This window comes from Sphingomonas sp. UV9 (assembly GCF_004101245.1).
Taxonomy (GTDB): Bacteria; Pseudomonadota; Alphaproteobacteria; order Sphingomonadales; family Sphingomonadaceae; genus Sphingomonas.
The window spans coordinates 340,189-452,167 of the sequence record NZ_SCIN01000002.1; the positions used below are offsets into that span (position 1 = coordinate 340,189).

At 66.4% G+C, this 111,979-nt stretch carries 109 protein-coding genes and 2 tRNA genes (1 of these 111 cut by a window edge); 48 read left to right on the top strand and 63 right to left on the bottom strand.

Annotation, left to right across the window (positions count from 1 at the left end):
• Window positions 1-503 carry the 5' portion of a prephenate dehydratase gene (locus tag EQZ23_RS07935; RefSeq protein WP_128453926.1) on the bottom strand. 400 nt of this gene lie to the left of the window's left edge, so 503 of the gene's 903 nt are visible here — the first part of the coding sequence; its start codon is at window positions 501-503; the stop codon falls past the left edge of the window.
• 116 nt (window positions 504-619) lie between these two features.
• Here EQZ23_RS07935 and EQZ23_RS07940 point away from each other — a divergent pair, with 116 nt between their 5' ends.
• Window positions 620-1,339 carry a cytochrome c family protein gene (locus tag EQZ23_RS07940; RefSeq protein ID WP_128453927.1) on the top strand — a complete coding sequence of 240 codons (720 nt, stop codon included), beginning with the start codon at window positions 620-622 and terminating at the stop codon, window positions 1,337-1,339.
• A 122-nt stretch (window positions 1,340-1,461) separates the two neighbouring features.
• Here the strand turns inward: EQZ23_RS07940 and EQZ23_RS07945 are convergent, their stop codons facing one another.
• Window positions 1,462-2,346, bottom strand: coding sequence for a TIGR00730 family Rossman fold protein (locus tag EQZ23_RS07945; protein WP_128453928.1), 885 nt, complete (start codon window positions 2,344-2,346; stop codon window positions 1,462-1,464).
• Window positions 2,347-2,468: 122 nt separating this feature from the next.
• Complete coding sequence (locus EQZ23_RS07950; RefSeq protein WP_128453929.1) at window positions 2,469-3,122, bottom strand: extensin family protein; 654 nt, start codon at window positions 3,120-3,122, stop codon at window positions 2,469-2,471.
• Window positions 3,123-3,356: 234 nt separating this feature from the next.
• Here EQZ23_RS07950 and EQZ23_RS07955 point away from each other — a divergent pair, with 234 nt between their 5' ends.
• From EQZ23_RS07955 to EQZ23_RS07970, 4 genes are all read left to right on the top strand, one after another.
• On the top strand, window positions 3,357-4,511 hold the full coding sequence (locus EQZ23_RS07955; RefSeq protein WP_128453930.1) for a phosphoserine transaminase: 1,155 nt from the start codon (window positions 3,357-3,359) through the stop codon (window positions 4,509-4,511).
• Window positions 4,512-4,703: 192 nt separating this feature from the next.
• Window positions 4,704-6,281 carry a phosphoglycerate dehydrogenase gene (serA, locus tag EQZ23_RS07960; protein ID WP_128453931.1) on the top strand — a complete coding sequence of 526 codons (1,578 nt, stop codon included), beginning with the start codon at window positions 4,704-4,706 and terminating at the stop codon, window positions 6,279-6,281.
• A gap of 341 nt (window positions 6,282-6,622) precedes the next feature.
• Window positions 6,623-7,723 (top strand): ATP phosphoribosyltransferase regulatory subunit, encoded by a 1,101-nt coding sequence (locus EQZ23_RS07965; RefSeq protein ID WP_128453932.1) that lies wholly within the window; start codon window positions 6,623-6,625, stop codon window positions 7,721-7,723.
• 29 nt (window positions 7,724-7,752) lie between these two features.
• Entirely contained in the window at window positions 7,753-9,042 is a 1,290-nt protein-coding gene (locus EQZ23_RS07970) for an adenylosuccinate synthase (protein WP_128453933.1), read from the top strand.
• 63 nt (window positions 9,043-9,105) lie between these two features.
• Here EQZ23_RS07970 and EQZ23_RS07975 read toward each other — a convergent pair whose 3' ends face one another.
• The 6 genes from EQZ23_RS07975 to EQZ23_RS08000 form a co-directional block, all read right to left on the bottom strand.
• Window positions 9,106-9,540: a hypothetical protein gene (locus EQZ23_RS07975; protein WP_128453934.1), complete on the bottom strand. Its 435-nt coding sequence runs from the start codon at window positions 9,538-9,540 to the stop codon at window positions 9,106-9,108.
• 57 nt (window positions 9,541-9,597) lie between these two features.
• A complete protein-coding gene (gene aroC, locus EQZ23_RS07980; RefSeq protein ID WP_128453935.1) occupies window positions 9,598-10,665 on the bottom strand; it encodes a chorismate synthase in 1,068 nt (355 codons plus the stop codon).
• On the bottom strand, window positions 10,662-11,075 hold the full coding sequence (locus EQZ23_RS07985; protein WP_240663418.1) for a DUF559 domain-containing protein: 414 nt from the start codon (window positions 11,073-11,075) through the stop codon (window positions 10,662-10,664). Before EQZ23_RS07985 ends, aroC begins: the two co-directional genes overlap by 4 nt.
• A 62-nt stretch (window positions 11,076-11,137) precedes the next feature.
• Window positions 11,138-11,941, bottom strand: a complete 804-nt coding sequence (gene fabI / locus EQZ23_RS07990) for an enoyl-ACP reductase FabI (protein ID WP_128453936.1) — start codon at window positions 11,939-11,941, stop codon at window positions 11,138-11,140.
• On the bottom strand, window positions 11,938-12,828 hold the full coding sequence (locus EQZ23_RS07995; RefSeq protein ID WP_240663536.1) for a YihY/virulence factor BrkB family protein: 891 nt from the start codon (window positions 12,826-12,828) through the stop codon (window positions 11,938-11,940). Before EQZ23_RS07995 ends, fabI begins: the two co-directional genes overlap by 4 nt.
• 82 nt (window positions 12,829-12,910) lie before the next feature.
• The gene (locus EQZ23_RS08000; RefSeq protein ID WP_128453938.1) at window positions 12,911-13,846 is read right to left on the bottom strand and encodes a DnaJ C-terminal domain-containing protein; all 936 of its coding nucleotides are present in this window, start codon (window positions 13,844-13,846) and stop codon (window positions 12,911-12,913) included.
• A gap of 95 nt (window positions 13,847-13,941) precedes the next feature.
• On the opposite strand from EQZ23_RS08000, the gene EQZ23_RS19780 reads away from it, so the two are divergent.
• Window positions 13,942-14,085: a hypothetical protein gene (locus EQZ23_RS19780; RefSeq protein WP_164913410.1), complete on the top strand. Its 144-nt coding sequence runs from the start codon at window positions 13,942-13,944 to the stop codon at window positions 14,083-14,085.
• A gap of 122 nt (window positions 14,086-14,207) precedes the next feature.
• On the opposite strand, the gene EQZ23_RS08005 is transcribed toward EQZ23_RS19780, so the two are convergent.
• The 4 genes from EQZ23_RS08005 to EQZ23_RS08020 all read right to left on the bottom strand — a co-directional run bounded on the left by EQZ23_RS08005 (window position 14,208) and on the right by EQZ23_RS08020 (window position 21,308).
• Complete coding sequence (locus EQZ23_RS08005) at window positions 14,208-15,101, bottom strand: transglutaminase family protein (protein WP_128453939.1); 894 nt, start codon at window positions 15,099-15,101, stop codon at window positions 14,208-14,210.
• A gap of 10 nt (window positions 15,102-15,111) precedes the next feature.
• Complete coding sequence (locus EQZ23_RS08010; RefSeq protein ID WP_128453940.1) at window positions 15,112-17,601, bottom strand: circularly permuted type 2 ATP-grasp protein; 2,490 nt, start codon at window positions 17,599-17,601, stop codon at window positions 15,112-15,114.
• A gap of 170 nt (window positions 17,602-17,771) precedes the next feature.
• A complete protein-coding gene (gene ligD, locus EQZ23_RS08015) occupies window positions 17,772-20,306 on the bottom strand; it encodes a DNA ligase D (protein ID WP_128453941.1) in 2,535 nt (844 codons plus the stop codon).
• Between the two features lie 117 nt (window positions 20,307-20,423).
• Entirely contained in the window at window positions 20,424-21,308 is an 885-nt protein-coding gene (locus tag EQZ23_RS08020; RefSeq protein ID WP_128453942.1) for a Ku protein, read from the bottom strand.
• A gap of 109 nt (window positions 21,309-21,417) precedes the next feature.
• Here EQZ23_RS08020 and pdxH point away from each other — a divergent pair, with 109 nt between their 5' ends.
• Genes pdxH through EQZ23_RS08035 form a run of 3 tightly spaced genes read left to right on the top strand, consistent with a single transcriptional unit; the run spans window position 21,418 to window position 23,773 of the window.
• Window positions 21,418-21,996, top strand: a complete 579-nt coding sequence (gene pdxH / locus EQZ23_RS08025; RefSeq protein ID WP_128453943.1) for a pyridoxamine 5'-phosphate oxidase — start codon at window positions 21,418-21,420, stop codon at window positions 21,994-21,996.
• Window positions 21,993-22,940, top strand: coding sequence for a cation diffusion facilitator family transporter (locus EQZ23_RS08030; RefSeq protein ID WP_128453944.1), 948 nt, complete (start codon window positions 21,993-21,995; stop codon window positions 22,938-22,940). Before pdxH ends, EQZ23_RS08030 begins: the two co-directional genes overlap by 4 nt.
• A gap of 41 nt (window positions 22,941-22,981) precedes the next feature.
• Window positions 22,982-23,773 (top strand): PhzF family phenazine biosynthesis protein, encoded by a 792-nt coding sequence (locus EQZ23_RS08035; RefSeq protein WP_128453945.1) that lies wholly within the window; start codon window positions 22,982-22,984, stop codon window positions 23,771-23,773.
• Between the two features lie 167 nt (window positions 23,774-23,940).
• On the opposite strand, the gene EQZ23_RS08040 is transcribed toward EQZ23_RS08035, so the two are convergent.
• Complete coding sequence (locus EQZ23_RS08040; protein ID WP_128453946.1) at window positions 23,941-24,189, bottom strand: UvrB/UvrC motif-containing protein; 249 nt, start codon at window positions 24,187-24,189, stop codon at window positions 23,941-23,943.
• A gap of 14 nt (window positions 24,190-24,203) precedes the next feature.
• The gene (gene mnmA, locus EQZ23_RS08045) at window positions 24,204-25,325 is read right to left on the bottom strand and encodes a tRNA 2-thiouridine(34) synthase MnmA (RefSeq protein WP_128453947.1); all 1,122 of its coding nucleotides are present in this window, start codon (window positions 25,323-25,325) and stop codon (window positions 24,204-24,206) included.
• Between the two features lie 195 nt (window positions 25,326-25,520).
• Here mnmA and EQZ23_RS08050 point away from each other — a divergent pair, with 195 nt between their 5' ends.
• The 3 genes from EQZ23_RS08050 (at window position 25,521) to EQZ23_RS08060 (ending at window position 26,502) form a co-directional block, all read left to right on the top strand.
• Window positions 25,521-25,748: a hypothetical protein gene (locus tag EQZ23_RS08050; protein WP_128453948.1), complete on the top strand. Its 228-nt coding sequence runs from the start codon at window positions 25,521-25,523 to the stop codon at window positions 25,746-25,748.
• A gap of 103 nt (window positions 25,749-25,851) precedes the next feature.
• Window positions 25,852-26,151 (top strand): DUF1153 domain-containing protein, encoded by a 300-nt coding sequence (locus tag EQZ23_RS08055; RefSeq protein ID WP_056412261.1) that lies wholly within the window; start codon window positions 25,852-25,854, stop codon window positions 26,149-26,151.
• 93 nt (window positions 26,152-26,244) lie between these two features.
• Window positions 26,245-26,502, top strand: coding sequence for a GlsB/YeaQ/YmgE family stress response membrane protein (locus EQZ23_RS08060; protein WP_128453949.1), 258 nt, complete (start codon window positions 26,245-26,247; stop codon window positions 26,500-26,502).
• Window positions 26,503-26,759: 257 nt separating this feature from the next.
• On the opposite strand, the gene EQZ23_RS08065 is transcribed toward EQZ23_RS08060, so the two are convergent.
• Window positions 26,760-27,497: an SIMPL domain-containing protein gene (locus tag EQZ23_RS08065; protein WP_128453950.1), complete on the bottom strand. Its 738-nt coding sequence runs from the start codon at window positions 27,495-27,497 to the stop codon at window positions 26,760-26,762.
• A gap of 239 nt (window positions 27,498-27,736) precedes the next feature.
• On the opposite strand from EQZ23_RS08065, the gene EQZ23_RS08070 reads away from it, so the two are divergent.
• The 3 genes from EQZ23_RS08070 to EQZ23_RS08080 all read left to right on the top strand — a co-directional run bounded on the left by EQZ23_RS08070 (window position 27,737) and on the right by EQZ23_RS08080 (window position 33,506).
• Entirely contained in the window at window positions 27,737-28,915 is a 1,179-nt protein-coding gene (locus EQZ23_RS08070; protein ID WP_128453951.1) for an efflux RND transporter periplasmic adaptor subunit, read from the top strand.
• A 4-nt stretch (window positions 28,916-28,919) separates the two neighbouring features.
• On the top strand, window positions 28,920-32,150 hold the full coding sequence (locus tag EQZ23_RS08075; protein WP_128453952.1) for an efflux RND transporter permease subunit: 3,231 nt from the start codon (window positions 28,920-28,922) through the stop codon (window positions 32,148-32,150).
• Window positions 32,151-32,297: 147 nt separating this feature from the next.
• The gene (locus tag EQZ23_RS08080) at window positions 32,298-33,506 is read left to right on the top strand and encodes a DUF445 domain-containing protein (protein ID WP_128453953.1); all 1,209 of its coding nucleotides are present in this window, start codon (window positions 32,298-32,300) and stop codon (window positions 33,504-33,506) included.
• 362 nt (window positions 33,507-33,868) lie between these two features.
• On the opposite strand, the gene EQZ23_RS08085 is transcribed toward EQZ23_RS08080, so the two are convergent.
• Window positions 33,869-34,585 carry an HAD-IB family hydrolase gene (locus EQZ23_RS08085; RefSeq protein WP_240663420.1) on the bottom strand — a complete coding sequence of 239 codons (717 nt, stop codon included), beginning with the start codon at window positions 34,583-34,585 and terminating at the stop codon, window positions 33,869-33,871.
• Window positions 34,586-34,647: 62 nt separating this feature from the next.
• Here EQZ23_RS08085 and EQZ23_RS08090 point away from each other — a divergent pair, with 62 nt between their 5' ends.
• From EQZ23_RS08090 to EQZ23_RS08110, 5 genes are read left to right on the top strand one after another with little or no spacing between them, the layout of a single operon-like run.
• Window positions 34,648-35,757 (top strand): ABC transporter permease, encoded by a 1,110-nt coding sequence (locus EQZ23_RS08090; protein WP_128453954.1) that lies wholly within the window; start codon window positions 34,648-34,650, stop codon window positions 35,755-35,757.
• Window positions 35,757-36,665, top strand: coding sequence for an ABC transporter ATP-binding protein (locus EQZ23_RS08095; RefSeq protein WP_128453955.1), 909 nt, complete (start codon window positions 35,757-35,759; stop codon window positions 36,663-36,665). Before EQZ23_RS08090 ends, EQZ23_RS08095 begins: the two co-directional genes overlap by 1 nt.
• A complete protein-coding gene (locus EQZ23_RS08100) occupies window positions 36,665-37,627 on the top strand; it encodes an MlaD family protein (protein ID WP_128453956.1) in 963 nt (320 codons plus the stop codon). Before EQZ23_RS08095 ends, EQZ23_RS08100 begins: the two co-directional genes overlap by 1 nt.
• Before the next feature lie 8 nt (window positions 37,628-37,635).
• Window positions 37,636-38,217, top strand: a complete 582-nt coding sequence (locus EQZ23_RS08105; RefSeq protein ID WP_128453957.1) for an ABC-type transport auxiliary lipoprotein family protein — start codon at window positions 37,636-37,638, stop codon at window positions 38,215-38,217.
• 48 nt (window positions 38,218-38,265) lie between these two features.
• The gene (locus EQZ23_RS08110; RefSeq protein ID WP_128453958.1) at window positions 38,266-38,559 is read left to right on the top strand and encodes a plasmid stabilization protein; all 294 of its coding nucleotides are present in this window, start codon (window positions 38,266-38,268) and stop codon (window positions 38,557-38,559) included.
• 139 nt (window positions 38,560-38,698) lie between these two features.
• Here the strand turns inward: EQZ23_RS08110 and EQZ23_RS08115 are convergent, their stop codons facing one another.
• The 8 genes from EQZ23_RS08115 to EQZ23_RS08150 form a co-directional block, all read right to left on the bottom strand.
• Window positions 38,699-39,535, bottom strand: a complete 837-nt coding sequence (locus EQZ23_RS08115; RefSeq protein ID WP_276318462.1) for a CoA ester lyase — start codon at window positions 39,533-39,535, stop codon at window positions 38,699-38,701.
• Window positions 39,532-41,061: an alpha,alpha-trehalase TreA gene (gene treA, locus EQZ23_RS08120; protein WP_206364205.1), complete on the bottom strand. Its 1,530-nt coding sequence runs from the start codon at window positions 41,059-41,061 to the stop codon at window positions 39,532-39,534. Before treA ends, EQZ23_RS08115 begins: the two co-directional genes overlap by 4 nt.
• The gene (locus tag EQZ23_RS08125) at window positions 41,061-42,680 is read right to left on the bottom strand and encodes an alpha-D-glucose phosphate-specific phosphoglucomutase (protein WP_128453959.1); all 1,620 of its coding nucleotides are present in this window, start codon (window positions 42,678-42,680) and stop codon (window positions 41,061-41,063) included. The genes treA and EQZ23_RS08125 overlap by 1 nt, the downstream gene beginning before the upstream one ends.
• Window positions 42,677-44,122, bottom strand: a complete 1,446-nt coding sequence (glgA, locus tag EQZ23_RS08130; protein WP_128453960.1) for a glycogen synthase GlgA — start codon at window positions 44,120-44,122, stop codon at window positions 42,677-42,679. Before glgA ends, EQZ23_RS08125 begins: the two co-directional genes overlap by 4 nt.
• A gap of 172 nt (window positions 44,123-44,294) precedes the next feature.
• Window positions 44,295-45,557: a glucose-1-phosphate adenylyltransferase gene (gene glgC, locus EQZ23_RS08135; RefSeq protein ID WP_128453961.1), complete on the bottom strand. Its 1,263-nt coding sequence runs from the start codon at window positions 45,555-45,557 to the stop codon at window positions 44,295-44,297.
• An 82-nt stretch (window positions 45,558-45,639) separates the two neighbouring features.
• Window positions 45,640-47,802 (bottom strand): 1,4-alpha-glucan branching protein GlgB, encoded by a 2,163-nt coding sequence (gene glgB, locus EQZ23_RS08140; protein WP_128453962.1) that lies wholly within the window; start codon window positions 47,800-47,802, stop codon window positions 45,640-45,642.
• Window positions 47,799-50,228 (bottom strand): glycogen/starch/alpha-glucan phosphorylase, encoded by a 2,430-nt coding sequence (locus EQZ23_RS08145; RefSeq protein WP_128453963.1) that lies wholly within the window; start codon window positions 50,226-50,228, stop codon window positions 47,799-47,801. The genes glgB and EQZ23_RS08145 overlap by 4 nt, the downstream gene beginning before the upstream one ends.
• Window positions 50,229-50,367: 139 nt before the next feature.
• Window positions 50,368-50,454: transfer RNA gene (locus EQZ23_RS08150), tRNA-Tyr, on the bottom strand.
• Window positions 50,455-50,614: 160 nt separating this feature from the next.
• On the opposite strand from EQZ23_RS08150, the gene rlmB reads away from it, so the two are divergent.
• Window positions 50,615-51,358 (top strand): 23S rRNA (guanosine(2251)-2'-O)-methyltransferase RlmB, encoded by a 744-nt coding sequence (gene rlmB, locus EQZ23_RS08155; RefSeq protein WP_128453964.1) that lies wholly within the window; start codon window positions 50,615-50,617, stop codon window positions 51,356-51,358.
• A 39-nt stretch (window positions 51,359-51,397) separates the two neighbouring features.
• On the opposite strand, the gene EQZ23_RS08160 is transcribed toward rlmB, so the two are convergent.
• A complete protein-coding gene (locus EQZ23_RS08160) occupies window positions 51,398-51,715 on the bottom strand; it encodes a 2Fe-2S iron-sulfur cluster-binding protein (protein WP_128453965.1) in 318 nt (105 codons plus the stop codon).
• Window positions 51,716-51,775: 60 nt separating this feature from the next.
• On the opposite strand from EQZ23_RS08160, the gene EQZ23_RS08165 reads away from it, so the two are divergent.
• Window positions 51,776-52,399: a DNA-3-methyladenine glycosylase gene (locus EQZ23_RS08165; RefSeq protein ID WP_128454686.1), complete on the top strand. Its 624-nt coding sequence runs from the start codon at window positions 51,776-51,778 to the stop codon at window positions 52,397-52,399.
• A gap of 253 nt (window positions 52,400-52,652) precedes the next feature.
• A complete protein-coding gene (locus EQZ23_RS08170; RefSeq protein WP_128453966.1) occupies window positions 52,653-53,969 on the top strand; it encodes an Nramp family divalent metal transporter in 1,317 nt (438 codons plus the stop codon).
• Between the two features lie 62 nt (window positions 53,970-54,031).
• On the opposite strand, the gene EQZ23_RS08175 is transcribed toward EQZ23_RS08170, so the two are convergent.
• The 3 genes from EQZ23_RS08175 to mutS all read right to left on the bottom strand — a co-directional run bounded on the left by EQZ23_RS08175 (window position 54,032) and on the right by mutS (window position 58,298).
• Window positions 54,032-54,484 (bottom strand): glycine zipper 2TM domain-containing protein, encoded by a 453-nt coding sequence (locus EQZ23_RS08175; protein WP_206364206.1) that lies wholly within the window; start codon window positions 54,482-54,484, stop codon window positions 54,032-54,034.
• 78 nt (window positions 54,485-54,562) lie between these two features.
• Window positions 54,563-55,525, bottom strand: a complete 963-nt coding sequence (locus EQZ23_RS08180) for a cation diffusion facilitator family transporter (protein WP_128453967.1) — start codon at window positions 55,523-55,525, stop codon at window positions 54,563-54,565.
• Window positions 55,526-55,718: 193 nt separating this feature from the next.
• Window positions 55,719-58,298 carry a DNA mismatch repair protein MutS gene (gene mutS, locus EQZ23_RS08185; protein WP_128454687.1) on the bottom strand — a complete coding sequence of 860 codons (2,580 nt, stop codon included), beginning with the start codon at window positions 58,296-58,298 and terminating at the stop codon, window positions 55,719-55,721.
• Between the two features lie 230 nt (window positions 58,299-58,528).
• On the opposite strand from mutS, the gene EQZ23_RS08190 reads away from it, so the two are divergent.
• Window positions 58,529-60,784: an NADP-dependent malic enzyme gene (locus tag EQZ23_RS08190; RefSeq protein ID WP_128453968.1), complete on the top strand. Its 2,256-nt coding sequence runs from the start codon at window positions 58,529-58,531 to the stop codon at window positions 60,782-60,784.
• 160 nt (window positions 60,785-60,944) lie between these two features.
• On the opposite strand, the gene EQZ23_RS08195 is transcribed toward EQZ23_RS08190, so the two are convergent.
• Window positions 60,945-61,733, bottom strand: coding sequence for an SDR family oxidoreductase (locus tag EQZ23_RS08195; protein ID WP_128453969.1), 789 nt, complete (start codon window positions 61,731-61,733; stop codon window positions 60,945-60,947).
• A 147-nt stretch (window positions 61,734-61,880) separates the two neighbouring features.
• Between EQZ23_RS08195 and EQZ23_RS08200 the strand changes: the two genes are divergently transcribed.
• From EQZ23_RS08200 to EQZ23_RS08215, 4 genes are all read left to right on the top strand, one after another.
• On the top strand, window positions 61,881-62,720 hold the full coding sequence (locus EQZ23_RS08200; protein ID WP_128453970.1) for an SDR family NAD(P)-dependent oxidoreductase: 840 nt from the start codon (window positions 61,881-61,883) through the stop codon (window positions 62,718-62,720).
• Entirely contained in the window at window positions 62,717-64,150 is a 1,434-nt protein-coding gene (locus EQZ23_RS08205) for an MFS transporter (protein ID WP_240663421.1), read from the top strand. The genes EQZ23_RS08200 and EQZ23_RS08205 overlap by 4 nt, the downstream gene beginning before the upstream one ends.
• A 245-nt stretch (window positions 64,151-64,395) precedes the next feature.
• Window positions 64,396-66,276 (top strand): M1 family metallopeptidase, encoded by a 1,881-nt coding sequence (locus tag EQZ23_RS08210; protein ID WP_128454689.1) that lies wholly within the window; start codon window positions 64,396-64,398, stop codon window positions 66,274-66,276.
• Window positions 66,277-66,413: 137 nt separating this feature from the next.
• Window positions 66,414-67,037 (top strand): CHAP domain-containing protein, encoded by a 624-nt coding sequence (locus tag EQZ23_RS08215; protein ID WP_128453971.1) that lies wholly within the window; start codon window positions 66,414-66,416, stop codon window positions 67,035-67,037.
• 382 nt (window positions 67,038-67,419) lie between these two features.
• Here EQZ23_RS08215 and msrB read toward each other — a convergent pair whose 3' ends face one another.
• The 4 genes from msrB to EQZ23_RS08235 all read right to left on the bottom strand — a co-directional run bounded on the left by msrB (window position 67,420) and on the right by EQZ23_RS08235 (window position 71,546).
• Window positions 67,420-67,908: a peptide-methionine (R)-S-oxide reductase MsrB gene (gene msrB, locus EQZ23_RS08220; protein WP_240663422.1), complete on the bottom strand. Its 489-nt coding sequence runs from the start codon at window positions 67,906-67,908 to the stop codon at window positions 67,420-67,422.
• A 61-nt stretch (window positions 67,909-67,969) separates the two neighbouring features.
• Window positions 67,970-69,208 (bottom strand): cytochrome P450, encoded by a 1,239-nt coding sequence (locus EQZ23_RS08225; protein WP_128453973.1) that lies wholly within the window; start codon window positions 69,206-69,208, stop codon window positions 67,970-67,972.
• Window positions 69,209-69,390: 182 nt separating this feature from the next.
• A complete protein-coding gene (locus EQZ23_RS08230) occupies window positions 69,391-70,623 on the bottom strand; it encodes an ABC transporter permease (RefSeq protein ID WP_128453974.1) in 1,233 nt (410 codons plus the stop codon).
• A complete protein-coding gene (locus EQZ23_RS08235; RefSeq protein WP_128453975.1) occupies window positions 70,620-71,546 on the bottom strand; it encodes an ATP-binding cassette domain-containing protein in 927 nt (308 codons plus the stop codon). Before EQZ23_RS08235 ends, EQZ23_RS08230 begins: the two co-directional genes overlap by 4 nt.
• A 44-nt stretch (window positions 71,547-71,590) precedes the next feature.
• Here EQZ23_RS08235 and queG point away from each other — a divergent pair, with 44 nt between their 5' ends.
• On the top strand, window positions 71,591-72,748 hold the full coding sequence (queG, locus tag EQZ23_RS08240; RefSeq protein ID WP_128453976.1) for a tRNA epoxyqueuosine(34) reductase QueG: 1,158 nt from the start codon (window positions 71,591-71,593) through the stop codon (window positions 72,746-72,748).
• A 9-nt stretch (window positions 72,749-72,757) separates the two neighbouring features.
• Here queG and EQZ23_RS08245 read toward each other — a convergent pair whose 3' ends face one another.
• From EQZ23_RS08245 to EQZ23_RS08255, 3 genes are read right to left on the bottom strand one after another with little or no spacing between them, the layout of a single operon-like run.
• On the bottom strand, window positions 72,758-73,453 hold the full coding sequence (locus tag EQZ23_RS08245) for a hypothetical protein (protein ID WP_128453977.1): 696 nt from the start codon (window positions 73,451-73,453) through the stop codon (window positions 72,758-72,760).
• Between the two features lie 48 nt (window positions 73,454-73,501).
• Complete coding sequence (locus EQZ23_RS08250; protein WP_128453978.1) at window positions 73,502-73,873, bottom strand: hypothetical protein; 372 nt, start codon at window positions 73,871-73,873, stop codon at window positions 73,502-73,504.
• Window positions 73,870-74,559, bottom strand: coding sequence for an EI24 domain-containing protein (locus EQZ23_RS08255; protein ID WP_128453979.1), 690 nt, complete (start codon window positions 74,557-74,559; stop codon window positions 73,870-73,872). Before EQZ23_RS08255 ends, EQZ23_RS08250 begins: the two co-directional genes overlap by 4 nt.
• Window positions 74,560-74,964: 405 nt before the next feature.
• On the opposite strand from EQZ23_RS08255, the gene EQZ23_RS08260 reads away from it, so the two are divergent.
• Window positions 74,965-75,963, top strand: coding sequence for an adenosine kinase (locus tag EQZ23_RS08260; protein WP_128453980.1), 999 nt, complete (start codon window positions 74,965-74,967; stop codon window positions 75,961-75,963).
• Between the two features lie 104 nt (window positions 75,964-76,067).
• Here the strand turns inward: EQZ23_RS08260 and EQZ23_RS08265 are convergent, their stop codons facing one another.
• The 8 genes from EQZ23_RS08265 to hisB form a co-directional block, all read right to left on the bottom strand.
• Window positions 76,068-77,621 (bottom strand): amino acid permease, encoded by a 1,554-nt coding sequence (locus tag EQZ23_RS08265; protein WP_128453981.1) that lies wholly within the window; start codon window positions 77,619-77,621, stop codon window positions 76,068-76,070.
• 110 nt (window positions 77,622-77,731) lie between these two features.
• Window positions 77,732-78,109, bottom strand: coding sequence for an HIT domain-containing protein (locus EQZ23_RS08270; protein ID WP_128453982.1), 378 nt, complete (start codon window positions 78,107-78,109; stop codon window positions 77,732-77,734).
• 164 nt (window positions 78,110-78,273) lie between these two features.
• Window positions 78,274-78,594 (bottom strand): phosphoribosyl-ATP diphosphatase, encoded by a 321-nt coding sequence (locus tag EQZ23_RS08275; protein WP_128453983.1) that lies wholly within the window; start codon window positions 78,592-78,594, stop codon window positions 78,274-78,276.
• Between the two features lie 32 nt (window positions 78,595-78,626).
• Window positions 78,627-78,830, bottom strand: coding sequence for a hypothetical protein (locus tag EQZ23_RS08280; RefSeq protein ID WP_240663423.1), 204 nt, complete (start codon window positions 78,828-78,830; stop codon window positions 78,627-78,629).
• An 11-nt stretch (window positions 78,831-78,841) separates the two neighbouring features.
• Entirely contained in the window at window positions 78,842-79,615 is a 774-nt protein-coding gene (hisF, locus tag EQZ23_RS08285; RefSeq protein ID WP_128453985.1) for an imidazole glycerol phosphate synthase subunit HisF, read from the bottom strand.
• Window positions 79,616-79,832: 217 nt separating this feature from the next.
• A complete protein-coding gene (hisA, locus tag EQZ23_RS08290) occupies window positions 79,833-80,582 on the bottom strand; it encodes a 1-(5-phosphoribosyl)-5-[(5-phosphoribosylamino)methylideneamino]imidazole-4-carboxamide isomerase (protein ID WP_128453986.1) in 750 nt (249 codons plus the stop codon).
• On the bottom strand, window positions 80,579-81,184 hold the full coding sequence (gene hisH, locus EQZ23_RS08295; RefSeq protein WP_128453987.1) for an imidazole glycerol phosphate synthase subunit HisH: 606 nt from the start codon (window positions 81,182-81,184) through the stop codon (window positions 80,579-80,581). Before hisH ends, hisA begins: the two co-directional genes overlap by 4 nt.
• The gene (gene hisB / locus EQZ23_RS08300) at window positions 81,181-81,768 is read right to left on the bottom strand and encodes an imidazoleglycerol-phosphate dehydratase HisB (RefSeq protein ID WP_128453988.1); all 588 of its coding nucleotides are present in this window, start codon (window positions 81,766-81,768) and stop codon (window positions 81,181-81,183) included. Before hisB ends, hisH begins: the two co-directional genes overlap by 4 nt.
• Before the next feature lie 71 nt (window positions 81,769-81,839).
• Between hisB and EQZ23_RS08305 the strand changes: the two genes are divergently transcribed.
• The 5 genes from EQZ23_RS08305 to gmk all read left to right on the top strand — a co-directional run bounded on the left by EQZ23_RS08305 (window position 81,840) and on the right by gmk (window position 85,274).
• Window positions 81,840-82,325: a ClpXP protease specificity-enhancing factor SspB gene (locus tag EQZ23_RS08305; RefSeq protein ID WP_128453989.1), complete on the top strand. Its 486-nt coding sequence runs from the start codon at window positions 81,840-81,842 to the stop codon at window positions 82,323-82,325.
• 225 nt (window positions 82,326-82,550) lie between these two features.
• Window positions 82,551-83,957 (top strand): class II fumarate hydratase, encoded by a 1,407-nt coding sequence (gene fumC / locus EQZ23_RS08310; protein WP_128453990.1) that lies wholly within the window; start codon window positions 82,551-82,553, stop codon window positions 83,955-83,957.
• A 177-nt stretch (window positions 83,958-84,134) separates the two neighbouring features.
• Window positions 84,135-84,347, top strand: coding sequence for a hypothetical protein (locus EQZ23_RS08315; protein WP_128453991.1), 213 nt, complete (start codon window positions 84,135-84,137; stop codon window positions 84,345-84,347).
• Window positions 84,344-84,544, top strand: a complete 201-nt coding sequence (locus tag EQZ23_RS08320) for a hypothetical protein (protein ID WP_128453992.1) — start codon at window positions 84,344-84,346, stop codon at window positions 84,542-84,544. Before EQZ23_RS08315 ends, EQZ23_RS08320 begins: the two co-directional genes overlap by 4 nt.
• Before the next feature lie 79 nt (window positions 84,545-84,623).
• On the top strand, window positions 84,624-85,274 hold the full coding sequence (gene gmk, locus EQZ23_RS08325; RefSeq protein ID WP_128453993.1) for a guanylate kinase: 651 nt from the start codon (window positions 84,624-84,626) through the stop codon (window positions 85,272-85,274).
• Window positions 85,275-85,402: 128 nt separating this feature from the next.
• On the opposite strand, the gene EQZ23_RS08330 is transcribed toward gmk, so the two are convergent.
• The 6 genes from EQZ23_RS08330 to EQZ23_RS08355 form a co-directional block, all read right to left on the bottom strand.
• Complete coding sequence (locus EQZ23_RS08330) at window positions 85,403-86,083, bottom strand: ATP12 family protein (RefSeq protein WP_128453994.1); 681 nt, start codon at window positions 86,081-86,083, stop codon at window positions 85,403-85,405.
• Window positions 86,080-86,316 carry a hypothetical protein gene (locus EQZ23_RS08335; RefSeq protein WP_128453995.1) on the bottom strand — a complete coding sequence of 79 codons (237 nt, stop codon included), beginning with the start codon at window positions 86,314-86,316 and terminating at the stop codon, window positions 86,080-86,082. Before EQZ23_RS08335 ends, EQZ23_RS08330 begins: the two co-directional genes overlap by 4 nt.
• Window positions 86,313-86,984 (bottom strand): HAD-IA family hydrolase, encoded by a 672-nt coding sequence (locus tag EQZ23_RS08340; protein ID WP_128453996.1) that lies wholly within the window; start codon window positions 86,982-86,984, stop codon window positions 86,313-86,315. The genes EQZ23_RS08335 and EQZ23_RS08340 overlap by 4 nt, the downstream gene beginning before the upstream one ends.
• 337 nt (window positions 86,985-87,321) lie before the next feature.
• Window positions 87,322-88,656 carry an RluA family pseudouridine synthase gene (locus tag EQZ23_RS08345; protein WP_128453997.1) on the bottom strand — a complete coding sequence of 445 codons (1,335 nt, stop codon included), beginning with the start codon at window positions 88,654-88,656 and terminating at the stop codon, window positions 87,322-87,324.
• The gene (gene crcB, locus EQZ23_RS08350) at window positions 88,653-89,027 is read right to left on the bottom strand and encodes a fluoride efflux transporter CrcB (protein WP_206364207.1); all 375 of its coding nucleotides are present in this window, start codon (window positions 89,025-89,027) and stop codon (window positions 88,653-88,655) included. Before crcB ends, EQZ23_RS08345 begins: the two co-directional genes overlap by 4 nt.
• 271 nt (window positions 89,028-89,298) lie before the next feature.
• Entirely contained in the window at window positions 89,299-90,027 is a 729-nt protein-coding gene (locus EQZ23_RS08355) for a hypothetical protein (RefSeq protein ID WP_240663425.1), read from the bottom strand.
• Between the two features lie 117 nt (window positions 90,028-90,144).
• On the opposite strand from EQZ23_RS08355, the gene EQZ23_RS08360 reads away from it, so the two are divergent.
• On the top strand, window positions 90,145-90,366 hold the full coding sequence (locus EQZ23_RS08360) for a hypothetical protein (RefSeq protein ID WP_128453999.1): 222 nt from the start codon (window positions 90,145-90,147) through the stop codon (window positions 90,364-90,366).
• 55 nt (window positions 90,367-90,421) lie between these two features.
• Here the strand turns inward: EQZ23_RS08360 and EQZ23_RS08365 are convergent, their stop codons facing one another.
• The 3 genes from EQZ23_RS08365 to EQZ23_RS08375 form a co-directional block, all read right to left on the bottom strand.
• Window positions 90,422-91,021, bottom strand: coding sequence for a glycine zipper 2TM domain-containing protein (locus tag EQZ23_RS08365; protein WP_128454000.1), 600 nt, complete (start codon window positions 91,019-91,021; stop codon window positions 90,422-90,424).
• 111 nt (window positions 91,022-91,132) lie between these two features.
• Entirely contained in the window at window positions 91,133-91,561 is a 429-nt protein-coding gene (locus tag EQZ23_RS08370) for an OsmC family protein (RefSeq protein WP_128454001.1), read from the bottom strand.
• Between the two features lie 91 nt (window positions 91,562-91,652).
• Complete coding sequence (locus EQZ23_RS08375; protein WP_128454002.1) at window positions 91,653-91,958, bottom strand: glycine zipper 2TM domain-containing protein; 306 nt, start codon at window positions 91,956-91,958, stop codon at window positions 91,653-91,655.
• A 221-nt stretch (window positions 91,959-92,179) separates the two neighbouring features.
• On the opposite strand from EQZ23_RS08375, the gene EQZ23_RS08380 reads away from it, so the two are divergent.
• A complete protein-coding gene (locus EQZ23_RS08380) occupies window positions 92,180-92,821 on the top strand; it encodes a trimeric intracellular cation channel family protein (RefSeq protein WP_128454003.1) in 642 nt (213 codons plus the stop codon).
• Between the two features lie 183 nt (window positions 92,822-93,004).
• Here EQZ23_RS08380 and EQZ23_RS20555 read toward each other — a convergent pair whose 3' ends face one another.
• Genes EQZ23_RS20555 through sppA form a run of 3 tightly spaced genes read right to left on the bottom strand, consistent with a single transcriptional unit; the run spans window position 93,005 to window position 95,561 of the window.
• Complete coding sequence (locus EQZ23_RS20555) at window positions 93,005-93,259, bottom strand: GNAT family N-acetyltransferase (RefSeq protein ID WP_346427815.1); 255 nt, start codon at window positions 93,257-93,259, stop codon at window positions 93,005-93,007.
• Window positions 93,244-93,603: a hypothetical protein gene (locus EQZ23_RS20560; protein WP_346427816.1), complete on the bottom strand. Its 360-nt coding sequence runs from the start codon at window positions 93,601-93,603 to the stop codon at window positions 93,244-93,246. The genes EQZ23_RS20555 and EQZ23_RS20560 overlap by 16 nt, the downstream gene beginning before the upstream one ends.
• A gap of 2 nt (window positions 93,604-93,605) precedes the next feature.
• Window positions 93,606-95,561, bottom strand: coding sequence for a signal peptide peptidase SppA (gene sppA, locus EQZ23_RS08390; RefSeq protein ID WP_128454004.1), 1,956 nt, complete (start codon window positions 95,559-95,561; stop codon window positions 93,606-93,608).
• Between the two features lie 480 nt (window positions 95,562-96,041).
• On the opposite strand from sppA, the gene groES reads away from it, so the two are divergent.
• The 6 genes from groES to EQZ23_RS08420 all read left to right on the top strand — a co-directional run bounded on the left by groES (window position 96,042) and on the right by EQZ23_RS08420 (window position 100,947).
• Window positions 96,042-96,329: a co-chaperone GroES gene (groES, locus tag EQZ23_RS08395; RefSeq protein ID WP_055873868.1), complete on the top strand. Its 288-nt coding sequence runs from the start codon at window positions 96,042-96,044 to the stop codon at window positions 96,327-96,329.
• 119 nt (window positions 96,330-96,448) lie between these two features.
• A complete protein-coding gene (gene groL, locus EQZ23_RS08400; protein WP_128454005.1) occupies window positions 96,449-98,092 on the top strand; it encodes a chaperonin GroEL in 1,644 nt (547 codons plus the stop codon).
• A 195-nt stretch (window positions 98,093-98,287) separates the two neighbouring features.
• Window positions 98,288-98,851 carry a Uma2 family endonuclease gene (locus EQZ23_RS08405; RefSeq protein WP_128454006.1) on the top strand — a complete coding sequence of 188 codons (564 nt, stop codon included), beginning with the start codon at window positions 98,288-98,290 and terminating at the stop codon, window positions 98,849-98,851.
• A gap of 191 nt (window positions 98,852-99,042) precedes the next feature.
• On the top strand, window positions 99,043-99,990 hold the full coding sequence (locus EQZ23_RS08410) for a sigma factor-like helix-turn-helix DNA-binding protein (RefSeq protein WP_128454007.1): 948 nt from the start codon (window positions 99,043-99,045) through the stop codon (window positions 99,988-99,990).
• A gap of 34 nt (window positions 99,991-100,024) precedes the next feature.
• Entirely contained in the window at window positions 100,025-100,483 is a 459-nt protein-coding gene (locus EQZ23_RS08415; protein ID WP_128454008.1) for a hypothetical protein, read from the top strand.
• A gap of 20 nt (window positions 100,484-100,503) precedes the next feature.
• On the top strand, window positions 100,504-100,947 hold the full coding sequence (locus EQZ23_RS08420) for a winged helix DNA-binding protein (protein ID WP_128454009.1): 444 nt from the start codon (window positions 100,504-100,506) through the stop codon (window positions 100,945-100,947).
• A 47-nt stretch (window positions 100,948-100,994) separates the two neighbouring features.
• Here the strand turns inward: EQZ23_RS08420 and EQZ23_RS08425 are convergent.
• A tRNA-Gly gene (locus EQZ23_RS08425) sits at window positions 100,995-101,068 on the bottom strand.
• A 118-nt stretch (window positions 101,069-101,186) separates the two neighbouring features.
• On the opposite strand from EQZ23_RS08425, the gene EQZ23_RS08430 reads away from it, so the two are divergent.
• Window positions 101,187-102,461 (top strand): DUF1295 domain-containing protein, encoded by a 1,275-nt coding sequence (locus EQZ23_RS08430; protein ID WP_128454010.1) that lies wholly within the window; start codon window positions 101,187-101,189, stop codon window positions 102,459-102,461.
• 30 nt (window positions 102,462-102,491) lie between these two features.
• On the opposite strand, the gene EQZ23_RS08435 is transcribed toward EQZ23_RS08430, so the two are convergent.
• A complete protein-coding gene (locus EQZ23_RS08435; RefSeq protein WP_128454011.1) occupies window positions 102,492-103,865 on the bottom strand; it encodes a glutamate--cysteine ligase in 1,374 nt (457 codons plus the stop codon).
• An 84-nt stretch (window positions 103,866-103,949) separates the two neighbouring features.
• Window positions 103,950-104,699, bottom strand: coding sequence for a 16S rRNA (uracil(1498)-N(3))-methyltransferase (locus EQZ23_RS08440; protein WP_128454012.1), 750 nt, complete (start codon window positions 104,697-104,699; stop codon window positions 103,950-103,952).
• Between the two features lie 431 nt (window positions 104,700-105,130).
• Between EQZ23_RS08440 and ubiA the strand changes: the two genes are divergently transcribed.
• From ubiA to EQZ23_RS08465, 4 genes are all read left to right on the top strand, one after another.
• On the top strand, window positions 105,131-106,072 hold the full coding sequence (gene ubiA, locus EQZ23_RS08450; protein WP_128454014.1) for a 4-hydroxybenzoate octaprenyltransferase: 942 nt from the start codon (window positions 105,131-105,133) through the stop codon (window positions 106,070-106,072).
• Between the two features lie 9 nt (window positions 106,073-106,081).
• The gene (locus tag EQZ23_RS08455; RefSeq protein ID WP_128454015.1) at window positions 106,082-107,428 is read left to right on the top strand and encodes a TldD/PmbA family protein; all 1,347 of its coding nucleotides are present in this window, start codon (window positions 106,082-106,084) and stop codon (window positions 107,426-107,428) included.
• Between the two features lie 43 nt (window positions 107,429-107,471).
• The gene (locus EQZ23_RS08460; RefSeq protein WP_128454691.1) at window positions 107,472-108,236 is read left to right on the top strand and encodes a 3'(2'),5'-bisphosphate nucleotidase CysQ; all 765 of its coding nucleotides are present in this window, start codon (window positions 107,472-107,474) and stop codon (window positions 108,234-108,236) included.
• Between the two features lie 163 nt (window positions 108,237-108,399).
• Window positions 108,400-108,591 (top strand): hypothetical protein, encoded by a 192-nt coding sequence (locus EQZ23_RS08465; protein ID WP_128454016.1) that lies wholly within the window; start codon window positions 108,400-108,402, stop codon window positions 108,589-108,591.
• A 271-nt stretch (window positions 108,592-108,862) separates the two neighbouring features.
• Here EQZ23_RS08465 and EQZ23_RS08470 read toward each other — a convergent pair whose 3' ends face one another.
• The 3 genes from EQZ23_RS08470 to EQZ23_RS08485 all read right to left on the bottom strand — a co-directional run bounded on the left by EQZ23_RS08470 (window position 108,863) and on the right by EQZ23_RS08485 (window position 111,877).
• Window positions 108,863-109,726 carry a hypothetical protein gene (locus EQZ23_RS08470; RefSeq protein ID WP_128454017.1) on the bottom strand — a complete coding sequence of 288 codons (864 nt, stop codon included), beginning with the start codon at window positions 109,724-109,726 and terminating at the stop codon, window positions 108,863-108,865.
• Window positions 109,727-109,955: 229 nt separating this feature from the next.
• Window positions 109,956-110,663, bottom strand: coding sequence for a hypothetical protein (locus EQZ23_RS08480; protein WP_128454019.1), 708 nt, complete (start codon window positions 110,661-110,663; stop codon window positions 109,956-109,958).
• 5 nt (window positions 110,664-110,668) lie between these two features.
• Window positions 110,669-111,877: a toxic anion resistance protein gene (locus tag EQZ23_RS08485; protein WP_128454020.1), complete on the bottom strand. Its 1,209-nt coding sequence runs from the start codon at window positions 111,875-111,877 to the stop codon at window positions 110,669-110,671.
• Window positions 111,878-111,979: the final 102 nt, after the last annotated feature.

The window sequence follows — 111,979 nt, forward strand, 5'->3', positions numbered from 1 at the left end:
GGTGCGAGTGCTGCAATCGCCGGGTCGCCGAGTTCCGCGACCACCGCCGCCGCACCGGCAGTATCGGGATAGCTCACCGGCTCGATTCCGTGGGCTTTGAGCCAATGGCGGCACTGACCCAAGGCCTGCGGATGGCTCATCGCCTGGCGGATCCCGTCGCGCGGTCCCGACCCCATCAGCGCATGTCGGATCGGCAGGAAATGCTCGCCGGTGATGACCAGCCCCGATTCGGGCAGCAGGAAATGAATGTCGGCGACGCGGCCGTGCAGCGAATTCTCTATCGGGATGATCGCGCAGTCCGCCCGTCCGTCCTTCACCGCATCGATTGCGTCGGAGAAATCGAAGCAGGGCAGGGGCAGGCCGTCCGGGAACGCCTCGACCGCCGCGACATGACTGTTGGCCCCCGGCGCACCCTGGAACGCGACGGCGCGCGCGGGATCTGCGGCAGCGGCCTCGGTCATCCGCGCGACGATCGGGCGGGCGGGTGCGGCGAAGTTTTCCATCCGCCGGGCGCGTAATGGGGCCGGCGCGCATGTTCAAGAGCGGGTGAAGGCGTGGCTTGCGGTGCGCGCCCGCCTTTTCTATGGCTGTCCCAAATAGAACAGGGCGGATGCACAAGATGGACAATCGGACCAATACGATCGCCGGCTGGGTGCTCGCAGGCTGTGGTGCGGCGCTCGGGCTGTCGATCGTCGGTGGGATGATGTTTCACGGCGAGCGTCCCGAGAAGATGGGCTACGCGATCGAGGGCGTGGTTGAGGAAGGCGCAGGCGGTGCCGCCGCCGAAGTACCGATAGCCTCGCTGCTGCCGACCGCCGACGCGGCCAAGGGCGCCGAAGTGTTCAAGAAGTGCGCGGCTTGCCACACGATCAACCAGGGCGGCGCGAACGGCGTCGGCCCGAATCTGTACGGCACGCTCGGTGAAGCGATCGCCAAGGGCAAGGGCGGGTTCGCCTTCTCCGCGGCGCTGGCGGGTGTCGGTGGGACGTGGGACTTCGACAAGATGAACGCATGGCTGACGAGCCCGCGCAAGTTTGCGAACGGCACCAAGATGACCTTCGCCGGCCTCGGCAACGCGCAGGACCGTGCGAACGTGATCCTGTATCTCAACCAGCAGGGCTCCAACCTTCCGCTGCCGGCTGCCCCGGCGGCGGGCGCTGCTCCTGAGGCCGGCGCGGATGCCGCGGCCAAGGATCAGCCGGCGACCGCGAATGCGGCCGAGGCAGCCGCGACCGATGGCGCGCCGACGGCGGACATCGCCAACACCGGCACGCCGGCGTCTGGCGCTCCGTCGGTGGATCCTGAAGCAGCCCGCAAGGGCGCCCGGTCGGAGAAGTAGAACTACCTGCTGCCCCCTCTCCCCCTCGGGAGAGGGCTGGGGTGAGGGGCAGTACCGGGCGGAGCGCTGCGTGGCAGCCCCTCACCCCGACCCTCTCCCCGCAGGGGAGAGGGAGAAGGAGGTCAGCCCTCGGCGGCTTCCCGCTCCGCCCGCTCGCGGTAGAACGACTGCACCGCGTCCCAGGCCTCGTCCGCCGTCTCGACATAGCGGAAGATCGACAGATCCTTCTCGCTGACGACGCCTTCCTCGACCAGCGCGTCGAAATTCACGACCCGCTCCCAGAACTGGCGCCCGAACAGCAGCACCGGGATCGGCTGGATCTTGCCCGTCTGGATCAGCGTCAGCAGTTCGAACAGCTCGTCGAACGTCCCGAACCCACCCGGGAACGCCGCCAGCGCGCGCGCATGCAGCAGGAAGTGCATCTTCCGCAGCGCAAAATAGTGGAACTGCACCGACAGCGACGGCGTCACGTACGGGTTCGGCGCTTGCTCGTGCGGCAGGACGATGTTCAGCCCGATCGATTCGGCGCCGACGTCGTCCGCACCGCGGTTCGCCGCTTCCATGATCGACGGACCGCCGCCAGAGCACACCACGAACTGCCGCCAGCCCCGCTCGTCGCGCGGTAGCACGCTGACCTTGGCCGCGAGTTCACGCGCGACGTCGTAATATTTCGACTTCTCGACCAGCCGCTCGGCGATCTTCTTCGATTTCTCGTCGGTCGCCAGCGCCAGCAGCGCCTGCGCCTTCGAAGGTTCGGGGATCCGCGCCGATCCGTAGAACACGAAGGTCGACCCGATCTTCGCCTCGTCGAGGACGAGTTCGGTCTTCAGTAGTTCGAGCTGGAAGCGCACCGGCCGCAGGTCTTCGCGCAACAGGAAATCCATGTCCTGGAAGGCGAGCCGGTAATGCGGGTGCTGCGTCTGGGGGGTGGAAACGGAGTCCTTGGCGGTCTCGGCGTCCTGGCTGGCGTTGGGGAAAACGCGTGTCGGTATACGTGTATCGGTCATTCAGGCGGGATTAGAGGAAAGGGGCAGGGAGGGCTAGACCACCGTTTTCCTGCGGACGCAGGAATCCAGGGTTGCGGACGACCGCGCTTGGGGCCCTAGGCTCCTGCGTCCGCAGGAGAACTTCAGCGGCAGAAGCCCGCGTGATCGTCTTCGAGATGCAGGTGGTTGCGGTGCGCCGCATTGTAGTCGGGGCTGAGCACCGTCCCGAACCGCTTGCACGCCGACGCGCGGATCGTCTGGAGGAACTGCCGAACCTGGGGATCGGACGAGTTCCAGTCGTTCAGGATGGTGATCCGCCGCCCGTCCTTCAGCACGAACCCGCCGATATCGACGGCATTGGCGATCGCATGGCCCGATCGGCGACTGGCATTGCGCGCCGAGCCGACGACGTTGCGGCAGGCATAGCTCCCCATGCTGTCGATCCGCGCGAGTTCGCTGCCGAGCATCTGATAGGCGGCAGGCGCGACCGCATTGCGCGTCCAGCCGATCAGCGCGCGCGCCGCGCCGCAGCGGACCGCGGTGAGATTGGCGACGGGGACACCGATATCGACCAGCTTGACCGTGCCGGCGAGCCCGCAACCAGGCCCGGTCTCGCGGTCGGGCAGCACCTGGAACGAGACGTGGAGCTGGCGCAGGTCGGCCAGGCATTGCGCGGTTTCGCGGCTACTAGGGACGGACAGGTTGGGCCGGGTCTGTTGCGGCGCGCTCGGGCGATCGGCACGGCCGCATGCGGCGAGCATGATCGCGAGCGCCACCACGACCGCCCACTCCGTCATGCCGGGCCTGTTCCGGCATCCACCCATCGTCTTGACCCCCATGCCGATGGCCGTGCGGCACGGTGGACCCGGGAACAAGCCCGGGGTGACGGAGCGGTTTTGACGCGCGGTGGAGCGAGTCCCGCCGCCACGCGCTCGGGACCGAACGCGGTTGACACCCTCGCGAACGTCGTTAGGGCCGGCAACGGGCCACGCGGTCCCAACGCCGCGCGTGCTCTCTGTGAGGAGAGATACATGACTGATACGACCTACGCCCCCGCTACGGGTGCGCCTACGCTGCCTGCAACCAAGCCGGCACGCCCCTTTTTCTCCAGCGGTCCCTGCGCGAAACCTCCGGGTTGGTCCGCGGACAAGCTTGCCACCGAGTCGCTCGGTCGCTCGCATCGCTCGAAGATCGGCAAGACCCGCCTCCAGTACAGCATCGACCTGATGCGCGAACTGCTGAAGCTCCCCGATACCCACCGCATCGGCATCGTCCCCGGCTCCGACACCGGCGCGTACGAGATGGCGATGTGGACGATGCTCGGCGCGCGTCCGGTCACCGCGCTCGCCTGGGAAAGCTTCGGCGAGGGCTGGGTCACCGACGCGGTCAAGCAGCTGAAGATCGACCCCACGGTGGTGCGCGCCGATTACGGCCAGCTGCCCGATCTGGACTCGGTCGACTGGTCGAACGACGTGCTGTTCACCTGGAACGGCACCACCAGCGGCGTCCGCGTGCCGAATGCGGACTGGATCCCGGACGACCGCGAAGGCCTCTCGTTCGCCGATGCGACGTCGGGCGTGTTCGCCTATGACATCGACTGGGCCAAGATCGATGTCGCGACCTTCTCGTGGCAGAAGGTGCTGGGCGGCGAGGGCGCGCACGGCGTCCTGATCCTCGGCCCCCGCGCGGTCGAGCGTCTCGAAACCTACACCCCCGCCTGGCCATTGCCGAAGGTGTTCCGCCTCGTCTCGAAGGGCAAGCTGACCGAGGGCGTGTTCAAGGGCGAGACGATCAACACGCCGTCGATGCTCGCGGTCGAAGACGCCATCTTCAGCCTCGAATGGGCGAAGTCGCTCGGTGAAGACGGCCTGATCGCACGCTCCGACGCGAATGCGGCTGCGCTCGACAAGATCGTGGCGGAACGCGACTGGCTCGGCCATCTGGCCGCCGATCCGGCGACGCGCTCGCGCACCAGCGTCTGCCTGACGGTCGAGGGTGCCGACGAGGCGATGATCAAGGCAATGGCCGCCGCGCTCGAAAAGGTCGGCGCTGCGTATGACGTTGCGGGCTACCGCGACGCGCCGCCGGGCCTGCGCATCTGGTGCGGCGCGACCGTCGACACCGCCGATATCGTGGCGCTCGGGCCGTGGCTCGACTGGGCCTACGCCACCGCTAACGCTGGCTGATCTAGCCTAGCCTCTCTCAACCCCCTCTCCGTCATCCCGGCGCACGCCGGGACCCATGGACACGGAGCATCCGCTCATGAAGCGGACCGCAACCATGGGCCCCGGCGTCCGCCGGGGTGACGGGGTTGGTGGGAGGCGGGTTCTTTAAATTGAGCGCACCCCCGATTTCCCGAAATTCCCAGGAGCAATCCCATGCCAAAAGTCCTCATTTCCGACAAAATGGATCCCCGCGCCGCCCAGATCTTCCGCGAGCGCGGCGTCGAGGTCGACGAGATCACCGGCAAGACTCCGGCCGAACTCATGGCGATGATCGGCGAGTATGACGGCCTCGCGATCCGCAGCTCGACCAAGGTCACCAAGGAAATCCTCGAGCACGCCACCAACCTGAAGGTCGTCGGCCGCGCCGGCATCGGCGTCGACAATGTCGATATCCCCGCGGCCTCGGCAAAGGGCGTGGTCGTCATGAACACCCCGTTCGGCAACTCGATCACCACCGCCGAGCACGCGATCGCGCTGATGTTCGCGCTCGCCCGCCAGCTGCCCGAGGCCGATGCCTCGACGCAGGCCGGCAAGTGGGAGAAGAACCGCTTCATGGGCGTCGAGCTGACGTCGAAGACGCTCGGCCTGATCGGCGCGGGCAATATCGGCTCGATCGTCGCCGACCGTGCGCGCGGCCTCAAGATGAAGGTCGTCGCGTTCGATCCGTTCCTGACGCCCGAGCGCGCGATCGAGATGGGCGTCGAGAAGGTCACGCTCGACGAGCTGCTCGCACGCGCCGATTTCATCACGCTGCACACGCCGCTGACCGACCAGACTCGCAACATCCTCTCGGCCGAGGCGCTCGCCAAGACCAAGAAGGGCGTGCGGATCATCAACTGCGCACGCGGCGGCCTGATCGACGAGGTCGCGCTGAAGGCGGCGCTCGATTCGGGCCAGGTCGGCGGCGGCGCGCTCGACGTGTTCGTCGAGGAGCCCGCCAAGGCATCGCCGCTGTTCGGCACGCCCAACTTCGTCAGCACGCCGCATCTCGGCGCGTCGACCAGCGAGGCGCAGGTCAACGTCGCGATCCAGGTCGCCGAGCAGATGGCAGACTTCCTGATGTCGGGTGGCGTCACCAACGCGCTCAACATGCCGTCGCTGTCGGCCGAGGAAGCGCCGCGGCTCAAGCCCTATATGGCGCTCGCCGAAAAGCTCGGTTCGATGGTCGGCCAGCTCGCGCACGGCTCGATCGACCGTATCTCGGTGCATAGCGAGGGCGCGGTCGCCGAACTCAACCCCAAGCCGATCACCAGCGCTGTGCTGGCGGGCTTCCTGAAAACGCAGACCGCGACCGTCAACATGGTCAACGCTCCGCTGCTCGCGCGCGACCGCGGCGTCGAGGTGCGCGAAGTCCGCACCGAGCGCGAGGGCGATTACCACACGCTGCTGCGCGTCGCGGTCCGCACCGAGGACGGCGAGCGCTCGGTCGCCGGCACGCTGTTCGGCGACCAGGCCCCGCGCCTGGTCGAGCTGTTCGGGGTGAAGATCGAGGCCGATCTGGCAGGCCCGATGCTCTACGTCGTCAACGTCGACGCGCCGGGCTTCATCGGCCGCCTCGGCACCGCGCTCGGCGAGGCAGGGGTCAACATCGGTACGTTCCACCTCGGCCGTCGTTCGGCGGGCGGCGAGGCGGTACTGCTGCTGTCGGTCGACGAGGCGGTGACGCCGGAGTTGTTGACCAAGGTCCGCGCGCTCCCGGGCGTGAAGACCGCAATGGGCCTCAACTTCTGAGGCTGCTACCTACTTAGCCCTCTCCCCTCCGGGGAGAGGGTTGGGTGAGGGGCGGTGGGACGGGCAGCGCTCGCGGCACCCCTCACCCCGGCCCGCCCCCGATCCGACCCGGATGTCTCAATCCTCCCCCGCCAGGGGGAGGTGGCGCCGAAGGTGACGGAGGGGGAGGATAGGGCAACCGGCGTTATCGCTTCCGCCCCCTCCGTCAGGCTGCGCCTGCCACCTCCCCCTGGCGGGGGAGGATCGTGCAGGGGCCGGTTTTTGTTGGTGCCTGCTAAGCCCGTACGTCATGCCGACGAACGCGGTTCAATCTTGTCGCAACCTACTCTAGAGGCTCGCGCATGACTGCTTTGCTCCCCGAGGGATTTAGAGACCGCCTGCCGCCCTTCGCCGATTCGGCGGCGGCACTGGAAGCCCGTGTGCTCGAGGCCGCGCGCCTCCATGGCTACGAGCGCGTCGATCCGCCACTCTCGGAATTCGCCGACGGTCTGGAGATGCGGCTGAAGGCCGGCGGCCTCCACGACGCGGTCCGCTTCGTCGATCCGGTATCGCAGCGTACGCTCGCCATCCGCCCCGACATCACCGCGCAGGTCGCGCGCATCGCCGCGACGCGCATGGGGCATCACCCGCGCCCGGTGCGTCTCAGCTACGCTGGCTCCGTTCTGAAACTGCGCGCCTCGCAGCTCGCCCCCGCGCGCGAAACCCGCCAGATCGGCTGCGAACTCATCGGCCTCGACTCGGTCGCTGCAGCGCAGGAACTCGTCGCGGTCGCGGTCGACATGATCGCCGCCGCGGACGTCACCGGCGCATCGATCGACTTCACCTTGCCCGATCTCGTGCCGACGCTCGCCGCCGGCCCGCTCCCCGTCGCGCCCGAACACGTCGCCACGCTGCGCGACCGCCTCGACGCCAAGGACGCCGGCGCCGTCGCCGCGCTCGCCCCCGCCTACCTGCCGCTGATCGAGGCCGCCGGCCCGTTCGTACAGGCGATGGACCGCCTCCGCGCCTTCGACACGACCGGCGCGCTCGCATCGCGCCTCGACGGCCTAGCGCGCATCGCCGAAGCCCTCGACGGCCGCGTCGCGCTGACGCTCGATCCGACCGAGCGGCACGGTTTCGAATACCAGACCTGGCTCGGCTTCTCGCTGTTCGCCGACGGTGCGGCACGCGAAGTGGGCCGCGGCGGCACCTACACCGTCGTCCACGAAAACGGCGCCGAGGAAGCCGCAACCGGTTTCTCGCTGTACGCCGACGCACTGGTCGAGCATGTCGCCAGCGTCGATCGCCGCCGCCTGTTCCTGCCGCTCGGTACGCCCGCCAGCGACGGCGCGGCGATGCGCGCGCAAGGCTGGGTCACCGTCGCCGCGCTCGAAGCCGGCGACACCCCCGAAGCACAGGTCTGCACCCATCTATGGGTAGCGGGCGAGCCCCGCGCGCTGTAGGCGCTGCGCGTAATCTCAGGAGATAGAGTTTGGCCAACGTAGCAGTCATCGGCGCGCAATGGGGCGACGAAGGCAAGGGCAAGATCGTCGACTGGCTCGCCGAGCGTGCCGATATGGTCGTACGGTTCCAGGGCGGGCATAACGCCGGTCACACACTGGTCGTCGGCGACAACGTCTACAAGCTGTCGCTGCTGCCGTCAGGCATCGTCCGCGGGACGCCGTCGTTCATCGGCAACGGCGTGGTGCTCGATCCCTGGGCGCTGAAGGACGAGATCGCCCGGCTCGGTGCGCAGGGCGTGGTCGCCACGCCCGAGACGCTTCGGATCGCCGATACCTGCGCGCTGATCCTGCCGTTCCACCGCGATCTCGACGGTCTGCGCGAGGACGCCAGCGGCGCCGGCAAGATCGGCACGACCCGCCGCGGCATTGGGCCCGCGTACGAGGACAAGGTCGGTCGCCGCGCGATCCGCGTGTGCGACCTGGCGCATCTCGACGATCTCGGCCCGCAGCTCGATCGCCTGACCGCGCACCACGACGCGCTGCGTGCAGGCTTCGGCGAACCCCCGATCGATCGGGCGCGACTGATCGCCGAACTACGCGAGATCGCCGGCTTCGTGCTGCCGTTCGCCAAGCCCGTCTGGCGCGACCTCAACGCCGCACGCGCGGCCGGCAAGCGCATCCTGTTCGAGGGCGCGCAGGGCGTGCTGCTCGACGTCGACCACGGCACCTATCCGTTCGTCACCTCGTCGAACACGATCTCCGGTGCCGCAGCCGGCGGTTCGGGCCTCGGACCATCGGCGGTCGGCTTCGTGCTCGGCATCGCCAAGGCCTATACGACGCGAGTCGGCTCGGGCCCTTTCCCGACCGAGCTCGAAAACGAGACCGGCGAGCGCCTGGGCCAGCGCGGGCACGAGTTCGGCACCGTCACAGGGCGCAAGCGTCGCTGCGGCTGGTTCGACGCGGTGCTGGTGCGCCAGGCGGCGGCGGTCGGTGGCATCACCGGGATCGCGCTCACCAAGATCGACGTGCTCGACGGGTTCGAGACCGTGTCGATCTGCACTGGCTACCGCTTGCGTGGCGAGACGCTCGATTACTTCCCGGCGCATGCGGCCGACCAGGCGCTGGTCGAGCCGATCTACGAGACGATGGAAGGCTGGCAGGAGACGACTGCCGGTGCGCGCAGCTGGGCCGACCTGCCCGCACAGGCGATCAAGTATATCCGCCGGATCGAAGAGCTGATCCGCTGCCCGGTGACGCTGGTGTCGACCAGCCCGCAGCGTGCGGACACGATCCTGGTGCGGGATCCGTTCTCGGACTGAGGCAGACACGAAAAAGCCGGGCGATCGCTCGCCCGGCTTTTCATTCAGCTGCAACAGGCAGGATCAGCGCGGCGTGGTCGTGCCGGTCGTTCCACCCATGGTCGAGCCCATCGTACCGGCCGGAGTGCCCGTGGTGCCGCCCATGGTGTCTGCGCCCATCGTGCTGCCGGTCGTGCCAGACATGGTGCTGCCCGTCGTGCCGGTGTTGCCGGTCGTTCCGCTCATGGTGCCCGAGGTCGTCCCGCGCGTGCGACTACGCGCCTTGGTGCCACGCTGCGTGCGCGTCGTGGTAGAACGTGTGGTCGTCGATGGATTGGCCTGATCCATCGTCCCGGTCGACATGCCGCCGGTCGTTCCGCCCATGGTCGAATCGCCCATGGTGCCGCCGCTCATCGTGCCACCGGTAGTGCCGCCCATCGAGCCGGTGGTACCGGTCTGCGCCATCGCCATGCCCGGAATGATCAGGGCAGCTGCTGCGATCGATGTTAGAATGCGCATGTTTTCTCTCCTAAAGTATTGAAGAGACAGCGTTTCAGTTCGACTTTTGTTCCGGTGTCATCCGCATTGGCCGCGGTGGAGGAGTGCCTGGTCGGCCAGGACGAGCGCCACCATCGCCTCTACGACGGGCACGCCGCGGATGCCGACGCACGGGTCGTGACGCCCCTTAGTGGCGATCGTCGTGGCTTCGCCGGTGGGGCTGATCGTCTCGACCGGTGTGAGAATCGAACTGGTCGGCTTGAACGCGACGCGCAGGCGGATCGGCTGGCCGGTCGCGATCCCGCCGGCGATCCCGCCCGCGTGGTTGGCGAGGAATTCCGGGCCGTCCTCGCCCGGGCGCATGGGGTCGGCATTAGCCTCGCCCGACAGGGCGGCAGCGGCGAAACCGTCGCCAATTTCGATGCCCTTGACCGCGTTGATGCTCATGCACGCCGAGGCGAGTTCGGAATCGAGCTTGGCATAGAGCGGCGCGCCCCATCCCGCCGGCACGCCGGTCGCCTCGCACGCGATCACCGCGCCCAGCGACGAGCCGGATTTCCGCGCGGCGTCGACCAGCGTCTCCCAACGCGCGGCCGCCTGGGCATCGGGGCAGAAGAACGGGTTCTGGTCGATCTGCGCGTCGTCGAAATTGGCGGGATCGATCGCATCGCCACCGATTGCCTCGACCCATGCGCGGACGCGGACCTGCGGTATGACGACCCGCGCGACCGCACCCGCCGCGACCCGCGCCGCGGTCTCGCGTGCCGAAGACCGCCCGCCGCCCCGGAAATCGCGAAAGCCGTATTTCGCGTCATAGGCGTAATCGGCGTGGCCGGGCCGATAGGCTTTTGCGACGTCCGAATAATCCTTCGATCGCTGGTCGACATTCTCGATCATCAGGCTGATCGGCGTGCCGGTGGTGCGGCCTTCGAACACGCCCGAGAGGATGCGCACCATATCCGGCTCGCGCCGCTGCGTGGTGAAGCGCGAGGTGCCGGGGCGGCGCTTGTCGAGCCAGGGCTGGATGTCGGCTTCGGTCAGCGCGATCCCCGGCGGGCACCCGTCGACGACGGCGCCCAGCGCAGGCCCATGAGACTCGCCCCAGGTGGTGAAGCGGAACATCCGCCCAAACGTGTTGACGCTCACTTTGCCTTCTCCCCGACGGGGAGAGGGAGGGGCCCGTGCGAAGCATGGGAGGGTGAGGGCACGCTGCTAAGCGCAGACAGGATCGCGTCAAGCACCCCGTCCATCCGCTGCATCACGTCGTTGTTCCAGACACGGATCACACGATATCCCTTGTTCGCGAGGTAGGCGGTTCTGTCGGCGTCATAGGCCACGTCACCGATATGCTGGCTGCCGTCTACCTCGACGACGAGCATGGCGTCCATGCAGAGGAAATCGGCAATGAACGGGCCGATCCAGACCGGGCGGCGGAACTTGAAATTGGCGAGGCGACGGCTGCGGAGGTTCTGCCACAAGCGGGTTTCCGCCTCCGTCGCGTCGCGGCGCATTTCGCGCACGCGGTTGAGGGCTTCGGTGCCGTCCTTCTGCCTCACCTTGCCCTCACCCTCTCATGCTGCGCATGGGCCCCTCCCTCTCCCCGGAGGGGAGAGGGTTGTTACGCCAATGCGATATCGGGCGCGTCTTCGGCCTTCATGCCGATCACGTTGTAGCCGGCGTCGACATGGTGCGTTTCGCCCGTCACGCCGCTCGCGAGGTCGCTCAACAGGTACAGCCCCGCGCCGCCGACGTCGTCGATCGTCACATTGCGCTTGAGCGGCGAATTATACTCGTTCCACTTCAGGATCAGGCGGAAGTCGCCGATCCCGCTGGCGGCGAGCGTCTTGATCGGGCCGGCCGAGATCGCGTTGACGCGGATATTGTCGCGACCCAGGTCTACCGCGAGATATTGCACGCTCGACTCAAGCGCCGCCTTGGCGACGCCCATCACGTTGTAATGCGGAATGACCTTCTCGGCGCCGTAATAGCTGAGCGTCAGCATCGCGCCGCCCTCGGTCATCATCTTGGCCGCGCGCTGTGCCACCGCGACGAACGAATATACCGAGATGTTCATCGTCATCAGGAAGTTGTCGAGGCTGGTATCGACGAACCGCCCGCGCAGCTCGTTCTTGTCCGAAAAGCCAATCGCGTGGACGACGAAGTCGATCGTCGGCCATTCCTCCGCCAGCTTCGCGAAGGTCGCATCGAGCGCGCCCATGTCGGAAACGTCGCAGTCGAACAACCGCGCGACGCCGAGTTGCTCTGCGAGCGGACGGACGCGCTTCTCCATCGTCTCGCCCTGATAGCTGAACGCGAGTTCGGCCCCCGCTTCGGACAGCTTCTTGGCGATCCCCCAGGCCAGCGACTTGTCGTTCGCCAAGCCCATGATCAGCCCACGCTTGCCCGCCATCAAACCGTTCACGCCGTCGTCGCCTCCACCTGCACATCTTCAGCAGGCTGCTCTAGCGTTGTTTCGGGTGCTTCCGCCAGTGCCGCGTTGAGATGGGCGCCGAATACCAGCCCGAGCCCGATGACATAGAAAAACAACAGCATGATGACGACGCCCGCCAGACTGCCATAGGTAAGGTCGTAGCCGCCGAGCCGCGACAGGATCACCGGCAGGAGGGCGGTGGCGCTGACCCACCATGCGGTGGTGAACAAAGCGCCCGGCCATTTGGGACATTTCGAGTAGCGATAGCGCGACGGCGTGACCGAATAGAACAGCAGGTACAGCGCGCCGAACATGAACAGGCCCGGGATCAGCCGCGACAGCCCGATCCAGCCCGCCGCGTCCTGCGCCAGCGGTACGAGCCGGTAGATGAACTGCTCCGCCGCGGTCAGGATGCCCTGGATCAGGAACGACAGCAGCGCGATGATCACCGAGCAGACGATCACGAACGACGAGCCGAGCCGCGATTTCCAGAACGGCGCCGTCGCCTTGTTGCCATAGGCGCGGTGGAAGATGTCGCGGATCGTCTCGACGAAGCTCCCGACCGTCCACAGGCCGACCAGCGCGCCCAGCCACAGCAGCGATCCGGTCCGCGCGGCGAGCACGTCGGCGATCGGCTTGCGCAGCAGGTCGGCGACATTGGGCGGCAGCACGTTGAGGAAAGATTCGACGGCGCGAACGGTTTCAACGCCCTGTCCGAAGATCGACAGGATCGCGGCCGCGACGATGAAGAACGGAAACACCGTCATCAGCGCCAGGTAAGCGAGGTTCCCCGCATGGATGAACCCGTCGTTGAACACGCCGATCGCCGCCCGCTTGAAAACCTCGAAGGCATAGCTGCCCGGCCTGACCTTCGCCATGCCGCGGTTCAGTCGGGTACGGGCCGCGCCATGATCGTGCGAGCGGGCTTCGGGGGTAAGGCTATTGTCGTTCACAAGGCGTTCAGACGCCCATGGACCCCCGCGGGTTCCCCGCCGTACGCCCTTCCCAGCTTTCGACGAACGCGGTGAGGGCGGCATCGCCGGCCGGAATGTCGATCATCAGCGTCACCAGCTGATCGCCCCGCGTGCCGCCCTTCTTGTGGAAGCCCTTGCCCTTAAGGCGCAGGGTCTTGCCCGACGTCGTACCCTTGGGGATCGTCAGCATCACCGGCTTGTCGACCGTCGGTGCCTTGATCGAACCACCCAGCACCGCCTCGGCGAGCGTGATCGGCAGGTCGAGCCGCACGTCGTCGCCGTCACGCGAGAAGAACTTGTGTGGCTGGACCTCGATCGTCAGGATCGCATCGCCGGCGCCACCCGGCCCCGGCTCGCCCTTGCCGCCAAGCTTCATCTGCGTGCCCGTCTCGACCCCGGCGGGGAGCTTGAGATCGAGCGTCTTGCCGTCCGCCAGCGTCACCCGCTGCGGCTCCAGCGTCGCCGCCTCGACGAATGGCACCTGCAGGCGGTAGGCGGCGTTCTCGCCCTTGGGCTGCGGTCGCCGACCGAAGCCGCCGGAGAACCCACCGCCGCCGCCGCGTTGCGCGCCGCCGAACAGCCCTTCGAAGATGTCGCTCATGTCTGGGCTGACCGGGCCGCCCTCATAGCCGTCGCTGCGGAAGCCGCCGGGCTGCGGACGCCCGCCGCCACCGCCGCCAAAGCCGAACGGCGCGGCCGGGTTGCCGTCGCCGTCGATCTCGCCGCGATCAAACCGCGCGCGCTTGTCCTTGTCGTTCAGCAGATCGTACGCGTTGGTGACCACGCTGAACCGTTCCGACGCCTTCGGATTGTCCTTGTTGCGATCGGGGTGAAGCTCTTTCGCGAGCTTGCGATAGGCCTTCTTGATGTCGGCTTCGGTCGCGTCGCGCGCTACACCCAGAGTCTTGTACGGATCGGCCACTTACGTCCCCATTCTTACTTGCGCGTCTATGTGGGGCGAGGGCGCCCGCAACGCAATTGCGCGCGGGGTGTTTGATGTCGTGAGAGGAGACGACGATGACCGACAAGCAACCGATGCAGGGCGTACCCAAGAACGACGACGGCGCGAAGGAAAAGGACGGGGTGAACGATGCGCCGGCCAAGGGGCAGGGCGGCGAAAGCGGCGGCGGTTCGTATCCGAACCCGCACGACGAGAAGTAACGGCTTCCTCCAAAAACTTTCGTCATGCCGGGCTTGTTCCGGCATCCACGGTTCCGCACAATCGAGAGCGCTAGGTACGCGGAACGGTGGACCCCGGAACAAGCCCGGGGTGACGAGGGGGGTTAGGCGAGCCCCCCCTCATCCAACGGCGCGACATCGACGCTGACGTCCATGTTCTGCGCCCCCGATCCGAGCACCACCCCGTCGACCGGCGCGATCTCGGCGTAATCCCGGCCGACCGCCATCACGATATGGTCGCTCGCCATCCAGATCCCGTTGGTCGGATCGACCCCGACCCACCCACGCACCGGCCCGCACCACAACAGCACCCAGGCGTGCGTCGCATCCGCCCCGACCAGTCGCGGCTGACCCTCGGGTGGGATCGTGCGGATGTACCCGGATGCGTACGCCGCGGGGAGACCGGCCGCGCGCAGGCCGGTGATCATGATCTGCGCGAAATCCTGACACACGCCCTTGCGCTGGAGGAACGCCTCGTGCGGCGGCGTATCGACCAACGTCGCGTCCGCATCGAACTCGAACTCCTCCTGGATCCGCCGGGCGAGCGCAATGCCGGCCTCCAGCGCGCCGCGCGACGGATCGAGATCGATCGCGCAATAGTCGGCGATCGCCTGGTCGAGCGGGATCAGCGGCGAGGGATAGATGTAGTTCGCCGGGCTCGCCGCGGACAGATCGGTGCTGGCCCGTGCCATCGCCGCGATCTCGGCAAGCGTCGCGTCGCTGGCGTCCGGGACTGGAATGAGGCGATCGACCGTGATCCGCGACCGGCTCTCGATCGTCAAATGCCGCACGGGGGTTTCGACCACCAGCCGCGTCACGTTGGCGAGCCCGGCTTCGGCCCGCGCGGGACTGGTGCGCCCGGCGGGATGCACCGACAGCGCATAGGTGTCGAGGCGCTGGCCCGGCCAGTCGATCGGTTTCAGCCGCAGGTTGCACCGCGCGAACTTGACGCTCGCGCCGTAATCGAACGTCGTGACGTGGCGGATATCGTAGATCATGCCGCCACTTTCACGCGAGCGTCAGCCCGCTGGTCCGCAAAGGCTCGGCACCCTGCAGGAAATAGCGGCGTGCCAGCGCATCCGACACCGCGCCCAGCCGTCGCTCGATATCCCCCAGCGTTTCCGCATCCAGTCCCGCTGCCGTCGCGGTCATCACGATCGCCTGCAACCCGGTCGCCTGTGCCTGTTGCGGCTCGGCCATTTCGTCGTCGCTCAGCACCGGCAACTCCGCCAGTCGCGCGGCGATCCGCTCTGCCGAAAACGCGAGACTGCGCGGATTGCCCGGATCTAGCGCCACCAGATCCATCACCGGCACGCGCGCGATTCCCGTGGGATAGCGCTGGCGATAACTGATCTGGCTGTCGGCGAGGTCGAGCAACACCGAAAGATCGTCCGGCGACGCGCCGGGCATGCCGAACAGCCGGATCGCGCGCGCCATCGCCATCGCCCGCTCGACCCGCCGACCGAGATCGTGAAACCGCCACGCCGCCGTCCGCCCCATATGCTCGGCCGACAGCCCCGCGATCGCGGCATAGCGGCGTTGCAACGACCCGGCACGCTCCAGCATGCCGCGATGCGTGGGGAAGGGCGCCTCGAGCAGCCGCACCATGTCCGCCGACAGTCGATCGCGCGAGCCTTCGCCGATCTCCCTGGCGTGTCGGTTGAGCGTCATGATCGACTGCCACTGGTCGTCTTCCATCGCGGTGCGCGCGAGCGCGGTCAGGTCGGCGCGGCGCAAGCTCGGCGGATGCGGCGCGCTGCCGGCCCCGACGATCAGCCCGACCAGCTTGCCGACCGTGTTGGGCGACAGCACCGCGCCGCCATCGACGTCGATCGAGTTGCCGAGCATCACGCGGATCGCGCCGAGCAACGCTTCGCCGCGCTCCAGATAGCGGCCGAGCCAGTAGAAATTGTCCGCCACCCGGCTCGGCAGCGTCCCTGGGTTACGGCGGACGTGCAGCGAATCGGGCGCCGTCAGCAGCGAGACCGGCGCCACCGGCTCAGCCCCATAGACGCAGACGTCCGCGGACCAGATGCCTTCGCCCATGACAGCCGCGCGCGCGTCGGGATGCTCGCCGATCCGCGCGAACCCGCCCGGCAGCACGGTCCATTCGCCCTCGCCGTTGCGCGCCGCGAAGACGCGCAGGGTGAAGGGGCGGGGCACCAGCGCATCGCCGACGACGACCGGCATGGTCGCGAGCTGGACCAATTCCTGCCCGACATAATCCTGCGGCCTGTTCGCCATGTCGGCGAGCAGCGCCTCTCGCGCGTTGCCGGTAATGTCGGCGCCCGTGGTCGGCCCGCCGGTCATACCGAGCGGGCGCGCATGGAACGCCGGGCCGATCAGCAAGCGATCGAAATTCGCCTCGACCTGCGCCCGCGCGCCATCCTGCCCGCACCACCACGTCGCGATGTTGGGCAGCAGCAGGTCCTCGCCGAGCAGCGATCTCGCAAGCTGCGGCAGGAATGCCGAGAACGCCGGCGCCTCGAGCACGGCCGAGCCCGGCGCGTTCGACAGCACGACGTTGCCCGCGGCATAGGCGTCGATCAGCCCGGGCACGCCTATCTGCGAATGCGTGTCGAACGCCAGCGGATCGAGCAGCCGCGGATCGAGCCGTCGCCACAGCGCGTCGATGCGCTTCAGCCCGCCGATGGTGCGGACATATACCTTGTCCTCCAGCGCGGCGAGATCGGCACCCTCGACCAGCAACAGCCCCAGATAGCGCGCGAGATGTGCCTGTTCGGGATAGCTCGGGTTGAACCGGCCGGGCGTGAGCAGCCCGATCCGTGGATCGGTCCGCTTGCACATCGCCGCAATTCCCGCGCGAAACGCGGCGAAGAACGGCGCGTGGCGCTGGACGTTGAGCCGATCCTGCAGCCCGCCGAGCGTACGGCTGACGGCAATGCGGTTCTCCAGCGCGTACCCGGCACCGGCGGGCGCGCGCAGGTGATCGGCGAGCACGCGCCATTCGCCGGTCGGCCCACGACCGAGGTCGATCGCGATGAAATCGAGGTGGCGGCCGCCGGGGGGCTCGAGCCCGACCATCGGCCGCAGGAAGAACGGGCTGCCGGTGACGAGCGCCGCGGGAATGTGGCCGTCCGCGACCAGCTTTCCCGCGCCGTAGAGATCGGCGATAACCGTCTCCATCAGCGTCGCGCGCTGGATCACGCCGCGCTCGATGCCCGCCCATTCGCCGGCCTCGATCAGCAGCGGGACGGGCGAGACGGGCCAGGGGCGCTCGTCCGGTTCGTCGGCGATGCGGAAGCCGGTGCCGATGTCGGTCGCGTGCCGCTGGACGCGTTCACGAATGTGTCCGAGGTCGTCGGACGCCACTATCGCGAGTTCGGCGAACATCGCCGGCCATGCCGGATCGACGCTGCCGTCCTCAGCCGGGCAGAGGACGTCGGCGCTGGTGCTGCGGGCGCAATAGTCCGCGATCCAGCGCTCGGCATGGATCGTCGCGTCGAAAAGGGGCGCGGATTGCGTCGCGGTTTCCAATGTTTAGAGCCCCTGAATGATGGCCGCGGTGTTTCACCTTTCGGCGCGGCGGCGCAACATAAATTGTCGCGGGCGGAGGAAAGGCAGAGGATCGGATTCCGGCCTTTCAACCACCCCGGCGGAGGCCGGGGTCCAATTGGAAAGGTGGTCGTAACGGATGAGCAGCCTCTTCAAAGATCCGGCAAGACCTGATCCGCCACGCCCCAGCCCTCGAGCCCGCGCGACCCCGCCCGAGCGATCAACTCCGCTCCATCCTTCACACCCCATCTCGCGGCCGTCTCGATCTCGCGCAGTTCGCTCCACGACACCGGCGCCGCCACCGGCGCGCCCGCCCGCGCCCGCGCGGAATACGGCATCACTGCGGTCGCGCCGCGCTGGTTGCGCAGCCAGTCGATGAAGATTCGCCCCTTGCGCTTGGCCTTCGCCATCGTCGCGACGAAGCGCTCCGGTTCCGCCCCCGCCATCGCCCGCGCGAACCGATCCGCGAAGTCCTTCACCGCCGGCCACTCCGCCTCCGGGGTCAGCGGCACGACGACGTGCACGCCCTTGCCGCCCGACAGCATGGGGAAGCTGACCAGCCCGAGCTCGGCCAACTGGTTCTTCAGATGCTCTGCCGCCTCCTTCGTATCGCCGAAGTCGAGCCCCTCGTCGGGATCGAGGTCGAACACCAGCCGGTCTGGCTTCTCCAAAGTGGCGTTCGACGACCCCCAGCCGTGGAACTCGATCGTCCCCATCTGCACGCACGCGACCAGTCCGTCCGCGTCATCCACATACAGATAGTCCTCGGTCGAGCCGTCCTTCTCGCGGATCGGCACCTGATGGACCGCGTCGCCGAAGCTCCCCGAATCGTGTTTCTGGAAGAAGCACGCGCGCGACCGGCCCTGCGGGCAGCGGACGAGGCTGATGGGGCGGTCAGCGGCAAACGGCAGCATGATGCCCGATACCGCAACGTAATAGTCCGCAAGGTCGCCCTTGGTGACATCCGACTTGTCGAAGATCACGCGGTCGCGGCTGCTCACCTTGATGCTGGTCGCGGGCGCGGCGCTCGCTTCCACATCGGGCAGCGGGGCAGGAGTCTCGGCGGCGACGTCCTTCGCCGCCTTGTCCTCGCGCAGGCCGATGAAGCTCGAATGCCGTAACACGCCGTCGGGCGTGACCTCGGCAAAGGCGACCTCCGCGACCAGTTTCGGCGTCACCCACTTCGCGCCGCGCACGGCGGCTTTGGGCGCGTCGACCGTCGGCGTCTTGCGGTCGAGCGCGCCGAGTTTCTCGCGGATGTCATCCATCAGCGCCTGGTCGAATCCGGTGCCCACCTTGCCCGCATAGCGATAGCCCTTGCCCTCCCGGACGCCGAGCAACAGCGACTTGAACCCGCGCTTCTTGTCCGAGGGCAGCCAGCCAACGATGACGAACTCCTGCCGGTACGTGCATTTTACCTTGAGCCACGCCTTGGTGCGCTTGCCCGTATACGGCGCGTCGGCGCGTTTCGAGACGATGCCTTCCAGGCCCTCGCGGCACATCGTCTCGAACAATTGCTCGCCTGCGCCGATGACGTGGTCGGAATAGCGGAGGCGGTCCTCGTCCTCGGGGATAAGCGGTTGCAAACGCGCCTTGCGGTCGAGATTGGAGAGGCCGGTCAGGTCCTCGCCGTCGAGCGCGAGCAGGTCGAACGCGAACAGCGTCATGTCGCCGCCCGCGGAGATGGCGTCCTTCAAGGTCGAGAAATCGGGGTGGCCGTCCTTGAACGCGACAATCTCGCCGTCGATCAGCGCCGATTTCACGGGGAGCTTGGCGGCCGCGTCGGCGATCGCGGTGAATTTGTCGGTCCAGTCGAGGCCGGTGCGGGTGAACACTTTGGCCCTGCCGTTCGCGACGGAGACCAGCGCGCGGTAGCCGTCGTATTTGACCTCGTGCAGCCACGCGGAACCGGTCGGGACTGCGTCGACGAGGGTGCAGAGTTGTGGCTCCTGAAACTCGGGCAGCTTAGCGACCGCGCCTCGCCCCCTCTTCGTCACCCCAGCGGAAGCTGGGGTCTCTCGCGGCTCCTGTCCCGCGCTTGCCGCACGAGATTCCAGCTTTCGCCGGGATGACGGAGAGGGGGGTGATTGGCGCGAGCGTGCCGGTTTCTTACCCTCTTCGATCTCCACCATCGTCCGGCCGGTCGAGACGCTGGTCAGCGCCTCCTCGACCAGCGTGTCGGTGCCGCCCGCCGCTGCGTCGTCGATCTTCCGCAACAGCCAGTTCTCGCGCTTCTCCTTGGCGCGCGGCTTAAGACGGATCAGCAGCCACTCGCCTTTCATCCGCTCGCCATCGAGGACGAAGTGGAGATGGCCCTTGTCGAGATCCTTCGCCGACTTGCCCTTGATCGGCGACCATGTCCCGCGGTCCCACAGCATCACCGTGCCCCCGCCATATTCGCCGGCCGGGATCGTGCCCTCGAACGTGGCATAGCTCAACGGATGGTCCTCGGTGCGGACGGCGAGGCGTTTTTCGTTGGGGTCCAGGCTGGGGCCGCGGGTGACCGCCCAGCTTTTCAGGACACCGTCGATTTCGAGGCGCAGGTCCCAGTGGAGGCGCGTCGCATCATGCTTCTGGACCATGAAGCTGTTGCCGTTGCCCGGGGCGAGCGTGCCGGCGGGTTCGGCGGTCTTCGCGAAGTTTCGCTTGGCATTGTAGAGCGCGAGGGGATCCGGGGGCGGGGCCATCAATAGCGTCCCGTCTTCGTCATTGCTGCGAAAGCCGGGACCTCGCGCGGCAGGGGGATGGTCTGCAACGGGGATATCCCAGCTTTCGCTGGGATGACGGTATTAGGTGCGGCGACGCTACGCACGTTTCTTCGCGGGAGCTTTAGCCGCCGTCTTGGCCGGCGCGCGCTTGGCGGGAGCCTTCTTCGCCGTTGCCTTTTCCGGCTCCTGCGCGCCGCTCTTCTCCATCGACTTCTTCAGCGCCGCCATCAAATCGACCACGTTCGACCCCGTCTTCGCCCCCGTATCCTTGTCCTCGACGATCTTCTTCCCGTTCGCCTTGCGCTTGCGTTCGATCAGATCCTTCAGCGCGTCGACATAGCGATCATGGAACTCCTGCGGGTGGAAGTCGCCGCTGCGTTTGGTGATCAGCGCTTCGGCGAGTTCGAGCAGTTCCTCGGCCGGCTTGTCGTCGGGAATGTCGCGGAAATACCCCTGCGCCTTGTGCACCTCGTCGGCATAACGCAGCGTCTCCAGCACCATGCCGCGCCCGCACGGCTTCAGGCTGACGACATACTCCCGCCCGCGCATGGCCAATTGCCCAAGCCCGACCTTCTTCGTCCGCCGCAACGCCTCGCGCAACACGATGAACGCCTCCTCGGCGAGATCGTCGGCAGGCACGACGAAATACGGCTTCTCGTAATAGAGCACGTCGATCTCGCTCGCATCGACGAACTGGGTGAGTTCGAGCGTCTTCTTCGACTCCAGCTTCACCGCGTCGATCTCGTCCTGCTCCAGCAACACATATTCGCCCTTCGAGACCTCATACCCCTTCATGATCTCGTCGGCGTCGACCGGGCCGACGCCGGTGACGACCTTGTCGTAATGGATCGGCTGGCCCGACGGCTCGTGGATCTGCTTGAACGACACCGCCGCACCGGACTTGGTGGCGGAATAGATCTCGACCGGGATCGAGACCAAGGCAAGCCGGATCTGCCCCTGCCAATACGCGCGCGCTGCCACCTTGCGTGTTCCTTCGTTGCGGAAACGATTTGATTACCTCGATCAATCGTCGGCAAGGCAGAGTCGTTCCAAAGTTTCGCTCCTCCTCGAATCTCGCTATGGCGCGCGCATGGCCGACAATCCCTTCACGCTGTTCGATACCTGGTACGCCGAAGCCAAGGAGTCCGAACCCAACGATCCCAACGCGGTAGCGTTCGCCACCGCCGACGCGGAGGGCCGCCCGTCGGTTCGCATGGTGCTGTTGAAGGGCCACGGCCCCGACGGCTTCGTGATCTACACCAACCGCGAAAGCCGCAAGGCGGGCGATCTGGCGGCCAATCCGCAGGGTGCGTTGTTGTTCCACTGGAAGTCGCTGCGCCGTCAAATCCGCATCGAGGGCCCCGTGACGTGGGCGACGGACGAAGAGTCCGACGCCTATTTCGCCTCGCGTGGTCGCGATTCGCAGCTTGGCGCCTGGGCGTCCGAGCAGTCCCGCCCGCTCGACAGTCGCGAAACCTTCGAGGATCGCTTTGCCGAAATGACCGCGAAGTTCGAGGGCAAGGATGTTCCAAGGCCGCCGCATTGGGGTGGCTACCGCGTCACGCCGACTCGGATCGAATTCTGGCAGGACCGCGCGCATCGCCTCCACGACCGCCGGTTGTTCACACGCGAAGACGGCAATTGGAGCGAAGGGCTGCTCTTCCCATGACGCAGGACGAACGCCGCCGGATCATCCCGCTCGCAACCCGCGCGGCGCTCGCCAGCGTCGCGATGGCGTGTTTTCTGCTGCTGCTGAAGAGCTTTGCGGCGTGGACCACCGGATCGGTGGCGATGCTCGGCTCGCTCGCCGATACCGCGCTCGATCTGCTCGCGTCGCTGGTTACGCTGTACGGTGTCCGCCTCGCCGCGACACCGGCGGATCACGACCATCGCTTCGGCCACGGCAAGGCAGAGGCGCTGGCGGCGCTGTTCCAGGTCATGCTGATCACTGCGTCGGCTGTCGGCATAGCGTGGCGCGCGATCCTCGCGTTCAACGATCCGCAACCAACCACCGGTGCCGATTTCGGAATCGGCGTATCGGTCGTCGCGATCGTCGCCACCGTGTTCCTGCTCGCCTATCAGCGCCGCATCATCCGCCAGACCGGCTCGGTCGCGATCCTCGCCGACAACGTCCATTACCAGTCCGACGTGCTGCTCAACGGCTCGGTGATCGTCGCGCTGGTGCTCGATCAATATGTCGGGTGGAGCGGCGCGGATCCGATCTTCGGCATCGTCATCGCGCTGTGGCTCGCCTGGGGCGCGTTCCAGGCCTCGTCGAACGCGATCGACCAGCTGATGGACAAGGAATGGCCCGAGGATCTGCGCGCGCAGTTCCTCGACGTCGCCGCGCGTCAGCCGGGCATCCGCGGCATCCACGATTTCCGCACGCGCCGCTCCGGCAGCCACGAGTTTGCGCAGTTCCACATGGAGGTCGCGCGCGACCTGACCGTGGCGGGCGCGCACGATATCGTCGAGGCGGTCGAGCGCAACCTGCGCACCGCGTTCCCGAAGGTCGAGGTGCTGATCCATCTCGATCCCGAAGGCCATGTCGATACCGACAATCCGCTGGTCGAAGCGGACGTCACGCCGCATTGGTTCGGCAAGCGCGTCTGACCCGCTCGGGGTGAGGCACACGCGTCTAGGGGGCTCCAGACATGAGAATACCGTTCGCGCAGATCGATGCGTTTTCCGACACGCCGTTCGGCGGCAACCAGGCGGCGGTGATGCCGTTGTCGGCCTGGCTCGACGACGACGTGCTGCTCAACATCGCGCAGGAGAACAACCTCAGCGAGACCGCGTTCATCGTGGCTTCGGATGAGGACGGGGTGGATTTCGACCTCCGCTGGTTCACGCCGGGCGCGGAGGTCGCGCTGTGCGGTCACGCCACGCTAGCGAGCGGCCATTTCGTGCTGTCGTCGGATACCGCGCTCGACCGGGTACGGTTCCGGACGCGGCAGGCGGGGATGCTGGAGGTTGCGCGCGCGGATACCGGCTACACGCTGGAGTTGCCGGCATGGACGCCGAGCCCGAAGGCAATCCCGGAGATCGTCGCGGCTCTGAACATCGCGGCACCCGTCGAGACGTTGTGGCAAGAGAAGGGCTATGCGCTGGTGATCGTCGAGGACGAGGCCGTGGTGCGCGATCTCAAGCCCGACTTCGCCGCGCTGGCCGCGTTTCCGATTGTCGCGATCGTCGCGGCGCGGGGAGAGGCTACGGACATCGTCAGCCGCGTGTTCACGCCCTATTACGCGATCAACGAGGACCCGGTGACCGGCGCGGCGCATGCGGTGATGGTGCCGTATTGGGCGGCGACCTTGGGCGACAGCTTCACCGCGTTCCAGGCGAGTGCGCGGGGCGGGCGGCTGACGTGCCGGTTATCGGGTGACCGCGTCGTGCTCGGTGGCTCCTGCGTGACGACGATCGAGGGCACGTTCCTGCTGCCGTGAACGCGACGCCTTGCCTGATCCTTTCCCGCCAGGGGGAGGTGGCGCCGACGGCGACGGAGGGGGCGGTAGGCGATCACCTAGGTTCCGTGTCCTCCCCCTCCGACCGGCAAGGACCAGCCACCTCCCCCTGGCGGAGGAGGATTTCAGGGTCGAGACGTCGTTCCGGACTACCGCTTCCGCCCCTTGGTCATCGGATCGGGCTTTTTCGGTTTCACCCAGCCGGGCGGCGGTGTCATCCGCTGCTGGCTCGTGCCGAGTCCCATCGCGCCCGGCTGTTGCCGCGTGAGCCCCGCGGTGTCCGCAACCTCCCCGCCACCGCGCAACACGCTGATCTGATCGCGCAGCCGGCCCGCGGTTTCGAAATCCATCGCCGCGGCGGCGGTTTCCATCTGGCGGCGCAAGGTTTCGATATCCATGCCGCCACAACGCGTCAGGCGGCGACGAGTGCCGCTTCGGTTTCCGCGATCCAGCCGCCACCCAGCACGCGCTCGCCCGCATAGAGAACCGCGGCCTGTCCCGGCGCGACGCCGTATTCGGGCGCATCGAACACGATTCGGTCACCGACCAGACGGGCGGGGACGGGCTTGGCCATCGAACGCACTTTCGCGGTCACCGGCCCGGTAAAGTCGCCGCCCAGCCAGTTGATGTCGGTCATCCGCGCCGCCTCGACCGCGAGCGCACGCCGCGGGCCGACCACGACTCGCTTCGTCGCGGGTTCGACTCGTACGACATAGAGCGGCTCGGGACTGCCACCGATCTCCAGCCCGCGCCGCTGGCCGACGGTGAAGTGGATCAGCCCACGATGCTCGCCGAGCTTGGCGCCGCCTAGATCGACGATATCCCCCGCGGTCTCCGCCGCTTCGGGCCGCAGCTTCTTCACCAGCCCCGCATAATCGCCATCGGGCACGAAGCAGATATCCTGGCTGTCCGGCTTGGCCGCGACGCCGAGCCCGAGTTCCGCCGCGATCTCGCGCACCCGCGCCTTGGGCAAGCCACCCAGGGGGAAGCGCAGATAATCGAGCTGTGTCTGCGTGGTCGCGAACAGGAAATAGCTCTGGTCGCGCGCCGGATCGACGCCGCGGTGGAGTTCGGCGCCCTGCGGGCCCTCGACTCGGCGAACATAATGCCCGGTCGCGAGGCAATCCGCGCCAAGGTCGCGCGCGAGCTTCAGCAGGTCGGTGAACTTCGGCCCCATGTTGCACTGGACGCACGGGATCGGCGTTCGTCCGGCGAGATATTCGTCGGCGAACTTGTCGACCACCTGCTCGCGGAAGCTCGTTTCGTGATCGAACACATAGTGCGCGATACCGAGCCGATCGCACACCGCACGGGCGTCGCGGATATCGCGTCCGGCGCAGCAGGACCCTGCGCGACCGACCGCTTCGCCGTGATCGTAGAGCTGGAGCGTCACCCCGATCGTCTCGGCGCCGGTGGCGTGCGCGAGTGCGGCGACGACCGAGCTGTCGACGCCCCCCGACATCGCCACGACGATGCGCTTTCCTGCCCCCGCGCTGATGGCGCCGGGCCCGAGTTGAAAATCGGTCTGATCCATGATCGCCACATAAGCGCGACGGCCTGCTGTTGCAAAAAGATGCACCAATTAACGTGTATCAAGACGAATCGAGGGAAAAACGCGACCAGCGATTGGAATAAAGCGACAAGTTCACGAACTCTTTCGCCGAGTTTTACGGTCCCTTCACCCCCTCGCGTTATACCGGACCTCCCAAGAGTTTTCGCGAGTATCCCGTTGGACCTGAGTTTTCCCCGTTTCGATCGCGATGCCGAGGTCACCGTTCTACCGGGCGACCTTGCTGTCCTGATCGTCGGTATCGCCGCCCGTCAGGCAGCGAGCCCGACCGCGGTGGTACAGGCCAGCTTCGCGCGGACGACGATCGATCCGAAACTGTTCGCACCGCTTCACGGTGCGTTCAACGGCCCGATGGCAACGGCGTTAACCCGGTGGAAGGACGAATGAAGATGCGGTTTACCGCGGCGTTTCAGCCGATCTTCAAATCCTGCGACTATGTGTCGTGTGTGCGTATCGAGAGGGGGCCCCCCGCCCCGATCAGAGGTTTCAAATGATCGAGAACCAGAAAATCCGTCCCGGCAAAGTCATCGGGCCACTCGGCGAGCAGTTGACGCTCGATACGCTGCCACCGCCCAGCACGACGCGGTGGGTGGTACGGCGCAAGGCCGAAGTCGTCGCGGCGGTGAACGGCGGGTTGCTCAGCGTCGACGATGTCTGTGCCCGCTACGGCCTGACCGTCGAGGAGTTCGCCAGTTGGCAGCGCGCGATCGACCGGTCGGGCATGCCCGGGCTCCGCGTCACGCGCATCCAGCACTACAAGTCGTTGTACGAGCGCCAGCAAAAGTACTGAGACCTAAAACTCAAAACGCGGGCGGAACAAAAATCCCCGCTCGCTCGTCTTTCCGCCATCGCCCGAATACGGGTTCAACGGAGGGAAAATATCATGGGTCTCATTCTTTGGCTGATCATCGGCGGCGTCATCGGCTGGATCGCTAGCATGATCATGCGCACCGACGCACAGCAGGGCATTTTCCTGAACATCATCGTCGGCATCGTCGGCGCATTCATCGGCGGGCTGGTCCTGTCGGGTGGTTCGATCAACAACGCACCGCTGACGCTGACCTCGTTCCTGGTCTCGCTGCTGGGCGCCGTCGTCCTGCTCGCGATCGTGAACCTCGTGCGTCGCGGTAGCGTCCGCTAAGCTTCGCATCGTCACGCGAACCGAAAGGGCCGTCCGGGCAACCGGGCGGCCCTTTTTTCATGCGTGGAGATGTTCGCCGGATCTGAACCGGCCCTCTCGATCCTCCCCCGCCAGGGGGAGGTGGCTGGCACTTGCCAGTCGGAGGGGGCGGTAAGGGAAACCCACGTTCCGTGTCCTCCCCCTCCGTCACCTTCGGCGCCACCTCCCCCCCCCCCGCGGGGGAGGACCGAAGATGCAGAGAAGGATCGTAATGCGGGTCAGTTCAACAGGAACCGCACCGATACCGTGACCGTCACGTCCTTCTCGCCCGGTGCGATCTGCGTGCTGTCTTTCGCCATCGATGCGCGCGCCATGAACATGGGCTGCGGCGAACCGCCCGTATCCTGCCCCGATTCGGCGATCGACACGATCCGCGAAACCCGCAGTCCCGCCGCCTTGGCATAAAGATCTGCGCGGCGCTTGGCTTGCGCCACGGCATCGGCCCGCGCTTCGTCGAGCGCCGCCTCGGGCTTGTCGATCGACAGGTTCGGTCCGTCGATCTGGTTCGCGCCCTCGGCCACCAGCGCATCGAGGATCGTCCCGGACTTCGCCACGTCGCGGAAGCGGATCGAGACGGTGTTGGTGGCCTGGTATCCGGTGATCACCGGCGGCTGGTTGTCGGCATAGCGATATTGCGGCGCCAGCTGGACCGACGACGTCGCGATATCGCGCGGCGCCACGCCCGCCCGCTTCAGCGCCGCCAGCACCTTCGCCATCCGCTGCGCATTGTCGGTGAGCGCGGCTGCCGCGGTGGTCGATTGCGAGACGACGCCGGCGCGGATCGTCGCGAGATCGGGTACGCGGGTCGTGCGCCCCTCCGCCGTGACGTCGAGCACGGTGCCCGCAGCCGGGATCATCGGCTCGACCGTGGTCGGCGCGGTCTGCGCGATGGCGGCAGTTCCCGGCAACGCGACGGCAACGCCGGCCAGCGTGGTAAGGAACGATGCGATCTTCATGACTATGTCTCCCGTGTAGCCCGTGTGGCCCTATGACGGCGTGTGGCGCCGGGCACGTCAACACAAGCTGAACGTCTTCGAAATTCTCCGATCCTCATTGCGAATAGATCGGATTCGAAGCATGTCTTCGATCCGCGCTCGTCGAAGGGCTTGAGCACGGTGACTTATTCAGATAACACAGCGAACGAACGGCAAAGCGGGTCGAGACAAGACCGGTCGGAATTGGGATTGTGACGCGCATGAATTACGAGACGAAGATGGTCGGTGGCGAGAGCGAAGAGCCGCTGGCGTTGCCGGACTATAGCGCCCCCTCGCATCGCCGCCGAAACATCATCATAATCATTCTCGTCGTGCTGGCGATCGCCGTGGCGGTCTATGCCTTCAAGTCCGGCAAGAAGGATGTCGCGGCCGCGACGCCCGGCGCGCAATTGCCGACCGTGTCGGTGGTCGTGCCGGGCCGGCAGTCGGTCGACCGGACGATCTCCGCAACGGGCACGCTGGCGGCGCGTCGCGAGATGCCGGTCGGCGTCGCGGGCGAGGGCGGGATGATCACGCGCGTGCTGGTCGAGCCTGGCACCTGGGTCGCGGCGGGTCAGGTCTTGGCGACCGTCGATCGCTCGGTCCAGAACGAGACGGCCGCGTCGCTCGCCGCCTCGGTCAGCGTCGCGCGCTCGGACGAGACGATCGCGCAGGCCGAACTCGATCGCGCCAAACAGCTCGTCGACCGCGGCTTCATCTCGAAGGCGGATCTTCAGCGCAAGGCCGCGACGCGCGATGCCGCGGCGGCGCGCGTGAAGGTGGCGCAGGCGACGCTCGGCGAGGCACGGGCCCGCAACGGCCGGCTCGATATCCGCGCGCCCGCCGCAGGGCTGGTGCTGACCCGCGGTGTCGAGGCCGGCCAGATCGTCGGGCCATCGGCGGGCGTGCTGTTCCGCATGGCGATGGGCGGCCAGATGGAGATGCGCGCGCAGTTGAGCGAAGCGGACCTGACCGGGCTGCGTGTCGGTGCGCGCGCGACCGTCGTGCCGGTCGGCACCACGCAGGAATATCCCGGCGAAGTCTGGCAGGTCTCGCCCGTCATCGATCCGCAGAGCCGCCAGGGCATCGCGCGCATCGCGGTCAAATACGATCCCGCCCTGCGTCCCGGTGGGTTCGCCGCGGCGACCATCGTCGGCGGCGTCACGCAGGCGCCCTTGCTCCCCGACTCCGCGCTGCAAAGCGACGAGAAGGGCAATTACGTCTATATCGTCGGCCCCGGCGACAAGATCATCCGGCGCAACGTCAAGATCGGCCAGGTCTCCGATGCTGGCGTGACGATCGTCGGCGGCCTCGACGGCTCGGAGCGCGTCGTCCAGTCTGCGGGCGGCTTCCTCGCCCCCGGTCAGACGGTCAAGCCGATCATCAAGAAGGCAAGCTGAGCCCATGAACTTCCGCAACATCTCGGCCTGGTCGATCCGCAACCCGGTTCCGCCGATCGTCCTGTTCCTGGCCCTGATGCTTGCGGGCGTCGTCAGCTTCATGCGGATGGACGTCAACCGCGATCCCGACATCGACTTCCCGATCGCGATCGTCGTCGTCAACCAGCCGGGCGCGGCGCCGACCGAGATGGAGACGCAGGTCACGCAGCGCGTCGAGGCGGCGGTGCGCTCGCTCCAGGGCATCGACGAGATCAATTCGACCGTCACCGAAGGCAATTCGGAAACGGTGATCCAGCTCACCATCGGCACGCCGATCGACCGCGCGGTGAACGACGTGCGCGACGCGATCGCGCAGATCCGCAGCGACCTGCCCGACGGGATCCTCGAGCCGCAGGTCTACCGCGCGAACACCAGCGGCAACGACGTCGCGAGCTTCGCGGCGATCACCACCGACATGACCGTCGAACAGCTCTCCTGGTACATCGACGACACCGTCACCAAGGAATTGCTGTCGGTCCCCGGCATGGCGACGATCAGCCGCAACGGTGGCGTCAGTCGCGAGATCCGGGTCATCCTCGATCCGCTGAAACTCCAGAGCCAGGGGCTGACCGCCAGCCAGGTCAATCTGCAGTTGCGTCAGGTCAACCTGAACGCGGCGGGCGGTCGTGCGGAAATCGCCGGCTCCGAACAGTCGATCCGCGTGCTGGGCAACGCGCGCGACGCGACCGACCTCGGCCAGACGCAGATCAACGTCGGCAATGGCCGCACCGTGCGCTTGGCGGACATCGCGCAGGTCCGCGATCTCTACGCCGAGCAGCGCAGCCGCGCGACGGTCGACGGTCGCCAGGCGATCACCTTCGATTTCCAGCGGGCCAAGGGCGCGTCCGACGTCACCGTCTATCATGCCGCGGTCGAGAAGCTGCGCGCGCTCGAAAAGCGCAATCCGTCGGTCAAGTTCGTCCAGCGCTACACCACCACCGACTATACCGAAGCGCAGTATGAAAGCGCGATCCATGCGATGATCGAGGGCGCGATCCTCGCCGTCATCGTCGTCTTCCTCTTCCTGCGCGATTGGCGCGCGACCGCGATTTCCGCGCTGGCGATCCCGTTGTCGGCGATCCCCGCCTTCTGGTTCATGGATCTGCTCGGCTTCGATCTTAACGGCATGACTTTGCTCGCGCTCAGCCTGGTCGCGGGCGTGCTGGTCGATGACGCGATCGTCGAGATCGAGAACATCGTCCGGCATATGCGAATGGGCAAATCCGCCTATCAGGCGTCGATCGACGCCGCCGACGAGATCGGTCTCGCGGTGCTGGCGACGACGATGGCGATCGTCGCGGTGTTCATGCCGGTCGCGCTGATGCCGGGTATCGCCGGCCAGTTCTTCAAGAATTTCGGCCTGACGGTGGTCGCTGCCGTGCTGATGAGCCTCGCGGTCGCGCGGCTCGTGACGCCGATGATCGCGGCGTATTTCCTCAAGTCGTTCGGCCATGCCAGCCACGGCGAGGGCAAGATCATGGACTGGTATGTCCGCACGCTCCACTGGACGCTGGACAGCCGCAAGGCCGCGGCATGGCGCGCGCGCGGCGGCATCCGGAAGATGTTCAACCGCGTGATGGATCACCGGATGTGGGCGATCGGCGCGGGCGTGGTCGCCTTCGCGCTGACGCTGTTCATGTTCACCGTCATCCCCTCGCAGTTCCAGCCGACCCGCGACGAGGATGATTCCACCGCCCAGATCGAGATGGTGCCCGGCACCACGCTGGCGCAGACCGACGCGGTGGTCGCGCGGGTCGGCCAGATCCTCAGCCAGCAACCCGAAGTCGCCACCGTCTATGCGCGCACGCGGGTCGGCAGCGGGATCGTGACCGCCAACCTGCGTCCCGATCGCAAGGAGAAGTCGGTCGATTTCGAACGCCGGCTCGCGCCGCAGATGACCGCGATCCCCGATGCCCGCGTGTCGTTCCGCTCGCAGTCGGGCTGGGGCGGCAGCGGGCGTGACGTGACGATCGTCCTCGGCGGCAGCGATCCCGCCAAGCTGCAACAGGCGGCCGACAAGATCGTCGCCGAGATGGGCTCGCTCAAGTCGCTGACCGCACCGCGCGTGTCGGGCGGCATGCAGCGTCCTGAAATCGTCATCCGTCCCCGCTTCGATCTCGCCGCCAATCTCGGCGTGACCACGCAGGCGCTGTCGTCGGCGATCCGGATCGCGACGCTCGGCGATATCGACCAGAACTCGGCGCGTTTCTCGCTCTCCGATCGCCAGATTCCGATCCGCGTCGCGCTCGATCAGTCGGCGCGGACCAGCCTGTCAACGATCCAGAATCTGCCGGTATCGACCGCATCGGGTGGCTCCGTGCCGCTCAACCTCGTCGCGGATATCGGCCTCGGCTCGGGTCCGACCAAGATCGACCGCGTCAACCAGCAGCGCCAGATCACGCTCGGCGCCGATCTCGCGCCCGGTGTCGTGATCTCGGATGCGATGAAGCAGGTTCATGCGCTGCCCGCGATGAAGTCCCTGCCGGTCGGCGTCAGCGAACTCACGCTTGGCCAGAGCAAGTGGCAGGCGGAGATGATCACCAACTTCATCACTGCAGTGATCGCGGGCACGTTCCTGGTGTTCGCAGTGCTGGTGCTGCTGTACCGCCGCGTGTTGCCGCCGTTCGTCAACATGGGGTCGTTGCTGCTCGCGCCGCTCGGCGGTCTGCTCGCGCTGTGGGCGACCGGACAGCCGCTGTCGCTGCCGGTGTATATCGGCCTGCTGATGCTGCTCGGCATCGTCGCCAAGAACTCGATCCTGCTGATCGACTTCGCGCTCGACGAGATGAGCAAGGGCGTCGACGCTTTCACCGCGATCATCGATGCCGGGCACAAGCGCGCCCAGCCGATCGTGATGACGACGGTCGCGATGGTCGCCGGCATGGTGCCGACCGCGATGTCGCTCAGCGGCGATTCGTCGTCGCGCGCGCCGATGGGCACGGTCGTGATCGGCGGCCTCGCGCTGTCGACGTTGTTGACCCTCCTGATCATCCCCGCGGCGTTCAGCCTGGCGGTCGGGATCGAGCGTTATGTCGGGCCACGGCTGAGCCGTCGCCTGCTCACCTATCGTCCGGGTGACAATGGCGACGACGTGATCGAGATCGCCGGGCCCAATCCGGGGCCGTTGCTCGGGCCGGCGACCGGCAAGCTCGGTCACGGCCGCGATCAGGGTGACGGCACGCAACCCGCCGAGTGAGACACCCGAGACGCGCCTCTCTGCACCCGGGCACCCGAACCGCCGCAACGGCGTGAACATTCGGGGCGCCCGGGGATTGTTACGGCTATGACGCTTTTACCCCGTAGGCGCCCGGCCGGCGAAGCTCCCCCACCGGCACTCGTCCGCATGCGGATCGTCGCCACCGGCCTGCTCGTTTTGATGGCCGCGACGTTCTTCGTCAGCCGCGCCCTGGTTCCCGTCCACCCGGCGTTTGGGTTCGTCCGCGCTTTTGCCGAGGCGGCGATGGTCGGTGGGCTGGCGGACTGGTTCGCGGTCACCGCGCTGTTCCGTCATCCGCTCGGCCTGCCGATCCCCCACACCGCGATCGTGCCGCGCAACAAGGACCGGATCGGCGACACGCTCGCGCAGTTCCTCCGCGCCAACTTCCTGATCCCGGTCGTCATCGCGCGGCGAACCCGTCGTCTCGACGTCGCCGGGGCGATCGCCCGCTGGCTGACCGATCCGCCGGAAGGGGCGGGGGGGCGTTTCCGGCAGGGCGCGTCGAAGCTGGTCGCTCAGATCCTCGAAGGGCTAGACCCGGCGCGGCTCGGTGGGATGGTCAAGGCCGGTATCGGTGCGCGTTTGCGGGAAACCGAGGTTTCGCCGATCCTCGGCCAGCTTCTGAAGGCTGCGATCGCCGAGCGCCGGCACGCGCCCTTGCTCGAAAGCGCGATCCGCTGGGCAGCCAAGACGCTCGCGGCAAACGATCACCTTGTCCGCGCGATGGTTCATGACAAGGCCGGCTCGATCCTGCGCTGGACCGGTCTCGACACGACCGTCGCCGACAAGCTCATCAGCGGCTTCGACAAACTGCTCGCCGAGATGGCCGAGGACCCCGAGCATCCGCTCAGGCTGAAGGCGGAGGAGGGGCTCGATCGCCTCGCCTGGGATCTCCAATATGACCGCCGCATGCGCGAGCGTGTCGAGACGATGAAGAACGACCTGCTCGACAACCCGGCGATGCAACGCTGGCTCGACGGTCTGTGGGAACAGGCGCGCGGCGCGCTCCTCGCGATCGCCCGCGACCCCGAGCGCGCGATGGCCGGCAAGCTCGGCGACATCCTCCGCCAGCTTGGCGAGACGCTCCAGCACGACCCGCGCATGTCGCGGACGATCAACCGGTTCGTCCGGCGTGCGGCCGTCGGCGCGGCGGCCGATTATGGCGACGGTATCGTCAAGCTCGTGTCGGAAACCGTCCGTAGCTGGGATGCCGACACGATCACCAGCCGCCTGGAAAACGCCGTCGGGCGCGACCTGCAATATATCCGCGTGAACGGCACGATCGTTGGCGGCTTGGTCGGGCTGGTGATCCACAGCGTGGACGTGCTGTTATAGGATTACGCGGCAGAGCCGGTTCGCCTTACAGCTCGCAAGTCCGAAACACTGCCGGTGTGGCGTGCGCGTCTTGTTCTCCCGCGAAGGCGGCAGCCCAGTCTGGGTCCCCGCCTTCGCGGGGAGACAAATGAGGTAAAGAATAGCCGTTCTACCGGCCACCCCCTCGCTGTTTCCGCAACAACACCACCCCGGCGGAGGCAGGGGCCCAATTGGCAAGGTCGCGGTAACGGCGCGCGGCGGAACTCAGCAACGTTCCCCAATTGGGCGCCGGGATGGTGTCGGGAGTAAAGAGGTGGCGAGTGGGGTAAGCCTCAAGCCTAGAAACCTACCCTTCTCTTGCCCCTCTCTCTGAACGCCGAGCCCTACCGTTCCCAATCGGGCATCGGCCACCCCTTCGCCTTCGCCAGCAACCGCAACGGCCCATGCGCATTCACCGCGAATGGCTCGTCGGCCCAGTCGAACGTCGGCGCGTCGGACACATGATCCGAATAGAACCGCACATGCGCCTCCTCCCGCGCGATGCCCTCGCGCGCCATCCACGCCTCGATCATCCGCAATTTGGCCGGGCCGTAGCAATTCTCGCCGTCGATCCCCGCGAGCAGGTTGCCGTTCGCATCGCGCAGGCTCTCCGTCCCGATCACCGCGTCGAAGCCGAGCTGCTCGGCGATCGCCTCGACATAGAATCGGTACGACGCGGTCGCCATCACCAGTCGGTAGCCCGCGGCCCGGTCCGCCTCAATTCGCGCGCGGGCGCTTGCGAACACGCCGTCGCGCACCACCCGGTCGGCAAACGCCTCCGCGCTGCGGCGTTCCTGCGCAGGCGACATGCGCTTGCCCAGCATCATCCGCTGCATGACATATTTCAGCCGCCCCCGGCTGATCAGCCGCCCGACATAGCCGAGCGCCGCAACACCGGCGAGCGGTACCAGCGCCAGCCGCCACGGCGCACCGTTCTGGCGCGCGGTATGCAACAGGAACGGCGTCCAGGTCGGCAGATGCGTGATCGTCTTGTCCATGTCGTAGATCGCGAGGTGGACGGACGGCTGTCCGGAGGGGCGGGCGGAAGGCAATTCGGTCATCATCGCGACTTACGCCGCATTCATCTTGCCGATCCAGTCACTTTGCCGCAAAGGTGCCCCCGATGAGCGCGATGGCCGATTTCCAGCAGGACGGTGCCGATACCGGCACGCTTCGCTTTACCGGCGATCTGTCGCTCGCGAACATCGGCGATCTGCCCGATCGGCTCGAGGCTGTGGATGCGTCGTCGGTCAAGCGCGTCGACCTCAGCGGCGTCGACCGGATCGACACGATCGGCGCCTGGATCGTCCACCGCTTCGCGGCGCGCAACGACGCTGCGATCGATGGCCTCAAGGAAAACGATCAGGCGCTGTTCGACCAGGTCGTTGCGTCGGACCAGCCGCTCGCGGCCAGGCCCGCCAAGGTCGGCGCGGTCAGCCGCGTGCTCGGCGAGATCGGCGATGCGATCGTTCTCTCGGGCAAGACCATGCTCGGGCTGCTCGGTTTTCTCGGCGCCACCACGATCGCGTTTGGCAGCGTCATCCGTCATCCGAGCCGCTTCCGGTTCAACGCCGTGGTCCAGCGGTTCGAGGTGGTCGGCGTCGCCGCGCTCGGTATCGTCGGGCTGATGAGCTTCCTGATCGGCATGGTCATCGCGCAGCAGGGCGCGGTCCAGCTTCGCCAGTTCGGCGCCGAAGTGTTCACGATCAACCTCGTCGGCCGCCTGACGATCCGCGAACTCGGCCTGCTGATGACCGCGATCATGGTCGCGGGCCGCTCGGGCTCGGCGTTCGCGGCGCAGTTGGGCACGATGAAGCTCACCGAAGAGATCGACGCGATGCGGACGATCGGCGTCTCGCCGATGGAGGCGCTGGTGCTGCCCCGCGTTCTGGCCGCGATCGTGATGATGCCGCTGCTCGGCTTCTACGCGTCGGTCATCGCGATCATCGGTGGGGGCCTGCTCTGCTGGGTCCAGCTCGGTATCCCGCCGATCACCTTCATCGCGCGCATCCGCGAGGTCGTGCCGATCACCGATCTGTACATCTCGCTGATCAAGGCCCCGGTGTTCGGCGCGATCATCGCGATCGCCGGGTGTTTCCAGGGCATGCAGGTCGAATCGGACGCCGAACAGGTCGGCCTGCGCACCACCTCGGCGGTCGTCCAGGGCATTTTCCTGGTCATCGTCCTCGACGCGGTCTTTGCGGTCTTCTTCACCTGGCTAGGTTGGGACTGATGGCTCGCAATTTTGACAATACCACAAGCGACAACATCATCTCCGTTCGGGGATTGAAGAACGCGTTCGGCGATTCCGTCGTGCACGAGGGGCTCGATCTCGACGTCCGCCGCGGCGAGATCCTCGGCGTGGTCGGCGGCTCCGGCACCGGCAAGTCGGTCCTGATGCGCTCGATCATCGGCCTCCAGACCCCCGTGGCCGGCGAAGTCATCGTGTTCGGCGAGCCCAATATCGGCCGCGAAGAGACCGAAGCGACGGAGATTCGCAAGCGCTGGGGCGTGCTGTTCCAGGGCGGCGCGCTGTTCTCGACACTGACCGTGGCCGAGAATGTCGAAGTGCCGTTGCGCGAATTCTATCCGGACCTGTCGCCTGCGCTGCTCGCGGAAATCGCGTCGTACAAGGTCGTGATGACCGGCCTGCCGGCGGACGCGGCGAACAAGTTTCCCGCCGAGCTATCTGGCGGCATGAAGAAGCGTGCCGGCCTCGCCCGCGCGCTCGCGCTCGACCCGGAACTGCTGTTCCTCGACGAGCCGACCGCGGGGCTCGACCCGATCGGTGCGGCGGCGTTCGACGATCTTACCCAGTCGTTGCAGAAGACGCTGGGGCTGACCGTGTTCCTGATCACGCACGATCTCGATACGCTGTATGCGATCTGCGACCGGGTCGCGGTGCTCGCCGACAAGAAGGTGATCGCGGTCGGGACGATCGACGAGCTGATCGCGCTCGATCACCCGTGGATCGAGGAATATTTCAAGGGGCCCCGCGGCCGTGCCGCAGTCGCGACGCAGGAGGCGCATGCACGCGCCGACGAGCAAGCGGCCCAACATCCTACCGAAGTCCAGTCCAAGCAGTCCGCGCCGGACGACGCCGACGCGACATATGCCGAGAAAGAAGCAAGGACGCGCTGATGGAAACTCGTTCGAACCACGTCCTAGTCGGCGCCGTCGTGCTGATCCTGCTGGCCTTACTCGCGCTGTTCACCGTGTGGATCGCGCGGCTGGGCGGCAAGGAAGAGAAGGAATACGACATCTTCTTCCGCCAGTCGGTCGACGGGCTCGCGCGCGGCTCTGCCGTCGTGTTCTCCGGCGTCCCGTCGGGGCAGGTCAAGACGATTTCGCTGTGGAAGAACGATCCGCAGTTCGTCCGCGTGCGGATCAGCGTCAACGACGAGACGCCGGTGCTGCAGGGTACGACGGCATCGATCTCGGGCGTTGGCTTCACCGGCGTCAGCCAAGTGTCGCTCGATGGCGCGCGCAAGGGCGCACCGGCGGTCTCTTGCCCCGACGTCAATGGCCAGCCTTGCCCGTACGGCGTGCCGGTCATCCCGACCAAGCAGGGCGGCCTCGGCGCTATCCTAAATTCGGCACCGCAGTTGCTCGAGCGCCTGTCGACGCTGACCGAGCGCCTCACCGGGTTGTTGACCGACCGTAACCAGGCATCGATCGCCGGTATCCTTGAGAACACCAACCGGTTGACCGATGCGCTCGCCGACCGTGGTCCCGAGATTGCCGCAACGCTCGCGCAGACTCGCGTCGCGATCCAGCAGGCGGGTGATGCCGCGCAGCAGTTCGGCGTGCTGGCCAAGACCACCAACGGCGTCCTGTCCGAGGAGGTCAAGCCGGCGATGGCGAACCTGAACAAGGCGATCACCTCCGCGCAGCAGAGCGCCGATACGCTCAATGCGGCGATTGGCGATGCGCGGCCGGGTCTGCAGGCATTCTCGAAGACGACGATCCCCGAGGCCAACCGTCTGGTCCACGACCTGCGGAAGACCGCGGCGGCACTGTCGTCGGTTGCCGAGAAGGTCGATCAGCAGGGTGCGAGTTCGCTGATCGGGCAACAGAAGCTCCCGGATTACAAGGGTAAGTGAGGCACGCCATGAAGACACCGCTCATCCTGATCGCGATGCTGCCACTTGCCGGGTGCATCAGCTTCGGCGCGAAACCGCCTCCCACGCTGCTGACGCTGACGAGCGTATCGTCGGTGCCGGTCGGCCAGAACCAGGATTCGGCGACCGCGAAGTCGATCACGATCCAGGTACCGGTGGTTCCGCAGTCGCTTGCGACCGCGCGCGTGCCAGTGCAGGCCACGCCGACCTCGATCGCCTATGTGACCGATGCGCAGTGGGCGGAGCCGCCGGCGCGGCTGTTCGCGCGGCTTGTGTCGGACACGGTTTCGTCGCGGACCGGGCTCGTCGTACTGTCCACGGCGCAGTCGATCGGCGATCCGGGCGGCTTGCTCGGCGGTGAACTCCGGTCGTTCGGGCTCGATGCGACGACGCGCGAGGCGGTCGTGACGTACGACGCATCGTTGATGCGCGCGGGCAGGACCTCGGTCGAAAAGCGCCGCTTCGAGGCGCGTGTCCCGGTATCGGCAATCGACGCGACGTCGGCCGCAGCTGGGATCAATCAGGCCGCGAACCAGGTCGCTACCGAAGTGGCCGACTGGATAGGGCGCTGAACGCCGCGTCGACCTGAGCATTGAGGCTCTCTGACAAGGAGAGCCGCGATGCCACAGGGCGACAAGGATGCGTACACTGACAAGCAGAAGCGCAAGGCAGCGCATATCGCCGAGGGTTATGAGACGAAGGGTGTTCCCGAACCGGAGGCCGAGGCTCGCGCCTGGGAGACGGTGAACAAGGATTCGGGTGGCGGCAACAAGTCGGGCTCGGGGCGCGGTAAGCCCGATACGCATGAGGCATCGCGCAACGGCGGCAAAAAGGCGGCGGACCGAAGTGCCGCGGACAAGTCGGCTGCGGCGAAGAAGGCCTGGGAGACGCGGCGCAAGGCCGCGAAGGCTTGAGCTCGATAAGATCTCGCCTTTAAGCTGCTCCTCTCGAGGGAGTAGATAGTGCGGCCGTGCGGGATGGCGGCTTTACTCCTCACCCCTCACTCTCCCAACCGCGGGGCGGCAGCGGGCCCCTTTCCGTCACGGGAGAGGGTTAGCGTGCCAGCATCGCCTCTGCCTCCGCGAGGTGCAGGCGCTCGACCATCTGACCATCCAGACGAATCGCGCCCTTGTCCGCATTCTCCGGCCTGGCGAACGCCGCCACGATCGCGCTGGCCCACGCCAATTCGTCCTCGCTGGGACCGAAGCCGGCATTCGCAGCCTGGATCTGCGACGGATGGATCAACGTCTTTCCCTCGAACCCGAGCATAGCGCCCTGCGCGCACTCCGCACCAAAGCGCGCGGGATCGTCGAGAGCATTGCAAACGCCGTCGAGCGCAACGATCCCTATCGCGCGGGCGGCGATCACGATCGACGCTAGTGCGGGGACCAGCGGCGTGCGGTCAGGTCCGAGACGGCAGCGCATTTCCTTGGCCAGATCGTTGGTGCCGGCAACCAGCGCGGTCAGCCGGTTGGCCCAGGCCGCGCCGGACAAGGCGGGCAGCGACAGGATCGCGGCGCACGTCTCGATCATCGCCCAGATCGGCGGGCCGTTTTCACCGAGCGAACCGCGAACGGCCTCCAGATCGGTCGGATACGACACTTTGGGAACCAGTACCGCGTCAACGCCGATCCTCCGCACCGCTGCGACGTCGTCCTCATACCAAGGCGTACCGAGGCCATTTATCCGCACCACGAGTTCCCGCGTGCCAAAGCCGCCCTCGCGTACCGCCTCGACGACGCGGTCACGCGCGCCGGCTTTCTCGTCCGGCGCAACGGCATCTTCCAGATCGAGGATGACGACGTCGCAATCGAGCGTGCGGGCCTTGGCGATCGCCCGCGCGTTTGACGCCGGCATATAGAGTGCACTGCGACGGCGCCGGACCGTCACGGGCGGCCTTCCATCAGCGCGCGGGTGACGCCGTTGGTCCAGCCGAAGCCGTCCTGATTGGGGTATTCGCCGCCGCCGCCCGGCTTGCGCTCGACCACGTCGTATTTCTCGAGGAGCTTGCCGCTAGCCTGATATTCGCGGTTTACCGACGTGAGCCAGGCCTTGGTGATCTGATCCGCCAGGTGGGTTTCGCCGTAACCGCGCAGGCCCTGGATCGCGATCCATTGCAGCGGCGCCCAGCCATTGGGGTCGTCCCATTGCTGGCCGCTGCCGATCAGCGTCGTGCGCAAGCCACCTTCGCCGACGAACGGGCGGAGTGCGACGGCCGTCGCCCTTGCCTGATCCGGCGTGGCCAGCTTGGCGAACAACGGGAAGGCCATTGCGGCGCTGGCGAAGTCGTTCGCACGGTTGGTGTCGAGATCGTAGTCGGCGAAGAACCTGCCGTTCCACAGGTGCTTGCGGATCGCGGCCGTACGCGCAGTTGCACGGGCGGCGTAGGACGTCGCGCACGCAGTGTCGCCGAGCGTCCGGCAGTTCGCCGCTATCGCCTGCTCCATGCCGACCATCAGGCTGTTGAGATCGACCGGCGCGAGCCGCGTGGTGCGGATCGTCGCGAGCGTGCGGCCATCGGCGAACCAGCGCGACGAGAAGTCCCAGCCGCTTTCCGCTGCCGCGCGCAGGTCGCGAAAGAGTTCGCCGCGATTGCGCGCGGGCGTACGGTCGGCGAGTTCGGCGTCCTCGCGGTAGCTCTCGTCGCGCGGATCGTCGCGGTCGTCCCAATAGCGGTTCAGCAGCGCGCCGTCGGACAGACGAACGGCGCGGCGGGTCTGCTGACCGGGCTTCAGCGTATCGGCGCCGGCCATCCAGAACGCGTGTTCTGCACGAAGCTGGCGGGTGCGGGCGGCGAGTGTCTTTGAATCGCGCGACAGGCCAGCGATTAAATAGAAGAATGGCGGTTGCGAGCGGCTGAGATAATAGGTGCGCGTGCCGTTGGGGATATGGCCGTAGCGATCGATCAGGCTGCCGAAATCGACAATCATATCCTCGACCAGGTCTTGCCGGCCGGACCGCTGGACGCCGAGCAGGGTGAAATAGCTGTCCCAGTAATACATCTCGCGAAAACGACCGCCGGGGACGACGTAGCGCTTCGGCAGGGTGAGCGCGGAAGAACCGACAGGCACGCTGGTCTGGGTCCGCGTAAGTTGCGGCCAGAGCGCATCGATATGCGCCTTGAGCGTCAGCCGTTCTGCCGAGGGCGGGGTCGCGGGCGTGGCGGGGAGGGTAAAGTTCGCCGCGACGAACTGGCGCAGTGCCGGTTCGGCGTCGCAGCGGCACTTCGCATAGTCCGCCAGGATCGCCTTCGGCGGGCGCTTGGGCGTCGCATCGGCGAAGGTCTTCGAGTCCGGGAACAGCCCGCGCATCTGTACCGCCTTGTACAGTCGGCCGAACAGTTGCGCAGGCGACTGCGGTGCAGGCGATGCCGCAACCAGCAGCGTGGAGAGCGCAAGTAGACCGAGGCGGCGCATCAGGTGACGACGTCCGGCGCGGTGCGGCCGGTGTGCTGGGCGACGCCCGCGATCGACTCTGCCGCAGCAACGATGCTCGCCAGCATCTCGCCGGTGTCCCGGTCGAGGTCGCCACCGACGGGTTCGTAGCGTTCGAGATACACGCGGAGCGTTGCGCCGGTGGTGCCGGTGCCCGACAGGCGGAAGACGACACGGCTGCCGCCCTCGAACAGGATGCGGACGCCCTGATTGCGGCTGATCGAGCCGTCGGTCGGGTCGGTATAGGCGAACTCGTCCGCGGTCTCGACGGTCAGGTCGCTGAACTGCTGGCCGGGGAGCGTGGCGAGGCCGGAACGGAGCGCCGCCATCAGTGCGTCGGCGCGAGGTGTTTCGACGCCTTCGTAATCGTGGCGTGCGTAATAGTTGCGGCCGAACTTCGCCCAGTGATCGCGCGCGATCGCGTCGACGCTCTCGCCGCGGACCGCGAGGATGTTGAGCCACAGCAGCACCGCCCACAGGCCGTCCTTCTCGCGGACATGGTCGGAGCCGGTGCCGGCGCTCTCCTCGCCGCAGATCGTCGCCATACCGGCGTCGAGCAGGTTGCCGAAGAACTTCCACCCGGTCGGCGTTTCATAAGCCGGAATGCCCAACGCTGCGGCGACGCGGTCGGCGGCGGCGCTGGTCGGCATCGAGCGGGCGATTCCCTTCAGCCCGCCGGCATAGCCCGGCGCGAGGTGCGCGTTGGCCGCCAGCATCGCGAGGCTGTCGGAGGGGGTGACGAAGCGGTGCTTGCCGATGATCAGGTTGCGGTCGCCGTCGCCGTCCGACGCTGCGCCGAAATCGGGCGCGTCGGGGGTCATCATCGTCTCGTAGAGTGCATGCGCGTGGACGAGATTGGGATCAGGGTGGTGACCGCCGAAATCGGGAAGAGGTTCGCCGTTACGGACCGTGCCCGCCGCGAAGCCGAGACGGCGTTCGAGGATCTCCGTCGCATAGGGCCCGGTGACGGCGCTCATCGCGTCGAACGCCATCGTCAGCTTGGCTGCCCGGATCGCGTCGAAATCGAATAGCGTCTCCATCAGCGCCGCATAGTCCTCGACGGGATCGACGACCTCGACAGGCATGGCGCCGACCATGACTTCGCCATCACTGTCGAGATCGATGTCGTCCGCATCGACGGTCATCCAGCGGTCGATCTCGAGCGTACGTGCATTGATCGCGTCGGTCACCGATTCGGGCGCGGGACCACCATTGGCGATGTTGTACTTGATCCCGAAATCCTCGTCGGGACCGCCGGGATTGTGGCTGGCGGACAGGACGAGCCCGCCGATCGCGCCACGCTTGCGGATCATGTGGCTCGCGGCAGGCGTCGACAGGATCCCGCCGCGACCGACGATCACCCGACCGAAGCCGTTCGCTGCGGCCATCCGGATCGCGACCTGGATCACTTCTCGGTTCAGGAAGCGCCCGTCGCCACCGATAACCAACGTCGCGCCAGCCTTGTCGGCGACGACGTCGAACACGCTCTGGACGAAATTCTCGGCGTAGTTCGCCTGCTGGAAAACCTTCACCTTCTTGCGCAGACCCGACGTGCCGGGCTTCTGGTCGGTATAGGGCGTGGTCGGTATCGTACGAATCATGCGGGCTCCAGGAGCTTGGCGTAAAGGTCGGCGTAGCGGCGGCCGCTCTCGTCCCATGAGAAGTCCGCACGCATCGCGTTGCGCTGCAACATGCCCCAGCGATCAGGACGTGCATAGAGGGCCATCGTGCGGCGCAGCGCGTGGCTGAGTGCTTCCGGCGTGACGCCGTCATGCTGGATGCCGGTGGCAACTCCCGCCGCGATCGCGGCTTCGTTGGCGTCGATTACCGTGTCGGCTAGCCCGCCGGTGCGCGCGACGACCGGGATGCAGCCATAAGCGAGCCCGTAAAGCTGCGTCAGGCCGCAGGGTTCGAATCGCGACGGGATCAGGATCGCATCGGCGCCGCCTTGCAACAGATGCGAGACGGGTTCGTCATACCCGATGCGGACGCCGATGCGGCCGGGGTGCCGTTCGGCGGCATCGAGAAACGCGCGTTCGAGTCCCGCGTCACCCGAACCGAGCAGAGCGAGCCGACCGCCCAGCGCAACGAGTTCGTCGAGCGATGCGGCGAGGATGTCCATGCCCTTCTGCCCGGTCAGGCGACTAATGACGGTGAAGATCGGGCCGTCTCCGGCATCGAGCGCGAACAGCGTCTCGATCGCACGCTTGTTGGTGCGACGGCGGGCCAGGGTGCGGGCGGTGTAGCGGGCGGGGAGCGCCGCGTCGGTCTCCGGGTTCCAGACGGCGGGGTCGATGCCGTTGACGATTCCCGTGACGCGGTTGGCGCGGGCGTTGATCAGGCCTTCGAGACCCATACCGAATTCCGCGCGGCGGATTTCCGCGGCGTAGGTCGGGCTGACGGTTGTGATCGCGTCGGCGGCTTCGAGCCCGGCCTTGAGGTAACCAACGCCGCCATAATATTCGACGCCGTCGACCGCGAACGCGGCGTCGGGGAGTGCGAGTTCGGGGAAGATGTCGTAACCGTAGCGGCCCTGGAACGCGATGTTGTGGATCGTCACCACGGTTTTGGCAGGGGCGCTGGGGCCTGGGGCGTAGCGCAGATAGGCCGCAGCCATCGCGGCCTGCCAGTCATGGGCGTGGAGAATGTCGAACGCGTAGCCGGGAACGACGCCCGAGGCGAGATCGGCGGCCGCCCGGCCGAACGCGGCGAAGCGGCGCCAGTTGTCGGACCAGTCCGCGCCGGTCGCGTCGCCATAGGGGCCGCCGCCTCTCGCGAAGAGGGCGGGGGCGTCCAGGACCAAGAGCGGATGGTCGCCGATCTTGGCCTTCAGGATGCGCGCTTCAACGCCGAGAAGGTCGGTATAGCGGTGGATCACCTTTGCCCGCTTGGTGACGGCAGCGAGCGCCGGGTAGCCGGGCAGGAGGGTGGTGAGCGCGGCGTTGTGCGGGGCAAGCGCTGCGGGGAGCGCGCCGACCACGTCTGCGAGACCGCCGGTTTTGATGAGCGGGTAAGCTTCGGAAGCAACGGAGAGGACTTGCATCAAATCCTCCCCGGTACGGGGAGGGGGACCATGCACGGCATGGCGGAGGGGGGCTTCCGCAAACGATATGCACGCGATCGCTGGTGGTACGCTCGCGGTGAGCCCCCTCCAGCCTTCGCCGATGGCGAACGGTCCCCCTCCCCGTGCCGGGGAGGATTTGCGTACCACGCCATCACGATATCAGCGCGTCGATCATGGCCTTGGTCACGAGCACGACACCGTTATCCGTACGGCGGAAGCGTTGTGCATCGAGTTCGGCATCCTCGCCTACGACGAGCCCATCGGGGATGACGACACCGCGATCGACCACGACCTTCGACAAGCGTGCACCGCGACCGATCTCGCAATGTGGCAGGATCACCGCCTGATCGAGCATCGAGTAACTGTGCGCACGCGTACCGGTGAAGATAAGGCTGCGATGGATCGACGATCCCGAGATGATGCAGTCGCCTGAAACCAGCGACGACACCGCCTCGCCGCGACGACCATCGTCGGCGTGAACGAACTTGGCGGGCGGCGTGACCTCCGAATAGGTCCATAGCGGCCAGCTGCGGTCGTACAGATCGAGCTTGGGCACCGGGTCCGTCAGGTCGACATTGGCCTCCCAATAGGCGTCAACCGTACCGACGTCGCGCCAATAGGCCTCGACCTCGAGCCCCGAGCGCACGCAGCTGTCGGAGAAACGATGCGCGACCGCCTTGCCGTGCTTGACGAGATACGGGATGATGTCCTTGCCGAAATCGCGCGCGGACCCCGGCGTCTCCGCATCGCGGCGCAGTTCGTCGAACAGCAATTTGGTGTGGAAGACGTAGATCCCCATCGATGCCAGCGCGATGTCCGGGTTGCCGGGCACGGCGGGCGGATCGGCAGGCTTTTCGACGAACGCCGTGACGTTGTCGTGCTCGTCGACCGCCATCACGCCGAACGCGACGGCCTCCATCCGCGGCACTTCGAGGCAGGCGATCGTCACGTCCGCACCGGTCTCGCAATGCTGTTGCAGGATCAGCTCGTAATCCATCTTGTAGATGTGATCGCCGGCCAGGATGACCATATATTCGGGGGCATGGCTCTCGATGATGTCGATATTCTGATAGACCGCGTCGGCGGTGCCCTCATACCATTGGAACTCGCTGATCCGCTGCGAGGCGGGCAGGATGTCGAAGCTCTCGTTGCGTTCCGAGCGCAGGAAATTCCAGCCGCTCTGGAGATGGCGGATCAGCGAATGCGCCTTGTACTGCGTCGCGACGCCGATCCGGCGGATGCCCGAATTGATCGCGTTGGACAGCGCGAAATCGATGATCCGCGCCTTGCCGCCGAAATACACAGCGGGTTTCGCACGCGTATCGGTCAGCTCCATCAAACGGCTACCGCGGCCGCCTGCCAGCACATACGCCATCGCGTCGCGCGCGAGAGGCTGTCCTCGCCGTTCTACCATTTTCGCTCTCCAGTCTCTGTTATCAGGTCGTATCCATAACGTCCGGCAACCCCGATCTGGTTCCGATGCCTACCAGACCGCGTTACTCTTCGAACTCGAGCATGATCGTCGCAAGCGGGGGCAGCGTGACCCACGCCGCGCCGTCCGTCGCGACGACGCCGCCGAGATTGCCGAGCCCGCTGCCCCAATATTCATGCGCATCGCTGTTGATGATCTCGCACCAGCGGCCGTCGAGCGGCAACGGGATGCGGTACGGCGCGCGCGCGATCGGTGTCATGTTCGCAATGATCGCGACCGGCTTCTCACCGGGGGCCTTGCGAAGCCAGGCGAAGACCGAATTGGCGGCGTCGTCGGCGATCAGCCATTCGAAGCCTTCGCCCTCGCAATCGCGCGCGTGCAACGCCGGCTTCTCGCGGTAGACCATGTTCAGATCGCGGACGAGGTTGCGGATGCCCTCGTGGCTGCGCGCATTGCGCAGGTCCCAATCGAGCGCGCGGCCTTCGGACCATTCGCGACGCTGCGCGAATTCCTGTCCCATGAAGAGCAGCTTCTTGCCCGGATAGCCCCACATGAACGCATAATAGGCGCGCAAATTGGCGAATTGCTGCCAGTCGTCGCCGGGCATCTTGGTCAGCAGCGAGCCCTTGCCGTGCACCACTTCGTCATGGCTGAGCGGCAGGACGAAATTTTCGCTGAACGCATAGACGAGGCCGAAATTGATCTCGCCGTGATGATGCTTCCGGTGCAGCGGATCGCGCGCCATGTACTGGAGCGTGTCGTGCATGAAGCCCATGTTCCACTTGAACCCGAAGCCCAGGCCGCCGCTCTTGCCGTCGTCGCCGACCGGCGCGGAGACGCCGGGCCAAGAGGTCGATTCCTCGGCGATCGTGAACACGCCAGGGTGCTGGCCGTAGACCGCACGGTTCATGTCGCGCAGGAACGCGACCGCTTCCCAGTTCTCGCGACCGCCGGCGTCGTTGGGTATCCACTCGCCCGCTTCGCGCGAATAATCCCGGTACAGCATCGACGCGACCGCATCCACGCGCAGGCCGTCGATGTGATAGCGCTCGGCCCAGAACAGTGCGTTGTTGACGAGGAACGACGACACTTCGTGCCGACCGAAATTGTAGATCGCGGTGTTCCAGTCGGGGTGGAAGCCGAGCCGCGGGTCTTCATGCTCGTACAGCGCGGTGCCGTCGAACTTGGCGAGGCCGAACGCGTCGGTCGGGAAATGTGCGGGCACCCAGTCGAGCAGCACGCCGATCCCGGCCAGATGCGCGCCGTCGACGAACCGCGCAAAACCCTCGACATCGCCGAACCGCGCTGAAGGCGCGTAGAGCCCCGTGGTCTGATAGCCCCAGCTCGGATCATAGGGGTGTTCGCTGATCGGCATGAACTCGATGTGCGTGAAGCCCATCTCGACGACATAGGGGATCAGCCGCGCGGCGAGCGCGTCCCAGGTCAGGAACCAGTCATTCTCGTCGCGGTCCCATGATCCCGCATGCACCTCGTAAATGCTGATCGGTACGCGGCGCGGATCGACCGACCGCCAATGCTTGCGGTGATCGGTGTCGGCCCAGTCATGCGCGAGCGTGCGCGTGATCGAGGCGGTGGCGGGCCGCAGTTCGCTGGCAAACGCGAACGGATCGGCCTTGAGCGGTTGTACCTGCCCGTTGGGTCCGACGATCTCGTATTTGTAGGCGCGATATTCCGCGATGTCGGGGATGAAGATCTCCCACACGCCGACATCGCCGCGCCTGCGCATCGCATGGCGGCGGCCGTCCCAGTCGTTGAAGTCGCCGACCACCGACACGCGCTGCGCATTGGGGGCCCAGAGCGCGAAATGGACGCCGCGCGCGCCCTCATGCTCGATCAGGTGTGCGCCCATCTTGTCGTGCAGGCGCTGGTGATTGCCCTCGGCCATCAGCAGGTCGTCGAGCGGGCCGAGCACAGGGCCGAAGCTGTAGGGGTCGGTGACCCACCACGATGTGTCGCCACCTTCGGCATGATATTTCACCGGTTGCGGGGCGCCATCGATCGGGCCTTCGAACAGGCCGCGATCATCGATGCGGGGCAGGGTGCCGAGAGTCTTGCCGTCTAGCGCATGCGCCTCGGCCTTGTCGGCGCCCGGAAGCCAGACGCGCGCGAAAACGCCCCCGGGGCCGTCATGCACGCCGAGCAGCGAGAAGGGGTCGGCGTGACGTCCTTCGAGCAGGGCAACGATGGCGCCTTCGGGTGGTTTCACATTACCGTCCATATATCATGCGCGTATTCGCGGATCGTGCGGTCGGAGGAGAACCAGCCGACGCGCGCGACATTGCGCACCGTCGAGGCCACCCATGCATCGCGATCGTTCCAGCGCGTATCGACGCTCCGTTGCGCGCCCGCATAGCTGTCGAAATCGGCGGCCAGCATAAACCAGTCGCCCTCGTACAGCCCGCCCATCAGGCCGGCATAACGCTGGCGATCGTCGGGTGAGAACACGCCTGACGCGATCGCCGACACCGCCTGGCGGAGTTCGCTCGACGCATCGATCACCGCGCGCGGATCATAGCCGTTGGCGCGCTTCGCCTCGACCTCGTCCGCCGTCATGCCGAAGATGAAGATGTTGTCGTCGCCGACACGGTCCTTGATCTCGATATTCGCGCCATCGAGCGTGCCGATCGTCAGCGCGCCGTTCATCGCGAACTTCATGTTGCCCGTGCCCGACGCTTCGAGGCCTGCGGTCGAGATCTGCTCGCTGAGATCTGCGGCGGGGATGATCTTCTCCGCCAGCGACACGTTGTAGTTCGGCAGGAACGCGACCTTCAGCAGCCCACCGACAGAAGGGTCCGCATTGATCCGCCGCGCGACATCGTTCGCCAATTTGATGACGAGCTTCGCATTGTGATAGCTCGACGCCGCCTTGCCCGCGAACAGCTTCACGCGCGGTGTCCAGTCGCGTTCGGGATGGCTGCGGATCTGGTCGTACAGAGCGACCGTCTCGATGATGTTGAGCAGCTGGCGCTTATACTCGTGAATGCGCTTGATCTGCACGTCGAACAGCGCGTCGGGATCGACGCGCAGCCCCATGCTGTCCTTGATATGATTTGCCAGTGTCACCTTGTTCGAACGCTTCACCGCCCAGAACCGCTCCCTGAACGCCGAATCTTCGGCAAAAACATCGAGATCGATCAGCTTTTCGGCATCGTCGAGAAAGCCGTCGCCGATCGCGTCGCGGATCAGCGTGGTGAGCCCGGGATTGCATTGCTGGAGCCAGCGGCGCGGCGTGATGCCGTTGGTCTTGTTGTTGATCCGCGTCGGATAAAGACGGTGGAGATCGGCAAAGACCGTCTTCTTCATCAGCTGCGTATGCAGCGCTGCGACGCCGTTGACGCTGTGCGATCCGGCAAAGGCGAGATTGGCCATCCGCACGCGCCGTTCGCCGCTCTCGTCGATCAGGCTGATCGCGGAAATCGCGCGGTCGTCGATGCCTTCGACGCCGCGCGCCTCGCGCAGCAGCCTGGCGTTGATCGCGTAGACGATCTGCATGTGCCGCGGCAGCAGGCGTTCGAACAGCGGCAGCGGCCAGCTCTCCAGCGCCTCGGGCAGCAATGTGTGGTTGGTGTAGCCGAAGGTGGCCCGCGTGATCTTCCACGCCTCGTCGAACCCGAATTCGTGATGGTCGATCAGCAGTCGCATAAGCTCGGCGACCGATACTGCGGGATGCGTGTCGTTGAGCTGGATCGCCGCCTTGTCGGGCAGCGTGCGGATATCGCCGAAATACTGGATGTGGCGGCGGACGATGTCCTGGATCGAGGCGGACGAGAAGAAATATTCCTGGCGCAGCCGCAGTTCCTGCCCCGCCGCGGTCGAATCATTGGGATAGAGCACGCGCGTGAGCGTCTCGGCGCGCAGCTGGTCGGCAAGCGCGCCGGTGAAGTCGCCGGCGTTGAACCGGTCGAGCTTGATCGGATCGAACGCGCGGGCGGTCCACAAGCGGAGCGTGTTCACGTGCTCGCCGCGCCAGCCGACCACAGGGGTATCGACCGCCATCGCCTCGACCGCTTCGGACGGGCTCCAATGGATTTGCCCGCTGTCGCTCGCGGTGACTTCGCCGCCAAAGCCGATGAAATAGGCGCTTTCGCGGCGTTCGAACTCCCAGGGATTGCCGTGTGCGAGCCAGTTCTCGGGCATCTCGACCTGCCAGCCATCGTCGATCCGCTGGCGGAACATGCCGTTCACATAGCGGATGCCATAGCCGTAGGCAGGCAAAGCGAGGCTCGCCATGCTCTCCATGAAGCACGCCGCCAGACGCCCGAGCCCACCATTGCCAAGCGCAGCGTCGGGCTCGATCTCCTCCAGCGCAGCAAGGTCGACGCCGTGCAGCGCAAGCGCGCGCGTCACTTCGCCGCTGCGTTGCAGGTTGGTCACCGCGTCGCGCAGCAACCGGCCGATCAGGAATTCGAGGCTGAGATAATAGACCCGCTTGGCGCCCGCGGCATGCGCCGCCTTGGTCGACGCCATCCAGCGTTCGACGATGTCGTTGCGGACCGTCAGGATCGTCGCGGCCAGCCAGTCGTGCGGCCGTGCGGCCTGCGCATCCTTGCCGATGCGGTGGACGAGTGTGTCGAGAATCGAGTCGGCGAGATCTTGAATGGCGGGCTGCTGTACGGCGGTGTCTGAGGTCACGCGATTTCCGAAGTCGTTACGGTCGCCCTGATCCTAACCGACCGCGCGCGGTTGTCACGCGGACTTCCTGACCATTCGCGGGGGAACTCGGCCGATTTGCGTTCTGATTTTTCAGAAATCCATCACCGCGCTTGGGCGGTGGTGGACAGGGTAGGGTTCGAACCTACGTAGGAGAAACTCCGGCAGATTTACAGTCTGCTGCCTTTAACCACTCGGCCACCTGTCCAGGCCGCTCTTGCGAACGTCGCCCTGAAGCGAGGCGGCTCAATGGCGAAGCGCGCCCGGTGTGTCAACGCAGCTTTTGCGAAGTTTCGTGGTTCGGTGTTGCCGCGAAGGCCGAATGCCGACAAGGACGCGTGCATACACAGATACGATAGAGAGCGAATATGGCACGCAAGGGACACAGGCCGAGCAAGGCACCGGCAGGCCGCCCCCGCTTCTGGGGCAAGCACGCGGTGGGCGCGGCGCTCGCCAATCCGGAGCGCACGGTGCGGAAAATCCTCGGTACGCGCGAGGCTCTGGCGGGGTTCGACCTGCCCGCCGACGTGCCGGTCACTTATGCCGAGGCAGCGGATCTCGCGCGCCTCGTGCCGGGCGACGCACCGCACCAGGGCGTGGTGATCGAGGTCGAGCCGCTCGAGGACATGTGGCTCGCCGACCTGCTCGAGCATGGCAAGGACGACAACCGCCCGCTGGTGATTCTCGACGGCGTGACCGATCCGCACAATGTCGGCGCGATCCTGCGCTCGGCGGCGGCGTTCGATGCGCTCGGCATCATCACCCCGGATCGCAATGCGCCGCCGGAATCGGGCACGATCGCGCGCGCCGCGTCGGGGGCGCTGGAGTCGGTGCCTTGGATCCGCGTCGTGAACCTCGCGCGCGCGTTGGAAGAGATAGCCGAGGCGGGCTTCTGGCGGATCGGGCTGACCGGCCATGCGACGCAGACGCTGGGCGAGGCGATGGGCACGCAGCGCGTCGCGATCGTGCTCGGCGCCGAGGGCGAGGGCATGCGCCAGAATACGGAGCAGCATTGCGACGAGCTGGCGAAACTGCCGATCTCGGACAAGGTCGAGAGCCTGAACGTGTCGAACGCGGCGGCGATCGCGCTGTACGCGATTACGACGCGTTGACCTGAAGACCCTCTCCCCGCCGGGGAGAGGGATCAGGCATTAATCCTCGGCGGCGACGCGGACCTTCAGGCCGTCGAGCGCGTCGGTCATCTCGATCTGGCACGACAGGCGCGAGAACTCATCCCGGTCGCTGGTCGAATCGAGCAGATCGTCCTCGTCGGGGCTCATCGGCTTGAGTTTGGCCGCAAACTCCGGGTCGACATGGATGTGGCAGGTGGCGCACGAGCAGCAGCCACCGCACAGCGCGAGGATCTCGTCGATCCCGGCGTCGCGGATGACTTCCATCACCGAAAGGCCGGATTCGCCCATGATCTCGCGTTCTTCCCCTTCGCGCGTCACGACGATAAGCTTGGGCATGCTGTCCTCCGAAAAATCTTCGTCGATCCATGCCGTTGCCGGCCCGTGCGATCAAGCGTCATGGGGCTGAGCGCCGAACAGCTCGCGACCGCGATGACCGCATTGTGCGCGATCGAGCCGGCCTTCGCGGTCGCGGTCGGCAATGCCGGCCACCCCGCGCCGCGGATCAGCGATCGCGGCTTTGCGACGTTGCTGCGGACGATCGTGGGGCAGCAGGTCAGCGTCGCCTCGGCACAGGCGGTGTGGACGAAGCTCGACGCGGTAGTCGGCGGCGCGGGCGATCCGGCAAAGATCGCAGCCGCCAGCGACGAGGTGCTGCGCAGCGCCGGATTGTCGCGGCAGAAGCTCGGCTATGCGCGCAGCCTGGCCGAGGAAGTGACGAGCGGGCGGCTCGATCTGACCAACCTGCCCGAAGACGACGAAGAGGCGATCGCCGCGCTGGTGCGCGTAAAGGGAATCGGCCGCTGGTCGGCGGAGATCTACCTGCTGTTCGCGGAAGGTCGCACCGACATCTGGCCGGCGGGTGACCTGGCGATCCAGATCGAGATCGGGCGAATCCTGGGGCACGAGACGCGGCCGAGCGAGAAACTGACGCGCGAAGTCGCGGAAGCCTGGCGCCCGCACCGCGGCGCGGCGGCGATCTTCGCGTGGCATCATTACCAGGCGGACATGAAGGTGGTCTGAGGCCGCGCGGGACGTTGTGCCAACGAGTAATGTCCCATCTTTCGTGCGCTCGCCCGAACATGTTCTCCATCGTTATCCCCGCGGAGGCGGGGATCCAGATTCTCAAAGGCTCGCGATTCTATCGTGCCGTCAGCCAGTCTGGGTTCCCGCCTTCGCGGGAATGACGGGCGGCGGGAATGACGGGCGGGCGGACCGAGCCTCCGGCGTTGCTTGTGCTTGTCCGTCTGCGAGCCTTCCGGCAAAGCAACCCCCGATGTCAGCACCCAATCTTCCCGCACCAGACTTCGCCAATTCGCTCTCGGAGAGTTTCCGCAGCGTCGCGGTGCCCGAGGGCGCGTCGTTCTGGCGCCGCCTGTTCGCATTCGTCGGGCCCGGCTATCTCGTCGCGGTCGGCTATATGGATCCCGGCAACTGGGCGACCGACATCGCCGGCGGTTCCGCGTTCGGCTACACCCTCCTGTCGGTCGTGCTCCTGTCGAACCTGATGGCGATGGTGCTGCAGGCGCTGTCCGCGCGGCTCGGCATCGTTGCCGGGCTCGACCTGGCCCAGGCCTGCCGCGCGCACTATTCGAAGCCGGTTTCGGTCGTGCTCTGGTTCCTCTGCGAGATCGCGATCATCGCCTGCGACCTCGCCGAAGTGCTCGGCACCGCGATCGCGCTGAAACTCCTGTTTGGATTGCCGCTCGTCTACGGCGTCGTTCTCACCGCGCTCGACGTGTTCCTGATCCTCGCGCTGCAGCGCTTCGGGTTCCGCAAGCTCGAGGCGTTCGTCGTCGCGTTGCTGGTGATCATCGCCGGCTGCTTCATCTTCGAGCTGTTCCTCGCGCAGCCCGAATGGACGGGCGTGCTCGGGGGGCTGGTGCCGACGACCGAGATCGTGACCAACCCCGCGATGCTCTACATCGCGATCGGGATCCTCGGCGCGACCGTGATGCCGCACAATCTGTACCTCCATTCGTCAATCGTGCAGACGCGCGCGTTCGCCAAGGACGCGGCGGGCAAGCGCGATGCGATCACAATGGCGACGATCGACGGCACCGTCGCGCTGGGGCTGGCGTTCTTCATCAACGCCGCGATCCTGATCCTGGCCGCCGCCACCTTTCACGTCGCCGGCCGCACCGATGTCGCCGAGATCGATCAAGCGTATGAACTGCTCGCGCCGATGCTTGGCATGGGCGCGGCGAGCGTGCTGTTCGCGGTCGCGCTGCTGGCGTCGGGACAGAACTCGACAGTTACGGGCACGCTCGCGGGCCAGATCGTGATGGAGGGGTTCCTCCACCTGCGCATGCCGGTCTGGGCGCGGCGGCTGGTGACGCGGTTGCTGGCGATCGTACCGGCGGTGTTCGTGGTCGGTGCGACGGGCGACTCGGGGGCAACCAAGCTGTTGGTGCTGAGCCAGGTCGTGCTCAGCCTGCAACTGCCGTTCGCGGTCGTGCCGCTCGTCAAGTTCACCGGCGACCGCACGATCATGGGCGATCTGGCCAGCCCGGTTTGGCTGAAGACGCTTGCCTGGGTGATTGCCGCGGTCATCATAGGGCTGAACGGCACGCTGCTCTACGGGATGCTGTAGACACGAAAACGGCGGCCGATCGCTCGGCCGCCGCTTCGTCAGTCGTTAGGTTCGATCGAAGCTCAACGGCACTTCACCTTGCCGCGGTCGACCGACCGGCCGAGCAGTGCACCACCACCGGCACCCGCCAGCGTGCCGAGCGTCCCGCCGCCGATCAAGTTCGCCAGCACACCGCCGCCAAGTGCACCGATCACCAGACCGGTCGTCCCGTCATTGCGCTTGCAATAGGCGCGGCCATCCTTGCCACGATAGATGCGGTCGTTGCGGCTCAGACGACGCTCGCGATAATTGCCGTTCTGGTAGCTGCGCGAAGGATCCCAGTTGCGATCGTTGTCGCCGCGCCAGTTACGGTCGGCGCGCTGGTCGCCACGGCGGTTGTCCCGGCGGTCATCGCGGTCACGACGATCGTCCTGTGCACGACGATAGTCGTTGTTCTGCGCGGCTGCCGGCGTCGAAATCATGGCCGGGGCCGCGACGGCGACCGACATCAGTGCAGCGATGAGATGCTTCTTCATAGGTAAGGACTCCTGATCTATGGAAGTCCAACCCGTACCGACCCTGAAAAGTTCAAACCGCGGATTTAGACTGTCAGGTCAGACAGTCTTGGCATCGGCCATCGAACAATCATGGTCACTACCCGTCTCGACCTGCAACGTTGCATGGCCGATCCCGAACGTGTCGTGGAGCATCGTCCTGGCATCGCTCAGGAACTGATTGCCGGGATGGCCGCCCGGCATGATCAGATGCGCGGTCAGCACCGGTTCGGTGGTGCTCATCGGCCAAATGTGGAGATCGTGGATCTCTGTGACACCGGGTAGGCCACATAGCGCCGCGTCGACATCGTCGAACGCGATCCCGCGCGGGACGGCGGACAGCGACATCTCGATGGTCTCGCGCAGCAGGCCCCAGGTCTGCCAGAAGATCAGGATCGCAATGACGATGCTGACCGCGGGATCGATCCAGGTGAGCCCCGTGCGCCAGATCACGAGGCCGGCGATCACGACCCCCGCCGACACGATCGCGTCCGCCGCCATGTGCAGATACGCGCCGCGGATATTGACGTCGCCCTTGCGTCCGCGCGCGAACATCCAGGCGGTGACGGCGTTGACGGCGATACCGATGCCGGCGACCATCGAGACGGTGAGGCCGGCGGTCGGGGCCGGGTCCGAGAAGCGCTGCGACGCCTCGAGCACGATCGCACCGAGCGCGACCATCAGCAGCAGCGCGTTGGTCAGCGCGGCGAGGATCGTCGAGCCCTTCAGCCCGTAGGTGAAGCGCTTGGTCGGTGCGGTCCGCGCGAGCATCGTCCCGCCCCAGGCGACGACAAGGCCGAGCACGTCGGACAGATTATGCCCGGCATCGGCGAGCAGTGCGACCGAATCGATCCGCAAGCCCACGATCGCCTCGACCGCGACGAAGACGATGTTGAGGCCGATCCCGATCGCAAATGCGCGGTCGAACGAGGCCGGGGCGTGGCTGTGCCCGCCATGCCCATGTCCGCCGTGGCTGTGCGAATGACCGTGCGCGTGGTCATGTCCGTGATGATGTCCGCCCAACGCTCGGCACTCCGTCGATTTCGTTGCCGCCTAGCATCGACGTATCGTGTGATACTAGGACCCGGGCAATTGAACTTTGTTCTATCTTTTCCGTCACCCCGGCGGAGGCCGGGGCCCACGGTCCCGCAAACTCAACTCTCGGATGTGCGGAACAGTGGATGCCGGAACGAGCCCGGCATGACGAGGGGCGGCGTCACCCCTCGTTCGCGAGCGCCTTCAACCGGTACAGCGCATCCAGCGCATCGCGCGGGCTCATCGCGTCGATATCCAGTGTCGCCAGATCCTGGCGCAACACGTCGCACGCAACCTCTTCGACTTGCGCGGCGGCCGCGAACAGCGGCAGGTCGTCCAACCCCGCCGCCAAGCCGCCGGTCTTCGCGCGCCCCGCCTCGAGCTTGGCCAGCACCGCCTTCGCGCGCGCCACCGTCGCCGGCGACATCCCTGCGAGCCGCGCGACCGCGAGCCCGTAGCTGCGATCCGCCGGCCCGTCGGCGAGTTCGTGGAGCAGCACCAGCTCGCCCTTCCACTCGCGCGCGCGGACGTGATGCAGCGACAGCGCCTCGCAGCGTTCGGCGAGGCGGGTCAGCTCGTGATAATGCGTCGCGAACAGACACCTGCACCGGTTGTCCTCATGGATCGCCTCGACCACCGCCCACGCGATCGCGAGCCCGTCATAGGTCGAGGTGCCGCGCCCGACCTCGTCGAGGATCACGAAGCTGCGGGGCGTCGCCTGTGCGAGGATCGCCGCGGTCTCGACCATCTCGACCATGAAGGTCGATCGGCCGCGCGCGAGATTGTCCGACGCGCCGACGCGGCTGAACAGCCGGTCGACGAGGCCGAGCGTCGCCTTGGTCGCGGGCACGTAGGAGCCCGCTTGTGCCAGCACCGCGATCAGCGCGTTCTGGCGCAGGAAGGTCGATTTACCACCCATGTTCGGGCCGGTGACGAGCCACAGCCGCGAGCTTTCCGACAGGTTGCAGTCGTTCGCGACGAACCGGTCGCCCGATTTCGCGACCGCGGCCTCGACCACCGGGTGGCGCCCGCCCTCGATCTCGAAACAGGCGTGATCGACCAGCGACGGCCGTGCCCACCCGCCTTCGGCCGCGCGCTCGGCCAGCCCCGCCGCCACGTCGAGCCGCGCGAGCGCATCCGCGGTCGCCGCAATCGCCTCGCGTCCGGCCAAGGCCTGCGCGGTCAGGTCCTCCAGATGCGCCGATTCCGCCGCCAGCGCATGCGCGCCGGACTGCGAGACCTTCGCCGCGACCTCGTGCAGCGCGGGGGTATTGAACCGCACGACACCGGCCAGCGTCTGGCGGTGCGTGAAGCCGCTATCGGGCTTCATCAACGGGTCGGCGGCGCGTGCGGGCACCTCGACATGATAGCCGAGCACGCCGTTATGGCGGATCTTCAGTGCGGTGACGCCGGTCGTGGTGCGGAACTCGGCCTCCAGCGCGGCGATCGCGCGCCGTCCGCCTGCGCCGGCATCGCGCAAATCGTCGAGCGCCGCGTCATAGCCCGCCGCGATGTACCCGCCATCGGACGCCTCGATCGGCGGCGACGGCACCAGCGCGCGCTTGAGCAGGTCAATCAGCGCGCCGTGCCCGCGCAGCCGTGGTGCGATGTCGCGGAGCAGCACCGGCGGATCGATGATCGCATCCATGCGCTCGCCAAGGCTCCACGCGCCGTCCAACCCGTCGCGTAGCTGCCCCAGATCGCGGGGGCCACCACGCCCCGCCGCCAGCCGCCCGAGCGCGCGGCCGATGTCGGGCAGCGCGCGCAACGTCGACCGCAACCGCTCGCGTGCCGCCTGGTCGTCGTGGAACAGCCGGACGAGATCGAGCCGCGCGTCGATCGCGGCCTTGTCCATCAGCGGCGCGCCGAGATCCGCGCCGAGCAGTCGCGCGCCGGCCCCCGTGACGGTCCGGTCGACTGCGTCGAGCAGGCTGCCCTTGCGCTGGCCGCCGGTGGTGCAGGTGAGCTCAAGGCTCTCGCGCGTCGCCGCGTCGATCGCCATCGTCTCCGCCGCGCGCCCGATCCGCGGCGGGCGCAGGAAGGGCATCGTGCCCTTGGCGTTATGCTCCAGATACGCGACGAGCCCGCCCGCCGCCGCCAGCCCCGCGCGGCCGAACTGCCCGAACCCGTCGAGCGTCGCGACGCCATACAGCCGCTTCAGCCGCGCCTCGCCCGCGCCGCTATCGAAATCGCCCTTGGGCCGCAGCGTCGTCGCCGCCTCCTCGAAAGCGCTGGTCTCCGACGCGACAATCTCGGCGGCACCCAGCCGCGCGAGTTCCGCATCGACCGCGTCGCCCGCAACCTCAACGATCTCGAACCGGCCGGTCGATACGTCCGCCGCGGCAATAGCGACCGACCCGCCAGCCTCGCCGATCGCCACGCACCAATTGTCCGACCGCGCGTCGAGCAACGCTTCCTCGGTCAGCGTCCCCGCCGTCACCACGCGGACGATCGCGCGCGCGACGAGCGCCTTGGATCCGCCGCGCGCCTTGGCCTCGGCGGGGCTCTCGACCTGCTCGGCGATCGCGACGCGGTGGCCGGCCTTGATCAGGCGCTGCAGATACACCGTCGCGGCATGCACCGGCACGCCGCACATCGGGATCGGCTTGCCCTCATGCTCGCCGCGCGCGGTCAGCGCGATATCGAGCACCCCCGCCGCGATCCGCGCATCGTCCATGAACAATTCGAAGAAATCGCCCATGCGGTAAAACAACAGGCAGTCGTCCGCCTCCGCCTTCAGGCCGAGATACTGCGTCATCATGGGGGTAGGGGCGGGATTGGCCATCGGCGCGATCTAGCGGGAGTTTGCGGGTTCGTCATCCGAAGGTGTTCTCCTGCGAACGCAGGAGCCCAGAATCAAGCAACGCCATCGTTCGTAACCCTGGGCTCCTGCGTTCGCAGGAGAACGATGCCAGCTTGGACGAAGCGTCCGGGGTGACGAATGGAAATCCCCTGCGTAAGGATAGCGGCCAAAGAGAGAGGTCCCCGCCCATGTCCGACGAAACGCTCCAATTCTCCGAACGCGAAGCGCTCCTCTTCCATTCGGAAGGCCGGCCGGGGAAGATCGAGATCATCGCGTCGAAGCCGATGGCGACGCAGCGCGACCTGGCGCTCGCCTATTCGCCCGGCGTCGCGGTGCCGGTGCAGGCGATCTACGACGATCCGGCGACCGTCTATGATTACACCGCCAAGGGAAACCTCGTCGCGGTGATCTCGAACGGCACCGCGATTCTCGGCATGGGCAATCTCGGCCCGCTCGCGTCGAAGCCGGTGATGGAAGGCAAGGCGGTCCTCTTCAAGCGCTTCGCCGACGTCGACGCGATCGACATCGAGCTGAAGACCGAGGACGTGAACCGCTTCATCGACGCGGTCGAGCTGATGGAGCCGACCTTCGGCGGCATCAATCTCGAGGACATCAAGGCGCCCGAATGCTTCATCATCGAGCAGGCGTTGCGCGAACGGATGAACATCCCGGTCTTCCATGACGACCAGCACGGCACCGCGATCATCACTGCCGCGGGGCTGATCAACGCGTGCCTGCTGACGGGCCGCAAGCTTTCCGAGGTGAAGATCGTCGTCAACGGCGCCGGCGCGGCGGCGATCGCCTGCACCGAGCTCGTCAAGGCGATGGGCGTGCGCGGCGACAACGTCATCCTGTGCGACCGCAAGGGCGTGATCTACCAGGGCCGCGAGGGCGTCGACCAGTGGAAGTCCGCGCACGCCGCGATCACCGAGACACGCACGCTGACCGAGGCGCTGGTCGGCGCCGACGTGTTCCTCGGCCTGTCGGCGGCGGGCTCGCTGACGCCCGAGATGGTCAAGGACATGGCGCCCGCGCCGATCATCTTCGCGATGGCCAATCCCGAGCCGGAGATCCGCCCCGAACTGGCGATGGCCGCGCGCCCCGACGCGATCGTCGCGACCGGCCGCTCGGATTATCCGAACCAGGTCAACAACGTGCTCGGCTTCCCGTTCATCTTCCGCGGTGCGCTCGACGTGCGCGCGACGGGGATCAACGACGCGATGAAGATCGCCGCCGCCAACGCGATCGCTGAACTCGCGCGCGAACGCGTCCCCGAGGAGGTCGCCGCGGCGTACGGCGTCAGCCACAGCTTCGGCCCGACCTACATCATCCCCGCGCCGTTCGATCCCCGCCTGATGGAGGTCGTCCCCGTCGCGGTCGCCAAGGCGGCGATGGCCTCGGGCGTCGCGACCAAGCCGATCCTCGACATCGAGGCGTATCGTCATTCCTTGCGCGCGCGCCTCAACCCGACCACCTCGGTGCTGTCGATGGCGTATGAGGGTGCGCGTGCGCATCCCAAGCGCGTGATCTTCGCCGAGGGCGAGGAAGAGGTCGTGCTGCGCGCGGCGATCGCGTTCAAGGAAGGCGGCTATGGCACGCCCGTGCTGGTCGGTCGCGACGACGTGCCCGATCGGTTGCGCGCTTTGGGCGTGACCGATCCCGAGAGCTTCGAGCTGCACAACAGCCGCGTCTCGCCGCTGGTCCCCAAGATGGTCGACTTCCTCTACGAGCGGCTTCAGCGGCGCGGCTATCTGCGCCGCGATTGCGAGCGGATGGTCAACCAGGACCGCAACATCTTCGGCGCGTTGCTGCTGCAGCTCGGCGAGGGCGATGCGATGATCACCGGCATCACGCGGACCTATGGCGAGACGATGCGCCAGATCCGTCGCGTGATCGATCCGCTCGCGGGCAAGACGCCGTTCGGCATCCACCTGCTCGTCGGCCAGAGCCACACGGTGTTCATCGCCGACACGACGGTCAACGAGCGCCCGACCGCCGAGCAGCTCGCCGACTTCGCCGAACAGACCGCGGCGGTCGCGCGGCGGATGGGGCATGAGCCGCGCGTGGCGTTCCTCAGCTATTCGAATTTCGGCAATCCCAAGGGCGAATGGCTCGACAATATCCGCGATGCGGTGACGGTGCTCGACGGGCGACAGGTCGGGTTCGAATATGAAGGCGAGATGGCGCCGGACGTGGCGCTCAACCCGAAGCAGCTGGCGAACTATCCGTTCGCGCGGCTGTCGGGGCCGGCGAACGTGCTGATCATGCCGGGGCTCCAGTCCGCGCATATCTCGGCGAAACTGCTGCGCGAACTCGGTGGCGACTCGGTGATCGGCCCGATGCTGATCGGCATGGAAAAGCCGGTGCAGGTCGCGCCGATGACGAGCACCGCGAGCGAGCTCGTGACGTTGGCGGTTCTCGCAGCCGGCGGTATCGCTCGGTAAATCTCCCTCGCCCCTATGGGGAGAGGGAAGGGGCCCGCGGCGCTTGCCGTGGGAAGGGAGAGGGGCATGAGGCTAGGGACGCTCGCCCCAACCGCCCCTCTCCCTTCCGGCGCAAGCACTCCTCCCTTCCTCTCCCCGTAGGGGCGAGGGAATTAGCGGCTCAGGCGTCGATCGACGTTCCCAGCGAAGCGTGCACCAGCCCGCCATCGACCGTGATCGTCTCGCCTATCACATAATCCCCGGCACGACTGGCCAGGTAGATCGCGGCGCCGGCCATGTCCTCGTCCACACCGACGCGCTTCGCCGGGATACCTTCCGCGACCGCGTCGCCGTGATCGCGCGCGGCCTTGTTCATGTCGCTCGCGAACGCGCCGGGTGCGATCGACGTCACGTTGATCGAATCCGTCACCAGCCGCGCCGCCATCCGTTTCGTCAGGTAGATCAGCGCCGATTTCGACGCGTGATAGCTGTAGGTCTCCCACGGATTGAGCCGCTGGCCGTCGATCGAAGTGATGTTGATGACCTTGGCGGGCTTCCCGCGCGACCCCGACGCCTTCAGCACGGTATGGAGCGCCTGCGTCAGGAAGAACGGCGACTTGACGTTCAGGTCCATGACCTTGTCCCAGCCGATCTCGGAAAACTCCTCGAACGGCACGCCCCACGCCGCGCCCGCATTGTTCACGAGGATATCGAGCTTGTCCTCATGCTCGGCGAACTGCGCCGCCAGCGCCTTGCACCCTGCCACCGTCGAGACGTCCTGCGGCAGCGCGATGCAGTTCGGCCCCAGTTCCGCCGCGGTCTCTTCGCAGGCGGCGGCCTTGCGCGACGAGATATAGACCTTGGCCCCCTGCGCGATGAAGCCGGCCGCGATCATCTTGCCGATCCCGCGGCTGCCGCCGGTGATCAGTGCGACGCGGCCGTCGAGCCGGAACAGGTTGGTCGTATCCATCACGCATCCTCCAATGTTTGGCTGCTTGGTATCCTCGCCCACCGTCCGCCGCAAACCCGTTTTTCGAACGAGCCATCATTGACGAGTGCAAAGCCCGTACTATGCTTGCAAAAAGTCGGGCTCGCAAAAAAGAGCAGGAGAGTGGGTGTGAGGTTTTCAGGCAAGCGTGCCGTCGTGACCGGCGGCGCGTCCGGCATCGGCCGGGCGACCGCGCTCCGACTCGCCGACGAAGGCGCCACCGTCCTGATCGGCGACATCGACGAGGCCGGCGGCCACGCTATCGCTGACGCATCCTGTGGCCGCATCATTTTCCAGCGCACCGACGTGCTCCAGGCCAGCGATATCGAGGCGTTGATGCAGACCGCCGACGATGCAGGCGGGCTCGACATCCTGTTCAACAATGCCGGCGCCGGCGGCTCGCGTGACCCGATCGGCGAGATTTCCCCAGAGGACTGGGACCGTACCCAGGCGCTCCTCCTCCGATCGGTAGCGCTCGGCATCCGCTACGCAGCGCCGCTGATGGCCCGAAATCAAGGGGGGCGCGGCGGCGGCGCGATCGTCAACACCTCGTCGGTGTCCGCGCTCGGCACCGGCTACGCACCGACCGCCTATTCCACGGCCAAGGCTGGCGTCCTCCACCTCACCAAGCAGGCGGCCGCCGATCTCGCGCAGCACAGGATCCGTGTGAACGCCGTCGTCCCAGGGTTCATCGTTACCAACATCTTCACGCGGGCGCTCGAACTAGACGAGGACAAGACCAGCAAGGCCGACGCGATGATCGCGCATATCGCCGCAGACGCGCAGCCGATCCGCCGCCCCGGCACCGGCGAGGATATCGCCGCCGCGGTCGCGTTCCTTGCCAGCGACGATGCGAGCTTCATCACCGGCACGCATATCCTGGTCGACGGCGGCATGACGATCGGCACGCGCCCGAGTTGGGACCCGGCGCAACCCTCGCTGTTCGCAATTCTCGATAAACTGAAATGACCGCTCCGGGTCGCCGCCTCTCGAACGGGACCATGGCGAGCTACGGCTTCGGCGCAGTCGCCTACGGGGTGAAGGACTCAGGCTTCGGCACGTTCCTGCTGCTGTTCTACAACCAGGTCGTCGGGCTTCCATCGGCGACCGTCGGCCTCGTCATCATGATGGCGCTGTTGATCGATGCGTTCGTCGATCCCGCGGTCGGCTTCTTCTCCGATCGCACGCGGACGAAGTGGGGCAGGCGGCATCCGTGGATGTATGCGTCGGCACTGCCGATCATGGTCGGCTGGCTGCTGCTCTGGAACCCTCCCGCCGCCTTGTCCGAGCCGCAGACTCTGATCTGGCTGTTCGCGATGGCGGTGCTCGTTCGCAGCGCGGTGAGCTGCTACGAGGTGCCCTCGGTCGCACTGACGCCGGAGCTCACCTCGGGTTATGACGAGCGCACGCGGATCATGGCGTATCGCTATCTCTTCGGCTGGGTAGGCGGCCTGCTGATGCTGCTATCGGCGTACCAGTATTTCCTGGCGCCCACCGCGGCGTTCCCCAACGGCCTGCTCAACCGCGCCGGATATAGCGGCTTCGCGCTCGCGGGCGCGCTGTTCATCGGCGTCGCGATCCTCGTCTCCGCGCTCGGCACGCACCACGAAATCAAGCATCTCCCCAACCCGCCGATCGCAAAGCAGACGTTGCGCGAGTCCTTCGCCGAACTCCGCCAGACCGTGAAGAACCGCGCCTTCGCGATCCTGATGGCGGCCGGCGTCTGCGCCTACACGATCCAGGGCATCAGCTATGCGATGTCGAACTACCTCTACACCTATGTCTGGGGCTTCAAGGGACCGGTGTTCGTCTATCTGACGATCGCGTTGTTTTCGGGCGTATTCCTCGCGTTTCTGGCAGCACCCCGGCTTGGCAGATCGGCCAGCAAGCCCAAGGCGGCGATGCTCGCGGTGCTGCTCGGCGCGGCGCTCAACACCTCGCCCTATTGGTTGCGGATGCTCGGCGTTTTTCCCGAGGTCGGTGATCCCGCGCTGCTGCCGATCCTGTTCGGCTTCTTCATCCTCGGCACCGCGTCGAACGTCACCGGGTTCATCCTTGGCGCATCGATGATGGCGGACGTGGTCGAGGATTCGGAGGCGAAGACGGGTCGGCGTTCGGAAGGGGTGTTCTTCGCCGGATCGTTTTTCGTCCAGAAATGCACGAGCGGGATCGGCATCTTCTTCGCCGGCATGATCCTCGCGGTGGCGGGCTTCCCGGCCAAGGCGACTCCGGGGAGCGTGCCGGTCGCCACGATCGACCGGCTGACGTTGATCTATGCCGGGCTCTACATCGTGCTGGCGTGCGTCTCGGCGTTCTTCTTCTCCCGCTTCCCGTTCGGGCGAGTGGAGCATGAGGCACGGCTGGCTAGGCTGGCGACGGGGACAGTTTCCAACAGCTAGGAGCGACGGCTTCCATGATCCTCCCCCGCAAGGGGGAGGTGGCTGGCGCTTGCCAGACGGAGGGGGAGGTAAGGGACAACTGCGGTTCCGTGTCCTCCCCCTCCGTCACCTTCGGTGCCACCTCCCCCTGGCGGGGGAGGATCGTAAGGGTGGCTATCAACCCCAGCCTTCCAGCATGCGGGACACCACGTTAGGATCGACGCTTGGCCTTCCCGACCTCGGGGAACGGCAATATCGGAGTCCCCATGCGCATCCCCGCACTAGCCACAGCCCTCGGTCTCGTCCTCGCCGCCCCCGCGGTCGCGCAGACGATCGCGCCGATCCTCACCACCCCCGACGCGCGCGATCCGCACAGTTACGCCCGCCCCGCCGAAGCGCGCGTCACGCACGTCGCGCTTGATCTCGCCGCCGACTTCGACACGCACGTCATCCGTGGCATCGCCACCCTCGACATCCTCGCAGCCGCCGGCGCCAAGCAGGTCGTCCTCGACGACAACGGGCTGAAGATCGTCACCATCACCGACATGGCCGGCAAGCCGCTGCCCTACGAGGTCGGTGCGGTCGACAAGATCCACGGCGCACCGCTGACCGTCACGCTCAACGGGGCCAAGAAGATCCGCATTGCCTACGCCTCGTCCCCGGACGCGAAGGCGCTGCAATGGCTCACCCCCGCACAGACCGCCGGCAAGCAGCAGCCCTTCCTGTTCAGCCAGGGCGAGGCGATCCTCAACCGCAGCTGGATCCCGACGCAGGATTCGCCCGGTATCCGCCAGACCTGGGAAGCGAAGATCGCGGTGCCCAAGCAACTGACCGCGGTGATGAGCGGGCTGTCGTCGGGCAAGCCGGTCTGCGCCGCCGATCGCTGCACGTTCGAATACAAGATGGACAAGCCCGTCGCGCCGTATCTGATCGCGCTTGCGGTCGGCGATATCGCGTTCAAGTCGACCGGCCCGCGTACCGGCATCTGGGCCGAACCCGCGACATTGCCCAAGGCCGCGTACGAGTTCGGCGAGCTGGAAAAATTCGTCGCCGCCGCCGAGGGGTTGTACGGTCCGTATCGCTGGGGCCGCTACGACGTGCTGGTCCTGCCGCCGTCGTTCCCGTTCGGCGGCATGGAGAACCCGACACTGACCTTCGCCACGCCGACCGCGATCGCCGGCGACCGCAGCCTCGTCTCGCTAATCGCGCACGAACTCGCGCATAGCTGGTCGGGCAACCTCGTGACGAATGCGACGTGGGACGATTTCTGGCTCAACGAGGGCTTCACCAGCTATTTCGAGAACCGGATCATGGAGGCGCTCTACGGCAAGCGCCGCGCCGACATGGAGGCCGATCTCGCCTGGACCGATATGCAGGGCGCGGTGAAGGAGGCCGGCGGCCCCGCCGCGAAGGATACGAAGCTCCACCTCGATCTCGACGCATCGCGCGATCCCGATGACGGCATGACGCAGATCGCCTATGACAAGGGCGCGACGTTCCTCCGCACGATCGAGAAACAGGTCGGCCGCGCGCGGTGGGACGCGTATCTCCGCAGCTATTTCGACCGCCACGCCTTCCAGCCGCAGACCAGCGCCGGCTTCCTCACGGATATCAAGTCGAAGCTGCTGACGCCGGCCGAGGCGAAAACGATCGGCGTCGATACCTGGGTGTACCAGCCCGGCATCCCGGCGAACGCGGTGCACGTGACGTCCGCCGCGTTCCCCGCGGTCGATGCGGCGGCCAAGGCATATGCAGCGGGCGGGCCCGTCTCGGCCGTCCCCGGCAAGGCGACCACGCAGGAGATCACGCGCTTCATCACGCAGTTGCCGCGCAAACTCCCGAACGACCGATTAAAGACGCTCGACGACACGTTCGGCTGGAACACCACCGGCAATGCCGAGATCCGTTTCGTCTGGTTGCAACTCGCGCTCGCCAATCACTATGCGCCTGCCAACGCCTCGGCCGAGCAGTTCCTGACCTCGCAGGGCCGTCGGAAATTCGTCGCGCCGCTGTTCCAGCAGATGATGGAGTCGGGCGACTGGGGCCACAAGCTGGCGATGGACATCTACGGCAAGGCGCGACCGGGCTATCATGCGGTCACGCAGGTCACCGTGGACCGCATAACCGGCTGGAAACTGATGAACTGAGCCAGGCGGGCTGACGCTTTGGGGCGTTGGTCGGCGCGGTAACACGCTTCGTCGGATATGGTTCCCGGCCGACTTTCAATTAAATCGAACCTCCCGTAGCCAGAATGCGACAAACGGGTTTTGGCCGGGGGGTCTCGATGAATTTCAAGGCGTTAGCAGCGCGTTTTGCGCTGGTGGTATCGTGCGGCCTGATGACGGCCACACCGGCAGCAGCCCAGTTCTGGCAGTGTGTCACGTTTGCCCGCTCGGTGTCCGGCATCGAGATCCGCGGCAACGCAAACACCTGGTGGAGCCAGGCCGAGGGTCGCTACGAGCGTGGCCACACCCCCAAGGCCGGTTCGGTTCTCGCCTTCTCGCCGACCTCGCGGATGCGCGTCGGCCATGTCGCGATGGTTTCGAAGGTCGTCAGCGACCGCGAAGTTCTCCTGACCCACGCCAACTGGTCGCGTCGCGGCGCGATCGAGACCAACGTCCGCGCGATCGACGTCTCGGACGCCGGTGACTGGAGCAAGGTCAAGGTCTGGTACGGTCCCCAAGGCGACCTCGGCACCTCGATCTATCCGACCAAGGGCTTCATCTATTCGGGCCACGCCCCGGCCGGCGACACGCTCGACGCGCCTGCCCAGCCTTCGTTCCAGATGGCCAGCGCCACCAACACCCCGACCGCAACGCAGCGCGCCAACGCTGCGCAGCTGGCAAGCGTTCAGCACGGACCCACCGATCCCCGCGGTATTTTCACGCTGGTGAACGAGGCGAACTGAGGTTCGTCACTTTGATAGTCGCCTGACGGTATCAGCAGTCCACGCTACATCCGAGGTTTCGCTACTGATCGCCCCCCGACAGTACAGCTAAGCGACCACCCCGGCGAAGGCCGGGGCCCAGTTGGAAAGGTCGCAGTAACAGCCCCCCACCCTCGTTAGCGACGTCCGCCAACTGGGCCCCGGCCTTCGCCGGGGCGGTGTGGAGTGAAGGGCAGATGTTCGCCCTCCATTGGAGCGGGCTAAGCGTTCCTTAGCCGATCCCTCCAACCTCCCTTGTTCTCCCGCGAAGGCGGGAGCCCAGTCTGGATCCCCGCCTTCGCGGGGAAACACGCTTTACCTACTCAGCAGCGATCCGCGCAGGCCACGTCGGTGATGAGCCCCCTCAAGCCGCCTTGAACGTCAGCGCATCGCCATTCATGCAATAGCGCTTGCCCGTCGGTTTCGGCCCGTCATCGAACACGTGGCCCAAATGGCCGCCGCACCGCCGGCAATGCACCTCGGTCCGCGCCATACCCAGCGTCGAATCCACCCGAGTCCGGACCGCGCTCGGCAGCGGCTGCCAGAAGCTCGGCCAGCCCGTCCCGCTCTCGAACTTGGTCTTCGACGAGAAATTCGGCAACGCACAGCCGGCACAAGAAAAAATCCCCGCGCGGTGCTCGCCGTTGAGCGGGCTCGAATAGGGGCGCTCGGTCCCCTCCTTGCGCAGAGTGTTGTACGCATCCGGCGACAGTTTCTTACGCCACTGCGCATCGGTCAGCGTCACTTCGAACCGCTCGGCAGCCTGGGCGGGTTGCGACGAGCATCCCCAGAGCGCGAAGCCGGCGACGCCTGCTCCAGCCAGCGTGAGGAAAGCGCGGCGGTCTTGGGTCATGTTCGTCTCCATGGTTCGGATATAGGTACGGCCGAACCACGCGATAAGGTGATGCCAAGCCTCAGTATTTGCTGATTTCCACCGGCAGCGTCCGATAGCCGTGGACGAAGCAGGCGCTCACCCGGGTCGGCTCGGCCAGCACGTTGATCCGCATCCGCCGTTTCGCCATTTCCTCCAGCAGGATCGCAATCTGCATCTCCGCCAGCCGCGCGCCGACGCAGCGGTGGATGCCGTGCCCGAACGCCAGGTGACGCCGCGCATTCGGCCTATCGACGACGATCGCGTCCGCATCGTCGCCGAACACGCTCTCGTCGCGGTTCGCCGACAGATACCAGAGGATCAGTTTGTCACCCGCCTTGATCTGCTGCCCCATCAACTCGGCATCCGCCGTCGCGGTCCGCCGCATATGCGCAAGCGGCGTCTGCCAGCGCAGGATCTCGCTCACGGCGTTCGGGATCAGCCCCGGATCCGCCTCCAGCTTCGCGCGCGACTCCGGGAACTTGTCGAGGCCGTACGCGAGTGCCGACATCGAATTGCGCGTCGTATCGTTTCCGCCGACGATCAGCAGGATGAGGTTCCCGATGAACTCGTTGTGATCCATGTGAGACATCGCGTCCGAATGGATCATCATCGAGATCAGGTCGGGCGTCGGCTCCTTGCCGAGCTTTGCATCCCAAAGGCCTTTGAAATAGGACCCGCATTCGAACATGTGGGCGAGGCGTTGCTGGCGCAGTTCCTCGGTCTTCACGAGTTCGATATCGCCCGCCCAGTCCGACCAGAAGGTCAGCTTGCGCCGATCGGCCCATGGAAAATCGAACAGGATCGCGAGCATCTGCGTGGTCAATTCGATCGCGACGGTATCCACCCAGTCGAACGGCGTGTTCCACGGCAGGCTGTCGAGCATGTCCGCGGTCCGCCGCCGGATATCGCCCGACATCCGCGTCATCTCGCTCGGCGTGAAGGCGGGCGCGACGGTGCGGCGTTGCCCCGTGTGCACTGGCCGGTCGCGCGCGATGAACATCGGCATGCGAACGTCGCGCTCGGCGACGAAATCGGCGATCGTGATCCCGCCGGCTTCGGAGGAATAGAGATCGGGAAGCGACTCGACCTCGACGATACCCTTGTACGTCGAGACGGACCAGTACGGCCCATAGTCGGACTGCGCGACATAATGGACCGGTGCCTCGGCCCGTAGCGTCTTGAACGGCGCCTGCCACAGGTCGTCGCGGTACAGCTCAGCGCGGCTCACATCGAGCGGATCGACTGCGTGTTGCGCCACGTCTCTCACCAGAGTCGCCATCATCTCTCTCCTGTATTTTTGCCACAGGAAAGGCCTAGCTGACACTTATGTCAATAGACTCACGACGACGCCCAATTCCCGTTCGTGCTGAGCGAAGTCGAAGCACCTGAACCTGAGGCCGACCCTTCGACTTCGCTCAGGGCGAACGGGAGGATTGGCGAGAGGCGGGGGAAGTCGTGAACTCAAACTACCTTGGCCTTCCGCCGCCAGAACGGTCGGGCGCTGCCCGACTGCAGCACCCCCCGCCGGAACAGACGCGCGCCGACGGTGATGAAGACCGTCACCCACAACGCCTGCCATGCCAGTGCCGCGATATGCGGCCAGAGCTCGGGCGAATTCGCCGCGCGCCCGGCCATCGCGAACGGCGACGACAGCGGGAACAGTTCGGCAAAGGTCGCGATCCAGCTGCCCGGACGCGAGACCGCCGCCGACGACAGCCCGAACATCGCGACCTGCAGGATCGTGATCGGCAACGACAGCATCTGGATCTCGCGCATCGTTGAGGCCTGCGCCCCGACGCCGAGGAATACCGAGCCGAGCAGCAGATACGCCATGCTGAAATACGCGGCGAACAGCAGCGCGAACATCGGCGCGCCGACCGCCGGCGTCAGGTCGCCCAGCGCCGCCGCGGCGCCCGCCGGCATCAGCGTCGTGATCTGGGTGACAATGGTCCCCCAGAACGCGACGAACAGCACCGCCACGCCGAACATCCCGATCAGCTTGCCGAAGAACACCGATTCCAGCGGCACCGCGGCGGCGAGCACCTCGATCACCTTGTTGTTGCGCTCCTCGGCCATCGTGCCGACGACCTGGCCCGACAGGAACAGCGTCAGGAAGAAGATCCCGAACACCGCGAAGAACGCCGACTGGTGCTGGCCCCCGACCGACGTTGTCGAGCGCGTGATCCGGATCTTGGTCGCCGCGATCGTCGGCAGCGTGCCGCCGAGCTTTTCCGCCGCCAGCGTCGTCTGCGCGAGCAACCCGAGATAATCCGCCGATCGCCGCCCGCGCGGACCATATAGGATCTGCGGCGCATCGAGCGGGCCATAGATCACCGCCGACGCGTCGATATCCTTCGTCTCGAACGCCGCACGCGCCTGCGCCGCCGGATCGGCCAACGGCGCGACGGTGGTCAGCGCGGGCGGGGCTTCGTCGTCGCGGAACATGCCGCGCAACCGCCTATCGGCTTCGGCGATCGGCCGCGTCGTGGCGGCGGGGACGATCGCGATGATCCGCGTCTTGTCCTGCGCGCCGCCGCTGACGCTCGCCGCGCCCAGCCCGCCGATCGCGCCGAAAGATCCCATGATGACCGGCGCGAACAGGAACAGCAGGAAGATCGGCGTGAAGACGGTAGCGATGAAGTCGCGCCGCGCGATCGTCAAGGTCTGGCGGAGTGTCCGGCGGAAGCGCGTCATGCCGGCTGCTCCTGCGTGATATCCGGATGTTGGCCGACGATCCGGACGAACGCCTCGTGCAGACCAGGCCGCTCGATCGACAGTCCCGAAATCCCGTATCCCGCGTCGATCAACCGTACGAGCAACGTCTCGATCCCCTCGTTCGGCAGCTCGAACCGCCAGCTATCTCCGTCCGCCAGCGCGTCCGTCGGCAGCACCCCCCTGATCGCCGGATCGGGCCGATGTGGCGTGTAGTGGACGCGCTGCGGCAAGATCCCGCGCGCATCCGCCACCGTCCCCTCGAACCGCCGCTTGCCGCCGGCGATGATCGCCAGCCGGTCGCACAGCCGTTCGGCGTGGCTCATGATATGCGTCGAGAACAGGATCGTCGCGCCACGATTCCGTTCGTTGAGGATCAGCGTCTCGAGCCGCTCCTGGTTGACCGGATCGAGCCCGGAAAACGGCTCGTCGAGCACGAGCAGATCGGGCTGGTGGACCACCGATCCGAGCAGCTGCACCAGCTGCGCCATGCCCTTCGACAGTTTCCGGATCTTCTCGTCGACCGCATGGCCAAGGCCCGCGGCCTCCATCAGTACCACCGCCCGCTCGCGGCCCGTCTTCCAGTCGAGCCCGCGGAGAGCCCCCAGGAATGCGATCGCCTCGCGCGCCTTCATCGCCGGATACAGCCCGCGCTCCTCGGGCAGATAGCCGACCCGGTCGCTCGCATCGCGCGGATTGTCGTAGCCGAGCAGCGTGCGGCTACCCTCGTCGGGCTCGATGATGCCGAGCAGCATGCGCAGCGTCGTCGTCTTCCCCGCGCCGTTCGGCCCGAGCACGCCGTAGACCGAGCCGCGCGGCACCATGATATCGACCCCGTCTACCACGCGCCGATCGCCGAACCGCTTCACGATTCCGTTCGCGGTGACCGCCCATTCATCGTTCACGCGCAATCTTCCTCCCGAGGGTGACGTCGTGGTAGCGGTCCGACGTGGCGCAAGACAAGCTGGAACACCGACTTAAGGCCAAGGCGGCCGAATTGGGCTTCGTCGCCTGCGGGATCGCCCGCGCCGACGCCGCGCCATTGGCGGGCGAGCGGCTCCACCAATGGCTCGCGGACGGCCGCCACGGCGACATGATCTGGATGGAGGAGCGCAAGCACCACCGCGAGAGCCCCGCCGGCCTCTGGCCCGAGGTCCGCAGCGTCATCGCGCTCGGCATGAGCTATGCGCCGAAGGACGATCCGTTGCGGCTCGCGGACGAGGGCGGGGTAGGGCGCATCTCGGTCTACGCGCAGGGGCCCGATTATCACGATGTCGTGAAGCGCCAGCTAAAGGCGCTCGGCCGCTGGCTCGCACAGGAGGCAGGGCGCGATCTGCCACCGTTCGACCTAAAGGTGTTCGTCGATACCGCGCCGGTGATGGAGAAGCCGCTCGCCGAAGCCGCAGGGCTGGGCTGGCAGGGCAAGCACACCAATCTCGTCAGCCGCGAGCATGGCAGCTGGCTGTTCCTCGGCGCGATCTACACCACACTCGATCTCGCACCGGACGCAGGCGGTACCGACACCTGCGGCACCTGCGACGCGTGCCAGACCGCGTGCCCGACCGCCGCCTTCCCCGCGCCGTACCAGCTCGATGCCCGTCGCTGCATCTCGTATCTCACGATCGAGCATGCCGGCCCGATCCCGCACGAATTTCGCGCCGCGATCGGCAACCGCATCTACGGCTGCGACGACTGTCTCGCCGTGTGCCCCTGGAACAAGTTCGCCGCCGCCGCCAACGCGAACCTCGCCTTCCACCCCCGCGCCGAACTGGTCGCGCCCGAACTCGCCGACATCCTGGCGCTCGACGACGCCACCTTCCGCATGGTCTTCGCCGGCTCGCCCATCAAGCGCATCGGCCGCGACCGGATGATCCGCAACGCCCTGATCGCGGCCGGCAACAGCGGCGATCCCGCGCTGGTCATGCCCGTCGGCAGGTTGCTCGCAGACGATGCCGCAATCGTTCGCGGCGCCGCAGCGTGGGCGCTCGCCCTGCTCGACCGGAATCGATGGCTAGTCGAGCGAGCCACGCGAACCGTAACGGAGACCGACGAGGCGGTTGTCAAGGAATGGGCGACGCATTGCGACGCCGACAATGGGGCCGTCTGAAATCGCGGGTCAGGCGGGCGCCGGTATACGGCGGTCGACGAAGACCCTGTCCGGTGTTCCGGTATCGAACCGAACCTCGGTCACGACCTGGCCCGGTGTACCAAGCCAGAAGACGACGGTCTCGCCAATGAACGATACGGCCCAAGGTGACAGGCCCGCCAACCGGTGCTGGGTGGTGCCAGCGTTGGCACATAGCCGCGACGATGTGCTGTCTGAACATGAGAAGCGCACTTTGCCCCGCCCCGACTGGCCCCGCCCAGACTGAATATGTCCGAGTTGCGCCAATGCGTCGAAGGCCCGTGCTGGTTCGATGCCCGGGTTCACACGGACATACTGACCGTCCGGGCATGCTCCAGACTCTGCCATCGTCACCTCGGTGCCGCCGCGAACGCTAAACAGCGTTGCCGCTTCGCCTGCTCTCTCCGGGCTGCGCGCGAAGACGGCGGTCCATCGTTTCCTGACGCAACCCTGGGTTTCGAAGGTGGCGTGTTCCACCAGCTCGAGCTCCGACATACCCGGCGGCTGGAGCCCTTGCGGGGGTGGTGACACGACGGTTTCGATACGGCGATGGTCCTGCCCCAGCAAGACGAGCGTGCCCGCATCGGCAGGTGACAAGCGTAAAACCGCGGCAATGGTCGGGCCGGGCGCCGGCCTCGGCGCCGAGCCGGGCGCGACCAGCGCGAGCAACAGGGCTGCAACGATCATATTATTGCCAAAGGACGAAAGTGCCGCTGATCGGCGAACATGCCACCATTATCTGCCGCCGTCGCGCCGGGTCAGCGCTGCCACGCAACTCGCGCGGTCGATCGTACTCCCGTCGGGCTCACGCGCATCGAGATAGGTGACGCGCGGGGCGTCCGAGCCCTTGGGATAGAGATATGCGTCTAGCACGCAGATCCCGCTCTGGAATTGCAGCTTTCGCGCGGTACCTTCGCGGACGTCGGCGTCGGGCTGGCCGAACAGCTTGATCAATCCCGCGGAATCCTGGCCCAGCACGCGCTCGAGGCCGACGCTGGTGTAGGGGATCGCCGGCCGCCCGACCGCGGGCTTGGCGACCGGTGCAGCGCACCCCGCGAGCCCACCGCCAAGCGCCAGCGCGATCCCTATCGTCGTCAATCGCGTCATGCTCGGGCCTTACGATAATATTGGCTGTGGAAATAATGGGTCGCCATCGCGGCGCCCAGTACGGGCGCGGCGATGTTGAGGATCGGAACCACGAACAGTCCGGTGTTCGCAAGCCCCAGCATGAATCGCCCCCCCTTGGTCGTCGCACGCCAGCCCCGCATCGCCGCGGCGTCCATGTGCCGTGCCGCCACCATGTCGCCCAGATCGCGGCCGAGCAGCCAGCCGTTGACGACGAAGAACACCGCCGCCGTGCCGACCCCGGTGACGAGCAGCGCGATGTAGACGGGGAGGAGGATCAGGTTGACGAGCACCACGCGGGCGGCGGACCGCAGGCCCATTGCGAGGCTGCGCGCGAACGGCACCGGCCGCGCCGTCTTCAGCGCGTCGGGATAATGCCGGGCCTCGACCGCTTCGACGACCTCGTCCGCGAACACCCCGACGACCGCGATCGCGACCGCGCGGAACAGCAACCACAGCGCGAGGACGGTGACGAACAGCGCGAACGCCGCCGCGAGCCCGCTAACGTCCCAACCGAGCCATGCGGCGAGCGCGGCCTGCGTCCCCCACCACGTGCCGACGCCCAGCAGCGCGAAGACGAGCAGCGTGACCGCCATCGACTTGACGAACACGCGGAGGATCGGGGGATCGGTCAACTGGCGGAGCGAAAGGATGAGGGCGCGGATCATCGGTTCGGGATGGCGGGGAGGGCGGCTCAGGTCAACGCGCGTTGGTTTGTGACCGAGGCCGTCAACCCTTCCGTTCCCCCGCGGACGCGGGGGCCCAGCTAAACCAAACGTACCGCCCGAGACCCTGGACCCCCACGTTCGCGAGGGAACAGAATGGCCGGTCCTATACCCAACCACCCCGGCGGAGGCCGGGGCCCAGGTGGTGAGACCATCATAACGGCGCGTTGAGCGTCGTCATTACCGTCCCCCAACTGGGCCCCGGCCTCCGCCGGGGTGGAGTTTCGTACAGGCGTTCCGGAACGTACCTTAGCAGTACCCAAGCCCCCCGGCTCAACCCACGCCGGTTGCACCAATCCCCCCCGCCATTTACGGCAAGCGTTTTCCCGTCCGCCCGGAGTGCGCCCCTTGTCCAATCCCACCTACGACGTCGTCGCGATCGGCAATGCCATCGTCGACATCCTCAGCACCGCCACCGACGCGTTCATCGACGAGATCGGTGTCGCCAAGGGCTCGATGCAGCTGATGTTCTCGTCGGAAGAGGCCGACGCGCTCTACGCCAAGATGGGCCCAGGCATGGAAATCTCCGGCGGGTCGGCCGCCAACACCGTCGCCGGCGTCGCCGCGCTCGGCGGCAAATGCGGGTTCATTGGCCAGGTCGCCGATGACCAGCTCGGTCAGGTCTTCGCGCACGACGTCCGCAGCATCGGTATCGAGTTCACGACGCCCGTCCGTCCCGGTGATCCGACCACCGGCCGCTGCCTGATCTTCGTCACCCCCGACGGCCAGCGCACGATGAACACCTTCCTCGGCGCGGGCCAGTTCCTGCCTGCCGCCGCGATCGACACCGCGATGATCGCCGACAGCGCGATCCTGTATCTCGAAGGCTATCTCTGGGATCCCGAAGAGCCGCGCGCCGCGATGCGCGCTGCGATCGATTGCGCGCGCGGGGCAGGGCGCAAGGTCGCCTTCACGCTCAGCGACGTGTTCTGCATCTCGCGCCACGGCGGCGATTTCCGCCAGCTCCTCAGCGACGGGCTGATCGACATCCTGTTCGCCAACGAGAGCGAACTGGCAGCGCTCGCCGAGACCGACGATTTCGACGCGGCGGTCGCCAAGATCTCGGCACAGGTCCCGACGCTGGTCGTGACCCGCGGCGAGCACGGCGCCTGCGCGCTCCAGAACGGCAACCGCGCCGAGGTGAAGGCCGAGCCGATCGCCAAGGTCGTCGACACGACCGGTGCGGGCGACCTGTTCGCGGCGGGCTTCCTCCACGGCCAGGCGCAGGGCCATGACCTGCACGCGTCGCTGAAGCTCGGGGCGGTCTGCGCGGCAGAGATCATCAGCCATGTCGGCGCACGCCCGATGGTCGACATGAAGGCGCTCGCCGCCAAGCATATCGGCTGAACGCCACCGTCATCTCCGCGCAGGTGGGGATGACGCGCTCGGCACGACGCGCACAAAAAAAGGGCCGCGGGAGTCTCCTCCTGCGGCCCTTTCTGCGTCCGAATTTACTGCGAGCCCGGCGGTATCATGTCGATGTCATCGTCAGTATCCGTGATCCCACGACCGAGATGACTCATGCGGCGACCATATAGGAAGTAGATCACCAGGCCGGCCGCGCCCCATAGCGGCAGAACCAGCATCGCCGCCGATGGCAGGTTGAAGAACAGAAAGACGCAGCCAGCGATCGTTGCTGGGGCGACCAGCCAGATCGCAGGCGTTCGGAACGCCCGCTTCCGGTTTGGTTCGGTACGCCGCAGGATCAGCACAGCGATCGCCACCATCATGAAAGCATAAAGCGTACCGGCATTGGCGATGTCGGCCAATTGCCCAACCGGTAGGAAAGCTGCAGCGAGGGCCACGGCCGTGCCGGTGATTGCCGTGACGATATGTGGCGTCTTGAAGCGCGGATGAACCCGGCTGAGCACTTCCGGGAGCAGTCCGTCACGGCTCATCACGAAGAAGATTCGTGTCTGGCCGAACATCAGCACGAGAATGACCGAGGGGAGTGCCACGAAGGCGGCAATACCCAACATGTTCCCGACCGTACTGAATCCGATCACGCGCAGGACATGCGCCAACGCCTCTCTCGAGCAAACCAGTGCCTCACCATATTGCGGCAACGCGCACTGACGAGCCAGTTCCTCGGATCCGGCGGGGAAGGGGATGCCGTTCGGTCCCATGATCGGCTGCCCGCCGATCGTGCCGATCGCTCCCGCCGCGACGAGTATGTAGAAGACCGTGCAGAATAGCAGCGAGGCAATCAGTCCGATCGGGACATTTCGCTGCGGGTTCTTGGTTTCCTCCGCTGCGGTCGAGACCGCGTCGAAGCCGACATAGGCGAAGAAAATCGTCGCCGCAGCGCCCACTGCGCCTACCCCTGTGCCGAATCCCCCGAACACGCCGGCAGGCAGGAAGGGATTAAAGCGCGCAGTATCGACGACGGGCAGAGTAAGGATGATGAACGCGGTCAGCGCGACCACCTTGATCGCGACCAGCACGGTATTCAGCCGCGCGCTCTCGGTCGTGCCGACGATCAGCAAGCCCGTAATGCCCATCGCGATGACGATCGCTGGCAGATTGACGAACCCGCCTGGCGAGCCGCCGAGCGCAAGCGGACCGGCACCGAGCCATGTCGGCAAATGGATGCCGAGAAATTCTCGTAGTACTGTCCCCTGGAAATAGTCCGACCACGTCACCGCCACGGCTGAAGCAGCAACGGCATATTCAAGGACGAGCGCCCAGCCGACCGTCCACGCCAGCAATTCGCCCATGACCGCATAGGTATAGGTGTAGGCAGAGCCGGCGACCGGGATCATCGACGCGATTTCTGCATAGCATAACGCTGCTACGATGCAGATCGCGCCGGCGATGGCGAAGGCCAGCATCAAGCCGGGCCCGGCCTTTTGAGCGCCTGCGGCCGTCAGGGCGAAAATGCCTGTTCCGATCACGCAGCCGATGCCGAACAGGGTAAGCTGAAACGCGCCGAGCGTTCGGTGGAGCGATTTCTTCTCCGCCGTCGCCAGAATGGCGTCCAGTGATTTTACACGACCAAAAATCAATTCGGTACCCCCCGGGGATTGCTAGGGCCGGGTCAAAAGGCCCCTTGCTCAAGCGGGCGAGCCTAATGGCAATTTTATTACGTGCAATCCTTTAGTGGCAGAAAGCCGCGCTATCGCGCGAGCATCGGCCCGAGCGGACGGCCGCCGAAGATATGAACGTGCAGGTGCGGCACCTCCTGGTGTCCGTTCTGGCCGATGTTGGCGAGCAGGCGATAGCCGGGCTCGACGAGGCCCGCGGCGCGCGCGACGGCGCCGACCGCGCGGATGAATCCCGCGATCTCGGCGTCGGGCGCACGCGCGGAGAAATCGTCCCACGAGACATAGTCGCCCTTGGGGATCACGAGCAGGTGCGTCGGCGCCTGCGGGTTGATGTCGTGGAACGCGATCGCGAAGTCGTCTTCATACACCCGCTTCGACGGAATCTCCCCGCGCAGGATCTTCGCGAAGATGTTCTGGTCGTCATACGGCTGGGTGGCGTCGATCGGCATGGGGCAAAGCTCCTTTTGCGCAATCATAGCCAGTTTTCGTCGGAACATCCCCCATTCCGTCATCCTCGCGCAGGCGGGGATCCATATCCTCGCACGCCGGTGGTCCTATTGCACGGCCAGCCAGTCTGGGTTCCCGCCTCCGCGGGAATGACGGAGGTGGCAGGTCAGCCCGTCCGGCCGGCCTTCTCGACCAGTCCGCCGACGCCCTCGCGCCGCTCCAGCTCGGCGCGCACATCGTCGAGGCTAAGCCCCGCATCCGCCAGCAGCACCGCCAGATGAAACATCAGATCCGCCGCTTCCGGCACGATGCTCGCCTCGTCGCCCGAGCACGCGGCGATGACCGTCTCGACGGCTTCCTCGCCGAGCTTCTGCGCGATCTTGGGGCGACCCTTGGCGAACAGGCTCGCGGTGTAGCTAGTGTCGGCGGGCGCATCGCGGCGCGCGCGGATGGTCGCCTCGAGGCGGTCGAATACGGGGTCTGCCATGCGCGGCGTGCTGACGCAGCCGGGCAGGCGGGTCAATCCTTCTTGGGTGGACCTGCCGCTTCACGATCAGCAAGATTGCGTCGACGAGCCTCGATAAACCGCTTCCGCAACGCGCGCCGGACGAGCCAGACCCCGATCGCCGCAAACACGAACAGCGCGACGTCCGACATCGCCAGCCCGGTCGGCGGATGCGCGACGCCGCTATGTCCCGATTCGACCGCGAGGACGGCGAGCACCGGCACGCCCGTCAGGCCACGCGAACCGGCGTCCGCACGGGAATCCCCGCCGCCGCCAGCGCAGCATGCGCGTCGCCGATCGACGCCTGCCCGAAATGGAAGATCGATGCGGCCAGCACCGCGGACGCATGCCCGTCACGGATGCCGGCCACCAGATCGTCGAGCCCGCCAACCCCGCCGCTCGCAACGACGGGCACGCTAACCCGGTCGGAAATCGCCCGGATCAGCTCGAGGTCGTAGCCACTCCGAGTCCCGTCGCGGTCCATCGACGTGACCAGCAACTCGCCCGCGCCAAGCTCGGCGAGCCGCAAGGCATGCGCGATCGCATCGATTCCCGTCGCGCGCCGGCCGCCATGCGTGAACACTTCCCAGCCGTCACCCGACCGCCGCGCATCAACGCTCGCGACACAGCACTGACTGCCGAACCGCTCGGCGATATCCGCGACCAGTTCCGGCCGCTCGACCGCCGCCGAATTGACCGCCACCTTGTCCGCCCCCGCGAGCAACAGCGCGCGCGCGTCATCCGCGGTCCGCACGCCGCCGCCGACCGTCAGCGGCATGAAACACACCGCCGCCGTCCTGCGCACGACGTCGAGGATCGTCCCGCGACCTTCATGGCTCGCCCCGATATCGAGGAAACACAATTCGTCCGCTCCGGCGGCGTCATAGGCGCGCGCCTGCTCGACCGGATCACCGGCGTCGCGCAGTTCGACGAAGTTCACGCCCTTCACGACGCGGCCGTCGGCGACGTCGAGGCACGGGATCACACGGGCACGGACCGTCACGCGCAGTCTCGAAGAAATGGTTCACGCGGAGACGCGGAGACGCGGAGACGCGGCGGAGCCGCAAAGAATGATTCACGCGAAGGCGCAAAGGCGCGAAGGGTCAGAAGAGGAGCCGCTTCTACTGTCTGCTCACTCTTCGCGCCTTCGCGCCTTCGCGTGAACAAATTCTTGCCTGCGGCGCGACAGCGCCCTCCGCGTCTCCGCGTCTCCGCGTGAATCATCCTGCTGCCTTCGCCACGCTCAAAGCCGCCGCCAGATCGAGCCGCCCGTCATACAGCGCCCGCCCCGTGATGACCCCCTCGACGCCGTCGCGCACATGCAAGGCAAGAACGTGGATCTCGGCGATCCCCTTGACCCCACCGCTGGCGATCACCGGGATGTCGACCGAGCGCGCCAGATCGACGGTGGCCTCGACGTTGCACCCCTTCAGCATCCCGTCGCGCCCGACATCGGTGAAAAGCAGAGACGCCACGCCCGCATCCTCGAACCGCCGCGCAAGGTCGGTCGCGCTGGTGGTCGACACGTCGGCCCAGCCCTTGGTCGCGACCATGCCGTCCTTCGCGTCGACCGCGACGACGATGCCGCCGGGGAAATCCTTCGCTACGCCGCGCACGAACTCGGGGTCCTCCAGCGCCGCCGTCCCGATCACGACGCGCGACACGCCCAGATCGAACCAGCCCTCGACGCTCGCCCGCGTGCGGATCCCGCCGCCGAGCTGCACATGCCCCGGAAACTGCGCAACGATCGCGCGCACCGCGTCGCCATTGACCGACGCCCCCGCAAACGCGCCGTCGAGATCGACCACGTGCAGATGCTCCGCGCCCGCGTCCGCGAACAGCATCGCCTGCGCCGCGGGGTCGTCGCCGTACACGGTCGCCCGGTCCATATCGCCCTCGGCGAGCCGCACGACCTGACCCGCCTTCAGGTCGATCGCGGGGAAAACGATGAGAGGTGCGGGGGTATTCAAGGCTTCCACTCCAGGAATCGTTCGAGAAAGGCGAGGCCGTAGCGCTGGCTCTTCTCGGGATGAAATTGCGCGCCGATCATCGTGTCGCGACCGATCGCCGCGGTTACCGCGCCGGCGTGCTCGGTGGTGGCGAGTACGTCGGCGCCTTCAAAGGCGAAGCTGTGCAGGAAATACGCCTCGCCCGGCTCGATCAGCGGGTGTGCGGTCGTGGGGACGACATCGTTCCAGCCCATATGCGGCACCTTCGCGTCGCTGCTGCCCGGATTGAGCCGCCGCACGCGCCCGGCGATCCAGCCGAGCCCGGCATGCGTGCCCATTTCCTCGCCCGCCTCGGCCATCAGCTGCATGCCGACGCAGATGCCGAGAAACGGCATACCCTCGTCGCGCACGCGCCGGTTCAACGCCTCGACCATCCCCGGCACCGCGCGCAATGCCGCGGCGCAGGCGCCGTATGCGCCGACGCCGGGCAGGACGATCCGCTCCGCCCTGGCGACGACGTCAGCGTCCGCGGTAACGATCAGGTCGGTGCAGCCCGCGGTGCGCAGCGCGTTCTCGACCGAATGGAGATTGCCCGCGCCGTAATCGATCAGGGCTAGCGTCACAAAATCCCCTTGGTCGACGGGATCGCGTCGGCCTTGCGCGGGTCGATCTCGATCGCGGTGCGCAGCGCGCGGGCGACGCCCTTGAACGCGGCCTCGGCGATGTGGTGGTTGTTCGTCCCGTACAGCGTCTCGACGTGCAGCGTGATGCCGGCGGCCTGCGCAAAGCTGTGAAAGAAATGCGCGAACATCTCGGTATCCATGCCGCCGAGCCGCGTCTGCGAGAACAGGTCCTTCCACACCAGCCACGGCCGCCCGGAAATATCCAGCGCTACCCGCGTCAGCGTCTCGTCCATCGGCGACAGCGCGTCGCCGTAGCGGCGGATGCCGCGCTTGTCGCCGAGCGCCTGCGCGAACGCCTGGCCGATCGCGATGCCGGTATCCTCGACGGTGTGATGCTCGTCGATGTGCAGGTCGCCCTTGGTGCGGACGTGCAGGTCGATCAGCGAATGCCGCGACAATTGTTCGAGCATGTGATCGAAGAAACCGACGCCGGTTTCGACGTCATAGATGCCAGTCCCGTCGAGGGTGACGGTGACGTCGATCGCCGTCTCGGCGGTGGAGCGGGAAATCGTGGCGGTGCGCATTCCGACTCCCATAACGTGCGCCACGGCGCATGCAATCTTGACCGGCATCCGAATACCGCTACCCAAGGGGGATGAGCGATGGACTGCCCGATAGCCTGATTCCGTACGACGAGATCGTGCAAGAAGCCCTGCGTGCCGTGGTCGGCCGCGTGCTCGGTTCGGTCGCGGAGGCCGGCGGGCTTCCCGGCGAGCATCATTTCTACATCACCTTCAAGACGCAGGCGCCCGGCGTCGACATCCCCAAGCGGCTGATCGAGCGGTTTCCGGACGAGATGACGATCGTCATGCAGAACCGCTATTGGGACCTGATCGTCGACGACGAGCGCTTCTCGATCGGCCTCTCGTTCAATCAGGTCCCGTCGAAGCTGGTCATCCCGTATTCGGCGATCACCGCGTTCCAGGACCCGGCGGTCAGCTTCGAACTGCGCTTCCAGGCGCAGGAAGGCGCCGATGACGGCCTCGGCGAGCATGACCCGGCCGAAAACGACGGCCCGACCGCGGTGCCGATCGAAGACGGCTCGAACGTCGTCGCGGTGGATTTCAAGCGGAAGAAGTAAGCTGGAGCGAGGCGATCAGCATGCTGATCGCCGGTCGCACAGCGACGCGAACGGCCGGCCGACGCGCACCGCGCGGTCGACGACATGGGATTTACTCCCATGTCGGCCTTTTTCTACGTCACCCCGGACTTGTTCCGGGGTCCACCTGTCAGCAAATTCCACGAGCGGTAAGTTCGCGGAACGGTGGATGCCGGAACAAGCCCGGCATGACGGAGTAGGTAGGATATGACCCAGAACCATACCGAAACCACCCGCACAGAAACCGACACGATCGGCCCGATCGAAGTCCCCATCGCCGCATACTGGGGCGCGCAGACCGAACGCAGCATCGAGAATTTCCCCTTCGGCACCCGCGAACGCATGCCGATCGAGATCGTCCACGCATTGGCGCTCGTCAAACAGGCCGCCGCCCGCGTGAACCGGTCGCACGGCCTAGACCCGAACATCGCCGACGCGATCGAGTCCGCCGCGCAGGAGATCATCGACGGCAAGCTCGACGACCAGTTCCCGCTCGTCATCTGGCAGACCGGCAGCGGCACGCAGTCGAACATGAACGTCAACGAGGTCATCTCCGGCCGCGCCAACGAGGTCCTCACCGGCACCCGCGGCGGCAAGTCCCCGGTCCACCCCAACGATCACGTCAACATGAGCCAGTCGTCCAACGACAGCTTCCCGACCGCGCTCCACATCGCCGCCTCGCTCGCCGCCACGCGGAAACTGCGCCCCGCGCTCGACCGGCTCGAGGCCGCGCTGCAGACCAAGGCGGACGCCTGGACCGACATCGTCAAGATCGGCCGCACGCACCTTCAGGACGCGACCCCGTTGACGCTGGGGCAAGAGTTCGGCGCCTACGCCAACCAGGTCTATCGCTGCGGTCGTCGCATCGAGCCCGGCATCACCAACGGCACCAACCGCCTCGCGCAAGGCGGCACCGCGGTCGGCACCGGCCTCAACGCGCCCAAGGGGTTCGCGGAGGATTTCTGCAAAGCCGTCTCCGACCTGACCGGCCACCCGTTCCTGCCCGCCGAAAACAGCTTCGAGGCGCTCGCGTCGAACGACCCGCTCGTCCATTTGTCGGGCACGCTCAACACGCTGGCGGTGGCGCTGACCAAGATCGCCAACGACATCCGCCTGCTGGGCTCCGGCCCGCGCTGCGGCTTCGGCGAGATCGACCTCCCCGCGAACGAACCCGGCAGCTCGATCATGCCCGGCAAGGTGAACCCCACGCAGTGCGAGATGCTGACGATGGTCGCCGGGCAGGTGATGGGCAACCACGTCGCGGTCACCGTCGGCGGCATGCAGGGCCATCTCGAGCTGAACGTGTTCAAGCCGCTGATCGGCGCCAACGTGCTGCGATCGATCGACCTGCTCGCGACCGCGATGGATGGATTCGCGGCACGCTGCGTCGACGGCATCGAGCCCAATCGCGACCGCATCACCGAGCTCCTCGATCGCTCGCTGATGCTGGTGACCGCCCTCGCCCCCGAGATCGGCTACGACGCCGCCGCTAAGATCGCCAAGCACGCGCATGCCGAGGGGCTGACGCTGAAGGAGGCCGGCCTCGCGCTGGGCCTGGTCGATGCGGAGACTTTCGACCGAGTCGTCAAACCCGAATCGATGCTCGGCCGATAAAGCTCACTTCTACGTCCCAAATCCGTTCGTGCTGAGCGAAGTCGAACCATACCCGCTTGGGGCACACCCTACGACTTCGCCCAGGGCGAACGGAAGGGGAGGGGCGGCCGCGGGCACGCAGTCGGGAACCCAAACGCGGTTCGCGCGCTAACCCGCCAGATACCAAGGAGATATTACGTGGGCGCAACGACCATAGGCGCGCTGATCGGCGCCGGAATCGATTCGATGAGCGGCGACGACGGCAACGCGGACGGCGCGATCATCGGTGCGATCACCGCCAACGTACTCAAGATCGTCGTGCCGCTGGCCGTGACCTACGCGATCGGCTGGGCGGTGTTGCGCGGTGCCGCGGAACTCAAGGACCAGGTTTTCGGGGAGACAGAAGCATGATCGGACGTATTATCAGTGCATTGGTTGGCCGTGAGATGGGCCGTCGCAACGGTTCGGGCGGCGCTTCAGGTGCGGTCAAGGGCGTGGTAGCGATGGGCCTGATGCGCCGCATGGGCCCGCTCGGTATGATCCTCGGCGGCGGTTACGCGGCAAAGAAGGCTTATGACCGCAACAAGGCCCGCAAGACAGGCTATTGACCCTCTGATCGCCCGACGATCGACACACGCGGGCTGCGGATGGGTTGACGCCCATGCGCAGTCCGCGGCAAGGGCGCGCATGCCCCACACACTTCCGTCCGACCCACATGGTTTCCGTCGCCGCGGAGTCCTGTTCGTTCTGTCGTCGCCATCCGGTGCCGGCAAGTCGACGATAGCCCGGAAACTGCTCGCCGACGAGCACGAGCTCGAGATGTCGGTGTCCGTCACTACCCGCGCAATGCGACCGGGCGAAGTCGACGGCAAGGATTACCATTTCACCGATCTCGACGGCTTCCGCGACATGGTCGCGAACGACGAGTTCCTCGAATGGGCGCATGTTTTCAACCACCGCTACGGCACGCCCCGCGCACAGGTCGAGGAGATGCTGGCCGCCGGCAAGGACGTGCTGTTCGACATCGACTGGCAGGGCGCGCAACAGCTGTTCCAGATCGCCGGCGGCGACGTCGTCCGCGTCTTCATCTTCCCGCCCTCGATGGAGGAACTCCACCGCCGCCTGACCAGCCGCGGCACCGACTCGACCGAAGTCATCGAGGCGCGCATGTCACGCGCGGCGAACGAGGTCAGCCACTGGGACGGCTATGATTACGTGCTGGTCAACGACGACGTCGACAGCTGCATCCGCGGGGTGAAGACGATCCTGGCGGCGGAGCGGTTGAAGCGGTCGCGCCAGACCGGGCTGATCGGCTTCATCCGCAGACTGACGCGCTAGTCCGTTCCCCGTCATCCCAGCGAAAGCTGGGATCTCCCCGTTCCGGGTCGAAGCGCCCACCAACCGGGATACCCCAGCTTCCGCTGGGGTGACGGACGGGGGGCGGGACGAGTAGAACGGAACGCGATCTACAGCAGCCCCAGAAACCGCACCCCGAAATCGAACTCCTTGCGCTTCAATTCCCGCAACTGAGTCGCCTGCCAGTCCTCGCCCCACATCTCGACCGACCAGTCCTCGTCGATCCCTGCCGCCGCCCAGGCGCGGTCCGCGTCGATCTCGCCCTCGATCAGCGCCAGCCCGATCATCAGCGACCCGGTCAGCGTCACCACCGGCGACAACCCCGCCAGCCGGAAATCGTCGTGCGCCGCGACCGCCTCGGACAGCCGCGCGATCGTCGCGGGGGCTTGCGCGATCGGCATCACCCCCGACGTCACCGCGAACGTCACGTCGTAGCGCGCGCGCGCCCAGCTCAGCAGCGGATCCCACGCCGCCGCCTGTCGCTCGACCAGCAACGGCGGGCCATCGGCGCGGTAGCAGAGCAGGTCGCTCTCGCCATAGGCCGCCAGCCGCGCGGCGAACTGCGTCGGATCGTTCGCGATCGGATCGGTCGCCGCATTGGCAAGCCCCGTCAGCGGCATCGTCCGCGGATCGATCGTTTCGCCGACCGCGCGCCACTCGTCAGCCACTGCCTCGGCCAGCGCATCGGTCGGCAGCGCGAGCGGCCGTCGCCCGGGAGTCCGCACCGGCTTGCCGTCGAGCGTCACCACCCGGTCGGCATCGATCGCCACGTCTTTCCAGAACCGTTTCATTCGGTTTTCTCGTCCAGGGGGGCGGGTGTCCGCCAGCGATGCGCCAGACTGCGCGGGACGAGTCCGATCATCGCCATCGCCGACAACACGATCGCCACCCCCAGGATTTTCGGCGCAAAGTCATGCGCGCGCGCTACCAAAATCAGCCCGAGCAATGCCCCCGCCACGCCTGCCAGCCGTATCCCGACGAGAACCATCCAGCGCCGCTGCGCCAGCTTGTCCGCCGCGGTCATCGCGGCGCCACCATGTGCAACAGGTCCGGCACCTCGGCTGCAACGCCATCCGCCCCCGCGTCGGACAGTTCGTGCACGTCGTGATACCCCCACGCGACCCCGATCGCGCGCGCACCCGCCGCGCGAGCCATCGCCATGTCGAAGCTCGTGTCGCCGATCATCGCGGTCGTCTCCGGCGTCGCGCCCGCCTCTGCGATCGCGGCGCACAGCATCGCGGGGTCGGGCTTCGACGGATGCCGGTCGGCGGTCTGCAACGTCACGAATCGGTCGGTGATCCCGTGCGCGGCGAGGATATGCGCGAGCCCACGGTCGGACTTGCCGGTCGCGACGCCGAGCATCCAGCCGTCCTCGGCCAGTGTCGCCAGCACTTCTGCGATCCCGTCGAACAACGGCTCGTCGGCCAGCTCGCCACTCGCCCGCATCGCATGGAACGCGCTCTTGTAATCGCTGGCGAGCGAGCGGTGCAGTATGTCGTCCGACCCGGGCAGCAAAATCTGCATCGCCTCGACGAGACTGAGCCCGACGATCCGCCGAATTGCCGCGCGCGGCGGCGGGATCAGCCGGGCTTTCTCGAACGCCCGCTCGCACGCGACGCAGATATTCGCCTGGCTATCGACGAGCGTACCGTCGCAATCGAACACGGCGAGCTTGGTTCTGGGGCGGGTCATGGGATTTCTCGGAAAGACATCGGGACGTCGTAGATCACGAGGTGCGGAAGGGGAACGTCAAACCGGGGCGCGCCCGGAGCAGGGCGCTAAGCGTTAGCACAAAACCGCAACACCCACGTTCCCCCGCGGACGCGGGGGCCCAGCTAAGTACCGACAGCGCCCCCGACTCCTGGACCCCCGCCTCCGCGGGGGAACGAGGAGGGGCGTACCCTGACCACAAACCCTACCCCGGGGAAGAAGCTCCACCCCGGCGGAGGCCGGGGTGGTGATTCCGCGGATGGTAAGCTCGCAGGGGGTATGCCCGCGAATTGGAAGCCGCGCGGAGGCCTTCAGCAGATCACCGCGATCCTGGCCCACCCTTGGGCCCACTCCGCGGCCCCGAAGGCCTCCCGGCTCCGCCAGGCTTCCCAGCCCCACCCGGCCGACTCCGCGGTCCAGCCTTGGCCCCCTCGACCCGAGGCCCACTCCGCGGCGCGCCGAACTTCGACCCAGCCCCGGTCCGCGCGCCACCCGTCTTCGGCGCACCCGGCTTGGCGCCCGGCTTCTTCTCCTCGACCACGCCACGTCCACGCCGCTCGCCGCGCCGCTCCTTGCGCACCGATTTCGCATGCGCCTTGGCGCGCGACTTGATCATTTCCTTGGTCGGCGCGGTCTTCTCGTCGAGCACCAGGTCATCGCCCAGCTTCTCTTCGAAGCCCAACTGCTTCAGGCTCTCCGCGAAATGCGTTGGCAGCTCGGCGGTCACGTCGATCGACCCGCCATCGGGATGATCCACCTTGATGCGCCGCGCATGCAGATGCATCTTCCGCGAGATCCCCCCGGTCAAAAACGCCGCCGCGCCGCCATATTTGCCATCGCCGACGATCGGATGACCGATCGCCGCCATGTGGACGCGCAACTGGTGCGTGCGGCCCGTGAACGGCTGCAACTCGACCCACGCCGCGCGGTTGCCGGCATGCTCGATCACCCGGTAGCGGGTGCGCGCCGGGGCGCCCTCGGCCTCGTCGACATGCATCTTTTCGCCGCCGGTGCCGGGTTGCTTGGCGATCGGCAGCTCGATCATGCCGTCCTCGATCGACGGCACGTCGACCACCAGCGCCCAATAGACTTTCCGCGCGGTCCGCCCCGAAAACGCCTTGGCGAAGAACGCCGCCGCCCGGCTGGTGCGCGCGACCAGCAGCGCGCCGCTGGTATCCTTGTCGAGCCGGTGGACCAGCTTCGGCCGACCCTCGTTATCGTACTGGAGCGCATCGAGCAGCCCGTCGACATGCTGCGTCGTCTTGGTGCCGCCCTGCGTGGCGAGGCCGGGGGGCTTGTTCAGCACGAACGCCTGGAAATCCTTGTGGATCACCATGCCCTGCGCCAGCTCGGTCTCTTCGTCCGACAGGATCACGCGCTCGCGGACGCGCCTGGGCTTGTCGACATCGGCGGCGGCCTTGTCGGCCTCGGCGGGCGGCACGCGCAGCATCTGGCCCGCAGCGATCCGGTCGCCCGGAGTCGCGCGCGCGCCGTCGACGCGCAGCTGCCCGGTCCGCGCCCACATCGCCACCGTCGTGTAGCTCGTATCGGGCAAATGCCGCTTGAACCACCGGTCCAGCCGGATGCCGTCATCGTCGAACCCGACGTTGAATTCGCGAATACCTGTATCGCTATCGTTCTTGCCCGCGGTCATGCGACGGCCCTTACTGCGGAGAGACCCGCGAATACTGCGACGATCGAGCCGATCACCGACATTAAAATATAGCCGAACGCGACGCCGATCGCGCCGCGTTCGATTAATGTAACGACATCGAGCGAGAAGCTCGAAAACGTCGTGAAGCCACCCAATACGCCGACCGCGAGCAGCAGGCGCCACGCCTCCGACGCGCTGTTGCGTGCGAGCACGCCGATCAGCACGCCCATCGCCAGCCCGCCGACGAGGTTCACCGCCAGCGTCCCGAAGGGATAGTCCGGCCCGAGCAGCGCGGTCATCGCGCGTGCCGCCAGATAGCGCGCGCCGGAACCGACCGCACCACCGACCATGACGTAGAGAAGGGGAAGCATCCCCGCGCCCTAGCGTGAATCGCACGAAACGGAAAGGTGGGGTTGGAGGAGGCGTCCGCCTGCGCTCCCACGCACAAGAAACGGGCGCATCTACCCACAAGGAGGGGCTTCCATCTCCAACTACGCCACCCCCTCCTACGCCTCCCCGGCGAAGGCCGGGGCCCCGTCGGGAGGGTCAGGGTAACAAAGCGCTGCCCTCAATCAGCGACGTCGCCCAACTGGCCCCGGCCTCGCCCGGGGTGGCGAGGTAGCCGGGCAACACCGCACCCCATCACCGCCCAGCGTTGGAAACCATATCCACATCGCTCCCGCCACCAGCCCGCGCGGTCACATACACAACATAAGCGTCATTCCCGCGCACCCCGCCCAGCACATGCTGTCGCCCGTCCGTGCTATGCCCGGCCGAATACCCCGCCGCGCGCGCCCTCGTATAATAATAGTCGAGCATCTTCTGCATCGGTGCAGCGCTCGCAAAGCTCACGACCCGCAGTCGACATCCGTCCTTGTCCGCGCCCGCAGCTTCGGTCAGTCGCGCGCCCGGATACAGCGGCAGGTCGGCGGGCAACCGGTTCGCCCACCCTGCCGAATAGCCGATCTTCTGCGCACAGGTCCCAGCATCCGGCGCCTTCTGCCGCTCCGCCAGCGCGCCCAGCGTCAGCGCGCCGTTCGCGGTCTTGCACTCCGGGCATTCGTTCGACGGAGCAGGCGCGCGCTGCAATGTCTTGGGATCGACCGGATCGGCCTTCAGCGGACTTTCGGGCGGCACCGCGCCGCTCTCCGGTCGCGTCGGTGGCCGTACGGCATCGGTGTTGGACGATTGCGCCAGTCGTGGGTCGACCATGATCTGCCCACCCAGTGCCGAGGTCAGCGCCGGATCGCGCACCGCGCCGTTGGTCAGCTCGGCATCGAGACTGTTGAGATCCTGCTGGTCGCTCGAGGACTGGTTGCAGGCGGCGAGCGCGAGCGGCAGGAACAGGGCGGAGCGCAGGGAAAAAGTCATCACCCGCATCCTATGCGCGAACGACGGTGAAGAAAGCGTTTTTCCGCGCTGGCCCGGCGTAAGTCCCAAACAACGACCGATCTTGCCCGAACCGGTCCGACTCGCCATGTTCTGCTCATGCTGAACATCGTCTCGATTCTCATCGGCCTCGTCACCCTCGTGCTCGGCCTTGTCGCGTTCATTCCGCTGCTTGGATGGATGAACTGGCTCGTGATCCCGATCGGGATCGTCGGCGCCGCAGTCGGCGCACTCTCGTCGAGCAGCGGTGGGCGCAACCTCAACATCGTGCTTATCATCATCTTCGCGCTTCGCCTGAGCCTCGGCGGCGGCATCTTCTGACGTTAAAAGGGCCCGGCGTTTCCACCGGGCCCTCGCAATTGTCCTCGGGAAAGTATTAACGGCAGCGCACGCTGCCCCGGTCGATCGACGATCCCAGCACTGCGCCACCGCCCGCACCGATCAAGGTGCCGAGCAACCGCGATCCGCCGCTCGAGATGATGTTGCCGAGCGCCCCGCCGGCCAGACCGCCGACGATCAGGCCCGTCGTCCCGTCGTTGCGACGGCAGTAATAGCGCCCGTTTCCGCCACGATAGATGCGGTCGTTCCGACCCAGGCGTCGCTCCTGGTAATAGCGCCCGTCGCGGTAATAGCGGTCGGCAAGATAGCCGCGCTGGCCCCGCTCGAAGCGGTTATAGTCGTAGCCGCGATATTGCTGCCAGTTGCGCCCGTCATTGCGACGGTCCTGGCGGATGTCACGAACGTCGCCGCGGCGGTCCTGCCGTGCGTCACGCACGTCTTCACGATATTCGCGGCGTGCATCACGCACGTCACCACGCGAATCCGCGTTGCGGACGTCGCGGCGATAGTCGCGCTGCGCATCGCGGACTTCGTTGTTATATTCGCGGTTTGCGCCCCGGACCGTCGACTGGGCGGTCGCGGGGATCGCGCCGAAGGCGGTAGCGGCAAGGGCTGCCGACAGTATGGCGATACGCATGATCTCTCTCCCGTTAGTGTGCGTATAGAACAGCCGGCTGATGCGGGGGTTGCGTGAACCGCAAACTACATCGCATTCAGCCGGCCGACAGGTTCTTGAGAGCAGGCGCTTTTACGCGGCGAGGGTGTGCTCCAGCGTGATCTCGGCGTTCATCAGCTTGGAGATCGGGCAGTTGACCTTGGCATCTGCGGCGATCGCCTCGAACTCGTCCTTGGAGATACCCTCGACCTTGGCGCTCAGCGTCAGCGCTGACTTGGTCACCTTGAAGCCGTCGCCGTCCTTGTCGAGCGTCACCTTCGCGGTCGTCTCGAGCGTGCCCGCCTCATAACCCTTGCCGGCCAGTGCAAAGCTCAGCGCCATCGTGAAGCACGACGCATGTGCCGCGGCGATCAGTTCCTCGGGGTTGGTGCCCGGCTCGTTCTCGAACCGCGTGTTGAAACCGTAGGGGCTGTCGGACAGCACGCCCGACTGCGTCGAAACATGGCCCTTGCCGGTCTTGCCGAGGCCTTCGTATTTTGCCGAACCGCTGCGTGTGGTCATGATGGATCCTTTCGGGACATGAAAAAAGGCGCCGTGGTTTCCCACGACGCCTGTCTTCAACGCACCACCGGCAAAATGGCGGCGCGGTTTTTTAGCGGCAACGACGATTGTTGTTGCTCGTGCCCTTGTCGATCGCGCGACCGGCGAGACCGCCGAGCACTGCACCGCCGAGCGTGCCGACCGTACGGTCGCCGCGGGTGTCAACCGTGCGGCCGAGCAGGGCGCCGCCGACGCCACCGATGATCGTACCGGTCGTGCCGTTGTTCTTCTTGCAGTAGACGCGGCCGTCGCGACCACGCCATTCACGACGATCGCGGGCGTCAGCGGCCGAAACCGGGATCAGGACGGTCGGCAGGACCATGGCGCTGCAGCCGAGAGCGAGAATGAGTTTACGCATGAAATATACTCCCTAGTGATTTGATCTGATACCGTAACGAGGGGACCATAGCGCGGGTTGCATGAACCAAAAACAACGTCGCGTTCATCGACGCGTTTGGTTCCGCGGCGATCGGGTGGTGCAGCGCGTACATGCCCCGGATCGGCCCCTGACGAACGGCATGATCGGCTTTATGAAAAAGCCGGGTTACCGATCCGCGATGTTTCGCTAAGTCGGCGGGGATGCTTCCGCACACGCTGATCCCGCCCGTTATCCTTCCCGCGACCGGGCCATGGTTTGATATCGCGGGGCTCGCGGTGTTCGCCGCCTCGGGCGCTTTGGCTGCCGCGAAACGCGACCAGACATTCGTGACGGTCGTCTTCTTCGCGCTGATCACCGGGGTCGGTGGCGGGACGGTGCGCGATCTGTTGATCGGTGCGCCGGTGTTCTGGATCCGCGACGCGCGCGCCGCCAGCGTATGCCTGGTGATGGCATTGCTGATTTGGACGACGCCGGGCCGCTTGTGGCGCGAGGAGGCGCTCGGCTGGTTCGACGCGGTCGGCCTGGCGGCTTACGCGGTCTATGGCGCGGCGAAAGCACTCGGCTACGGCGTGCCGCCGGTCCCCGCCGCGCTGATGGGCGTGATGACCGCGTGCGTGGGCGGCATCATCCGCGACGTGCTGGCGGGCGAACCCTCGATCCTGATGCGGCCGGAACTGTACGTCACGGCGGCGGCCCTGGCGGCGGCGAGTTACGTCGGCCTGGTCCTGCTCGGGGTCCCCAACGCCTGGTCCGCCGTGATCGCCGCCAGCGCCGGCTTCACGCTCCGCGCCGCCGCGATCCGCTACCACCTCGCGCTGCCTTCCTATGGCGGCCGCCGCTAACCCCCGCATTCCCCAAAAGCATGTGTCCCCGCGAAGGCGGGGGACCCAGACGGGGCTCCCGCCCTAGCGGGAGAGCAAGGGGGAGGGCGCCGCACGCCACATCCACTCCCAACTCAAAACCATCCGGGCCGTCGCCGGGGTGGCGTTCCCGTGCAGCAGTGCACGGCCAGTCAGAAGAGCCAACTACCCCCGCACGACACCCACATCGGCGAACCGCTTCAGCTCGATCGGGGGCACGGCCGCGTCCAGCAGCTCGCACTGCCAGTGCCCGACATCGATCCACTGGCCGTTCTTGTACCCCACCTCGCGGTACACCCCCGCGCGGCGAAACCCGACCGCCTCGTGCAGCTTGATCGACTGGTCGTTCGGCAATGCGATCACGCCGATCGCCTGCGTGAAACCCTGCGCGCGCAGCGTATCGATCAGTGCCTCGTACAATAGCCGCCCCGCCCCGCGCCCTGCCGCTGCGCCGCGTCCGCGACATAGACGGTGGTCTCGCACACGAACCGGTACGCCTCGCGCTCGCGAAACCGGGTGGCATAGGCAAACGCCAATATGCCGCCTGCATCCCCGATCGTCGCGACCAGCCATGGATACAGCCCATCGGATGCGGCCATCCGCGTCCGCATCTGCCGTGCATCCGGCGCGACGGTCTCGAACGAAACCGTTCCGACCAGCACATGCGGTGCATAGATCGCGGCGATTGACGCGGCATCCTCGGGGACTGCGGCGCGAATCACGATCCCGCCGACATTGCCCGATGGCGCCCCCGATACTGGCATGATCAGAACCCGATCCGTGCCAGCAGCAGGTCGAGCAGCTTGGCGTCGCCGATGTCGGTCGTCGTCGGCCCCATCCCGCCGCACTCCAGGCAGCGCGCCTGGATCGAGCCCGACGTCGCCAGCCGCTTCATGTCGCCGACCGCGCGCGCGAGCATCTGGCGACGGTCCGCGGCGACATGCGCGAAGGCATCGCCGCCGCCTGCGTCATCCGAATCGTCGCTGCCGAAATCCTGCACCAGTGTTGCGAGGAAGCCCGGCTTCTTCTCGAGATATTCGGCGTGCACCTTGGCGGGATCGAGCTTGGCGCGCTTGGCGGCTTCGTCGATCGCGTCCTGCAACGTGCCGAAGCGGTCGACCAGGCCGATCTGGCGCGCGGTGCCGCCGTCCCAGACGCGGCCCTGGCCGATCTCGTCCACCCGCGCCGGCGTCATCTTGCGCGATGCCGCCACGCGCGCGATGAACTGGCGATAGCCGTTCTCGATGCCCGCCTGCGCGATCGAGTCGAACATCGGCGTGGTGCCGCCGACGATATCGGGCTGGCCCGACAGCGGCGTGGTCTTCACCCCGTCGCTGGTCACGCCGACCTTGGCGAGCGCGTTCTCGAAGGTCGGGATGACGCCGAAGATACCGATCGAGCCGGTGATCGTGCCGGGCTCGGCGAAGATCACGTCGGCGGGCGTCGACACCCAATAGCCGCCGCTCGCGGCCAGGCCGCCCATCGACACGACGATCGGCAGCTTCTGGCGCTTGGCCTCCAGGATCGCGAGCCGGATCTGCTCCGAGGCGAGCACCGAGCCGCCCGGCGAGTCGACGCGCACGACAAGCGCCTTCAGTGTCTTCTTGGCGAGCCCATCGAGCACCGCCTTCTCGATCGTGTTGCCCGCGGCCTTGCCGGGGCCGCTGTCGCCGTCGATGATCTCGCCGGCGATCGTCAGCACGCCGATCGCGTCGCCCGCGGTCGGCAGCGGGTTAACCTTCACCCACGCGTCGTATTTGATCGTGGTGAAATTGCCCGCGGGCTTCTTTTCGTCGCTGCCGGCGTATTCCGCCACGCGGCGGCCGAACGCGGTCCGGTCGCCGAGCTTGTCGACGATCCCTGCGCGCAGGTTCGCCTCGGCGATGTTGCCGTTCGCCGCGATGATGACCTTGTCGGGCGCGCTCATGAACTGCGCGATCTGCGCCTTGGGCCGCGCCTTGGCGATCGCCTCGCGCCACTGCGAGAACAATGTCCCGTACAGCGCCGTGCTCGCCGCCTTGGCGTCCTCGCTCTGGTCGGCGCGCGTGTACGGCTCGACGAACGACTTGTAGCGACCGACCCGGTAGACGTGCGCGTTGACGCCGAGCTTGTCGATCAGGCCCTTGTAATAGAGCTGGTTGCCGCCCGGTCCCATGAAGATCGTGCCGCCCAGCGGGTTGACCCAGATCTCGCTCGCACTGGCCGCGAGGCGGTAGCCGCCGTCGGTATAGGCGGTGGCATAGGCCAGCACCGGCTTGCCGCCCGCGCGTACTCGGGCCAGCGCGTCGCCGACTTCGCCCAGGGCCGCGGGATAGGCGCCGCCGAACCGGTCGAGATCGAGCACGACGACCTTGACCCGCGCATCGGTTCTGGCGGCGTCGATCGCGCGGATCACGTCGCGCAGGCGGAACTGGCGCGCCGCCGGCTGCCCCGACAGAGCGGCGAACGCGGCCTGCTCCTCGGGCTGCTCGACGATCGAGCCATTGAGGTCGAGCACCAGCGCGCCGTCCTTGATCGCCGTCGTGCTCTGCCGCGCGTTGAGCGCCGCGAAGATGAGGCCGAAGAACAACAGCATCGCGATCAGGACGAGCGCGTCCTTGATCGCGACAAGCAGTTTCCACACGCCGCGCACCAACCGCCATTTCCGCCGCGGCGGGCGGGCGGGATCGGTGTAGGACGGGGCCGGGGAGGAGGCGTAGGACGGCGCTGCGGAGTCGGTCATGGACGCAGCGCTAACGCATGCACGGGTCGAGGTAAATGGCCTGTGTTACGGCGCCAACACAGGGCGCTTTGAGAGGCAGCGACGATGGTCCAGTCGCAACCCAATCCCCCTTCCGCCTGCGGGAGGGGTTAGGGGAGGGGCGTGCCGCAGACGAGCCGTCCCGAAACCCCTCCCCCGACCCCACCCGCAAGCGGAAGGGGAGCAGAAAGGACAGTCCAGAATGCCCCGCGTTCTCCTGCGAACGCAGGAGCCCAGGATCACAAGCGCTGGTCTCGGTACCCTGGACTCCCGCATTCGCAGGAGAACGGAGCGCCGTCTTCGAACCCCTTCGGCCACGATGCCCGAATACCACGCCCACCCGAAAATAATTCCGGGCCGGAACCTTTGACATGGGCAGGGTGCAGCCACATATGCCGTTCGTTGGCACTCGGGATCCCTGAGTGCCAGAAATCTGTCACAATCCAAAAGGACATGGATCCCATGAACTTTCGTCCATTGCATGATCGCGTGCTGGTGAAGCGCCTCGAAGCCGAAGAGAAGACGGCTGGCGGCATCATCATCCCCGACACCGCCAAGGAAAAGCCGCAGGAAGGCGAAGTCGTCGCCGTCGGCACCGGGACCCGCGCCGAGAACGGCACGATCACCCCGCTCGACGTCAAGGCCGGCGACAAGGTTCTGTTCGGCAAGTGGTCGGGCACCGAGGTCAAGGTCGACGGTGAGGATCTCCTCATCATGAAGGAATCGGACATTCTCGGCATCGTCGGCTGACCCGACGGGCGCGCGATCGTCGGCCCCGGCTGACGTGAACGCGCCGAGAAAGGCTGGCAGCGATATCCGCGCCAGCGTCTGCACTCCCTATACTTCACTCAATCGAAAGGGCAGCTGACATGGCTTCCAAGGACGTAAAATTCGGTCGTGACGCGCGTGAGCGCATCCTCCGCGGCGTCGACATCCTCGCCGACGCAGTCAAGGTGACCTTGGGGCCCAAGGGCCGCAACGTCGTCATCGACAAGAGCTTCGGCGCACCGCGCATCACCAAGGACGGCGTCACCGTCGCCAAGGAAATCGAGCTCAAGGACAAGTTCGAGAACATGGGCGCGCAGATGCTGCGCGAAGTGGCCTCGAAGACCAACGACATCGCTGGTGACGGCACGACCACCGCGACGGTCCTGGCGCAGGCCATCGTTCGCGAGGGCATGAAGTCGGTCGCAGCGGGCATGAACCCGATGGACCTGAAGCGCGGCATCGATCTCGCCGTCGTCAAGGTCGTCGAGGACGTCAAGGCGCGTTCGAAGCCGGTTTCGGGTTCGAAGGAAGTGGCGCAGGTCGGCATCATCTCGGCCAATGGCGACCGTGAAGTCGGCGAGAAGATCGCCGAAGCCATGGAGAAGGTCGGCAAGGAAGGCGTGATCACCGTCGAGGAAGCCAAGGGTCTCGAATTCGAGCTCGACGTCGTCGAAGGCATGCAGTTCGACCGCGGCTATCTCTCGCCCTACTTCATCACCAACCCCGAGAAGATGACCGTCGAGCTTCAGGATCCCTACATCCTGATCCACGAGAAGAAGCTGTCGAACCTGCAGGCGATGCTCCCGATCCTGGAAGCCGTCGTTCAGTCGGGTCGTCCGCTCCTGATCATCGCCGAGGACATCGAGGGTGAGGCACTCGCCACGCTCGTCGTCAACAAGCTGCGCGGCGGCCTGAAGGTCGCAGCGGTCAAGGCACCGGGCTTCGGCGATCGTCGCAAGGCGATGCTCGAGGACATCGCGATCCTGACCAAGGGCGAGATGATCTCGGAAGACCTCGGCATCAAGCTCGAGACCGTCACGCTCGGCATGCTCGGCACCGCCAAGCGCGTCACGATCGACAAGGACAACACCGTCATTGTCGACGGTGCCGGCGATCATGACTCGATCAAGGGCCGCACCGAAGCGATCCGTCAGCAGATCGAGAACACGACCAGCGACTATGACAAGGAGAAGCTCCAGGAGCGTCTCGCCAAGCTCGCCGGTGGCGTTGCGGTGATCAAGGTCGGCGGTTCGTCGGAAGTCGAAGTCAAGGAGCGCAAGGATCGCGTCGACGACGCGCTGCACGCAACCCGCGCAGCCGTCGAAGAGGGCATCGTCCCCGGTGGTGGTACGGCGCTGCTGTACGCGACCAAGGTCCTCGACGGCCTGACCGGTGCGAACGAAGACCAGACGCGCGGTATCGACATCGTCCGCAAGTCGCTGACGGCTCTGGTTCGCCAGATCGCGCAGAATGCGGGTCATGACGGTGCGGTGGTTTCGGGCAAGCTGCTCGACGGCAACGACTCGAACATCGGCTTCAACGCCGCGACTGACACCTACGAGAACCTGGTGGAAGCCGGCGTGATCGATCCGACCAAGGTCGTCCGCACCGCGCTGCAGAACGCAGCATCGGTCGCAGGCCTCCTGATCACGACCGAAGCGGCCGTGAGCGAAATGGCCGAAGACAAGCCTGCCATGCCCATGGGCGGCGGCGGCATGGGCGGCATGGGCGGCATGGATTTCTGATTTCGGACGGGGCCAGCATGCTGGCCCCGACACGAAATCAGAACGGCCGGCGGGCTGGCGGCATGGCCGTCAGTCCCGTCCGACGAAAAGGGCCGGCTTTGCCGGTCCTCCGTTCCGAACAGACGACCAGAGCAAAGGGCCGGGGAGCAATCCCCGGCCCTTTGTTTGTCTACGGACAAGTGGTAAAACCCGGTCATGCGGCACGATCCCCTCTACAAGAAGATCACGGTCGACGAGTTCATGGCGATCGACTTCGGTACCGACCGCAAGTTCGAGCTGGTTGATGGCGCCATCCGCATGATGACCGGCGGCACGCCTGCGCATTCCCGCGTCGCCAGTAATATCCTCATCTACCTTGGCGCAAAGCTTCGCGGTACAGGCTGCCGTGCCTATAATTCCGACATGGGCGTGTGTGTCACCGACACCGACCTGCGCTACCCCGACGTCAGCGTCTTCTGCGGTAACCCCGCCACGCCCGAGCGCGAAAAACAGCGCGTGTTCGGCGATCCGACGATCATTTTCGAAGTCCTCTCCGGCTCGACTGCCAGGATCGACCAGGGCAGCAAGCTCGCCGAATATCGCGAACTTGCCTCGATCGACACGATCGTCTTTGCCGACCCCGAGAACGAACTTACCCGCGTCGTCCAGCGCCTCGGACCGACGACATGGCGGGACGACATGTTCGCGCAGCCACACGACGTCGCACTGCCGTCGATCGGCCTGACCATCCCGCATACGGAAATCTTCGCCCGAGACTGAACTCGGTCGCGCAACGCCGTTCTCGATCTCGTTCCCGCCTGTGGCGACGCTGGTCGCGCCCGATGCCTCCAACCTTATTCGGCACGCTCGTTTTCGGGCGCCAATGCTCATAGTGACGATCGGTTCGACGTCGCGCCGCTATCTCGAACGCGGCAGGTGCAACCGCCGCGCGTTCACGCTACCACCCTGCCATGACCGCAGGACGTATCGATCAGTTGACCGAAGCCCAGCGCGCCTGTCTGCGATTGGTGCTGACCCACCATAATTCGAAGGAGATCGCCGCGATCTTCGGCGTGTCGCCGTCCGCGATCGACAAGCGGATCGAGCGCGCGATCCAGGTCCTCGGCGTCGGTACGCGGTTCGAAGCGGCACGGCGGCTCGAGGAGCACGAGCGCGGCGCAACTGGCGAGACGGTGTTGGTTCGGGAAGAAACCCGCTCCGACGCGCCTGCGCCCACATACGAACGGCTACCATCCGAACCAATCGACGTTCCCATCCCCCCCTCCGACACTCCAGACAGCGCTCAGATCGAGCCGTGGGGGCTTGTTCGCCGCTTCTTCGGAATGTCCGGAGCTGGCGGATCGACGGGAGTGGCGCGCAATCGCTCTTCGGTTGGCGACAGGATAGTCCGACTGATCGTGCTCATGGGCCTGATCGCCGTCACTTCGATGGCGCTCGTGAACATGGCGATGACGTTGACCAGCCTGTTGCGATCGAACCGAGACCGCAATGCTCCGGTACACGGTGCCGCAACGACGGCGCCATCGGGGAGAACGACGATGTTGAAACAGCGACGTGAGGCGACCGACAAGGTCACGGTCGATTTTCTGAAGGCCGAGGCTGCGGTCGATCATGCAGCGATGCTGGCGGCATCGTGCGTATCGACACTGTTGCAGCAGCGTGCTGCGGCCAACCTGCCGGTTGGTACCGGCGTGATGGCGTTGCAGATGCTATCGCAGGCATCGCTCGACATCATCAACGCGCGGCAACGCTTCGTCGAGGCGCATCGCGCGCTGGTCGACGTCCGTGCCGAGATCGGTCTCGGTCAGTTCTACGGGTATGGCGATACCGCGGAATGTCCGCCCAACGAAGGTGCGCTTCGTGCCGAAGGCCCGGTTCGCTTGGCGGCGGTGGCCTGAACGGCCGGTTTCGGTCCTGCTTTGGAGGTAAGAGTTGGATCGGGTCTGGCTGTTCTACGCGATACAGGTGACCGCGTCCGGCTATGCCGTCCTCCGGGGTGGTGCACCGGAGCGGTTGACGGGATTGGCGCTGCTGCTCGCGGCCGTTTCGACCGGCCTCGTCCAGCGGAATATTCCGTTCCTGTTCGCGGGGCTTGAGGCGGGCGTGCTGATTGTCGACCTGATGCTGCTCGCGGCGATGATCGCGATCACGCTGAAGGCCGATCGGTTTTGGCCGGCATGGGCAACTGCGCTCCACGCGTTGGGGACGGGGGCTCATCTGGCTCGGGCGATCAGTCCTGACGTGATCCGGCTCGTCTATGCCGTCCTCTCCGCCGCCTGGAGCTATCCCATCGTCCTGCTTCTCGTGATCGGGACAGTCAGGCACTCGCGCAGGATCCGGGCACGTGGCTGGGATCTCGACTGGAGTCGCCAGGACCCGACCCTGCGCTGAAGCATATTCGGAAGACGTTTATGACCTACGCAATTTCCGTGGTGCCCATCACGGTCGCAAAGCGTGCGGCTTTCCCGCCCGCCGTCAGCTTGCCCATCGCCGACGACCCGCAATCGGGTACGGTCTCGTCGCCGGCGTTGGTCGAGGTTGCCAAGCGGCTGTACGCCGTCAGGAAGGTTCGTGACGAACTGCTCGGCGAGGCGTTGTTTTCGGAACCCGCATGGGACATCCTGCTGGATCTGTTCATTTCCGATCACGAGCGTCGCCAGCTCAGCGTCTCGGCAGTCTGCATCGGTGCGCGCGCGCCCTCGGCGACCGCGTTGCGCTACCTGACGATGTTGCAGGACGCGGACCTGGTCGAACGGACGCGCGACGAGCGCGACGGTCGGCGTTCGCATGTACGGCTGACGGTGCTCGGTCGACGGCGTATGACCAGCCTGTTGGCGCAATTCATCGTCGAATGAAGGCAACCGCAGCGAGGCTGGGGTTGCTCAAATCGGCGGCGCCGAATTGGAGCGGGTAACGGGAATCGAACCCGTGTATTCAGCTTGGAAGGCTGCTGTACTACCATTGTACTATACCCGCCCGACGCATCTGAGCGAGCGGTGGAACTAGCGTCGCGGCGCGCGCGGCGCAAGCGTCCGTGTGCGTTCACCCGAACATGCTTCATGCCTTCATTACCATATTGCGCTAGGCCGTCGGCATGGATTACGACCCAGCGATTGCCGTTCCTGCCACGACCGATCCCCGACCGAAGTCGGCGGTCAGCCACGGCGCGGGCTTGGCCGGGCTCGTCGGTGTGCTCGCGTGGATCTGTATCGCGCGGCATTTCGGCATGGACGGGCCCTATTCGGCGCTCATCAACGTCGCCGCGTGTGGCACGCCGATGATCGCCTGGTCGCTGCTGGTCGACAAGGTCCACCTCAGCCCGAGTACCGGTATCGACTGGTCAGCAGCGAAACCGTTGCGCGAGACCCTCGATCTCAGCCTTACAAAGCTTGCCGGGTTATGGGCCACCTGGGCGGCGATCGCGGTGATCTACGGCGCTGGGCGCTTCTATTGGCAGGGCAATTTCGCGTTTGCGATGTGGTGCTTCACCAATGCCGCGCCGATCCTGTTCGTCGCCTCCATCCCGTACGTGCTGTGGATCGATCGTTATCTGGTCAAGCCGCGTGACGGCGCGTGGCATCTCGGTGCGTGGATGACGGGGCAGGCGGGCGTCGACCATGAGGCGATCTACGGCCATCTGCGCGCGTGGGGGGTGAAGACGTTCTTCCTCGCCTTCATGCTTGCGATCGTCCCGCCGGGGTTCGGCGATTTCGTTCGCGGCGATGTCACATCGGTGCTGCGCGACCCGGTCGCGTTGGCGAGCTGGCTGGTGACGCTGATGTTCCTGATCGACGTGGCGTTCGCGACGGTCGGCTATCTGCTGACGTTCCGACCGCTCGACTCGCACATCCGCAGCGCCAATCCGTTCGCGGCGGCATGGATGCCGGCGCTGATGTGCTATCCGCCGTTCATTCTCATGACCCCCGGCGGTCCGCTCGATTATCATCCGGGCACGTCGGACTGGGCGTATTGGTTCCAGGGGCATCCGGTTCTGCTGACCCTGATCGGTGCGGTGCTGGTCGGACTGACCGCGATCTATGCGTGGGCGACGATGGCGTTCGGCTTCCGCTTCTCGAACCTCACCAACCGCGGCATCCTGACGCACGGGCCGTATGCAGTGTCGCGCCACCCCGCTTATCTGTCGAAGAACATATTCTGGTGGATTTCCACGATCCCCGTGCTGACGCTCGGCAGCTTTGTCGACGCTGTGCGCGCAACGCTCCTGATGGCGGCGGTCAGCGGCGTGTATTACTGGCGCGCCAAGACCGAGGAGCGGCATCTGAAGCTCGACCCGGACTACCGCGCCTATTTCGACTGGATGACTCGCAACGGCCTGGTGCCGCGCCTCTTCGCGAAGCTGCGGGGCTAATTCCCCCCCCCGCATGCGGGAGGGGAGTAGTTAGAAGCTCGATTCGTCGTAGACCTTCGACACGTCGCCGCCCCAGACGCCGTGATACTTTTCGAGCAGCACTTCGGCCGGCACCTTGCCGCTGCGGACGATCTCGCGCAGCGGATCGAGGAAGCCGCTCTCATTGTCGCCAGCCCGATTGAACCGTGCCCGCGCCGTCAGCCCGGCCCCGGCGATGTCGAGCGCCTGACCCGCGATGTCGCGCAGCTTGCCCCCGCCCGCGATCGGCGCGTCGAGGCCTAGTTTTGGCACCGCATCGCGCAACGCCTGGCGCTCGTCGATCGTCCAGTCCTTGACCAGATCCCACGTCGCATCGAGCGCACCCTGATCGTACAGCAACCCGACCCACAGGGCCGGCAGCGCACAGATGCGGTTCCAAGGGCCGCCATCGGCCCCGCGCATCTCGAGGAAGGTCTTCAGCCGCACCTCGGGAAACGCGGTCGACAGATGGTCCGTCCAGTCGTCGAGCGTCGGCTTCTCGCCGGGGAGAACGCTGAGTTCGCCCTTCAGGAAATCGCGGAACGACAGCCCGGCGGCGTCGATATATTTCCCCTCGCGGTAGACGAAGTACATCGGCACATCGAGCGCGTACTCGGCGTAGCGCTCGTAGCCGAACCCGTCCTCGAACACGAACGGCAGCATGCCGGTGCGGTGCGGATCGGTGTCCGACCAGATATGGCTGCGATACGACAGCATGCCGTTCGGCTTGCCTTCGGTGAACGGCGAGTTGGCGAACAGCGCGGTCGCCAGCGGCTGGAGCGCCAGTCCGACGCGGAATTTCTTCGCCATGTCCGCCTCGGACGCGTAATCCAGGTTCACCTGGATCGTGCAGGTCCGCAGCATCATGTCGAGCCCCATGCTGCCGACGCGCGGCATGTGCCGCAGCATGATCGCATAGCGCCCCTTGGGCATCGTCGGCAGTTCGGCGCGCGTCTTGTCGGGCCACATGCCGAGCCCGAGGAAGCCGATGCCGAGCTTCTCGCCCGCCGCCTTCACCTGCTCCAGATGACGCCCGGTCTCGGCGCACGTCTCGTGTAAGCTGTCGAGCGGCGCGCCCGACAGCTCGAACTGGCCGGCAGGCTCCAGGCTGATGCTGCCGTCGGGCCCTGACATGGCGATCGCGTTTCCGCCCTCTATGACCGGCTTCCAGCCATATTGCTCGAGCTCGCCGAGCAACGCGCGAATGCCGCTCGGCTCGTCATACGACGGCGCGTGGTGATCGCCGTTCGCATAGACGAACTTCTCGTGCTCGGTGCCGATCCGCCACGCGTCCTTCGGCTTTTCGCCGCGCGCGAAGCTGGCGATCAACTGGTCGCGCGACTCGATCGTCGGGCTGGTCTTTGGCGGAGTTGGAATCGTCGTCATCGCCGCGCCTTACGCGTCGATGAACACGCCCGCTAGGGGGGATCCGAACCGATCGGTAGCAATATCGCCAGCCGCGCGTCGCGCTCAGCCGCCAGACCAGTCGCCGGCCGCCGCCATCCAGAGCGCGACCGCCGCCCCGGCCGCGGTTTCCGCACGAAGGATCCGCGGCCCCAGGCCGATCCCCACCGCGTTCGGATGCGCACGAATCGCCTCGCGCTCGTCCGCGTCGAACCCGCCCTCGGGCCCGATCAGGATCGCGGCCGAACCGGGCCGCCCGCGCATCGCCTCGAGTGCGGGCATGCCGCCGGTTTCGTCTGCGAAGAACAGCGCGCGGTCCTGCGGCCAGTCGCGGAGCAGCGCGGCGAGCTTCACCGGCTCGGCGACTGCGGGCAACGCGGTGCGCCCGCATTGCTCGGCCGCCTCGATCATCTGGGTGCGCAGCCGCTCGGTATTGGGCTTGTCGACGATCGTCCGCCGGGTGACCACCGGCACCAACCGCGCGACGCCGAGCTCGCACGCCTTCTCCGCCATCCAGTCGACCCGGCCTTTCTTGAGCGGCGCGGCGCACAGCCACAGATCGGGGACGTCCTCGCGTGGGCGCAGTAATTCGGTGACGTCGAGCGTGAGATCGCGCTTGCCGACGCTCGACGCGACGCCGAGCCATTCGCCGGTCCGATCGTCGAACAGCTTGACCGGGTCGCCGATCTTCATCCGCATCACCCCGACGAGATAATGCGCAGCCGGCCCGTCGACATTGAGAGGACCGACCGACAGCGGCGTATCGACGAAGAGGCGCGGCGTGGACTGCGGCGGCCAGGCTGGAATTGCAGGCATCGAGGCGTCCTAGCAAATCGTGTCGCGATGCGGGAGGGGCGAAGCGCGAGAAGGACGTCATGTACACACCTCCCCGGCGGAGGCCGGGGCCCAGGTGGAAAGGTCGTAATAACGGAGCGCGATCTCCGGTTAGCAAACTTGCCGAACTGGATCCCGGCCTCCGCCGGGGAGGCCAATATGAACGCGCTCACCGCTTCCGCCGCGCCAACATCTTCCGAACGAGCACCCAAACGACAACCGCCGCAAGAACACCGAGGACCAACACCCCCGCAACCGCCCCCGCGACGCGGAAAATCCCCCAGAACAGCGCTTCGACGAATCGCCCGACCGCGACCGAAAGGCCGATCACAAAAGAGGCTCCACACGCGACACGCCCCACCGGTAGCCGGCAAAGGCTTGCGCGCCAAACCCCGTCTTCCTACGCCGACCCGATGCAGACCAAGCCGAGCCCCGCGGAAATCGTCCCCGACAGCGAGCATCGCGGTCTCGTCGGCCGCCTCCCGCCCACGTTGCGCGGCCTAGCCCTGCTCGCGCGGTTCGATCGCCCGATCGGCTGGTGGCTGCTGTTCTGGCCGGGCGCGTGGGGCGTCGCGCTCGCGGGCGGCGCGGTGCAGCGCTGGGACCTGATCCTCTGGCTGCTGCTCGGCAGCATCGCGATGCGCGGCGCGGGCTGCGTGTTCAACGACATCGTCGACCGCGATCTCGACGCGCAGGTCGCGCGCACCCGCGCGCGGCCGATCCCGAGTGGGCTCGTGTCGATCCGGCTCGCCTGGGTGTGGCTGGTCGTGCTCTGCCTGATCGGCTTCGTGGTCCTGCTGCAGCTGAGGTTCCTGGCTGCGATCGTCGCGCTCGCCAGCCTCGCGCCGGTCGCTGCCTATCCGTTCATGAAGCGGATCACCTGGTGGCCGCAGGCGTGGCTCGGCATCGTCTTTTCCTGGGCGCTGCTGGTCGGCTGGAGCCACATCGCCGGCACGCTCGATACGCCGATGTGGCTGCTCTACGCCGGCTCGATCGCCTGGGTGATCGGTTATGACACGATCTACGCGCTGCAGGACCGCGAGGACGACGCGATGATCGGCATCCGCTCCTCCGCGCTCCGCATGGGCACGCATGTGAAGGCGGGCGTCGGGATCTTCTACGTCGCCGCCGTCGCGTTCTGGGCCGCGGCGGTCTGGACCGTCCGTCCCGATCCGCTCGCGATCGCCGCGCTCGTCCCCGTCGCGCTCCATCTCGCGTGGCAGGTCGCGACGCTCAGACCGGGCACCAGCCCCGAAGCAGGCACCGCCGCACTCGCCCGCTTCCGCGCCAACCGGTTCGCCGGCTTGCTCATGTTCCTCGCCTGTGTGGTTGTCGGCACGAGCCTGGATCCTTAAGTCGCTGATATGCTGACCCCAGACCAAGCCCGCGACCGCGCCCACGACATCGTCCAGCGCGCGAGGGCGGCGGGCGCCGACGCCGCCGACGCGGTCTTCGCCGCCGATGCCGCGCTCGACGTGTCGATCCGCCTCGGCAAGCTCGAGGATATCGGCCGCTCCGAAAGCGAGGATCTCGGCCTGCGCGTGTTCGTTGGCCAGCGTTCCGCCAGCGTCTCGACCTCCGAGCTGTCGACCGCGGCGATGGACGCGCTGGTCGAGCGCGCGGTCGCGATGGCGCGCGAGGCGCCCGAGGATCCCTGGGCCGGGCTCGCCCCCGCCGAACGCCTGCTCCGCGGCGATCCGCCGATGCTCGGCCTCGACGATGGCGGCGAGGTCAGCCCCGAACAGTTGCGCGACGCCGCGCTCGAAGCCGAGGACGCCGCCCGCGCGGTCGCCGGCGTCTCGAACAGCGAAGGCGGCGGCGCCAGCGCCTCGCGCAGCGTCTGGGCGCTCGCCACCAGTCACGGGTTCGCCGGCGCGTACGCCGCGACCGGCTACGGCGTGTCGGCCAGCGTGCTCGCGGGCGAGGGCGGCGCCATGCAACGCGACTACGCGCACAGCAGCGCCCGCCTCCGCGCGCATCTCGAAGCGCCCGACGCGATCGGCCGCCGCGCCGGGGAGCAGGCCGTCGCCCGGCTCAACCCCGGTCGCCTCGTCAGCGGACCGACCACGATCGTCTACGACCGCCGCGTCGGCGGATCGCTGGTCGGCCACATGCTCGGCGCGATCTCAGGGCAGGCGATCACGCGGAAGACCAGCTTCCTGCTCGATTCGCTCGGCACGCAGGTGTTCGCGCACGGCATCACGATCCGCGACGATCCGCACCGCCCGCACGGCCTGCGGTCGCGCCCGTTCGACGGCGAGGGCCTTCCCGTATCGCCGAGCGCGATCATCGAGGACGGCATGCTCGAACGCTGGCTGCTCGACTCCGCCTCGGCGCGGCAGCTTGGGCTCGAGCCGACCGGCCACGCCGCGCGCGGCATCGGCGGCGGGCCCGGCACGTCGGCCAGCAATGTCTTCATCGAGCCGGGCCATGTCCCGCTCGAAACGCTGATCGCCGACATCATGTCGGGCGTCTACGTCACCGAATTGATGGGCGGCGGCGCGAACGGCGTGACCGGCGACTATAGCCGCGGCGCCGCGGGCTTCCGGATCGAGAACGGCGAGATTACCGGCCCGGTCGCCGAGTTCACGATCGCCGGCAACGTGAAGGACATGTTCCTCGCGATGACGCCCGCCAACGATCTCGAATTCCGCTACGGCGTCAACGTGCCGACCCTCCGCGTGGAGGGCATGACGGTGGCGAGTGGCTGAGCGCTTGCGCGGCCCGCAGCGCTCGCCGGACTGGCTCCGCGCGATGGCCGACGCCGTATCGGCAATCGCCGCGGAGGCCGGCGCGATGGCGCACGACCGCTTCGACACCGATTTCCAGCGCTGGGAAAAGACCCCCGGCAGCCCGGTCTGCGAACTCGACATCGCGATCGACCGGATGCTCAAGGCGCGCCTGTCGACGCTGCTTCCCGAAGCCGGCTGGCTGTCGGAGGAAACCGCCGACAATGCGGATCGCCTCGCCAACGAGCTGCTCTGGGTGGTCGACCCGATCGACGGCACGCGCGACTATATCCGCGCGCGGCCCGGCTGGTGCGTCTCGATCGGGCTGGTCGACCGCGGCCGCCCGGTGATCGGCATCCTCGACGCCCCAACGCGCGGCGAACACTGGCGCGCGGTCGCCGGGCAGGGCGCCACTCGCAACGGCGTGCCGCTGAAGGCCGGCACCCGCACCGAGTTCGCTGGCAGCCGCACCCCGGTCGATGCGCTCCCCAAGGCCGACCGCGACCTCGTCATGGTCCACAAACCCAATTCGATCGCGCTGCGCATCGCGATGGTCGCCGCCGACGAAGCCGACCTCGTCGCGACGCTGCGCTGGGGCAACGAATGGGACATCGCCGCCGCGGTGCTGATCGCCAGCGAGGCGGGCGCCGCGGTGAGCGACGCGCTCGGCGCCTCGCTGGTGTTCAACAAGCCGCGGCCGCAGGCGTTTGGGGTGCTGGCGTGTGTTCCGGGGATACACGGCGCGGCGATAGACCGGTTGGCGGACCGGGCGCGCACCGTGGCGGGCTGACGGCGATCATGGGAGGGAAGCGGCCCGACCGCTTTGCCTAGCGCGTTTGAGGTTTGAGCTACGGCTCTACGGGTCATTCTTTAATTTGCGCGGCCATGCAGGATCATAATCTGCTGGCTTCAAGCGGCGGATTGCTAGCCACAGCCCGATTAGCAGTAGATCGATGGCTAGCATTCGCGGTGAACGTTCGGCCCACCATTCAATGGTCGCAATGATGAAAACGGCCAGTATCAGTATTTTGGCTGCTGCCCAAGCAGGCACGTATTCCATCTCTTCATCTTCAGGTTTTGCCGACACAGAACTACCCTTCAACCTCTCCATCGCACGCTACCGACCGATACCTGAAATTGAATGAACGACCGGTTGTAGGCAGATCGTAAGCAGCGCGGAGTGTCCGCGATTGGGCGAAAGCGAAATGGCGGGAATGGAGAGGAAGATGACGTGCCCTCCCGCGCGTCATCCCGGACTTGATCCGGGACCCAGAGCCACGAGCGGCGCCGTCCGAAACTCTGGGTCCTGACTTTCGTCAGGATGACGGAATGGGGAGAGGAAAGCGGACATTTAAATACCGCCCCCCGCATGTAGGCATTTAGGCCAAATGCGGAATTTTGGCGTAAATATCCGCATCAGAACGCTTTTTTAAGATTCTTAGATACACTGAAGGGCGGAAAGTTTGGCTTATATCTGGAGCTGTCCAAAAGATCGTAATAGGAACTCCAAGCAAACTCACTTACGATTTCTTCCGGACGTTCGTAGGTATAAATGTGAATGTCGCCCAACATTCTACCCGTCTCTCTATAGCGTTCCTTTGCGACAGGTTTGACGTAAAGGCGTATCGTATATCTGATGTTGTTCAGAAATTCTGCAATGGTGCTGGCGTGGTATGCAAAGAGATGGGTGTGAAACCAATCCCAGCAGTCCGGCAAAGCCAGATAGGCTTCGTCTTCGGTTATCTGCTTTCCGTTGTCAGCAAGTATGCGCCTAAGTTTCGCTGCCTGTCCTCCTAGCCTTAGAAAATTGTGTTTTCCAATGTCGCCTGTCATGCGGATGAAGTCGATGCGCTTAATGCGTAGATTGGTTTCTAGCGATATGCGGGCGAACCAAACCTTTTCCACAAAAGCCTCTGCTTCCAGCCATTCGATGAAGCTGTCCACGATCATTTTGAGCGGGGCGACTCTCGATCCGATAAGGGGCTGCTCACAAACGTGCCGGAGGTAATAAAGCGACGTGTGATCGGTCTGGACTTTATTGTTGGGGGGCTTCGGAAGTTCAAACGGCATGGGATCATTGCCCCGTGCGGTGACCGGCGAAAGGAAATCGCGGAGGAGGATATTGAACTGCCGTAGGGTTTCGCTCGTCTGCGGCAAGAGGTTTGTGTCGTGTCGCTTCTCGCCCAGCCCGCAGAAGATGGAGTGATTGACCATATCGTCTACCATACCCATCACGGCGTTAAGGATGATGGCTTCCTGTTCGATAAGCGAGAACTTCATGTCTCCCCGTAACCTGCTGGTCGAATGTCCGCAATTGAGCGACAACTAACCGTGCCCCAACGCAACGCGCTTACCCTTCGTCCTGCTTGTCAAATGAAACTGCAAACACCGGTCGCACCGATACACCTTGAGCGGCACGCGCCCGGCTGCCGCCACCACCAGCGCGTCCGCCTCCGACACGAACCGCGCCTTCCTGCGGCACACGCTGAGCCGGGTGCGCTTCACCCGCTCAGTCCTTGTACTTCATCTCCAGGAAGCGCCCCCGCGTCGACAGATTGTCGAGGTCGCTTTGCGCGAGGCGTGCGGTCATTTCGCCGATTTCCTGTTCGATCAGCTTCAGCCCGTCGACCAGTTCCGCGTCCGGCGTGCGGCCGTTGCGCGGGGTGGTGCGCAGCGACGGCGGGACCTTCTCGTAATCCTTGACGAAGGCGGGCAGTTGCTCGCCGATCAGCTTGCGCACGTCGACCGCCTCGGGCGTGTTCGCGTCGAGCGTCGCGAGTTGCGGCGTCAGCGTTTCGAGGCGCAGGCCGATCCGGTCGACCAGCGTCATCGCCGGCGCGGGCAGGGCGGGGCGCTGCGCCTCCAGCCAGCGCTCGGTCTGTGCCGGCAGCGCGCGGATATCGACCGACGCCAGCCGCTCGGGGGTCGGCGCGCGCTCCGCCGGCCACACCGCGAACAACACCGTCGCCGCGACCAGCAGCGCCATCACCAGCATCGCGCCGCCGATCCCGAGCGGCACGATCCAGCCGATCACCATCGCCGCGATCAGGATCGATACGTCGGCGATGGCGATCCGGGTCAGCCTTTTGCCGATCGCCTGCGTCTGCTTGGCCCGCCCCCGCGATGGCGCGCGCGCGATGACGGCGCCCGTCCGGTCGTCCGAAATGCGCGACCAGGAGGCGCGGGCGCTGGCGATGGCGTCGTCGACTTCGCTCACGGCGGTTACATCGCCTCCAGCTTGAACGCGCTCGGCGACGGGCCGCCGAGCTGACCTTGAGTCGCGCCTTCCGCCCGCGCGATATACCCACGCGATTTATCGACCTCGTTCGAAAGCGCGCCGACCGTGGTCTTCATGCTGTCGAGCGCCTTCAGCTTGAACACGTCGATCGCATCCATCGTGTCGTAGATATTCTGGAACGCGCGTTGCAGCGTCTCGAGCGGGATCGTCGCCGACGCCGCCTGCTCGTGGATCTGCGCGGTCTGCGACTTCAGCAGCTTGCCGGTCGAATCGATGATGTTCGCGGTCGTCGTGTTGAGCGCGGTGATCTGTTCGAGCACCAGCTTCTGGTTGGTCAGCGCCTGCGCCACCGTCACCGCGGTGCGCAGCGCGGACACGGTCGTGGTCGAAGCGCGATCGACGCCCTTCACCAGCTCGACATTGTTCTTCTTGACCAGATCGAGCGCGAGATAACCCTGCACGGTCACCGCCATCTGAGTCAGCAGATCCTGCGTGCGCTGGCGCGTATAGAACAACGCCGTCTCGCGGATCGCCTTGGCCTTGGCCGGATCGCTATGGTCGAGCTCGTTGGCGACGTCCTCGAGCTTCGCGTCCATCGTCTTCGACAAATGGATCATCTGCTCGAGCCGCCCCATCGCGCCCCACAGGTTCGCGCGCTCGGTATCGATCGCGGCATTGTCCATCAGCAGCTCGTCCTTGCCCGAGCCGAGGCTCTTGAGGATCTGCGCGATGTGCGTCTGCGACGATTTATAGCCATCGAAATAATTGCGCATCTTGCCACCGAACGGGATGATCCCGAACAGCTTCTGCGGCGCGGTGAGGTTGCCCTTCTTGCCCGGATCGAGATCCTCGACGACGCGGCGCAGCTCGGCCAGATCCTTGCCGACGCCGGTCTCCTGATCCATCGCCTTGACCGGACGGTCGAGGAACCGGTTCGACTGGCCCGCCGCCTCGCGGATTTCCTTCGCGCCCATCGCGGTGATCGCGTCGACGCGCTTGCCGAATTCGGGCGAGTTGACGTCCTGCGCGACGAGATCGGTCACGAACCCCGCGACGCGCTCGTCGAGCTGCGACTTCACGCCGGCGTCGACGGGTACCAGCCCGGCGGCCTTGGCGGCGGCGACGGTCGGCACCGGGTCGGGTGGCGTCAGTACCAGGCTCGGCTCAGTCAGCGTTTCCGGGGTCGTGGCCATGAAGTGTCTCCGTTCGGTAGGGCATGGTGGCTGCAACCCGCCCCGCGTTCAAGTGGCGTATATAGATAATACACCCGGCTTGCCAACCGCTGCGTGGAACTA

Excerpts from the sequence above, each read along its gene's own strand:
- EQZ23_RS08100 (WP_128453956.1), top strand. The coding sequence starts at position 36,665 with ATGGAAACTCGTTCGAACCACGTCCTAGTCGGCGCCGTCGTGCTGATC.
- serA (WP_128453931.1), top strand. The coding sequence starts at position 4,704 with ATGCCAAAAGTCCTCATTTCCGACAAAATGGATCCCCGCGCCGCCCAG.
- EQZ23_RS08410 (WP_128454007.1), top strand. The coding sequence starts at position 99,043 with ATGACCGCAGGACGTATCGATCAGTTGACCGAAGCCCAGCGCGCCTGT.
- glgC (WP_128453961.1), bottom strand. The coding sequence starts at position 45,557 with ATGGTAGAACGGCGAGGACAGCCTCTCGCGCGCGACGCGATGGCGTAT.
- EQZ23_RS07955 (WP_128453930.1), top strand. The coding sequence starts at position 3,357 with ATGACTGATACGACCTACGCCCCCGCTACGGGTGCGCCTACGCTGCCT.
- EQZ23_RS08440 (WP_128454012.1), bottom strand. The coding sequence starts at position 104,699 with ATGCCTGCAATTCCAGCCTGGCCGCCGCAGTCCACGCCGCGCCTCTTC.
- EQZ23_RS08055 (WP_056412261.1), top strand. The coding sequence starts at position 25,852 with ATGATCGAGAACCAGAAAATCCGTCCCGGCAAAGTCATCGGGCCACTC.
- EQZ23_RS08230 (WP_128453974.1), bottom strand. The coding sequence starts at position 70,623 with ATGACGCGCTTCCGCCGGACACTCCGCCAGACCTTGACGATCGCGCGG.
- EQZ23_RS08090 (WP_128453954.1), top strand. The coding sequence starts at position 34,648 with ATGAGCGCGATGGCCGATTTCCAGCAGGACGGTGCCGATACCGGCACG.
- EQZ23_RS08330 (WP_128453994.1), bottom strand. The coding sequence starts at position 86,083 with ATGAAACGGTTCTGGAAAGACGTGGCGATCGATGCCGACCGGGTGGTG.
- EQZ23_RS07975 (WP_128453934.1), bottom strand. The coding sequence starts at position 9,540 with ATGCGCATTCTAACATCGATCGCAGCAGCTGCCCTGATCATTCCGGGC.
- EQZ23_RS08320 (WP_128453992.1), top strand. The coding sequence starts at position 84,344 with ATGATCGGACGTATTATCAGTGCATTGGTTGGCCGTGAGATGGGCCGT.
- EQZ23_RS08035 (WP_128453945.1), top strand. The coding sequence starts at position 22,982 with ATGAGAATACCGTTCGCGCAGATCGATGCGTTTTCCGACACGCCGTTC.
- EQZ23_RS08065 (WP_128453950.1), bottom strand. The coding sequence starts at position 27,497 with ATGAAGATCGCATCGTTCCTTACCACGCTGGCCGGCGTTGCCGTCGCG.
- EQZ23_RS08355 (WP_240663425.1), bottom strand. The coding sequence starts at position 90,027 with ATGACTTTTTCCCTGCGCTCCGCCCTGTTCCTGCCGCTCGCGCTCGCC.
- mutS (WP_128454687.1), bottom strand. The coding sequence starts at position 58,298 with ATGATGACGCAGTATCTCGGCCTGAAGGCGGAGGCGGACGACTGCCTG.
- EQZ23_RS08345 (WP_128453997.1), bottom strand. The coding sequence starts at position 88,656 with ATGACCGCGGGCAAGAACGATAGCGATACAGGTATTCGCGAATTCAAC.
- EQZ23_RS08405 (WP_128454006.1), top strand. The coding sequence starts at position 98,288 with ATGCGGCACGATCCCCTCTACAAGAAGATCACGGTCGACGAGTTCATG.
- EQZ23_RS08070 (WP_128453951.1), top strand. The coding sequence starts at position 27,737 with ATGAATTACGAGACGAAGATGGTCGGTGGCGAGAGCGAAGAGCCGCTG.
- EQZ23_RS07945 (WP_128453928.1), bottom strand. The coding sequence starts at position 2,346 with ATGACCGATACACGTATACCGACACGCGTTTTCCCCAACGCCAGCCAG.
- EQZ23_RS08190 (WP_128453968.1), top strand. The coding sequence starts at position 58,529 with ATGTCCGACGAAACGCTCCAATTCTCCGAACGCGAAGCGCTCCTCTTC.
- EQZ23_RS08085 (WP_240663420.1), bottom strand. The coding sequence starts at position 34,585 with ATGACCGAATTGCCTTCCGCCCGCCCCTCCGGACAGCCGTCCGTCCAC.
- EQZ23_RS08110 (WP_128453958.1), top strand. The coding sequence starts at position 38,266 with ATGCCACAGGGCGACAAGGATGCGTACACTGACAAGCAGAAGCGCAAG.
- EQZ23_RS08455 (WP_128454015.1), top strand. The coding sequence starts at position 106,082 with ATGCTGACCCCAGACCAAGCCCGCGACCGCGCCCACGACATCGTCCAG.
- EQZ23_RS08365 (WP_128454000.1), bottom strand. The coding sequence starts at position 91,021 with ATGCGTATCGCCATACTGTCGGCAGCCCTTGCCGCTACCGCCTTCGGC.
- EQZ23_RS08080 (WP_128453953.1), top strand. The coding sequence starts at position 32,298 with ATGCGGATCGTCGCCACCGGCCTGCTCGTTTTGATGGCCGCGACGTTC.
- EQZ23_RS08175 (WP_206364206.1), bottom strand. The coding sequence starts at position 54,484 with ATGAAGAAGCATCTCATCGCTGCACTGATGTCGGTCGCCGTCGCGGCC.
- EQZ23_RS08340 (WP_128453996.1), bottom strand. The coding sequence starts at position 86,984 with ATGACCCGCCCCAGAACCAAGCTCGCCGTGTTCGATTGCGACGGTACG.
- EQZ23_RS08435 (WP_128454011.1), bottom strand. The coding sequence starts at position 103,865 with ATGACGACGATTCCAACTCCGCCAAAGACCAGCCCGACGATCGAGTCG.
- glgA (WP_128453960.1), bottom strand. The coding sequence starts at position 44,122 with ATGCAAGTCCTCTCCGTTGCTTCCGAAGCTTACCCGCTCATCAAAACC.
- EQZ23_RS08255 (WP_128453979.1), bottom strand. The coding sequence starts at position 74,559 with ATGATCCGCGCCCTCATCCTTTCGCTCCGCCAGTTGACCGATCCCCCG.
- ubiA (WP_128454014.1), top strand. The coding sequence starts at position 105,131 with ATGCAGACCAAGCCGAGCCCCGCGGAAATCGTCCCCGACAGCGAGCAT.
- EQZ23_RS07965 (WP_128453932.1), top strand. The coding sequence starts at position 6,623 with ATGACTGCTTTGCTCCCCGAGGGATTTAGAGACCGCCTGCCGCCCTTC.
- EQZ23_RS08245 (WP_128453977.1), bottom strand. The coding sequence starts at position 73,453 with ATGATCGTTGCAGCCCTGTTGCTCGCGCTGGTCGCGCCCGGCTCGGCG.
- EQZ23_RS08215 (WP_128453971.1), top strand. The coding sequence starts at position 66,414 with ATGAATTTCAAGGCGTTAGCAGCGCGTTTTGCGCTGGTGGTATCGTGC.
- EQZ23_RS08430 (WP_128454010.1), top strand. The coding sequence starts at position 101,187 with ATGGATTACGACCCAGCGATTGCCGTTCCTGCCACGACCGATCCCCGA.
- EQZ23_RS08270 (WP_128453982.1), bottom strand. The coding sequence starts at position 78,109 with ATGCCGATCGACGCCACCCAGCCGTATGACGACCAGAACATCTTCGCG.
- EQZ23_RS08040 (WP_128453946.1), bottom strand. The coding sequence starts at position 24,189 with ATGGATATCGAAACCTTGCGCCGCCAGATGGAAACCGCCGCCGCGGCG.
- crcB (WP_206364207.1), bottom strand. The coding sequence starts at position 89,027 with ATGCTTCCCCTTCTCTACGTCATGGTCGGTGGTGCGGTCGGTTCCGGC.
- EQZ23_RS08250 (WP_128453978.1), bottom strand. The coding sequence starts at position 73,873 with ATGACGCGATTGACGACGATAGGGATCGCGCTGGCGCTTGGCGGTGGG.
- EQZ23_RS07995 (WP_240663536.1), bottom strand. The coding sequence starts at position 12,828 with ATGGCGAAGGTCAGGCCGGGCAGCTATGCCTTCGAGGTTTTCAAGCGG.
- EQZ23_RS07950 (WP_128453929.1), bottom strand. The coding sequence starts at position 3,122 with ATGACGGAGTGGGCGGTCGTGGTGGCGCTCGCGATCATGCTCGCCGCA.
- EQZ23_RS07940 (WP_128453927.1), top strand. The coding sequence starts at position 620 with ATGGACAATCGGACCAATACGATCGCCGGCTGGGTGCTCGCAGGCTGT.
- EQZ23_RS08485 (WP_128454020.1), bottom strand. The coding sequence starts at position 111,877 with ATGGCCACGACCCCGGAAACGCTGACTGAGCCGAGCCTGGTACTGACG.
- EQZ23_RS08060 (WP_128453949.1), top strand. The coding sequence starts at position 26,245 with ATGGGTCTCATTCTTTGGCTGATCATCGGCGGCGTCATCGGCTGGATC.
- EQZ23_RS08075 (WP_128453952.1), top strand. The coding sequence starts at position 28,920 with ATGAACTTCCGCAACATCTCGGCCTGGTCGATCCGCAACCCGGTTCCG.
- EQZ23_RS08095 (WP_128453955.1), top strand. The coding sequence starts at position 35,757 with ATGGCTCGCAATTTTGACAATACCACAAGCGACAACATCATCTCCGTT.
- EQZ23_RS08160 (WP_128453965.1), bottom strand. The coding sequence starts at position 51,715 with ATGCCCAAGCTTATCGTCGTGACGCGCGAAGGGGAAGAACGCGAGATC.
- EQZ23_RS08275 (WP_128453983.1), bottom strand. The coding sequence starts at position 78,594 with ATGGCAGACCCCGTATTCGACCGCCTCGAGGCGACCATCCGCGCGCGC.
- EQZ23_RS08125 (WP_128453959.1), bottom strand. The coding sequence starts at position 42,680 with ATGATTCGTACGATACCGACCACGCCCTATACCGACCAGAAGCCCGGC.
- groES (WP_055873868.1), top strand. The coding sequence starts at position 96,042 with ATGAACTTTCGTCCATTGCATGATCGCGTGCTGGTGAAGCGCCTCGAA.
- EQZ23_RS08105 (WP_128453957.1), top strand. The coding sequence starts at position 37,636 with ATGAAGACACCGCTCATCCTGATCGCGATGCTGCCACTTGCCGGGTGC.
- EQZ23_RS19780 (WP_164913410.1), top strand. The coding sequence starts at position 13,942 with ATGACCGACAAGCAACCGATGCAGGGCGTACCCAAGAACGACGACGGC.
- EQZ23_RS08005 (WP_128453939.1), bottom strand. The coding sequence starts at position 15,101 with ATGATCTACGATATCCGCCACGTCACGACGTTCGATTACGGCGCGAGC.
- mnmA (WP_128453947.1), bottom strand. The coding sequence starts at position 25,325 with ATGGATCAGACCGATTTTCAACTCGGGCCCGGCGCCATCAGCGCGGGG.
- EQZ23_RS08165 (WP_128454686.1), top strand. The coding sequence starts at position 51,776 with ATGGGGCTGAGCGCCGAACAGCTCGCGACCGCGATGACCGCATTGTGC.
- EQZ23_RS08465 (WP_128454016.1), top strand. The coding sequence starts at position 108,400 with ATGGCTAGCATTCGCGGTGAACGTTCGGCCCACCATTCAATGGTCGCA.
- rlmB (WP_128453964.1), top strand. The coding sequence starts at position 50,615 with ATGGCACGCAAGGGACACAGGCCGAGCAAGGCACCGGCAGGCCGCCCC.
- EQZ23_RS08030 (WP_128453944.1), top strand. The coding sequence starts at position 21,993 with ATGACGCAGGACGAACGCCGCCGGATCATCCCGCTCGCAACCCGCGCG.
- EQZ23_RS08195 (WP_128453969.1), bottom strand. The coding sequence starts at position 61,733 with ATGGATACGACCAACCTGTTCCGGCTCGACGGCCGCGTCGCACTGATC.
- EQZ23_RS08420 (WP_128454009.1), top strand. The coding sequence starts at position 100,504 with ATGACCTACGCAATTTCCGTGGTGCCCATCACGGTCGCAAAGCGTGCG.
- EQZ23_RS20560 (WP_346427816.1), bottom strand. The coding sequence starts at position 93,603 with ATGCCAGTATCGGGGGCGCCATCGGGCAATGTCGGCGGGATCGTGATT.
- EQZ23_RS08470 (WP_128454017.1), bottom strand. The coding sequence starts at position 109,726 with ATGAAGTTCTCGCTTATCGAACAGGAAGCCATCATCCTTAACGCCGTG.
- pdxH (WP_128453943.1), top strand. The coding sequence starts at position 21,418 with ATGGCCGACAATCCCTTCACGCTGTTCGATACCTGGTACGCCGAAGCC.
- ligD (WP_128453941.1), bottom strand. The coding sequence starts at position 20,306 with ATGGCCCCGCCCCCGGATCCCCTCGCGCTCTACAATGCCAAGCGAAAC.
- EQZ23_RS08335 (WP_128453995.1), bottom strand. The coding sequence starts at position 86,316 with ATGACCGCGGCGGACAAGCTGGCGCAGCGGCGCTGGATGGTTCTCGTC.
- EQZ23_RS08360 (WP_128453999.1), top strand. The coding sequence starts at position 90,145 with ATGCTGAACATCGTCTCGATTCTCATCGGCCTCGTCACCCTCGTGCTC.
- EQZ23_RS08460 (WP_128454691.1), top strand. The coding sequence starts at position 107,472 with ATGGCCGACGCCGTATCGGCAATCGCCGCGGAGGCCGGCGCGATGGCG.
- EQZ23_RS08375 (WP_128454002.1), bottom strand. The coding sequence starts at position 91,958 with ATGCGTAAACTCATTCTCGCTCTCGGCTGCAGCGCCATGGTCCTGCCG.
- treA (WP_206364205.1), bottom strand. The coding sequence starts at position 41,061 with ATGCGCCGCCTCGGTCTACTTGCGCTCTCCACGCTGCTGGTTGCGGCA.
- EQZ23_RS08225 (WP_128453973.1), bottom strand. The coding sequence starts at position 69,208 with ATGGCGACTCTGGTGAGAGACGTGGCGCAACACGCAGTCGATCCGCTC.
- EQZ23_RS08305 (WP_128453989.1), top strand. The coding sequence starts at position 81,840 with ATGAGCGATGGACTGCCCGATAGCCTGATTCCGTACGACGAGATCGTG.
- groL (WP_128454005.1), top strand. The coding sequence starts at position 96,449 with ATGGCTTCCAAGGACGTAAAATTCGGTCGTGACGCGCGTGAGCGCATC.
- EQZ23_RS08170 (WP_128453966.1), top strand. The coding sequence starts at position 52,653 with ATGTCAGCACCCAATCTTCCCGCACCAGACTTCGCCAATTCGCTCTCG.
- gmk (WP_128453993.1), top strand. The coding sequence starts at position 84,624 with ATGCCCCACACACTTCCGTCCGACCCACATGGTTTCCGTCGCCGCGGA.
- EQZ23_RS08380 (WP_128454003.1), top strand. The coding sequence starts at position 92,180 with ATGCTTCCGCACACGCTGATCCCGCCCGTTATCCTTCCCGCGACCGGG.
- EQZ23_RS08205 (WP_240663421.1), top strand. The coding sequence starts at position 62,717 with ATGACCGCTCCGGGTCGCCGCCTCTCGAACGGGACCATGGCGAGCTAC.
- EQZ23_RS08370 (WP_128454001.1), bottom strand. The coding sequence starts at position 91,561 with ATGACCACACGCAGCGGTTCGGCAAAATACGAAGGCCTCGGCAAGACC.
- hisB (WP_128453988.1), bottom strand. The coding sequence starts at position 81,768 with ATGCGCACCGCCACGATTTCCCGCTCCACCGCCGAGACGGCGATCGAC.
- msrB (WP_240663422.1), bottom strand. The coding sequence starts at position 67,908 with ATGACCCAAGACCGCCGCGCTTTCCTCACGCTGGCTGGAGCAGGCGTC.
- EQZ23_RS08210 (WP_128454689.1), top strand. The coding sequence starts at position 64,396 with ATGCGCATCCCCGCACTAGCCACAGCCCTCGGTCTCGTCCTCGCCGCC.
- sppA (WP_128454004.1), bottom strand. The coding sequence starts at position 95,561 with ATGACCGACTCCGCAGCGCCGTCCTACGCCTCCTCCCCGGCCCCGTCC.
- fumC (WP_128453990.1), top strand. The coding sequence starts at position 82,551 with ATGACCCAGAACCATACCGAAACCACCCGCACAGAAACCGACACGATC.